Origin of the sequence: Pseudomonas sp. AS2.8 (genome assembly GCF_014190935.1) — a bacterium.
In the GTDB taxonomy this organism is placed as follows: domain Bacteria; phylum Pseudomonadota; class Gammaproteobacteria; order Pseudomonadales; family Pseudomonadaceae; genus Chryseomonas.
Map to the genome: position 1 here is coordinate 899,624 of NZ_JACHVV010000002.1, position 114,636 is coordinate 1,014,259.

94 protein-coding genes, 1 tRNA gene and 3 pseudogenes (2 of these 98 only partly in view) are annotated in these 114,636 nt (G+C 67.1%); 58 read left to right on the forward strand and 40 right to left on the reverse strand.

Annotated elements, in window-relative coordinates; all coding sequences use genetic code 11:
- The 9 genes from FHR73_RS11120 to FHR73_RS11160 all read left to right on the forward strand — a co-directional run.
- On the forward strand, positions 1–104 hold the final stretch of the coding sequence (locus tag FHR73_RS11120; protein ID WP_183631116.1) for an ABC transporter substrate-binding protein. Its footprint begins 1,495 nt before the window's first position; only the last 104 of its 1,599 coding nucleotides appear in the window; the start codon falls outside the window, past its left edge; it ends in the stop codon at positions 102–104.
- Between the two features lie 70 nt (positions 105–174).
- A complete protein-coding gene (locus tag FHR73_RS11125; RefSeq protein WP_183631118.1) occupies positions 175–1,773 on the forward strand; it encodes an ABC transporter substrate-binding protein in 1,599 nt (532 codons plus the stop codon).
- A 42-nt stretch (positions 1,774–1,815) separates the two neighbouring features.
- A complete protein-coding gene (locus FHR73_RS11130; RefSeq protein WP_183631120.1) occupies positions 1,816–3,408 on the forward strand; it encodes an ABC transporter substrate-binding protein in 1,593 nt (530 codons plus the stop codon).
- Between the two features lie 145 nt (positions 3,409–3,553).
- On the forward strand, positions 3,554–4,972 hold the full coding sequence (locus FHR73_RS11135; protein ID WP_183631122.1) for an OprD family outer membrane porin: 1,419 nt from the start codon (positions 3,554–3,556) through the stop codon (positions 4,970–4,972).
- Between the two features lie 360 nt (positions 4,973–5,332).
- Positions 5,333–6,343 (forward strand): ABC transporter permease subunit, encoded by a 1,011-nt coding sequence (locus FHR73_RS11140; protein ID WP_183631124.1) that lies wholly within the window; start codon positions 5,333–5,335, stop codon positions 6,341–6,343.
- 22 nt (positions 6,344–6,365) lie between these two features.
- On the forward strand, positions 6,366–7,277 hold the full coding sequence (locus FHR73_RS11145; RefSeq protein ID WP_183631126.1) for an ABC transporter permease subunit: 912 nt from the start codon (positions 6,366–6,368) through the stop codon (positions 7,275–7,277).
- Positions 7,274–8,305, forward strand: a complete 1,032-nt coding sequence (locus FHR73_RS11150) for an ABC transporter ATP-binding protein (RefSeq protein ID WP_133859868.1) — start codon at positions 7,274–7,276, stop codon at positions 8,303–8,305. Before FHR73_RS11145 ends, FHR73_RS11150 begins: the two co-directional genes overlap by 4 nt.
- Positions 8,292–9,317 carry a peptide ABC transporter ATP-binding protein gene (locus FHR73_RS11155; RefSeq protein WP_183631128.1) on the forward strand — a complete coding sequence of 342 codons (1,026 nt, stop codon included), beginning with the start codon at positions 8,292–8,294 and terminating at the stop codon, positions 9,315–9,317. The genes FHR73_RS11150 and FHR73_RS11155 overlap by 14 nt, the downstream gene beginning before the upstream one ends.
- Positions 9,318–9,541: 224 nt before the next feature.
- The gene (locus tag FHR73_RS11160; protein ID WP_183631130.1) at positions 9,542–9,961 is read left to right on the forward strand and encodes a GNAT family acetyltransferase; all 420 of its coding nucleotides are present in this window, start codon (positions 9,542–9,544) and stop codon (positions 9,959–9,961) included.
- Between the two features lie 123 nt (positions 9,962–10,084).
- Here the strand turns inward: FHR73_RS11160 and FHR73_RS11165 are convergent, their stop codons facing one another.
- A complete protein-coding gene (locus FHR73_RS11165) occupies positions 10,085–11,311 on the reverse strand; it encodes a hypothetical protein (RefSeq protein ID WP_183631132.1) in 1,227 nt (408 codons plus the stop codon).
- A 34-nt stretch (positions 11,312–11,345) separates the two neighbouring features.
- On the opposite strand from FHR73_RS11165, the gene FHR73_RS11170 reads away from it, so the two are divergent.
- From FHR73_RS11170 to FHR73_RS11190, 5 genes are all read left to right on the forward strand, one after another.
- Positions 11,346–11,651 carry a nucleotide pyrophosphohydrolase gene (locus tag FHR73_RS11170; RefSeq protein WP_183631134.1) on the forward strand — a complete coding sequence of 102 codons (306 nt, stop codon included), beginning with the start codon at positions 11,346–11,348 and terminating at the stop codon, positions 11,649–11,651.
- Complete coding sequence (locus FHR73_RS11175; RefSeq protein WP_183631136.1) at positions 11,648–12,403, forward strand: methyltransferase domain-containing protein; 756 nt, start codon at positions 11,648–11,650, stop codon at positions 12,401–12,403. Before FHR73_RS11170 ends, FHR73_RS11175 begins: the two co-directional genes overlap by 4 nt.
- A gap of 47 nt (positions 12,404–12,450) precedes the next feature.
- A complete protein-coding gene (locus FHR73_RS11180; RefSeq protein ID WP_183631138.1) occupies positions 12,451–13,062 on the forward strand; it encodes a DUF4136 domain-containing protein in 612 nt (203 codons plus the stop codon).
- Positions 13,063–13,124: 62 nt separating this feature from the next.
- Entirely contained in the window at positions 13,125–13,709 is a 585-nt protein-coding gene (locus FHR73_RS11185; RefSeq protein WP_183631140.1) for a DUF4136 domain-containing protein, read from the forward strand.
- A gap of 161 nt (positions 13,710–13,870) precedes the next feature.
- Complete coding sequence (locus FHR73_RS11190; RefSeq protein WP_183631142.1) at positions 13,871–16,414, forward strand: EAL domain-containing protein; 2,544 nt, start codon at positions 13,871–13,873, stop codon at positions 16,412–16,414.
- A 4-nt stretch (positions 16,415–16,418) separates the two neighbouring features.
- Here FHR73_RS11190 and FHR73_RS11195 read toward each other — a convergent pair whose 3' ends face one another.
- The 3 genes from FHR73_RS11195 to nirB form a co-directional block, all read right to left on the reverse strand.
- A complete protein-coding gene (locus FHR73_RS11195) occupies positions 16,419–16,628 on the reverse strand; it encodes a hypothetical protein (protein ID WP_183631144.1) in 210 nt (69 codons plus the stop codon).
- Between the two features lie 406 nt (positions 16,629–17,034).
- Complete coding sequence (gene nirD / locus FHR73_RS11200; protein ID WP_183631146.1) at positions 17,035–17,391, reverse strand: nitrite reductase small subunit NirD; 357 nt, start codon at positions 17,389–17,391, stop codon at positions 17,035–17,037.
- A gap of 2 nt (positions 17,392–17,393) precedes the next feature.
- On the reverse strand, positions 17,394–19,943 hold the full coding sequence (nirB, locus tag FHR73_RS11205) for a nitrite reductase large subunit NirB (RefSeq protein WP_183631147.1): 2,550 nt from the start codon (positions 19,941–19,943) through the stop codon (positions 17,394–17,396).
- A 582-nt stretch (positions 19,944–20,525) separates the two neighbouring features.
- On the opposite strand from nirB, the gene FHR73_RS11210 reads away from it, so the two are divergent.
- The gene (locus tag FHR73_RS11210) at positions 20,526–24,557 is read left to right on the forward strand and encodes a bifunctional nitrate reductase/sulfite reductase flavoprotein subunit alpha (RefSeq protein WP_183631149.1); all 4,032 of its coding nucleotides are present in this window, start codon (positions 20,526–20,528) and stop codon (positions 24,555–24,557) included.
- A 598-nt stretch (positions 24,558–25,155) separates the two neighbouring features.
- On the opposite strand, the gene FHR73_RS11215 is transcribed toward FHR73_RS11210, so the two are convergent.
- From FHR73_RS11215 to FHR73_RS11235, 5 genes are all read right to left on the reverse strand, one after another.
- The gene (locus tag FHR73_RS11215; protein ID WP_183631151.1) at positions 25,156–25,839 is read right to left on the reverse strand and encodes an MAE_28990/MAE_18760 family HEPN-like nuclease; all 684 of its coding nucleotides are present in this window, start codon (positions 25,837–25,839) and stop codon (positions 25,156–25,158) included.
- Between the two features lie 2 nt (positions 25,840–25,841).
- Positions 25,842–26,900: a DUF262 domain-containing protein gene (locus tag FHR73_RS11220; protein WP_183631153.1), complete on the reverse strand. Its 1,059-nt coding sequence runs from the start codon at positions 26,898–26,900 to the stop codon at positions 25,842–25,844.
- A 362-nt stretch (positions 26,901–27,262) separates the two neighbouring features.
- Positions 27,263–27,358, reverse strand: a tRNA-Sec gene (locus FHR73_RS11225).
- Between the two features lie 9 nt (positions 27,359–27,367).
- Complete coding sequence (gene selB / locus FHR73_RS11230) at positions 27,368–29,281, reverse strand: selenocysteine-specific translation elongation factor (protein WP_183631154.1); 1,914 nt, start codon at positions 29,279–29,281, stop codon at positions 27,368–27,370.
- Positions 29,282–29,370: 89 nt separating this feature from the next.
- The gene (locus tag FHR73_RS11235) at positions 29,371–30,258 is read right to left on the reverse strand and encodes a LysR family transcriptional regulator (RefSeq protein ID WP_183631155.1); all 888 of its coding nucleotides are present in this window, start codon (positions 30,256–30,258) and stop codon (positions 29,371–29,373) included.
- 110 nt (positions 30,259–30,368) lie between these two features.
- Here FHR73_RS11235 and FHR73_RS11240 point away from each other — a divergent pair, with 110 nt between their 5' ends.
- Positions 30,369–31,355 carry an aldo/keto reductase gene (locus tag FHR73_RS11240; protein ID WP_183631156.1) on the forward strand — a complete coding sequence of 329 codons (987 nt, stop codon included), beginning with the start codon at positions 30,369–30,371 and terminating at the stop codon, positions 31,353–31,355.
- Between the two features lie 45 nt (positions 31,356–31,400).
- Here the strand turns inward: FHR73_RS11240 and FHR73_RS11245 are convergent, their stop codons facing one another.
- A complete protein-coding gene (locus tag FHR73_RS11245) occupies positions 31,401–31,709 on the reverse strand; it encodes a DUF2288 domain-containing protein (protein WP_183631157.1) in 309 nt (102 codons plus the stop codon).
- Positions 31,710–31,923: 214 nt separating this feature from the next.
- On the opposite strand from FHR73_RS11245, the gene FHR73_RS11250 reads away from it, so the two are divergent.
- The 5 genes from FHR73_RS11250 (at position 31,924) to FHR73_RS11270 (ending at position 36,813) form a co-directional block, all read left to right on the forward strand.
- Positions 31,924–33,045, forward strand: a complete 1,122-nt coding sequence (locus FHR73_RS11250; RefSeq protein ID WP_058792326.1) for a branched-chain amino acid ABC transporter substrate-binding protein — start codon at positions 31,924–31,926, stop codon at positions 33,043–33,045.
- A gap of 114 nt (positions 33,046–33,159) precedes the next feature.
- A complete protein-coding gene (gene livH, locus FHR73_RS11255; protein WP_007159571.1) occupies positions 33,160–34,083 on the forward strand; it encodes a high-affinity branched-chain amino acid ABC transporter permease LivH in 924 nt (307 codons plus the stop codon).
- On the forward strand, positions 34,080–35,336 hold the full coding sequence (locus tag FHR73_RS11260; RefSeq protein ID WP_183631158.1) for a high-affinity branched-chain amino acid ABC transporter permease LivM: 1,257 nt from the start codon (positions 34,080–34,082) through the stop codon (positions 35,334–35,336). The genes livH and FHR73_RS11260 overlap by 4 nt, the downstream gene beginning before the upstream one ends.
- Positions 35,333–36,100 (forward strand): high-affinity branched-chain amino acid ABC transporter ATP-binding protein LivG, encoded by a 768-nt coding sequence (livG, locus tag FHR73_RS11265; protein WP_183631159.1) that lies wholly within the window; start codon positions 35,333–35,335, stop codon positions 36,098–36,100. Before FHR73_RS11260 ends, livG begins: the two co-directional genes overlap by 4 nt.
- Positions 36,101–36,111: 11 nt before the next feature.
- Positions 36,112–36,813 carry an ABC transporter ATP-binding protein gene (locus FHR73_RS11270; RefSeq protein ID WP_007159574.1) on the forward strand — a complete coding sequence of 234 codons (702 nt, stop codon included), beginning with the start codon at positions 36,112–36,114 and terminating at the stop codon, positions 36,811–36,813.
- 503 nt (positions 36,814–37,316) lie between these two features.
- On the opposite strand, the gene FHR73_RS11275 is transcribed toward FHR73_RS11270, so the two are convergent.
- A complete protein-coding gene (locus tag FHR73_RS11275; RefSeq protein ID WP_183631160.1) occupies positions 37,317–38,228 on the reverse strand; it encodes a LysR family transcriptional regulator in 912 nt (303 codons plus the stop codon).
- Positions 38,229–38,327: 99 nt separating this feature from the next.
- Between FHR73_RS11275 and FHR73_RS11280 the strand changes: the two genes are divergently transcribed.
- The 3 genes from FHR73_RS11280 (at position 38,328) to FHR73_RS11290 (ending at position 42,394) form a co-directional block, all read left to right on the forward strand.
- Positions 38,328–38,927 carry a short chain dehydrogenase gene (locus FHR73_RS11280; RefSeq protein ID WP_183631161.1) on the forward strand — a complete coding sequence of 200 codons (600 nt, stop codon included), beginning with the start codon at positions 38,328–38,330 and terminating at the stop codon, positions 38,925–38,927.
- Between the two features lie 59 nt (positions 38,928–38,986).
- Positions 38,987–39,667 carry a lipoprotein gene (locus tag FHR73_RS11285; RefSeq protein WP_007159577.1) on the forward strand — a complete coding sequence of 227 codons (681 nt, stop codon included), beginning with the start codon at positions 38,987–38,989 and terminating at the stop codon, positions 39,665–39,667.
- A 162-nt stretch (positions 39,668–39,829) separates the two neighbouring features.
- Positions 39,830–42,394, forward strand: coding sequence for an EAL domain-containing protein (locus FHR73_RS11290; RefSeq protein ID WP_183631162.1), 2,565 nt, complete (start codon positions 39,830–39,832; stop codon positions 42,392–42,394).
- Positions 42,395–42,412: 18 nt separating this feature from the next.
- Here FHR73_RS11290 and FHR73_RS11295 read toward each other — a convergent pair whose 3' ends face one another.
- A complete protein-coding gene (locus FHR73_RS11295; protein WP_133859895.1) occupies positions 42,413–43,375 on the reverse strand; it encodes a GlxA family transcriptional regulator in 963 nt (320 codons plus the stop codon).
- Positions 43,376–43,657: 282 nt separating this feature from the next.
- Entirely contained in the window at positions 43,658–45,616 is a 1,959-nt protein-coding gene (gene acs / locus FHR73_RS11300; RefSeq protein ID WP_183631163.1) for an acetate--CoA ligase, read from the reverse strand.
- Between the two features lie 160 nt (positions 45,617–45,776).
- Between acs and FHR73_RS11305 the strand changes: the two genes are divergently transcribed.
- Positions 45,777–46,127: a 4a-hydroxytetrahydrobiopterin dehydratase gene (locus tag FHR73_RS11305; protein ID WP_183631164.1), complete on the forward strand. Its 351-nt coding sequence runs from the start codon at positions 45,777–45,779 to the stop codon at positions 46,125–46,127.
- A 63-nt stretch (positions 46,128–46,190) separates the two neighbouring features.
- Here FHR73_RS11305 and FHR73_RS11310 read toward each other — a convergent pair whose 3' ends face one another.
- Positions 46,191–46,604, reverse strand: coding sequence for a VOC family protein (locus FHR73_RS11310; RefSeq protein WP_183631165.1), 414 nt, complete (start codon positions 46,602–46,604; stop codon positions 46,191–46,193).
- Positions 46,605–46,729: 125 nt separating this feature from the next.
- Here FHR73_RS11310 and FHR73_RS11315 point away from each other — a divergent pair, with 125 nt between their 5' ends.
- Both FHR73_RS11315 and FHR73_RS11320 read left to right on the forward strand, forming a co-directional pair.
- Positions 46,730–46,954: a hypothetical protein gene (locus tag FHR73_RS11315; protein ID WP_183631166.1), complete on the forward strand. Its 225-nt coding sequence runs from the start codon at positions 46,730–46,732 to the stop codon at positions 46,952–46,954.
- A 2-nt stretch (positions 46,955–46,956) separates the two neighbouring features.
- Entirely contained in the window at positions 46,957–47,409 is a 453-nt protein-coding gene (locus tag FHR73_RS11320) for a GNAT family N-acetyltransferase (protein ID WP_183631167.1), read from the forward strand.
- Here FHR73_RS11320 and FHR73_RS11325 read toward each other — a convergent pair.
- The gene (locus tag FHR73_RS11325) at positions 47,406–47,621 is read right to left on the reverse strand and encodes a DUF3820 family protein (RefSeq protein ID WP_158892131.1); all 216 of its coding nucleotides are present in this window, start codon (positions 47,619–47,621) and stop codon (positions 47,406–47,408) included. The genes FHR73_RS11320 and FHR73_RS11325 overlap by 4 nt on opposite strands.
- Before the next feature lie 122 nt (positions 47,622–47,743).
- Here FHR73_RS11325 and FHR73_RS11330 point away from each other — a divergent pair, with 122 nt between their 5' ends.
- Positions 47,744–48,550 (forward strand): SDR family oxidoreductase, encoded by an 807-nt coding sequence (locus FHR73_RS11330; protein ID WP_183631168.1) that lies wholly within the window; start codon positions 47,744–47,746, stop codon positions 48,548–48,550.
- A gap of 88 nt (positions 48,551–48,638) precedes the next feature.
- Here the strand turns inward: FHR73_RS11330 and FHR73_RS11335 are convergent, their stop codons facing one another.
- Entirely contained in the window at positions 48,639–48,830 is a 192-nt protein-coding gene (locus FHR73_RS11335; protein ID WP_183631169.1) for a hypothetical protein, read from the reverse strand.
- A 248-nt stretch (positions 48,831–49,078) separates the two neighbouring features.
- On the opposite strand from FHR73_RS11335, the gene FHR73_RS11340 reads away from it, so the two are divergent.
- The 3 genes from FHR73_RS11340 to FHR73_RS11350 all read left to right on the forward strand — a co-directional run bounded on the left by FHR73_RS11340 (position 49,079) and on the right by FHR73_RS11350 (position 50,584).
- A complete protein-coding gene (locus FHR73_RS11340; RefSeq protein WP_027602531.1) occupies positions 49,079–49,354 on the forward strand; it encodes a BrnT family toxin in 276 nt (91 codons plus the stop codon).
- A complete protein-coding gene (locus tag FHR73_RS11345; protein WP_027597134.1) occupies positions 49,332–49,604 on the forward strand; it encodes a BrnA antitoxin family protein in 273 nt (90 codons plus the stop codon). Before FHR73_RS11340 ends, FHR73_RS11345 begins: the two co-directional genes overlap by 23 nt.
- A gap of 275 nt (positions 49,605–49,879) precedes the next feature.
- Positions 49,880–50,584 (forward strand): aspartate/glutamate racemase family protein, encoded by a 705-nt coding sequence (locus FHR73_RS11350; RefSeq protein ID WP_183631170.1) that lies wholly within the window; start codon positions 49,880–49,882, stop codon positions 50,582–50,584.
- Here FHR73_RS11350 and FHR73_RS11355 read toward each other — a convergent pair.
- Together FHR73_RS11355 and FHR73_RS11360 are read right to left on the reverse strand one after the other, a co-directional pair.
- The gene (locus FHR73_RS11355) at positions 50,581–51,885 is read right to left on the reverse strand and encodes a leucine-rich repeat-containing protein kinase family protein (protein WP_183631171.1); all 1,305 of its coding nucleotides are present in this window, start codon (positions 51,883–51,885) and stop codon (positions 50,581–50,583) included. The two genes, FHR73_RS11350 and FHR73_RS11355, sit on opposite strands and share 4 nt — an antisense overlap.
- Before the next feature lie 74 nt (positions 51,886–51,959).
- A complete protein-coding gene (locus tag FHR73_RS11360) occupies positions 51,960–52,637 on the reverse strand; it encodes a haloacid dehalogenase type II (protein WP_183631172.1) in 678 nt (225 codons plus the stop codon).
- 234 nt (positions 52,638–52,871) lie between these two features.
- Here FHR73_RS11360 and FHR73_RS11365 point away from each other — a divergent pair, with 234 nt between their 5' ends.
- The 4 genes from FHR73_RS11365 (at position 52,872) to FHR73_RS11380 (ending at position 58,532) form a co-directional block, all read left to right on the forward strand.
- The gene (locus tag FHR73_RS11365) at positions 52,872–54,629 is read left to right on the forward strand and encodes a bifunctional diguanylate cyclase/phosphodiesterase (protein ID WP_221191491.1); all 1,758 of its coding nucleotides are present in this window, start codon (positions 52,872–52,874) and stop codon (positions 54,627–54,629) included.
- An 83-nt stretch (positions 54,630–54,712) separates the two neighbouring features.
- On the forward strand, positions 54,713–55,966 hold the full coding sequence (locus FHR73_RS11370; RefSeq protein ID WP_183631173.1) for an EAL domain-containing protein: 1,254 nt from the start codon (positions 54,713–54,715) through the stop codon (positions 55,964–55,966).
- Between the two features lie 121 nt (positions 55,967–56,087).
- Positions 56,088–57,335: a diguanylate cyclase domain-containing protein gene (locus tag FHR73_RS11375; RefSeq protein WP_183631174.1), complete on the forward strand. Its 1,248-nt coding sequence runs from the start codon at positions 56,088–56,090 to the stop codon at positions 57,333–57,335.
- Between the two features lie 117 nt (positions 57,336–57,452).
- Positions 57,453–58,532 (forward strand): SMP-30/gluconolactonase/LRE family protein, encoded by a 1,080-nt coding sequence (locus FHR73_RS11380; RefSeq protein WP_183631175.1) that lies wholly within the window; start codon positions 57,453–57,455, stop codon positions 58,530–58,532.
- Positions 58,533–58,535: 3 nt separating this feature from the next.
- Here the strand turns inward: FHR73_RS11380 and FHR73_RS11385 are convergent, their stop codons facing one another.
- Together FHR73_RS11385 and FHR73_RS11390 are read right to left on the reverse strand one after the other, a co-directional pair.
- Positions 58,536–58,889, reverse strand: a complete 354-nt coding sequence (locus FHR73_RS11385) for a hypothetical protein (RefSeq protein WP_183631176.1) — start codon at positions 58,887–58,889, stop codon at positions 58,536–58,538.
- A gap of 138 nt (positions 58,890–59,027) precedes the next feature.
- Positions 59,028–60,164, reverse strand: a complete 1,137-nt coding sequence (locus FHR73_RS11390; protein WP_409258675.1) for a DUF1615 domain-containing protein — start codon at positions 60,162–60,164, stop codon at positions 59,028–59,030.
- 189 nt (positions 60,165–60,353) lie between these two features.
- On the opposite strand from FHR73_RS11390, the gene FHR73_RS11395 reads away from it, so the two are divergent.
- On the forward strand, positions 60,354–61,565 hold the full coding sequence (locus FHR73_RS11395; RefSeq protein WP_183631177.1) for a YeeE/YedE family protein: 1,212 nt from the start codon (positions 60,354–60,356) through the stop codon (positions 61,563–61,565).
- Here FHR73_RS11395 and FHR73_RS11400 read toward each other — a convergent pair.
- Positions 61,562–62,833, reverse strand: a complete 1,272-nt coding sequence (locus tag FHR73_RS11400; protein ID WP_183631178.1) for a hypothetical protein — start codon at positions 62,831–62,833, stop codon at positions 61,562–61,564. The two genes, FHR73_RS11395 and FHR73_RS11400, sit on opposite strands and share 4 nt — an antisense overlap.
- Before the next feature lie 37 nt (positions 62,834–62,870).
- The gene (locus FHR73_RS11405; protein WP_183631179.1) at positions 62,871–64,448 is read right to left on the reverse strand and encodes a hypothetical protein; all 1,578 of its coding nucleotides are present in this window, start codon (positions 64,446–64,448) and stop codon (positions 62,871–62,873) included.
- A gap of 576 nt (positions 64,449–65,024) precedes the next feature.
- Between FHR73_RS11405 and FHR73_RS11410 the strand changes: the two genes are divergently transcribed.
- The 5 genes from FHR73_RS11410 to FHR73_RS11430 all read left to right on the forward strand — a co-directional run bounded on the left by FHR73_RS11410 (position 65,025) and on the right by FHR73_RS11430 (position 70,217).
- Positions 65,025–67,169 (forward strand): polysaccharide biosynthesis tyrosine autokinase, encoded by a 2,145-nt coding sequence (locus FHR73_RS11410; RefSeq protein ID WP_183631180.1) that lies wholly within the window; start codon positions 65,025–65,027, stop codon positions 67,167–67,169.
- A 113-nt stretch (positions 67,170–67,282) separates the two neighbouring features.
- Positions 67,283–68,509 (forward strand): SpoIIE family protein phosphatase, encoded by a 1,227-nt coding sequence (locus FHR73_RS11415; RefSeq protein ID WP_183631181.1) that lies wholly within the window; start codon positions 67,283–67,285, stop codon positions 68,507–68,509.
- Between the two features lie 5 nt (positions 68,510–68,514).
- On the forward strand, positions 68,515–69,078 hold the full coding sequence (locus FHR73_RS11420; protein WP_183631182.1) for a SiaB family protein kinase: 564 nt from the start codon (positions 68,515–68,517) through the stop codon (positions 69,076–69,078).
- Between the two features lie 18 nt (positions 69,079–69,096).
- On the forward strand, positions 69,097–69,486 hold the full coding sequence (locus tag FHR73_RS11425) for a DUF1987 domain-containing protein (protein ID WP_183631183.1): 390 nt from the start codon (positions 69,097–69,099) through the stop codon (positions 69,484–69,486).
- Complete coding sequence (locus FHR73_RS11430; protein WP_183631184.1) at positions 69,483–70,217, forward strand: GGDEF domain-containing protein; 735 nt, start codon at positions 69,483–69,485, stop codon at positions 70,215–70,217. Before FHR73_RS11425 ends, FHR73_RS11430 begins: the two co-directional genes overlap by 4 nt.
- Before the next feature lie 87 nt (positions 70,218–70,304).
- Here FHR73_RS11430 and FHR73_RS11435 read toward each other — a convergent pair whose 3' ends face one another.
- Positions 70,305–71,939, reverse strand: coding sequence for a glucan biosynthesis protein D (locus tag FHR73_RS11435; protein WP_183631185.1), 1,635 nt, complete (start codon positions 71,937–71,939; stop codon positions 70,305–70,307).
- A gap of 231 nt (positions 71,940–72,170) precedes the next feature.
- Between FHR73_RS11435 and FHR73_RS11440 the strand changes: the two genes are divergently transcribed.
- Positions 72,171–72,554: a glyoxalase superfamily protein gene (locus tag FHR73_RS11440; protein WP_183631186.1), complete on the forward strand. Its 384-nt coding sequence runs from the start codon at positions 72,171–72,173 to the stop codon at positions 72,552–72,554.
- Between the two features lie 87 nt (positions 72,555–72,641).
- Positions 72,642–72,845, forward strand: a complete 204-nt coding sequence (locus tag FHR73_RS11445) for a hypothetical protein (protein WP_183631187.1) — start codon at positions 72,642–72,644, stop codon at positions 72,843–72,845.
- Between the two features lie 386 nt (positions 72,846–73,231).
- Here the strand turns inward: FHR73_RS11445 and FHR73_RS11450 are convergent, their stop codons facing one another.
- Complete coding sequence (locus tag FHR73_RS11450; RefSeq protein WP_183631188.1) at positions 73,232–75,505, reverse strand: ATP-dependent DNA helicase; 2,274 nt, start codon at positions 75,503–75,505, stop codon at positions 73,232–73,234.
- The gene (locus FHR73_RS11455; protein ID WP_183631189.1) at positions 75,502–77,163 is read right to left on the reverse strand and encodes a VRR-NUC domain-containing protein; all 1,662 of its coding nucleotides are present in this window, start codon (positions 77,161–77,163) and stop codon (positions 75,502–75,504) included. Before FHR73_RS11455 ends, FHR73_RS11450 begins: the two co-directional genes overlap by 4 nt.
- A gap of 182 nt (positions 77,164–77,345) precedes the next feature.
- Here FHR73_RS11455 and FHR73_RS11460 point away from each other — a divergent pair, with 182 nt between their 5' ends.
- The 3 genes from FHR73_RS11460 (at position 77,346) to FHR73_RS11470 (ending at position 82,498) form a co-directional block, all read left to right on the forward strand.
- The gene (locus tag FHR73_RS11460) at positions 77,346–78,623 is read left to right on the forward strand and encodes a glucarate dehydratase family protein (protein WP_183631566.1); all 1,278 of its coding nucleotides are present in this window, start codon (positions 77,346–77,348) and stop codon (positions 78,621–78,623) included.
- 147 nt (positions 78,624–78,770) lie between these two features.
- The gene (gene bglX, locus FHR73_RS11465) at positions 78,771–81,050 is read left to right on the forward strand and encodes a beta-glucosidase BglX (protein ID WP_183631190.1); all 2,280 of its coding nucleotides are present in this window, start codon (positions 78,771–78,773) and stop codon (positions 81,048–81,050) included.
- 509 nt (positions 81,051–81,559) lie between these two features.
- Positions 81,560–82,498 carry a LysR family transcriptional regulator gene (locus FHR73_RS11470; RefSeq protein WP_183631191.1) on the forward strand — a complete coding sequence of 313 codons (939 nt, stop codon included), beginning with the start codon at positions 81,560–81,562 and terminating at the stop codon, positions 82,496–82,498.
- An 18-nt stretch (positions 82,499–82,516) separates the two neighbouring features.
- Here FHR73_RS11470 and dld read toward each other — a convergent pair whose 3' ends face one another.
- The 3 genes from dld to FHR73_RS11485 form a co-directional block, all read right to left on the reverse strand.
- Complete coding sequence (gene dld / locus FHR73_RS11475; protein WP_183631192.1) at positions 82,517–84,286, reverse strand: D-lactate dehydrogenase; 1,770 nt, start codon at positions 84,284–84,286, stop codon at positions 82,517–82,519.
- A gap of 80 nt (positions 84,287–84,366) precedes the next feature.
- Positions 84,367–85,710, reverse strand: a complete 1,344-nt coding sequence (locus FHR73_RS11480) for an MFS transporter (RefSeq protein ID WP_183631193.1) — start codon at positions 85,708–85,710, stop codon at positions 84,367–84,369.
- A gap of 161 nt (positions 85,711–85,871) precedes the next feature.
- Positions 85,872–87,008: an iron-containing alcohol dehydrogenase gene (locus tag FHR73_RS11485; protein WP_183631195.1), complete on the reverse strand. Its 1,137-nt coding sequence runs from the start codon at positions 87,006–87,008 to the stop codon at positions 85,872–85,874.
- Positions 87,009–87,220: 212 nt separating this feature from the next.
- Between FHR73_RS11485 and FHR73_RS11490 the strand changes: the two genes are divergently transcribed.
- From FHR73_RS11490 to FHR73_RS22810, 3 genes and pseudogenes are all read left to right on the forward strand, one after another.
- Positions 87,221–87,970: a carbon-nitrogen hydrolase family protein gene (locus tag FHR73_RS11490; protein WP_183631197.1), complete on the forward strand. Its 750-nt coding sequence runs from the start codon at positions 87,221–87,223 to the stop codon at positions 87,968–87,970.
- Between the two features lie 198 nt (positions 87,971–88,168).
- Positions 88,169–89,308 (forward strand): annotated as a pseudogene (locus FHR73_RS22805) (cache domain-containing protein); the annotation flags it as partial.
- Positions 89,309–89,596: 288 nt separating this feature from the next.
- Positions 89,597–90,169, forward strand: a pseudogene (locus FHR73_RS22810) (methyl-accepting chemotaxis protein); the annotation flags it as partial.
- Between the two features lie 240 nt (positions 90,170–90,409).
- On the opposite strand, the gene FHR73_RS11500 reads toward FHR73_RS22810, so the two are convergent.
- The 3 genes from FHR73_RS11500 to FHR73_RS11510 form a co-directional block, all read right to left on the reverse strand.
- A complete protein-coding gene (locus tag FHR73_RS11500) occupies positions 90,410–92,383 on the reverse strand; it encodes a choline BCCT transporter BetT (protein ID WP_183631201.1) in 1,974 nt (657 codons plus the stop codon).
- A gap of 120 nt (positions 92,384–92,503) precedes the next feature.
- Complete coding sequence (locus FHR73_RS11505) at positions 92,504–93,361, reverse strand: AraC family transcriptional regulator (RefSeq protein WP_183631203.1); 858 nt, start codon at positions 93,359–93,361, stop codon at positions 92,504–92,506.
- Positions 93,362–93,378: 17 nt separating this feature from the next.
- A complete protein-coding gene (locus FHR73_RS11510) occupies positions 93,379–93,984 on the reverse strand; it encodes a LysE family translocator (RefSeq protein ID WP_183631205.1) in 606 nt (201 codons plus the stop codon).
- A 157-nt stretch (positions 93,985–94,141) separates the two neighbouring features.
- Between FHR73_RS11510 and FHR73_RS11515 the strand changes: the two genes are divergently transcribed.
- The 3 genes from FHR73_RS11515 to FHR73_RS11525 all read left to right on the forward strand — a co-directional run bounded on the left by FHR73_RS11515 (position 94,142) and on the right by FHR73_RS11525 (position 98,034).
- Complete coding sequence (locus FHR73_RS11515; protein WP_183631207.1) at positions 94,142–95,587, forward strand: PAS domain-containing sensor histidine kinase; 1,446 nt, start codon at positions 94,142–94,144, stop codon at positions 95,585–95,587.
- Positions 95,572–96,909 (forward strand): sigma-54 dependent transcriptional regulator, encoded by a 1,338-nt coding sequence (locus tag FHR73_RS11520; RefSeq protein ID WP_183631209.1) that lies wholly within the window; start codon positions 95,572–95,574, stop codon positions 96,907–96,909. The genes FHR73_RS11515 and FHR73_RS11520 overlap by 16 nt, the downstream gene beginning before the upstream one ends.
- Positions 96,910–97,251: 342 nt before the next feature.
- Positions 97,252–98,034, forward strand: coding sequence for a hypothetical protein (locus FHR73_RS11525; protein ID WP_183631211.1), 783 nt, complete (start codon positions 97,252–97,254; stop codon positions 98,032–98,034).
- Here the strand turns inward: FHR73_RS11525 and FHR73_RS11530 are convergent, their stop codons facing one another.
- Positions 98,035–99,255, reverse strand: coding sequence for a pyridoxal phosphate-dependent aminotransferase (locus FHR73_RS11530; RefSeq protein WP_183631213.1), 1,221 nt, complete (start codon positions 99,253–99,255; stop codon positions 98,035–98,037).
- A 160-nt stretch (positions 99,256–99,415) separates the two neighbouring features.
- Here FHR73_RS11530 and zapE point away from each other — a divergent pair, with 160 nt between their 5' ends.
- From zapE to FHR73_RS11550, 4 genes and pseudogenes are all read left to right on the forward strand, one after another.
- A complete protein-coding gene (gene zapE / locus FHR73_RS11535) occupies positions 99,416–100,516 on the forward strand; it encodes a cell division protein ZapE (RefSeq protein ID WP_183631215.1) in 1,101 nt (366 codons plus the stop codon).
- A gap of 91 nt (positions 100,517–100,607) precedes the next feature.
- Positions 100,608–101,471 (forward strand): MBL fold metallo-hydrolase, encoded by an 864-nt coding sequence (locus tag FHR73_RS11540; protein ID WP_183631217.1) that lies wholly within the window; start codon positions 100,608–100,610, stop codon positions 101,469–101,471.
- Positions 101,472–101,773: 302 nt separating this feature from the next.
- A pseudogene (locus FHR73_RS11545) lies at positions 101,774–101,905 on the forward strand (general stress protein); the annotation flags it as partial.
- Between the two features lie 75 nt (positions 101,906–101,980).
- A complete protein-coding gene (locus FHR73_RS11550; RefSeq protein ID WP_183631221.1) occupies positions 101,981–102,286 on the forward strand; it encodes a general stress protein in 306 nt (101 codons plus the stop codon).
- A 66-nt stretch (positions 102,287–102,352) separates the two neighbouring features.
- Here the strand turns inward: FHR73_RS11550 and FHR73_RS11555 are convergent, their stop codons facing one another.
- Complete coding sequence (locus FHR73_RS11555) at positions 102,353–102,805, reverse strand: DUF421 domain-containing protein (protein WP_183631223.1); 453 nt, start codon at positions 102,803–102,805, stop codon at positions 102,353–102,355.
- Between the two features lie 9 nt (positions 102,806–102,814).
- Positions 102,815–103,306: a hypothetical protein gene (locus tag FHR73_RS11560; RefSeq protein ID WP_183631225.1), complete on the reverse strand. Its 492-nt coding sequence runs from the start codon at positions 103,304–103,306 to the stop codon at positions 102,815–102,817.
- A 109-nt stretch (positions 103,307–103,415) separates the two neighbouring features.
- Here FHR73_RS11560 and FHR73_RS11565 point away from each other — a divergent pair, with 109 nt between their 5' ends.
- Positions 103,416–103,865: a DMT family transporter gene (locus FHR73_RS11565; RefSeq protein WP_242455133.1), complete on the forward strand. Its 450-nt coding sequence runs from the start codon at positions 103,416–103,418 to the stop codon at positions 103,863–103,865.
- 2 nt (positions 103,866–103,867) lie between these two features.
- Here FHR73_RS11565 and FHR73_RS11570 read toward each other — a convergent pair whose 3' ends face one another.
- The 4 genes from FHR73_RS11570 to FHR73_RS11585 form a co-directional block, all read right to left on the reverse strand.
- On the reverse strand, positions 103,868–106,372 hold the full coding sequence (locus FHR73_RS11570; RefSeq protein WP_409258676.1) for a PepSY domain-containing protein: 2,505 nt from the start codon (positions 106,370–106,372) through the stop codon (positions 103,868–103,870).
- Complete coding sequence (locus FHR73_RS11575; RefSeq protein ID WP_183631227.1) at positions 106,357–107,040, reverse strand: Fe2+-dependent dioxygenase; 684 nt, start codon at positions 107,038–107,040, stop codon at positions 106,357–106,359. Before FHR73_RS11575 ends, FHR73_RS11570 begins: the two co-directional genes overlap by 16 nt.
- Before the next feature lie 62 nt (positions 107,041–107,102).
- Positions 107,103–109,319, reverse strand: coding sequence for a TonB-dependent siderophore receptor (locus FHR73_RS11580; protein WP_183631229.1), 2,217 nt, complete (start codon positions 109,317–109,319; stop codon positions 107,103–107,105).
- A gap of 181 nt (positions 109,320–109,500) precedes the next feature.
- Entirely contained in the window at positions 109,501–110,664 is a 1,164-nt protein-coding gene (locus tag FHR73_RS11585; RefSeq protein ID WP_158896225.1) for a type III PLP-dependent enzyme, read from the reverse strand.
- Positions 110,665–111,123: 459 nt separating this feature from the next.
- Between FHR73_RS11585 and FHR73_RS11590 the strand changes: the two genes are divergently transcribed.
- The gene (locus FHR73_RS11590; protein WP_183631231.1) at positions 111,124–112,017 is read left to right on the forward strand and encodes a DMT family transporter; all 894 of its coding nucleotides are present in this window, start codon (positions 111,124–111,126) and stop codon (positions 112,015–112,017) included.
- Positions 112,018–112,473: 456 nt separating this feature from the next.
- Here the strand turns inward: FHR73_RS11590 and amn are convergent, their stop codons facing one another.
- The gene (gene amn / locus FHR73_RS11595) at positions 112,474–113,946 is read right to left on the reverse strand and encodes an AMP nucleosidase (protein ID WP_059229834.1); all 1,473 of its coding nucleotides are present in this window, start codon (positions 113,944–113,946) and stop codon (positions 112,474–112,476) included.
- Positions 113,947–114,017: 71 nt separating this feature from the next.
- Positions 114,018–114,636, reverse strand: the end of a protein-coding gene (locus tag FHR73_RS11600) for an ABC transporter ATP-binding protein (protein WP_183631233.1). It continues 1,127 nt past the right edge of the window; 619 of the gene's 1,746 nt are visible here — the last part of the coding sequence; its start codon lies off the right edge, out of view — the gene reads right to left on this strand; it ends in the stop codon at positions 114,018–114,020.

A 114,636-nucleotide genomic window follows, 5' to 3' on the forward strand; every position in this document is an offset into this window, starting at 1 on the left:
TCGCGCATTCCACGGTCTACATGCCGATGCGCAAGGAAGTCCAGGACTACAAGATCAGCCCCTTCGGGTTGAACGAGTTCTACGGCGTCAGCGTCAGCAAGTGAAGCCTCTTGGCCAGGGCCGGGAGCCAGCCTCCCGGCCCTGGCCGTTCATTTGACTGATGGAGTGAGACCCATGCGCCTTCCCTACGCCTACTCGTTGCTGGCGGCGAGCCTGCTCGCCTGCGCTCCGCTCGCCCAGGCGGCGAGCAACCTCGTCTATTGCTCGGAAGCCAGCCCGGCCGGTTTCGATCCGGCGCAATACACCTCGGGCACCGAATTCGATGCCTCGGCGGAAACGGTCTTCAATCGCCTGGTGCAGTTCCAGCGCGGCGGCACCACCCTGGAACCGGGCCTTGCGACCCAATGGGACGTGAGCGCGGATGGCAAGACCTATACCTTCCACCTGCGCCAGGGCGTGAAATTCCATACCACCGACTACTTCAAGCCCACCCGCGACTTCACTGCCGACGACGTGGTCTTCACCTTCCAGCGCATGCTCGACAAGGAGCAGCCGTTCCGTAAGGCCTACCCCACGGAATTCCCCTACTTCACCGACATGGGGCTGGACCAGAACATCGCCAAGGTAGCCAAGGTCGACGACCACACCGTGGTCTTCACCCTGAACAAGGTCGATGCCGCCTTTGCCGCCGACCTGGCCATGAGCTTCGCTTCCATCCAGTCGGCGGAGTACGCCGCGCAGTTGCTCAAGGCGGGCAAGCCGGAGCTGCTCAACCAGCAGCCCATCGGTACCGGCCCCTTCGTCTTCAGCCGCTACCAGAAGGATGCGGTGATCCGCTTCAAGGGCAATCAGGACTACTGGAAGCCCGAGGACGTCAAGCTCGACAATCTGATCTTCGCCATCACCCCCGACGCCGCCACCCGCCTGCAGAAGCTCAAGGCCGACGAATGCCAGGTGAGCGGCTATGCGCGCCCGGCGGATCTGGTGGAGATGAAGCAGGACGCCAACCTCAAGGTGCTGCAGCAACCGGGTTTCAACGTCGGCTTCCTCGCCTACAACGTCCAGCACCCGCCGCTGGACAAGCCCGAGGTGCGGCGTGCCCTGGACATGGCCATCAACAAGCAGGCCATCGTCGACACCGTGTTCCAGGGCGCCGGCCAGGTCGCGCAGAACGTGATCCCGCCGAACCAGTGGTCCTACGACAAGAACATCAAGGGCGCGCCCTATGACCCGACCAAGGCCCGCGCGCTGCTCAAGCAGGCGGGGATCAAGGACGGCACCGAGATCGCGCTCTGGGCCATGACCGTGCAGCGCGCTTCCAACCCCAACGCCCGCCAGTCGGCGCAGATGATCCAGCAGGATTGGGCCAAGGTCGGCATCAAGGCCAAGATCGTCAGCTACGAATGGGGCGAATACATCAAGCGCGCCAAGGCCGGCGAACACGATGTGCTGACCTATGGCTGGACCGGCGACAACGGCGATCCGGACAACTGGCTGGGCGTGCTCTACGGCTGCAGCGCCATCGGCGGCAGCAACTATGCGCGCTGGTGCGACAAGAGCTACGACGTCCTCATCCAGAAGGCCAAGACCAGCAACGATCGCGCCGAACGCACCCGTCTCTACGAGCAGGCGCAACAGCTCATTCGCCAGCAGATGCCGGTGAGCCCCATGGCCCACTCGGTGGTGTCCCAGCCCATGCGCAAAGAAGTGCAGGGCTTCAAGATCAATCCCTTCGGCGTTACCGGGTTCTATGGCGTAAGCCTCGACCGCTGACCCTGTCCGGCCCGCCTCGCGGGCCTTCACGAGGAGCCTTCCGTGTCCAAACCGCTATTCTCGCTGTCTCTCGCCGCCCTCCTCTGCCTGACGGCCAATGCCGCCCTGGCCCGGCCCCTGGTGGTCTGCACCGAGGCCAATCCGGAAGGCTTCGATCCGGGTCGCTATACCTCCGGCTATACCTTCAACGCCTCGGCTACCCCGCTGTACAACCGCCTGGTGGAATTCAAGCAGGGCACCGCCGAGCTGGAGCCGGGCCTGGCCGAAAGCTGGGAGGTCTCCCCGGATGGCCTGCAGTACACCTTCGCCCTGCGCCAGGGGGTGAAATTCCACACCACCGACTACTTCAAGCCGACGCGTGATTTCAACGCCGACGACGTGGTATTCAGCTTCGAGCGCATGCTCGACAAGAACAATCCCTGGTACAACCTCTCTCCCAGCGGCTATCCCTATGCGGCGGCCATGGAGATGGGCACCCTGATCAAGTCCATCGACAAGGTGGACGACAGCCACGTGCGCTTCACCCTCAACCAGCCCGAGGCGCCCTTCCTCGCCGACCTGGCGATGGCCTTCGGTTCGATCCTGTCCAAGGAATACGCCGACAGCCTGCTGGCCAGCAAGAAGACCGACGACATCAACCAGAAGCCCATCGGCACCGGTCCCTTCGTCTTCCAGCGCTATGCCAAGGATTCCAACACCCGCTACAAGGTCAATCCGGACTACTTCGGCAAGAAGCCGCAGATGGACGGCCTGGTGCTGGCGGTGACCCTGGATCCCAATGTGCGCATCCAGCGGGTACGCAACAACGAGTGCCAGATCGGCCTGACGGTCAAGCCGCAGGACGTGCCGATGCTCAAGCAGGACAAGAGCCTCAAGCTGGCCCAGGTGGAAAGCCAGACCACCTCCTACCTGGCGTTGAACACCAGGAACAAGGCACTGAGCGACGTGCGGGTACGCCAGGCCATCGCCATGGCCTTCGACCAGCAGAACTACCTGAAGACGGTGTTCGGCGAAGGCGGTGCCAAGGCGGCGATCAATCCCTATCCCTCGTCGCTGCTGGGCTACGCCAAGGACATCAAGCCCTGGCCCCATGACGTGGAAAAGGCCAAGGCGCTGCTCAAGGAAGCCGGCTACGCCGATGGCCTCACCCTCAAGTACTACATCAGCACCGGTAGCGGCCCCGGCGGTAGTCCGGCCCTGGTGGCCCAGCTGATCCAGGGCGACCTGGCCAAGATCGGCATCAAGGCCGAGATCACCCAGTTCGAATGGGGTGAGTTCATGAAGCGCACCAAGGCCGGCGAGCACGACCTGATGATGGCTAGCTGGACCGGCGACAACGGTGATCCGGACAACTTCCTCACCAACAACCTGAGTTGCTCGGCGGCGGAAAGCGGCGAAAACCGCTCGTTCTGGTGCGACAAGGCCTTCAACGACGCCATCGAAAAGGCCAAGCGCATCAACGACCCGGCCCAGCGTACCGCGCTCTACGAGCAGGCCCAGCAGATCTTCCACCAGCAGATGCCCTGGATTCCGCTGGCGCACCCGCTGTTCACCGATGTCCTGCAACCCAAGGTGCAGGGCTATGTGCAGAGTCCGCTGGGGGTCTACGACTTCTCCACGGTAACCCTCGACTGATCGGCAGCTGATGCCGTAAGCGACCGGGCCCGGGCGGCCCGCCCCTCGACCTTTCCCGCCTCGCGCCGTGTTTCGGCGCGACGGGTTCGGTCGTGCCGGAAAACGCCCAGATAACAGAAAAAACGACCGCTTTGGAGCACACCTGATGACCAACGTCCACCGGGGAGGCCTCGCCCTCTCCCTGCTCACCCTGGCCCTGACCGCCCACGCCCAGTCCCCGGCGCCGGAAGATCCCAGCTACGCCAACGAGGTCCAGACCCTGCCCAACGTGCAGAAGCCGGTGAAGGGCCAGGAAGGCGCCAAGGGCTTTTTCGCCGATGACAGCCTGACCCTGACCACGCGCAACTTCTTTGCCCGCGAGACCAGCTCCGATCCGATCTTCAGCTACAGCAAGAACGGCACCCGGGTGCGCACCCACTCGCGCAATACCTGGGTCCAGGCCACGGCGCTCAAGTACAGCTCCGGCTACACCCAGGGCCCGGTGGGCTTCGGCATCGACGTGGCTGGCTATCAGGCCACCAACCTGGAACGCGGCAAGGGCCAGATCGGTGGCGGCGGCAACCGCACCCTGGCCAACGCCGAGGGCGAGGGCCATGCCGAGTGGTCCAAGCTGGGCATCGCCGATGCGCGCTTCCGCGTCTCCAACACCGAGCTCAAGATCGGCCGCTTCATGCTCGACACCCCGGTGATCAGCTACAACGACAACCGGCCCTTCCCGTCCGGTTTCGACGGCTTCGCCCTGACCAGCGATGAATGGGACAACCTCTCGCTGCAGGGGGGCAGCTTTACCCGCGTGAGTCCGCGGACCGGTGCCGGCGACGAGAAGTGGACCACCGAGTACGGCACCCGCGAGGTCACCGCCGACCGCCTGAGCTTTCTCGGCGGCAACTACAAGCTGCCCCAGGGTTGGGAAGTCAGCGTCTATGGCGCCAACTTCGAAGACGTCTGGAATCAGTACTTCCTGAGCGTCACCCAGGCCGGCGGCTCGCTCGACACCTTCGCCTGGAAGGCGGTGGCCAACGCCTATCGCACCGTCGACGCCGGCAGCGCCAAGGCCGGCGACATCGACAACACCGCCTGGAGCCTGGCGTTCACCGGCAGCCACCAGGCCCACAGCCTGACCCTGGCCTACCAGCAGATCGACGGCAACGAATACTTCGACTACGCCCACGAGACCGCGGCCATCTACCTGGCCAATTCCCTGGTCTCGGACTACAACGGCCCCAACGAGAAGTCGCTGCAGATCCGCTACGAGACCGACTGGAGCTACTTCGGCGTGCCCGGCCTGAGCACTGGCGTCTGGTACGCCAAGGGCTGGGACATCGACGGCACCCACTACGACGCCGGCGCCGGCAAGTACGCCAACTATGCCGAGGTCCTGCAGCAGGATGGCGAGAAGCACCACGAGATCGGCCTGGTCACCACCTACAAGGTGCAGCAGGGCGCGCTCAAGGACAGCCGCTTCCGCCTGCTGCTGACCGATCACCGCGCCAGCCAGAACCAGGTCGACGGCAACGTCAAGGAGCTGCGCCTGGTCTCCACCCTGCCGTTCAACCTGCTGTAATGGCAGGCCCCGGCGGCTTCCACGCAGTGTCGGGCATCTGGCCGGGATCGCGTCGCGAACACCGGCGAAGCCCTGGCCGTGTCGAGGATATCGACACCCGTGGCAACGTGGTAGTCTGCCGGGTTTGGAGCGCTGGCCCAGAGCGCTCTTCGAACCTATTCGTAGGACCGAACGAGCCTGCCTCGCGCAGGCCTCGTTCGTCGCGGACCAGGACGGTCCGTGCAGGGATGAATCCGGACCCACAAGGTCTGAGAGTCAGAGCAAAAGCCTGCGGGCTTTTGCGCGGGCTTTCACTTAAAAACGCGGCCGGGCACGTACTCGCGCCGTCTTGATCAGCCTCAAGAGGAGATACCCCCTCCGATGCTCGCCTTCATCGCCCGTCGCTTCGGGCTGCTGATACCGACGTTCTTTGGCGTCACCCTGCTGACCTTCGCCCTGATCCGCCTCATCCCCGGCGATCCGGTGGAGGTCATGATGGGCGAACGCCGCGTCGATCCGCAGATGCACGCCGAAGCCATGCACCGCCTGGGCCTCGACAAGCCCCTGTACCAGCAGTATTTCGACTACATCGGCAACCTCGCCCAGGGCAACCTCGGCGAATCCCTGCGCAGTCGCGTCGGGGTCTGGGACGAATTCCTGACCCTGTTCCCGGCCACCCTGGAACTCTCGGTGGCGGCCATGCTGTTCGCCACGGTGTTCGGCGTGCTGGCCGGCATCATCGCCGCCCTCAGGCGCGGCACCACGGTGGATCACGGGGTGATGGGCGTGGCCCTGACCGGCTATTCCATGCCGATCTTCTGGTGGGGCCTGCTGCTGATCATGCTGTTCTCGGTGCAACTCGGCTGGACCCCGGTTTCCGGCCGCCTGGACCTGCTCTACGACATCCCGCCGCGCACCGGCTTCATGCTCATCGACACCCTGCTCTCCGACGAGCCCGGCGCCTTCGTCGATGCCCTCAAGCACCTGATCCTGCCGGCCATCGTGGTGGGCACCATTCCGCTGGCGGTGATCGCCCGCATGACCCGCTCGGCCATGCTCGAGGTCCTGCGCGAGGACTATGTGCGCACCGCCCGCGCCAAGGGCCTGTCGCCCAAGCGGGTGGTCTTCGTTCACGCCCTGCGCAACGCCCTGATCCCGGTGCTGACCGTGCTCGGCCTGCAGGTCGGCAGCCTGCTTTCCGGCGCGGTGCTCACCGAGACCATCTTTTCCTGGCCCGGCATCGGCAAGTGGCTGATCGAGGCCATCGGCGCCCGGGACTACCCGGTGGTGCAGAACGGCATCCTGCTGATCGCCACCCTGGTCATCCTGGTCAATTTCGTCGTGGACATCCTCTACGGCCTGGTCAATCCGCGCATCCGCCACCAGCGTTGATGCGCCCATACGGACAGAGCCTATGACAACGGTAAACACCCCGGCCGCTCAAGACCCGAGCGCCCTCTACCCCTCTCCCTTCAAGGAGTTCTGGCACGCCTTCGCCCGCAACAAGGGCGCCCTCGGCGGGCTGATCTTCATGGTCATCGTGGTGTTCTGCGCGCTCTTCGCGCCCTGGGTCGCACCCCATGCGCCCAGCGAGCAGTTCCGCGACTTCATGCTCACCCCGCCGCTGTGGCTGGACGGTGGCAACAGCCAGTTCCCGCTGGGTACCGACGAGCTGGGGCGTGACCTGCTCAGCCGACTGATCCACGGCGCCCGGCTGTCGCTGCTGATCGGCCTGGCCTCGGTGATCTTCTCGCTGATCCCCGGCATCCTGCTCGGCCTGGTGGCCGGCTTCTCGCCCAACCGCGCCGGTCCGGTGATCATGCGCCTGATGGACATCATGCTGGCGCTGCCCTCGCTGCTGCTGGCCGTGGCCATCGTCGCCATCCTCGGCCCAGGGCTGATCAACACCGTGGTGGCCATCGCCATCGTCTCGCTGCCGTCCTATGTCCGCCTGACCCGCGCCGCGGTGATGGGCGAACTGCACCGCGACTACGTTACCGCCTCGCGGCTGGCCGGCGCCGGCACCCTGCGGCTGATGTTCGTCAGCGTGCTGCCCAACTGCATGGCACCGCTGATCGTCCAGGCCACCCTGAGCTTTTCCTCGGCGATCCTCGATGCCGCCGCCCTGGGCTTCCTCGGCCTCGGCGTGCAGCCGCCCACCCCCGAGTGGGGCACCATGCTGGCCTCGGCCCGCGACTACATCGAGCGCGCCTGGTGGGTGGTGACCCTGCCGGGTCTCGCCATCCTCTTCACCGTGCTGGCCATCAACCTGATGGGCGACGGCCTGCGCGATGCCCTCGATCCGCGTCTGAAGGTGCAGTCATGAGCCTCCTCGAAATCCAGAACCTCTCGGTGCGCTTCGGCGGCACCGACGCCCCGCCGGTGGTGGAAGGCCTCGATCTCACGGTGGATCAGGGCGAGATCGTCGCCATCGTCGGCGAGTCCGGCTCCGGCAAGTCGGTGACCATGATGGCCGTGATGGGCCTGATCGATCACCCCGGCCGCATCACCGCCGACCGCCTGGCCTTCGACGGCCAGGACCTGCTCAGCCTCAAGGGTCGCCGCCGGCGGCACCTGATCGGCAAGGAGCTGTCGATGGTCTTCCAGGACCCGATGACGGCGCTCAACCCCAGCTACACCGTGGGCTTCCAGCTGGAAGAGGTGATCCGCCAGCACCTGGGCCTCAAGGGTCGCGCCGCTCGCCAGCGCGCCCTGGAATTGCTGGAAAAGGTCGAGATCCCGGCCGCGGCCAGTCGCCTCGGCGCCTATCCGCACCAGCTGTCCGGGGGCATGAGCCAGCGCGTCGCCATCGCCATGGCCATCGCCGCCGAGCCGCGCCTGCTGATCGCCGACGAACCCACCACCGCGCTGGACGTCACCATCCAGGCGCAGATCATGGAGCTGCTGGTCAATCTGCAGCGCGACGAGGGCATGGGCCTGATCCTCATCACCCACGACCTCGCCGTGGTGGCCGAGACCGCCCAGCGCGTGGTGGTGATGTACGCCGGCCAGGCGGTGGAGAAAGGCGTGGTGCCGACCCTGTTCGACGCCCCTGCGCATCCCTACACCGAAGCCCTGCTGGCGGCCATCCCCGAGCACAGCCAGACGGACCGCCTGCACACCCTGCCCGGCATCGTCCCCGGTCGCTATGACCGTCCCGCCGGCTGCCTGCTGAGCCCGCGCTGCCCCTATGTGCAGCCGCGCTGCCAGGAGCGCCCGGCGCTGGAGCCCTACGACCGCGGTGCGGTGCGCTGCTTCTTCCCGCGCAACGTCGCCCCGGGCGAGGCCCCCGCGGTGCTGCCCGAACATCAACGTCCCAGCCAGTTGCCGGAGGATCGCCATGGCGCCGTCTGAAGCCACCGTCCTCGCCCGCTCCACCGCCCCGGAGCAGGCGCCCGAGCACCTCGTGCTCGAAGCCAAGGGCCTGACCCAGCACTATCAAATCTCCCGCGGCCTGTTCAAGGACAATGCCACGGTCAAGGCGCTCAACGGCGTCTCCTTCGACCTCCAGGCCGGGCGCACCCTGGCCGTGGTGGGTGAGTCCGGCTGTGGCAAGTCCACCCTGGCCCGCGCCCTGACCCTGATCGAGCAGCCCACCGCCGGCAGCCTGGTCATCGGTGGCCAGGACGTGGCCAAGGCCGACGCCGCCCGCCGCAAGGAACTGCGCCGCGAGGTGCAGATGGTGTTCCAGAATCCCTACGCCTCGCTCAATCCGCGGCGCAAGATCGGCGACCAGCTGGCCGAGCCGCTGCAGATCAACACCAGCCTGTCGCGCACCGAAAGGCGCGAGAAGGTGCAGGCGATGATGCAGCAGGTGGGTTTGCGGCCCGAGCACTACCAGCGCTATCCGCACATGTTCTCCGGCGGCCAGCGCCAGCGCATCGCCGTGGCCCGTGCCATGATGCTGCAGCCCACGGTGCTGGTGGCGGACGAGCCGACCTCGGCGCTGGACGTGTCCATCCAGGCGCAGGTGCTCAACCTGTTCATGGATCTGCAGCAGCAGTACCGCACCGCCTATGTATTCATCTCCCACAACCTCTCGGTGGTGCGCCACATCGCCGACGAGGTGATGGTGATGTACCTCGGCTGCATCGTCGAAAAGACCAGTCGCGACCTGCTGTTCGAGCGGCCCCTGCATCCCTATACCCAGATGCTGCTGTCGGCCACCCCGAGTCTGCACCCGGATCCGAGCAAGCCGCGCATTCGCATCCAGGGCGAACTGCCCAACCCGCTGGATCCGCCACCCGGTTGCGTCTTCCACCGTCGTTGCCCCTATGCGACGGAGAAGTGCAAGACCGAGGTCCCGGCGCTGCGCAACGTGGAAGCCCGCCAGGTGGCCTGCCACTATGCGGAGAACTTTCTCTAGGCCATCGGGACCGTTGGGCTTCGCTGGCGCTCAACCCAACCTACGTCGCCCCTGTAGGTTGGGTTGAGACGGCTCCATCGTCGAAGCCCAACATCTTTGGCCTGGCCTATGGTGTTGGGCTTCGCTGGCGCTCAATCCAACCTACGGTAGTCCCGTAGGTTGGGTTGAGACGGCTCCAGCGTCGAAGCCCGACACACCCCTGCCCCGCTACAGGCTGCCTCCCCATGCACATCCGCCCTTTCCAGCCCGCCGACACCGAGGCCGTGGTCAGCCTCTGGCAGGCCTGCGGCCTGACCCGCCCCTGGAACGATCCCTACCGCGACATCCAGCGCAAGCTCGCCGAGCAACCCGAGTTGTTCCTGGTGGGCGAAGCGGACGGCACCCTCATGGCCAGCGCCATGGTCGGCACCGATGGCCATCGCGGCTGGCTCTACTACCTGGCGGTGGCCCCCGCGCACCAGCGCCGCGGCCATGCCCGGCGATTGGTGGAGACCGCCGAACACCTGCTGACCGAACGCGGCTGCCCCAAGTTGCAGCTCATGGTGCGCCGGGACAATACGGCGATCCTCGGCTTCTATGCGGCCTTGGGTTATGTGGAGGCCGAGGTCGTCACCCTGGGCAAGCGGCTGATCGCCGACGAGTAGGCGGCTTCCTGCTTGCCAATGTTGGGCTTCGCTGGCGCTCAACCCAACCTACGGACGTCCTGTAGGTTGGGTTGAGACGGCTCTATCGTCGAAGCCCAACATTACCCGGTACCCGCATGTGCCCTAGCGGGGCAGCAGCCCCACCAACGGCCCCGGATGCTTGCGGACTTCGGCGTAGGGCACCAGGGTGCCGCCGGGTTCGTCGCAGTTGCGGGCGGCGCGGAAGAAGGTCGGGCCGAGGTAGAGACCCTTGGGTGTCAGGTACCAGGGCGCGAATTGCCAGACGTCGGCGCTGCGATAGTCACAGCCGTCGCCGTCGGCGGGCGCCTGCATCAGCTGCGGATACAGGCGGGTGAACAGCCGGATCACCCAGGGCGCCAGGGTCCGTTGCCGGTAGTCCGCCAGGGCCTGGGAATAACGATCTTCCGGCTGCGGGCGGATCGGCTGGCCATGACCGAGCCAGAGAAGGTCTTCCAGCGCCAGCTCCTGGCCGGTCTGGAGATCCAGGGTCAGGGGCGCGCTGCCGAAATCCGGGTGAGCCGCGCCGCTGCAGCTGTACTGGCTGAACAGATTGACGCTAAGCACCCGCTCGCTGAGCAGCTGCGGGGTCACCTGCAGGCTGTGCTCGCCATCAGGGCCGATGCAGCTCAGATGGGCATCGACCTCCGCCCAGAGTCGTTCGCGCAGCACGGCATTGGCCGCCTCGCTGGCGCCCTCCACGGTAAACAGCCGCATGCCCGAGACCGGCTCGCGCCACCAGCGCAGGCCACGGCCCATGAAGGTCTGGCGCTCGCCCTGTTCCAGCTTTAGTCCCTGCAGGCGACGATACTCGTAAGGATCGTCCTGGCGCAGTTTCTGCCGATAGCGATCATCCGCAGCGGACTGCCCCCGTTGCAGCGGCGCCAGCGCGAGCGGCAGGGTCTTGCCGGCCCCGCCCCAGCTGCCGGTCCAGGTACCGTCCTGGCCGCGGGTCAGCGACCAGCTGGCCTTGGGACCGTCCTGCCAGGGCGCGCCCTCCTCCAGCTCCAGCCGGCCACCCGACTGCGCCGGACCGCTCAGGCGCAGGTCGCGGCGATAGCGGTCGTAGAAATAGCGGCCATAGGCTTCGTCGTTGGCGGTGGGATCGACCTCCACCACCACCCGGGCCTGGCCCAGGGTGCCTTCCAGCAGCAGCTTTTCGGCATGGGCAACGCCGGTGGTCAGCAGCAGGGCCAACCCCAGTCCGGACAGGCAAGATTTCATCAGGGCTCCAGCAGCCAGCGTGTCGGTGATGGGCTCAGGGTAGAGCAGCAGCGCCAGGCTGTCGCGCCGGCCGGCGGACGAGACACTGCCGCCCGCGCGTTCAGCCATGGGAGAATGGCGTTTTGCCGACCCCCGGACGCCCATGGACCTCCTTGCCCTGCTCACCCGCCTGCACGCGATCCGCGACGCCAACGCCTGGCGGCGCTATCACAACCCCAAGAATCTGGCGATGGCCGCCAGCGTCGAGATGGCCGAGCTGGTGGAGATATTCCAGTGGAAGAGCGATGCCGAAGCGCGTGCCTTGAGCACCGCCGAACGCGAACACGCCGGCCAGGAAATCGCCGATGTGCTGCTCTATCTGCTGCAACTGGGCAGCGAACTGGAGCTGGATGTGGAGCAGGCGGTACTGGCCAAGCTGGCCGACAACGAGAGGCGCTTCCTGCCGTGAGCGATACCTTCTTCGACGACCGCGCCAGCCGTTTCGCGGCCAACATCTATGGCGGCACCAAGGGCGCCATCCGCCTGGCCGTCTTGCAGGCGGATCTGACCGAGATGCTGCCGCAGCGTCCGCTGCGGGTGCTGGACATCGGCGCCGGGCTCGGCCACATGAGTCTCTGGCTGGCGCAACAGGGCCATGCCGTGACCCTGGCCGAGCCCTCGGCGCCCATGCTGGCGGGGGCCCAGGAGGCCTTCGCCGCCGCCGGACTCGACGCCGACTGGCTGGCGCTGCCCTGGCAGGCATTGCCCGCCTTCGCCGAACCCTTCGATCTGGTGCTCTGCCACGCCGTGCTAGAATGGCTGGAGACGCCCACGGCGATCCTTCCGACGCTGCAACGCTGCCTGGCGGCGGACGGCTGGCTGTCCCTGGCCTTCTACAACCGCGACGCCCTGATCTATCGCAATCTGCTCAAGGGGCATTTTCGCAAACTCCGGCAGGGTGAATACGCCGGCGCGGGCCGACGCGGGCTCACGCCGCAACAGCCCCTCGATCCGCGCGAGGTCGAGGCCTGGCTGGCGCCGGACTGGCGGATCCAGGCGCGCAGTGGCGTACGGGTCTTTCACGACTACATGCCGCCGGAATTCCAGACCCGTGCCAACGGCGAAGAGCTGGTGGCCATGGAACTGGCCCACCGGCGGCACCCAGCGTTCGCCGGCCTGGGGCGCTATCTGCACTGGCTCTGCCAAGCTAAGGCAGGATAGCCCCGGGCGCGGTATGCTCTGGCCAGCATTCCTTCGAGGAACCGGTCATGCGTCGCCCCCTGCTCTGCCTGTCGTTCGCGCTGCTCGCCCTGGCCGGTTGCCAGACGCCCAATCCCTATGTCGCCAGCAGCCTGCCCGAAGCTTCTATGCCGGTGCTGCCGCAGCAGGATCCGGCGGCCTATCCGCCGGCGCCGCGTGACTGGAGTCGCTATCGCACCTGGCGCTGGGCACCCGGCGCCGCGGTGGTCAGCGGCGGCCTGGATGGCCAGACCGTGCAGCAGGCGGTGGCCGATGGCCTCGACCAGCGCGGCCTGCGACCGGCCATCGGCGGTGCCCGCGCCGATCTGCAGGTACGGGCCCGCCTGACCCAGCAACAGCGGAGCGAGCAGTACACCGACTACTACGACACCGGCTATGGCTACGGCGGCTACGGACCCTATGGCTACGGCCCAGGCTATGGCGCCAGCGTCGGCCAGGCGCGGACCCGCACCCGGACCTTCCTGGTCGACGTGCTGGAGGTGGAGTTGCTCGATCCCGCCACCGGCCAGGTGCTCTGGCACTCGGCCGCCGAACAGGCCTCCGGCGGCAACAGCGGCGAACGCGCACGCACCCTGCGCGAGACCACCCGCCACCTGCTGGCCAACTATCCGCCGAACTGAAGGGATAAGTGGCCCTTAAGCCAGTCCAAGCAGACTAGCGCGCTCACCTCAGAGGATCGCCCATGAAACGTTGCCTCCTGCTGCTTGCGGTCCTCTTGCTGGCGGCCTGCGCCGAGCGCGGTCCGCGCAATCTGGACTATGATGCCAGCCGCGATTTCGCCGCCTATCGCAGCTGGAGCTGGGCGGACCCGGCCATCGAGTACCGTCCCAACGATCCGCGGGTGCGCAGCGATCTCACCGAGCAACGCCTGCGCGACTCGGTCAGCAGCGGCCTCGACCAGCGCGGGTTGCGCCCCGCGGCGGCAGGCACGCGGCCGGATCTGAAGATCAAGCTCTATGTGATCCTCGATCAGCGCCAGCAGAGCTACAGCTATGCCGATCCCTACTGGGGTCCGGGCTGGGGTGGCCCCTGGGGCTCCGCCTGGGGTCCCGGTCCCTGGGGGCCGAGCTATGTGCGCACCCAGACCGTTACCTACCCGGTGATGACGGTCCAGCTCGACATGCTCGATGGCCGTGACGGCAAGCTGGTCTGGCGCGCCAGCGAAGAGCGCCTGCTGGACGACCAGAACGCCACGCCGGCCCAACGCAGCGCCGCCTTCAGCCGCCTGATCAACGAACTGCTCGTCAGCTATCCACCGCGCCCTTGAGCGGTCGACCGTCCGGGCGGCTCAGCGCTGCCCCTGGTCAGACCGTGAGCAGACGGCTGGAGGGCGGTGGCGGATAATGGCCCCTGGCCAGGCACCCCTCGCGCCGTTCTTGGCCACCTCGCGGGAATCCTGACTGTCGTCCAGCGCCGCCCAGGTCCAACATGCCGTCCACGCCCGTCGCCACCCGCCGCAGCCACAATCTGCTGCTGCGCCTCTTTCCGGTCATCTGCGCCCTGCCGATCCTGCTCGGCCTCGGCTGCTACCTGCTGATCAGGACCGCCACCAGCCAGGACGCCGACGTCCAGCAACGCGCCCGGACCTATATCGAGCGCACCCTGGTGCAGGTCGAAAACGAGATCGGCCACAACATCATCAACTACGCCAAGTGGGGCGAGGCCTACAAGCACCTGCACCTGACGGTCGACTTCTTCTGGGCCAACGACGAGCGCAACGTCGGCGACATCCCCTACGAGCTCTATGGCTACAACGGGGTCTTCGTGCTGGATCCGCAGGATCGTACCGTCTATGCGGTGATCGATGGCCGGCCGACGGAGCGCGCGGCGGCGCAATGGCTCGAAGGCGATCTGGCCGGCCTGCTAGCGGAGACCCGCCAGCGTCCCGGCGAGACCGAAAGCCTGGTACGGGTGCTGGGCGTCGGCGGCGTCCCGGCGCTGGTCGCCGCGGCCACCATCACGCCGGGCGCGAGCTACAGCGTGGCCCCGGGCCCCGGCGCGCCCTCGGTGATGCTGTTCGTCAACGTGCTCGATCCGGACACCCTGGCCCATCTCAGCGACACCTATGGCCTGCCGCGACTCGAGGCGTCGCGGGTGCCCCTGGTCGATCACGAATACCTGCGCCTGCTGGATTCACCGCTGCTGCTCAACTGGCAACCGCCGCAACCCGGCGCCCAGCTCCTGCGCCGTACCCTGCCGGTCTTCCTGGCCGGGGTACTGCTGCTCGGACTGGTGCTGGCCCTGCTGATCCGCCATGCGCTGAATTCGGCGCGGCAACTCGACCAGCAATTCGATGCCCTGGTCGCCAGCCAGGCCGAGTTGAGCCGCAGCGAAAACCGCTTTCGCGAACTTGCCGAGGCCGCCTCCGACTGGCTCTGGGAAAGCGATGCCGCGGGCCGCATCACCTATCTGTCCGAACGCTTCGCCCGCATCACCGGGCATACACCTGGCAGCTGGCTCGGGCGGCCGCTGGCGGAGCTGTTCAGCAGCGAGACGACCCCGCTGGCCGCCTGGCTCCAGGGCAACGCTCGGCACCTCGACGAGCGCCAGGTGCTGCGCTGTCATTATCGCGACCGCCTGGGTCACTCCCGGGTCTGCGAGATCACCGCCCGACCGCTGCCCAAGGACGCGGGCTTTCGCGGCACCGCCAGTGACATCACCGCCGCGGTCAATGCCCAGGCGGAAATCGAACACCTGTCGCAACACGACAGCCTGACCGGCCTGGCCAATCGCCTGCAATTGCAGCACTACCTGGCGCGCAAGCTGACGCAAGCCAGGACCCCGCTGACGCTGCTCAGCCTGGATCTGGATCGCTTCAAGCCGGTCAACGACAGCCTCGGCCACGCCGCCGGCGATCGGGTGCTGCAGGAAATCGCCCGGCGTCTGCAGGCCAGTCTGAGACCCGGCGGCCTGGTGGCGCGCCTGGGCGGTGACGAATTCATCGTGGTGCTGCTCGGTCACCTGGATGTGGCGACCGTCGACCAGATCTGTGCGCGCCTGGTGAACGCCATTGGCCGACCCATCCTCCTGGAGGAACAGTCGGTCAGTGTCGGGACCAGCATCGGCATCGCCCAGGCGCCGGAGCAGGCCAGCCAGGTCGAGGACCTGCTGCGCCTGGCGGATATCGCGCTGTACCAGGCCAAGGCCGCGGGCCGCAATGGCTGGTGCTTTCATGCACCGGCGATGGACGCCCAGCTCAGCCAGCGGCGTGATCTGGAACAGGAGCTGCGCCAGGCGCTGGCGCTCGATCAGTTGCGCCCGGGTTACCTGCCCCGCCGGAGCACCGCCGCGGGCAGGCTGAGCGGCATCGAGGTGCGGCTGCACTGGGCCCATCCGTTGCGCGGCCTGTTGCCGCCGGAGGCCTTCCTGCCCCTGGCCGAAGAGACCGGGCTCAGCGTTCCCCTGGAATTCTGGCTGCTGGACCACGCCTGTCACGCTGCCGCGGCCTGGCCCGCGCCGCTGCGGCTGGTCATCGGCCTGTGCGCTCGTTCGTTCGCCGATGGCGAGGCCCTGGTGGCGGCGGTCGCCCGCACCTTGCAGACGAGTGGTCTGGCAGCGGAGCGTTTGGAGCTGCTACTGCCCGAGGTGCTGCTGCAGGCAGACAATGCCACGGCGCCGCTGCCGCTACAGGCGCTCGAGGCCCTGGGCGTGTGCCTGAGTCTGGCCGACTTCGGCCGAGGCTCAAGCGCCCTGGAGGCGCTGCGCCACCCCGCGCTGGATGGCATCAGCTTGGATAGCCGGCTTGTCGCGCGCCTGGAAGATCAGCAGGCCGATGCCGCCATCGCCCAGGCCCTGATCGGCCTGGGCCGAACCCTGGGCCTCAGGGTGACGGCGACGGGCGTGGAGACGCCTGGCCAGTTGGCCTGGCTGCGGGCGCAGCACTGCGAGGAGGTCCAGGGGGCCCTGTTCGGTCCCTCCCTGACTGGCCGCGAACTGGCAGCGCTGCTGGCAACCGATCTACGGGCGGGTTGACGACCTAGAGGCGCTCCAGCCACCCCAGATCGCCCCCTCGGGCCGGAACCGGATAGCAGCCATAGGGTGCATACCCGTGGCTACAGACCGGATCGGCGTGCAGGGTGAGTTCGCCCACCGGTTGCGCGCGCCAGCCCTCAAGCAGGGCGATAGCGGCCAGGGCCGAGAGCAGGGCGATGAACAGCGCGGAGCGAATTGTTCTTGTCAGGCGCATGGTGACCTCCCGCGGGACGATGGCCAGGATCGGCAGACAGCGTCTCCGCTCCTTGAGTATCGTCCCCCGGAAGTCATTTCGCCGCCCGGCGCAGGTCTCGATTGCGCAAAGCTGCACTGCGGCAGCTGCAACAGTGGGGATAGGAGTGTTCGGCGGAGAACCCGGACAAGGCTGCGCCGTTGTCCAGGCTACGCGCTGCAACAGTGGGGATAGCGGTGTTCGGCGGGGAACCCGGACAAGGCTGCGCCGTTGTCCAGGCTACGCGCTGCAACAGTGGGGATAGCGGTGTTCGGCGAAGAACCCGGACAAGGCTGCGCCGTTGTCCAGGCTACGGCACCGAGGTCACCGCCGCTCCCTACCGCCCCCTCTCCCTAAGGGAGAGGGTTGGGGTGAGGGCCAAGCCGCCTCAGGCGATCTCCACCCGCTCCCCGTTCAGTCGCACCGTCCAGGTGGGCAGGGCCTGCTCGGGGTACTCCAGGCAGCCGCCGTCCGCCAGGCGGAAGTGCTGCTTGTACAGCGGCGAGGCGATCACCAGATCCGGGCCCAGCTGGCCGACGATGCCGCGACCGATGACGTTGGCGCCGGACTTGGGATCGCGATTGCCCACGGCGAAGACCTTCTGCTCGGTCTCTGGCAGGTAGAACAGCGCCACCTGCTCGCCCTCGTGCAGGGCCACCACGCCGGACTGGGGGACCAGATCGGCCAGGCTGCACAGGGGTTGCCAGCGGGGTTCCAGGGCACGCGCGGTAGTGGTCTGGGTCATGGTCAGGCCTCCTCGGTCAGGTTGATCAGGTGCAGTTCGCCATGGCGCGCCGGCCGGCGCTGGCCGCGCTCCTTGACGAAGTGGATGTCCGGGTCGCTGCCGCGCTGGTTGACGAAGGTACGGAAGCGCTTGAGCTTGTCGGGATCGTTCAGGGCGTTGGCCCATTCGCATTCGTAGCGATCCACCACCAGCTGCATCTGGGCTTCCAGCTCGGCGCCCAGGGCCAGGCTGTCGTCGATGATCACCTGCTTGAGGTAGTCCAGCCCGCCCTCCAGCGACTCGCGCCACACCGAGGTGCGTTGCAGTCGGTCGGCGGTGCGGATGTAGAACATCAGCAGGCGGTCGATGTAGCGGATCAGGGTTTCGTCATCCAGGTCGGTGGCGAACAGCTCGGCGTGGCGCGGGCGCATGCCGCCATTGCCACAGACATAGAGGTTCCAGCCGTTCTCGGTGGCGATCACGCCGATGTCCTTGCTCTGCGCCTCGGCGCATTCGCGGGTGCAGCCGCTGACCGCGAACTTGAGCTTGTGCGGCGCGCGCAGGCCCTTGTAGCGGTGCTCGATGTCCAGCGCCATCTTGACGCTGTCCTGCACTCCGTAGCGGCACCAGGTACTGCCGACGCAGCTCTTCACCGTGCGGGTAGACTTGCCGTAGGCATGGCCGGTCTCGAAGCCGGCGGCGATCAGCTCGCCCCAGATGTCCGGCAGCTCGTGCAACTGGGCCCCGAAGAGGTCGATGCGCTGGCCGCCGGTGATCTTGGTGTAGAGGTCGTATTTCTTCGCCACCTGGCCGATGGCGATCAGGCCTTCCGGGCTGATCTCGCCGCCCGGGATGCGCGGCACCACCGAATAGGTGCCGTTCTTCTGCATGTTGGCCATGAAGGTGTCGTTGGTGTCCTGCAGCGGCACCAGGTGCGGATCGGTGATGGGCGCGTTCCAGCACGAGGCCAGGACGTTGGCCACCGCCGGCTTGCAGATGTCACAGCCATGGTGACCGCGGCCGTGGCGCGCCAGGAGCTCGTCGAAACTCTGGATGCCTTCCACCTGCACCAGGTGATAGAGCTCCTGGCGGGTATGGGCGAAGTGTTCGCAGAGACTCTTGTCGACCTCGACGCCCCGGGCGATCAGCTCGTGCTCGAACACCTGCTTGACCAGCGCCGCGCAACCGCCGCAACCGGTGGCAGCCTTGGTGCAGCTCTTGATGCCGGCGAGGTCGGTGCAGCCGGCGTCGATGGCGGCGCAGACCGCGCCCTTGGTGACGTTGTGGCAAGAGCAGAGGGTGGCGGTGGCCGGCAGGGCATCGGCGCCCAGGGTCGGGGCGCCCTCGCCCACCGGCATGATCAGGCTGGCCGGATCCTGGGGCAGCGGGATGCCGTTCTGGGCGTATTGCAGCAGGGTGTCGTAGTAGCTGTTGTCGCCCACCAGCACGGCGCCGAGGACGTGTTTGCCGTCGGCGGAGACCACCAGGCGGCGGTAGCTGGCGCTGGCTTCGTCGATGTAGCGATAGCTGCGCGCGCCGGGGGTGGCGCCGTGGGCATCGCCGATGGAGCCCACGTCCACGCCCAGTAGCTTGAGCTTGGTGGACATGTCAGCGCCGGTGAAGGGTGTGGCCTGGCCGTGGCAGAGGGTGGCGGCCACCAGGCGCGCCATCTGGTAGCCCGGGGCGACCAGGCCGAAGACGCTGCCGTTCCAGGCGGCGCACTCGCCGATGGCATGGATGAAGGGGTCGCTGGTCAGGCAGCCGTTATCCACGGCCACCCCACCGCGAGCGCCGAGTTCCAGGCCGCTGGTACGGGCCAGGGCGTCCTGGGGACGGATACCGGCGGAAAACAGGATCAAATCGGTCTCGAGGAAATCCTCGCCGGCGAAGTTCATGCGGTAGCGATACTCGCTGCCGGCGGTGATGTTCTGAGTGGCCTTGGACAGGTGCACGCCCACGCCCAGGTCCTCGATGCGCTGCCTAAGCGCGGCGCCGCCGAGGTCGTCCAGCTGCACCGGCATCAGCCGCGGGGCGAATTCCACCACATGGGCCTCCAGGCCCAGGGATTTCAGCGCATTGGCGGCTTCCAGGCCGAGCAGGCCACCGCCCACCACCACGCCGCGGCGCGCCTTGGCGGCGGCCAGGCGGATGGTGTCCAGGTCGTCCAGGGTGCGATAGACCAGGCGCGAATCGCCTTCGGCGCCCTCGATGGGCGGCACGAAGGGATAGGAGCCGGTGGCCAGTACCAGGCGGTCGTAGCCAAAGGCGCCTGCGGAAGTCACCACCTCGCGCTGCTCGCGGTCGATGGCGGTCACCGCGCAGCCCAGGTGCAGCTCCAGACCAGGCACGGCATAGAGGCCGGCTTCGCTCATGGCCAGGGATTCGGCGTCGCGACCGGCGAAGTACTCGGAGAGGTGGACCCGGTCATAGGCGCGCTGACGTTCTTCGCCGAAGACATGGATCTCGTAGTGGTCCAGGGCGCCAGCGGCCAGCAGCTGCTCGACGAGGTGATGGCCGACCATGCCGTTGCCGACGACGATCAGACGTTCTTTGCGGGTCACGATGCTGTTCATGGAGGCTATCCCCCGGCCGAGGCCAATCAGGTTGATTCGCGGCAAATAAAAAGGCGCCTGAAACCTTGCGGTCTCAGGCGCCTTTGCCTGTTCTGGTAGGGAGGAGCGCTTGGCGCTGCTCCGTGCCCGTCGCCTGCGGTGGCTGTCGATCGCCGTTGATCGACCGGGCGACCCGAATGTGCGGGTCTGTCAGGGCTTTTGCATCGGCTGTGCCAGTTCCGCCTGATCGCTCGAAGATCCGCCGTTGGCGCGGGTTGCGGCCCGCCGAGTGGCTTGCCGGCGCCGGTCCGAACGCCCGCCGAGCAGAACCACAACGGTGCAAGACCGGGCTGGCCTGCCCTGTCACGGCGCATCTCGACCGCCCTGGCCACGACCTCGGCGGGCGTCACTGGCACCCGGCCAGGCCAGCAGTCATGCACTTCCCGCACGCGCCGGGCCAAGCTGGCGCGGCCCTTGCTAAATCCCTGGCCTGGAGCGGTCAACGCCGATCGCTTCCTTTCACGACAAAGGCGCCGTGTTCGCCTCCCTCCGGGGAGCGCGACCGGCGCCTTTTCGCTTTCTGGTTTTCGAAGGATCCTTGCCATGACCGCTACCCACATCAAGAGCGTCTGCCCCTACTGCGGCGTCGGCTGCGGGATCGTCATGCAGGTGGAGGACGGCCGGATCACCAAGGTCAGCGGCGATCGAGACCACCCCGCCAACCGCGGCCGGCTCTGTACCAAGGGCAGCACCAGCCACCAGGCGCTGGTGGGCAGCGGGCGCATGGAACGGGCCTATGTCCGCCACGACCGCTCCCACGAACCGGTGCAGACCGGGCTGGACCAGGCCATCGCCGCCACCGCCGAGCGCCTGCGCGCCATCCTCGACCGCGACGGCCCCGACGCCATCGCCTTCTATGTGTCCGGGCAGATGTCGCTGGAAGCCCAGTACCTGGCGAGCAAGCTGGCGCGGGGCTTCATCGGCACCAACCAGCTCGAATCCAATTCCCGCCTGTGCATGGCCAGTGCCGGCACCGGCTACAAGCTGTCCCTTGGCGCCGACGGTCCGCCCGGCTCCTATGACGACCTCGACCGCGCCGACCTCTTCCTGGTCAGCGGCGCCAACATGGCCGATTGTCATCCCATCCTCTTCCTGCGGCTGCTGGACCGGGTCAAGCGCGGCGCCCGGCTGATCGTCATCGATCCCAGACGCACCGCCACCGCCGAGAAGGCCGATCTCTTCCTGCAACTGCGTCCGGGCACCGACCTGCTACTGCTCAACGGCCTGTTGCACCTGCTGCACGCCGGGGGCTATCTGGACGACGCCTTCATCGCCGCCCATACCGAGGGCTGGGCGGCCATGCCCGCCTTTCTCGCCGACTACAGCCCGGCGCGCGTGGCCGCCGGGACGGGGCTGGCCGAGGCGGACATCCGCACCGCGGCGCGCTGGATCGGCGAAGCCGGTGAGTGGACCAGTCTCTGGACCATGGGCCTGAACCAGAGCACCCACGGCACCTGGAGCACCAATGCCCTGTGCAACCTGCACCTGGCCACCGGCAAGATCTGCCGCCCCGGCAGCGGTCCCTTCTCCCTGACCGGCCAGCCCAATGCCATGGGCGGCCGCGAGATGGGCTACATGGGTCCCGGCCTGCCCGGCCAGCGCAGCCTGCTGTCCGCCGCCGACCGCGCCTTCGTCGAACGCGCCTGGCGGATTCCGCAAGGCACCCTGCACACCCGCCTGGGCCAGGGCACCGTCGCCCTGTTCGAGGACCTGGCCGCCGGCACCGTGAAGGCCTGCTGGATCATCTGCACCAACCCGGTGGCCAGCGTGGCCAATCGCGAGACGGTGATCCGCGGGCTGCAGGCCGCCGAACTGGTGATCACCCAGGACGCCTTTCTCGACACCGAGACCAACCGCTACGCCGACATCCTCCTGCCCGGCGCGCTCTGGGCCGAGGCCGACGGGGTGCTGATCAATTCCGAGCGCAACCTGACCCTGGCCCCCCAGGCCGTCACCCCGCCCGGCGAGGCCCGCGCCGACTGGCGGATCATCGCCGACGTGGCCTGCGCCCTGGGCTATGGCGAACACTTCACCTACGCCTCGGCCGCCGAGGTGTTCGACGAGATCAGGCAATTCCACAATCCCCAGACCGGCTACGACATCCGCGGCGCCAGCCATGCCCGGCTGCGCGAGACGCCGCTGCAATGGCCCTGCCCCAGCGCAGAGAGCGATCCGCGCCAGCCGATCCGCTATCGCAACGACGGCCGCAGCCAGACCCTGCGCCTGGATGAGACCGGCGAACCGACCGCGCTCAACTTCGCCACCCCCAGCGGCAAGGCGCAATTCTTCGCCCGTCCGCACCTGGACCCGGCGGAACTGCCCGATGCCGACTACCCCTTCGTGCTCAACACCGGGCGTCTGCAGCACCAGTGGCATACGCTCACCAAGACCGGCAAGATCGCCGCGCTGAATCGCCTCAATCCGGCGCCCTTCGTCGAGGTGCATCCCCAGGACGCCCAGGCGCTGGGGCTCAGCGCGGGCGACCGCCTGGAAATCACCTCGCGGCGCGGCCGCGCGGTGCTGCCGGTGACCGTCAGCGACCGGGTCCAGCCCGGCAACTGCTTCGCGCCCTTTCACTGGGCCGACGTCCAGGGCAGCGACCTGGCCATCAATGCCGTCACCAGCGACGCCGTCGATCCGCTCTCGCTGCAACCGGAACTCAAGGTCTGCGCGGTGCGCCTGACCCGGGTCGCCGCCATCCCCCACCGCCAGCTGCCGGCCGACGAGCCCGTCACCGAGCGCAGCCACCCGCCCGCCCTGGCGCGGCTGGCGGATCTCACCGGGGTCGCCACCGCGGTACGGCCCCAGCTCAGCGCGGCCGAACGCACCTACCTGGCCGGTTTCATGGACGGCCTGCGCGACGGGGGCGCCCAGGGCGTGCCCTGCCTGCCGGCCCAGGCGCCATTGGCCGCCGATACCCGGCTCTGGCTCGACGGCCTGCTCGCCGGGCTGTTCAGCCGCCTGCCGGAAAGCCAGGCCGCCGGCCTGGCCCAGGTACCTACCGCGCCGGCCGATCTGGTGGTGCTCTGGGCCTCCCAGACCGGCAACGCCGAAGCCCTGGCCGAGCGCTGCGTCGCCCGCCTGTGCCAGGCCGGTCTCACCGTGGAACTGCACGACATGGCCGCCTACGCCGTGGAACGCCTGACCGGTGCCCGCCGCGTCCTGCTGGTGAGCAGCACCTTTGGCGATGGCGAAGCCCCGGACAATGGCCAGGCATTCTGGCAGGGCCTCGGTCGCCTCGACGCCTCCCTGGTCGAACTGGACTACGCCGTGCTGGCCCTGGGCGATTCCACCTACGAGCAATTCTGCGGCCATGGCCAGCGCCTCGACGCCCGTCTGGCCGAACTCGGCGCCCGGCGCCTCTGCCCACGGCTGGACTGCGACGCCGATGGCCTCGACGGCGCCGACGCCTGGCTGGCCGCCCTGCAGGCGCAACTGGCACCCCGGGCCGAGCACGTGCCCGTCGCCACTCCGGCCGCCACCAGCCGCCCGACGGCGGTGCCCGCGCGACTGGTCATCAACCAGAGACTCAACAGTGCCGGGTCCAACAAGGAGGTGCGGCTATTCGGTTTCGAGGCCGCGCAGCCCCTGGCCTACCAGGCCGGCGACGCCTTGAGCGTGAAGGCACGCAACTGCCCGGAGCTGGTCGAGGAAGTCCTCGCCCTCGCCGGACTGGACGGCGAACAACCGGTCACGGTGGCCAAGGTCGGCGAGTTGTCGCTGCGCCAGGCGCTGAGCGAACACTACGAGATCGCCCGCCCCAACCCCGAGACCCTGGCGTTGATCGCCGAGCGCAGCGGCGCTGCCGAGTGCCGCGCCCTGCTGGGCGACCGGGACAGACTCAAGACCTGGCTCTGGGGCCGGCAACTGGCCGACGTCCTGGCCAGCTTTCCCGCTCGCCACGACGCCGGCGAATGGCTCGGCAGCCTCAAACGCCTGCAACCGCGACTCTATTCCATCGCCTCCAGCCCCCTGGCCCATGCCGGCCAGGTGCATCTCACGGTCTCGGCGGTGCGCTACGGCCGGCGCAAGGGCGTCGCCTCCAGCTTTCTCGCCGACCGGCTGGGCGAGACGACCACCGAGGTGCATATCCAGCCCTCGCGCCATTTCCGCCTGCCGGACCAGGGCGACGTCCCGCTGATCATGATCGGCCCCGGCACCGGCATCGCGCCCTTCCGCGGCTTTCTCCACGAGCGCCGCGCCCGGGGCGACCAGGGCCGCAACTGGCTGTTCTTTGGCGAGCAGCACGCCGCCCATGACTTCTACTACCGCGACGAACTGGAAGCCTTCCAGCGCGATGGCCTGCTGAGCGAGCTGAGCCTGGCCTTTTCCCGCGACCAGGCCGAAAAGATCTATGTGCAGGATCGGCTACGCGAACGTGGCGCCGAGGTCTGGCGCTGGCTGCAGGACGGCGCCCGCGTCTATGTCTGCGGCGATGCCAGCCGCATGGCCAGGGATGTCGACCAGGCCCTGCGCCAGGTGGTGGCGACCCATGGCCACCTCAGCGACGAGGCCGCCGCCGACTATGTGCGCGGGATGAGCGAGCAGAAGAGATATCTGAAGGATGTGTATTGAGCCGTTCCGGCAGCCGACCACACGATGAAGATCAATCGATCCAGCCACGGCAAGCTTCGCCATCACAGTATTCCTGCTGATCTCCTCGCCCCGGCCCATCAATGCCATGCTTGTAATGATCGCAGAGGCGTAGTTGAAGGTAGTTGAAGATAGTGCCCCAGCCCATTCGAGATAGTCTCGGCATGCCCACCGTCCTTGACCACGACCTCAAACTGACCAATCCGTACTTCGCCTTTCCTTTGGTCGCCATTCTGAACGAGTAAGGGACCGCTTAAGGGAACACAGCGCCAAAATCCTGCGATGAATAAAATTCAACGTCCATATCTATAGTCTGTGACGACCTGAGCTACACCCCCAAGATCGATGAAAAATCCCATATCGGACGGTGACCATGTTTGGCCGTCACACCACAAAATTGAAAATAATAATACAAATAGAATAAAGAAAATCATATGAAAACGATATATTACCAGTAGCCAATACATTACAGCGCGCTTATTTAAAACTGATACAACTCGGAGAAATTTTTAAATATGCGCCTACCTTAATGAGCTATTGAACAACAAGAATAAAATTCACACCGATTAAGAAGTGCGACTCATTCATAAGCACTTCTATGCGCAGGCTTGATAGATCCCCGCTCCTGATAATGAGCCTCTAAACAGTCTAAAAAATAAAAGCAGGTGTCGTTTACAGCTTTAAGCCTCGACTCTAGCTCCGGAGAACGACGCGACCCCCCTATACCCATAGCACTAAATCTTCCATGAGCAATAGAATTTCTCTTATCGACCACCTCTTCCAAGTGCAATCTGTAGCTAGGATCCGGAACTATTGGCAAACTTATCCCTAAACAAGCAAATAAAACCTCCAACCTTTCAGGCCAAACATTTTGGAGGTACAAACCAAACAACCCGTCATTTACCCTACCAACTACTATTGAAGACTGAGAGCTTATTAACTCAAGCCTCTTGACCCACTTCTTATCCTCCCCCACATCTCTAAGAGAAGAAAATTCATTTGCAAGTACAAAAGTCAAAGCTTGCAACTCAAAGTGAGCCGGAACCACATTCAGGCTGTTCAAACCCTGCAAGTAGCGCTCAACTCCTTTATTGACACAAAACTCAAGCGAGGAATATAAATGAACGTAGAACAACCCCCTTAATATTTTTACCTCGGCCGAATCCTGCATAGGCATTGGAGATTCATTAGCCTTAATAAGACCGATCAGAGTAAAAACCTCGGCCAACCTCGCAGCAACATCTTCTTTTATTTTATCAAACATATCTAATCAATAAGCGCGTTTCTGACGATCTCAATCCTGCTAGTCACCGCTTTTCTAGAGTTCGTTGCTCCTGTGGTATGAATACGTAGGTCGCTATTATCGAGCAGATCGACAAGTACTCCGGTCTTCAGCTTTTTACCACTCTTCATTGCCAAAGCACATCCAACAGTGATTGCCTCAAACAAGTTAACCGGAGTAACACCTCGGTTACCTCGAACAATTCCCTTCGGCAATTCGCCCGCAATAAACTCGAACGTTTTCCTAAAATTTCTTTCATTAGAAGCAGAAAGCTTTTTCTTAGCCGCGCCTTGCATATAAGAATTCAAAAACTCTTTAACACTATGATCAAACTGTTTGTATTTCTCAAAAAACGCGAAATAACGAAGCACATATTCTTCAGATGTACCGTTTCTAGCATCCCCAGGCTTCAGTTTAATTACGCTTGTAAAGTTTTCGTCTTGCGCGAGTCTTTTTAAATCATCATTAAACGCACCGCGAAACACACAGTTTCTGATTTCCTGATTCGTGAGAGCTATACCTCCAGTATTCAGCCTTTCAAACAAATCGAATCTAACTGCCATGTCGCTCTTATCATTGAGAACTGTGACGCGCATTGGGCGAGTAGCAAACATAAGCTGCACTGACTTAGGAAGACTTTCATGGCATTCGCCATTCATAGCAGAGAGCTTTTCCAGTCCTTCTATTCGAAGAGGAGTGTTTTTTTCGATTTTCTTTATAAGCTTTTTGCTACCTAAGAAATGAGCAAGTGTTCCTAATCGCTGAACACCATCGACGATCTCCCAGGTCGAATCACTATTGGTAGCCATAAAAAGACTAGGAACAGGTATACCCAACAAAACAGACTCTACAAGCTCAGACTGCCTAGTCTCATCCCAGATAAACTGCCTTTGGTACTCAGGAGGAATTGATATCTCACCTGACTCAAACATTTCTAAAAGCTGCCGCACGCTGAGATCATAACTATCAAACGAAACTAGGCGCCGCTCTTTGTCTAACTGCTCCTGTAACGAAGCAACGGAGATTTCAATTCTATGCTTCATAACAACCCCCAAAACAAAAAAATTAAACAAAACTGGCTTAGCATAACGCAGAACAGAAAAAAACCCAACCCAATCAAAAAAGAAAATTAGCCTTCTTGAAAATCAAACGCCGGAAATTTCATATAATGGATAAACCAAAGCAAACCATCCTGCAATCATAATAAATTACTAAAAGAGCGCAAAATATTATTTAAAAATAAAATCATCAAAAGACCTAGATGTAGACCTTCAAAAAATTAAAACCATGCCGAACTGAGCTTGTATCGCCACAAAATTAATAAATTAAAGGCATTAAATATGCACATATCGCAAACAGGAATTATCAACGCCTTAAAAACCTGATTGGATAGCACATAAAATAATGGCGGAAGGCAGTGGGAGTCGAACCCACCCGGGAACGGCTGCCGTCCCCAACCGGGTTTGAAGCCCGGCCACGCCACCGGGCGTGATTGCCTTCCTCTGTTGCGCTAGCCCTCGGCGGCGCGGGCCCAGGCGCTGTCCGGGCGGACCCGGCGCTCGTCGCCGAAGCGACGGGTGAAACCGATGCGATCCAGGCATTCGAGGATCTGGATGCTGCGCTTGCGACCGATGCCGAGGGCATCGCGAAAGGCCGCGGCGCGAATGATCCCTGCTTCGCGCTCCAGGCGCAATGCCTCGCCGGCCGCGGCTTCCAGACTCGCCTGGGGATAGAAGAGATCCTTGACTACCTGGGTCAGTTCCCCCAGCCGGGCCAGTTTGCGCAGCAGCAGCCGTACCTCGGCCTCGGGCTGACCGAGGCTCTTGGCCAGATCGCGGGTCCAGGGCGGATCGAAGCGCTGGGCCTCCAGCAGCGGCCAGAGCCGGGTCTTGAGCCCCTCCTCCGCCTCGGTGAGGCGTACCCGGTGATCGGGCAGGTGCAGCCAGGGACCGCTGCTCTGCAGGCGCCCTTCGGCCAGGGCCGTCTCCAGCAGCGCCAGGTACACGGCCCGCTCCAGTTCCGGCGTGGCGATGCGGCGCAGGCGATCACGATCCGGACCCAGCTCGTCGGGTTGGTCCTGGTGAAAGGTGGCCAGCGCCGCGCCCAGACGGTCGAGCGCCGCCTGCCACAGAGTCGCCGCGAACAGCCGCGGGCCGATCCGCGTGTCCACCCGCAGGGTGTCGGCGGGCAATTGCCAATCGCTTTCCGGACGGTTGAACTGCCGGGCCAGCAGCCGCGGATCGAGGCCGCCCGCGGCCTGGGCCAGGAGTTCGGGCAGGGCTTCCTCCAGGCCGCCCTGACGCAGCGCCTGGAGTTGCGCCAGACGCTGCGGCGTACGCCGATGGCGCGTCGGGGCGAAGGGATCGAGCAAGCGGGCACCGCCCAGGGTGCGCTGGGCGGACTGGTCGCGCAGCACCAGGCGATCGCCGTGCACCCCATGCAGTGGCGCATTGAGCACCAGCTGCGCGAGCGCCGTGGCACCCGGGGCGAGGCTGTCGCCTTCCAGCAGGGCGACGCGCCCGGTGAGATCCTGGGCGCCCAGGTGCACGTGCACCGGCGTCCAGTGCGCCAGGTTGCGCGCCTCGCCGGGCAGCAGGCGCAGCTCGACGTCGATGCGGGTGGTGGGCGCGTGCAGCGCCTCGGCCACCAGCCAATCGCCGCGGGCGAGGCTGTCGGTGCTCAGGCGCTCGCCCGCGAGATTGAGCGACACCCGCTGACCGGCCTGGGCGGCTTCCGCCGCGCGATTCTGCGCATGCAGTCCCCGCACCCGCAGGCGCTGGCCGCGGGGGGTGAGGATGAGTTCGTCGCCAACGGCCACCTGGCCGGCAAAGGCGGTGCCGGTGACCACCACGCCGGCCCCGGCGACGCTGAACACCCGGTCCACCGCCAGGCGAAAGCCGCCACGGGCGTTGCGCTGGCGCACCTGGTCCAGGGCCGCGAGCAAGGCGGCGCGCAACGCGGGGATGCCGGCGCCGCTGGGGCTGGCCACCGGATACAGCGGCGCCCCGGCGAAGGGCCCGGCAGCCAGCAGCGTACTGACGTCCTGACGCACCTGCGCCAGTCGCTCGGCGTCTACCCGATCGGCCTTGGTCAGGGCCACCAGCAACCGGGGAATGCCGAGCAATTCGAGGATCGCCAGGTGCTCGCGGGTCTGCGGCATGACGCCATCGTCGGCCGCCACCACCAACAGGGCCAGATCCAGGCCGCTGGCGCCGGCCAGCATGTTGTGCACGAAGCGCTCGTGACCGGGCACGTCGATGAAGCCGGTGAGGCCGCCGTCGCCCAGGTCGGCATAGACATAGCCCAGGTCGATGGTGATGCCACGCGCCTGCTCTTCACGGCGGCGGTCACCGGCGACCCCGGTGAGGGCCTGGATCAGCGCGGTCTTGCCATGGTCGATGTGGCCGGCGGTGCCGATGATCATGGGGACGTTACCAGGCGGGAGAACGGGGACGTCATGGCGGCTCCAGGCGGCGGACTGGCGCTCAGGGTAGCGGCGCCCCGCGCGCTCGCCTAGCCGTGACGCTCGCGCAGGAAGGCCACGAAGGCGCGCAGGGGCGCGGGCAACTGGCGGCGATCCGCGTAGTAGAGCCGCGGACCGGGAAAGGACGGGGACCAGTCCGCCAGCACTTCCACCAGGCGGCCGTCGGCCAGGGGCGCGGCCAGGTAGTCGGCGAAGGAATAGATCAGGCCGACGCCGTCGAGGGCGGCCTGCAATTCCAGGTCGAGCGCCGAGGCCAGCAGGCGACTGCCCGGCGCGACGTTGATGACCTCGCTGCCACGCTCGAAACTCCACTGCGCCACCAGGCCGCTGGCGAAGCGATGCCCGATGCAGGAATGCCGGACCAGGTCGGCGGGGTGTGCCGGTACGCCGTGCTGTTCCAGGTAGGCAGGGGTTCCGGCCACGGCGAATCTCTGGGTGACCGGGCCCAGCCGCACGCTGATCATGTCGGCCTCCAGATGCTCGTCGTAGCGCACCCCGGCATCGAAACCGGCGGCGAGTACGTCGATCAGCCGATCCTCGGCCACCACCTCCAGGCGAATGCCCGGATGCCGGGCCAGGAAGGGACCGATCAGCGGCGGCAGCAGCACCCGGGCGACGATGGTGGGCACATTGAGTCTCAGGCTGCCCACCGGACTCTCGCCCTCGGCATTGATGGCGTCCAGCGCACCCCGTACCTCGCGCAACGCGGGGGTCAGCCGCTCCAGCAGACGCTGGCCGGCCGCGGTGGGGGTCACGCTACGGGTGGTGCGGTGCAGCAGCCGCACATCCAGCTCCCGCTCCAGTCGGCGCACCGCGTCGCTCAGCGAAGAAGCCGCCACGCCGCGCACATAGGCGGCGCCGCGAAAGCTGCGCGCCTCGGCCACGGCGGCGAAGGCCGCCAGGTCATCCAGATTCATGGCGCCTCCATTGTACGGCTAAGCGAACAGGTCGTTGCGTCACGACCGGATTATCGCACAACGCCCGGACGACTAGAGTGAAGCCTCATCCACCTGACGAGGAATCCCTCATGCAACAGCGTCGCTTGGGCCAGCAGGGCCCTCTGGTATCCAGCCTGGGTCTGGGCTGCATGGGCATGTCCGATCTCTATGGCAGCGCCGACCGAGGCGAGGCCATCGCCACCGTCCAGGCCGCCCTCGAACGCGGCGTCACCCTGTTCGACACCGGTGACTTCTATGGCATGGGCCACAACGAACTGCTCCTGGGCGAAGCCCTGCGCGGGCGGCGGGAGCAGGCGCTGATCAGCGTCAAGTTCGGCGCCTTGCGCGGTCCGGGTGGCGAGTGGCTGGGCTACGACACCCGGCCGGCGGCGATCAAGAATTTCGTCGCCTACAGCCTCAAGCGCCTGGGTGTGGACCACATCGACATCTATCGCCCGGCGCGGCTGGATCGCCAGGTGCCCATCGAGGACACCATGGGCGCCCTCGCCGAGCTGGTGCAGGCCGGCTACATCCGCCACATCGGCCTTTCGGAAGTAGGCGCGCAGACCCTGCGGCGGGCGGCCGCGGTGCATCCGGTCTGCGACCTGCAGATCGAGTATTCGCTGGTCTCGCGCGGCATCGAGGCGGAGATTCTGCCGACCTGCCGCGACCTGGGCATCGGCATCACCGCCTATGGCGTGCTCTCCCGCGGCCTGCTCAGCGGTCACTGGCGCCAGCCCTCGGGCAGCGGCGACTTCCGCGCCCTCAGTCCGCGCTTCCAGCCGGGCAACGTGGAGCGCAACCTGGCGCTGGTGGAAGGCCTGAAGCAATTCGCCGAACGCCGCGGCACCACCCCGGCCCGGCTGGCGGTGGCCTGGGTCGCCGCCCAGGGCGACGACATCGTGCCGCTGGTGGGTGCCCGCCGCCGCGATCAGCTCGACGAATCCCTCGGTGCGCTGGAGGTGAGGCTGAGCGATGCGGATCGCGCCGAACTGGAACGCCTGCTGCCACCGGACGCCGTGGCCGGCGATCGCTACGGCGAACACCAGCTGCGCGATCTCGACAGCGAACGTTGAGCCACCCCCGTCAACAACGGCCCGCCTTGCGCGGGCCGTTGCGTTTCAGCGCTCGACCGGACGCTCCTGCATCAGCACCCAGGGCGCCACCACCACCGCCCACAGCGCCACCTCGGGCGCCTCCAGCCGGCGCCGCGCGCGGTCTTCGTCGACCTTGGCCAGCTGGCCCTGCTGCAGCCACAGACCCACCCGGGCGGCATCGTCCTGGGTCACGGCGATGGCCGCTTCGATCAGGTCCAGCTCGGGGGCCACTTCCAGCAGCACGCCCCGCGCAAAATGCGGTTGCAATTCTTCCCAGCCGATGGCGGCGGTCTGCCCGAGCAGGGTGGCGTAGCGCGTTGCGTGATCGGTCATGGTGCGGGCCTCGCGAAAAGGGCGGATTCTACCGTTGCCCTCCCCGCTTGCCGAGCGCCCGGACGCACGGGCCACAGATCCGACAAGTTGTCGTCGCCAGCTTTCCAAGACGAACAGACGGTGATTAAACTGCGCGGCGCGTCATAAAGAACAAAATCGGCACATTTTCGCTTCCAACTGCCTCATTAATAAAAGCATTCCGAGTGGAGCACTCATGAAAAAGGCAACTCTGCGTTTCTCCCGCTTGGTCGCGGCCCTGGCCCTGGCCGGCATGGCCAGCCACACCCTGGCAGCCGACACCCTGAAGATCGGTCTGGCCGGCCCCAAGACCGGTCCGGTCGCCCAGTACGGTGACATGGAGTTCATTGGTGCCCAGATGGCCATCGAGCAGATCAACAAGGCCGGCGGCGTCAAGGGCAAGCAGCTCGAAGGCGTGATCTACGACGACGCCTGCGATCCCAAGCAGGCCGTGGCGGTTGCCAACAAGATCGTCAACGATGGCGTCAAGTTCGTCGTCGGCCACCTCTGCTCCAGCTCCACCCAGCCGGCCTCCGACATCTATGAGGACGAAGGCATCCTGATGGTGACCCCGGCGGCTACCAGCCCCGACATCACCAATCGCGGCTACAAGCTGATCTTCCGCACCATCGGCCTGGACAACATGCAGGGCCCGACCGCCGGCAAGTTCATCGTCGAGCACGTCAAGCCGAAGATCGTCGCGGTCATCCACGACAAGCAGCAGTACGGCGAAGGCATCGCCACCGCCGTCAAGCAGACCCTGGACAAGGCCGGCGTCAAGGTCGCCGTGTTCGAGGGCATCAACTCCGGCGACAAGGACTTCTCCTCGCTGATCGCCAAGCTCAAGCAGGCCAACGTCGACTTCGTCTACTACGGCGGCTACCACCCCGAGCTGGGCCTGATCCTGCGTCAGGCGGCCGAGAAGGGCCTGACCGCCAAGTTCATGGGTCCGGAAGGCGTGGGCAACAGCTCCATCTCCGCCATCGCCGGCAAGGCCTCCGAAGGCCTGCTGGTCACCCTGCCGCGCTCCTTCGACCAGGATCCCAAGAACCAGGCCCTGGTGCAGGCGTTCAAGGACAAGAAGCAGGATCCGAGCGGTCCCTTCGTGTTCCCCTCCTATGCCGCCGTGCAGGTCATCGCCGAAGGCATCGAGAAGGCGGGCGACGAGAAGCCCGAGGACGTGGCCAAGGCGCTGCGCAGCAACACCTTCAACACCCCCACCGGTGAGCTGGCGTTCGACGAGAAAGGCGACCTGAAGAACTTCGAGTTCGTGGTCTACGAATGGCACGCCGACGGCACCAAGACTGAAGCCAAGTAAGCCCTGCCTGTAACACCGAAGCCCACCGCCTACGGCGGTGGGCTTCGTTTATCCGCCTCCATCCGAGGCCTGGGACCCGCACCAGAAGTGCACCAAGGTCCCCTGGAGACACCCATGCCCGAGTTCTACCACTACCTGCAACAGCTGGTGAACGGCCTCACGGTCGGCAGCACCTATGCCCTGATCGCCATCGGCTACACCATGGTCTACGGCATCATCGGCATGATCAACTTCGCCCATGGCGAGGTGTACATGATCGGCTCCTACGTGGCCTTCATCGCCATCGCCGGCCTGGCCATGCTGGGCATCCACAGCCTGCCCATCGTCATGCTCGCCGCCTTCGGCGCCAGCATCATCATCGCCAGTGCCTACGGCTACAGCATCGAACGCATCGCCTATCGCCCCCTGCGCGGCGGTAACCGGCTGATCCCGCTGATCTCGGCGATCGGCATGTCGATCTTTCTGCAGAACTGGGTGCTGCTGGCCCAGGACTCCAAGGACAAGTCGATCCCCAACCTGCTGCCGGGCAACTTCATCATCGGCACCGACGCCATGAACGGCGTGGTGATCTCCTATGTGCAGGTGCTGATCTTCATCGTCACCCTGCTCACCATGTTCGGCCTGACCTGGTTCATCTCCCGCTCCCGCCTGGGCCGCGCCTGTCGCGCCTGCGCCGAGGACATCAAGATGGCCAACCTGCTGGGCATCAACACCAACGGCATCATCGCCCTGACCTTCGTCATCGGCGCCACCCTGGCCGCCGTGGCCGCGGTGCTGCTGGGCATCCAGTACGGCGTGATCAACCCGAGCCTGGGCTTCCTGGCCGGCATCAAGGCCTTCACCGCCGCCGTGCTCGGCGGCATCGGCAGCATCCCCGGCGCCATGCTCGGCGGCCTGGTGCTGGGCGTGGCCGAGGCCTTTGGCGCCGACGTCTTCGGTGACCAGTACAAGGACGTGGTGGCCTTCAGCCTGCTGGTGCTGGTGCTGCTGTTCCGCCCCACCGGCATCCTCGGTCGCCCGGAGGTGGAAAAGGTATGAGTGCCCGTCTGCGAACCGCCTTCTTCAGCGCCCTGCTGGTGCTGGCCGTCGCCTATCCCATCCTCGGCCTCAAGCTGGAGACGGTGGGCGTCAACCTCGAAGTGCACGGCGCCACGCCGCGCACCCTCTGGATCATCGCCCTGGCCGCGGTGCTGATGTTCGTCTGGCAACTGGTGCGTGACCCCCTCACCGCCGGCTGGCGCCGCAACGGCGGCCTGCAGCTGCCGGCCACCGGTCTGGGCACCAAGCTCACCGAACCCAAGACCCAGCGCTGGGTGATCCTCGGCCTGGTGCTGGTCGCCCTGGTATGGCCCTTCTACGGCTCGCGCGGCGCGGTGGACATCGCCACCCTGATCCTGATCTACGTGATGCTCGGCCTCGGCCTGAACATCGTGGTGGGCCTGGCCGGTCTGCTCGACCTGGGCTACGTCGGCTTCTATGCCGTCGGCGCCTACACCTACGCCATGCTCTCCCACTACTACGGCCTGGGCTTCTGGGTCTGCCTGCCGCTGGCGGGGCTGATGGCGGCGCTGTTTGGCTTCCTGCTCGGCTTCCCGGTGCTGCGCCTGCGCGGCGACTACCTGGCCATCGTCACCCTGGGCTTCGGCGAGATCATCCGCATCCTCTTGCGCAACCTCACCCAGTGGACCGGCGGCCCCAACGGCATCAGCGGCATCGAGAAGCCGACCCTGTTCGGCCTGACCTTCGAACGCCGGGCACCCGAGGGCATGACCCCCTTCCACGAATATTTCGGCATCCCCTACAACTCCGAATACAAGGTGATCTTCCTCTACCTGATCGCCCTGCTGCTGGTGCTGCTGACCCTGTTCGTGATCAACCGCCTCCTGCGCATGCCCATCGGCCGCGCCTGGGAAGCCCTGCGCGAAGACGAGATCGCCTGCCGCGCCCTGGGGCTGAATCCCACGCTGATCAAGCTCTCGGCCTTTACCCTGGGCGCCTGCTTCGCCGGTTTCGCCGGCAGCTTCTTCGCCGCGCGCCAGGGCCTGGTGTCGCCGGAATCCTTCACCTTCATCGAATCGGCCATCATCCTGGCCATCGTGGTGCTGGGCGGCATGGGCTCCCAGCTCGGTGTGATCCTCGCGGCCATCGTGATGATCCTGCTGCCGGAGCTGATGCGCGAATTCAGCGAATACCGCATGTTGATGTTCGGCCTGCTGATGGTCGTGATGATGATCTGGCGTCCGCAAGGCCTGCTCCCGATGCAACGCCCGCACCTGGAGTTGCGCAAATGAGCCAAGCCCTTCTCGATGTCTCCGGCCTTTCCATGAGGTTCGGCGGCCTGCTGGCCGTCAACGGCGTCAACATCCGCGTGGAACGGGGCCAGGTGGTCTCGCTGATCGGTCCCAATGGCGCCGGCAAGACCACGGTGTTCAACTGCCTGACCGGCTTCTACCGCCCCAGCGGCGGCGAAATCCTCCTGCACGGCGAGGCCATCCAGGGCCTGCCCGGGCACAAGATCGCCCGCAAGGGCGTGGTGCGCACCTTCCAGAACGTCCGCCTGTTCAAGGAAATGACCGCGGTGGAGAACCTGCTGGTGGCCCAGCACCGCCACCTCAACACCGGCTTCCTGGCCGGGCTGTTCAAGACCCCGGCCTTTCGCAAGAGCGAAGCCGAGGCCATGGACTACGCGCGCTTCTGGCTGGAGCAGGTCAACCTCACCGAGTTCGCCAACCGCAACGCCGGCAATCTCGCCTACGGCCAGCAGCGCCGCCTGGAAATCGCCCGCTGCATGATGACCCGCCCGCAGATCCTCATGCTCGACGAGCCGGCCGCCGGCCTCAACCCGCGCGAGACCGAGGACCTCAAGGCGCTCATCGCCCTGCTGCGCGCCGAGCACGGCGTGACCGTGCTGCTGATCGAGCACGACATGCACCTGGTGATGAGCATTTCCGACCACATCGTGGTGATCAACCAGGGGACCCCCCTGGCCGACGGGACGCCGGAGCAGATCCGCAACAATCCCGACGTGATCAAGGCCTACCTGGGCGAATCCTGATGGAGACCTCCATGCTGCAGTTCGACAACGTCTCCACCTTCTACGGCAAGATCCAGGCGCTGCATGGCGTCAGCGTGCAGGTGAACCGGGGCGAGATCGTCACCCTGATCGGCGCCAACGGCGCCGGCAAGTCCACCCTGCTGATGACCCTCTGCGGTACCCCGCGCGCCCATGGCGGCAGCATCCGCTATGAAGGCGAGGAACTGGTCGGCCAGGAAACCGCGCAGATCATGCGCAAGGGCATCGCCGTGGTACCGGAAGGCCGCCGGGTGTTCGCCCGCCTGACCGTGGAAGAGAACCTGGCCATGGGCGGCTTCTTCACCGACAAGCACGCCTATGACCGCCAGCTGGAAAAGGTCCTCGGGCTCTTCCCGCGACTCAAGGAACGCTATGCCCAGCGCGCCGGCACCATGTCCGGCGGCGAGCAGCAGATGCTCGCCATCGGCCGGGCGATGATGAGCGAGCCGCGCCTGCTGCTGCTCGACGAGCCGTCGCTGGGCCTGGCGCCCATCATCATCCAGCAGATCTTCGAGATCATCGAGCAGCTGCGCCAGGATGGGGTGACGGTGTTCCTGGTCGAACAGAACGCCAACCAGGCGCTCAAGCTGGCCGACCGCGGCTACGTGCTGGAGAACGGCCGCATCGTCATGCAGGACAGCGGCGCCGAGCTGCTGGCCAACCCGGACGTGCGCAAGGCCTATCTGGGCGGTTGAGTCACGCCGTGGCCACCCTACACGCCTCGACCTCGGCGCTGTTGGGCTTTGCTGCGCTCAACCCAACCTACGGCGGCTCGACCGTAGGTTGGGTTGAGACAGCTCTACCGTCGAAGCCCAACAGCGCCGTAGCGTGGAAAACGGCGCAGCCTTTTCCACTGGGGTTCGTGGCGAAGGCTGCCCTCACCCCCAACCCTCTTCCGCGGGGAGAGGGGGCTGTCCATGCAACGTGTAGGTTGGGTTGAGACAGCTTCATCGTCGAAGCCCAACAATGCCTGCTCGAATTCTGGCGCTGTTGGGCTTTGCTGCGCTCAACCCAACCTACGGCGGCTCGACCGTAGGTTGGGTTGAGACGCCTCCATCGTCGAAGCCCGACAGACACGTAGCGTGGAAAACGGCGCAGCCTTTTCCACTGGCGCTTCGCAGCGAAGCGCCCTCACCCCCAGCCCTCTCCCGCGGGGAGCGGGCGCTGTCCGCGTAGGCGTTGAACTCCATCAACCCCGCTACCCCAACGCCTCCAGGCGCTGCCGACTGCGCTCGAACCACTCGCTCAGGGCTTCCGCCACGACTCTGGTCCGCTTGGGCAAGCCACCCTGATAGGGATGCACCAGAAACAGCGGCTGGCTGGGCGTGCGCCACTCCCTGAGTAGCCAGACCAGGGCGCCACTGGCCAGCTCCTCGTGCACCATGAACGACGGCAGCCGGGCGATGCCCTGCCCGGCCAGGGCGGCCTGCTTGAGCAGGCTGTAGTGGTTGCAGGCCAGGCTGGGGGTTACCTGCACTCGGCCGAGTCGGTGCTCGCGGTGATAGAGCCAGACCTCGCCCTCGGCATAGTGGCTGTTGATCAGGCAGCGGTGGCCGAGCAGATCCTCGGGCACCTGGAGGACCTCGCGCCCGGCCAGATAGGCGGGTGCCGCGCAGGTCACCTCCTGCATGGCGAACAGCGGGCGGGCGACCAGGCGTTCGTCCGGTTCCAGCCGGGCACGGATCGCCAGGTCGAAGCCCTCGGCCACCAGGTCGCGATAGCCGTTGTCCAGCACCAGATCCAGCTGGATGGCGGGATGGGCAGCGCGACAGGCCAGCAGCACCTCGAAAAAGGTGTAGCCCAGGGACACCGGAACGGTCAGGCGCACCGGTCCAACCGCTTCCTCCTGCAGCCTGGCCACGCTTTGCAGGGCCCGCTCGCGCTGGCGCACCAGGGCCTGGGCTTCGGGCAACAGGGCGCGTCCGGCGGGAGTGGGATCGAGACGTCGGGTGGTGCGGTGCAGCAGGCGGGTCTCCAGGCGCAGCTCCAGCGCCCGGATGCGCTTGGACAGCTGGCCCTTGCTGCATCCCAGGCGCTCGGCCGCACGGGTGAAGCTGCCGCTTTCACACAGGATGGCGAAGGCAGCCAGATCGGCGAAGTCGTCCTGCATCGTTTCCTCCTGGAAACACTGGATTGCCAATCAGGTGATTTATCGTAGCAATGCCTCATTCTAGGCTGAAGACTCCCTTCCCTCCACGGAGTCATCCTCATGAAAATCATCCTCGTCGGCGCCAGCGGTACCCTGGGCAGCGCCATCGCCGAGCGCCTCGCCAGCCGCCACGAGCTGATCCGCGTCGGCCGCCAATCCGGCGATCTGCAGGTCGATATCACCCAGCCGGAGTCCATCCGGGCCCTGTTCGCCCAGGTGGGTCGTTTCGATGCCCTGGTCAGCGCGGTGGGCTCGGTGACCTTCGCCCCCTTCACCGAAATGACGCCCGAGGCGTACCAGAAAGGCCTGCAGGACAAGCTGATGGGCCAGGTCAACCTGGTGCTGCTCGGCCAGGCCCAGGCGGCCGAGGGCGCCTCCTTCACCCTGACCACCGGCGTGCTCAGCGAACAGCCCATCGCGCAGGGCAGCTCGGCGGCCATGGTCAACGCGGCGCTGGAAGGCTTCGTTCGCGGTGCGGCCATCGAGTTGCCGCGCGGTCAGCGCCTCAACGCGGTGAGTCCGACGGTGCTGCAGGAGTCCCTGGGCCACTACGGCGATTTCTTCCGCGGCTTCAAGGCGGTATCGGGTGCCGAGGCGGCGCTGGCCTACGAACGCAGCGTGGAAGGGCGGGAAACCGGCAAGACTTATCGCGTCTGGTAAGTCCTTGAGCTCGCGGCGCTGTCTGAGTAACGTGTGCCCACCTCAGTCGGAGTCCTGCGATGCCAGCGCCGCGTGCCATCTTTCCCCTTGCCCTGCTCGGCCTCCTCGGCGGCTGCAGCCTGTTCCAGAGCGACGACACCCCGCGTGCACCGGGCGGCGAGCGCCTGCAGGGCGATCTGCGCTGGAGCGGTGACCAGCTGCTGTTCCGCCCCTGCCAGGAACAGCGCTTCTTCGACGTCACCGATGCCAACAACACCGCCATCCTGCGCGATGCCCACGAACTGGCCGCCGACAGTGGCGCCGCTTCGCTGTTCGCCGACCTGCGCGGCAAGCTCAAGTCCGGCGGCCGCGATGGCGCCCAGGGCGTGTTCGCCGTCACCGATGTCTATCGCGTGCAATACAGCGGTCCGGGTTGCAGCGATCCCAACTTCAAGCGTACCGCCATGAATGCTGGCGGCCATGGTCCGGACTGGAGCGTCCAGGTCAGCAACCAGGGCATGCTGGTCAGTACCGCCGGTCAGCAGCGTCGCGCCCTGCCCTTCGTCCAGGAAGAACTGCCCGGCGGCATGCGCGCCCTGTCCACCGAGGCCAATGGGGAGAAGGTCGAGCTGTGGATCAATCCACGGCGCTGCGTGGATGGCCGGACCGGCACCGTGCAGTCGCTGCAGGCCGAATTGCGCATCAATGGCCAGACCTGGCAGGGCTGCGCCTTCTATGGTGGTGCCGGCAATCCCACCTAGCCCGCGGGTGCGCGATTCTCTTGGCATCTCCCCCATTACATTTAGCGTCGCGCGCCCCCAGGGGCTAGTCTAGCGACCACAAGGCTTCATCCGCTTCGCTTGGCCGCCTTCGGGTCGCGCCAGGCGAAGCCACAGGAACGCTCATCCAGCCAGGGTCCAGGCATGCCAACATCTCCAGCGTCCCGCAGCGCCTTACCGCGCCGGCGGGGCCATACCGTCCTCCTGCGGCTGTTCCCGGCGCTCTGCGTACTGCTGCTGGGCCTCATCGGCCTGGGTTGCTATCTGCTGGTCGACAACGCCGTGCGCCAGGACGCCACCGTCGCCCAGCACACCGAGCGCGCGGTCGGTCGCACCTTTACCCGCCTCGACGAGGAAGTCGCCCGCAACCTGATCGACTACAGCAAATGGGACGAGGCCTATCGCCGCCTCCACCAGGAGCTGGACCACGACTGGGCCTACGACCAGGGCAACCTCGGCGAATCGCTGTACCGCGTCTATGGCTACGAAGGGGTGCTGGTATTCGACGGCCAGGACCGCCCCCGCTATCGCCTGCTCAATGGCCAGCTGGTCGATCCCGCTACGCCCTGGCTGCAGGGCGACATCGCCGGCCTGCTGGCCGCGGCACGCAGCGCCGACGCCCGCGCCGGCAGCGTGTCCGGTGTGCTGACCGTGGCCGGGATGCCGGCGCTGGTGGCCGCCGCCGCCATCACCCCGGGCGATCGCGCCGGCGTCCGCCTCCCGGAGGCACCGGCCTCGGTGCTGGTCTTCGTCAATGTGCTGAGTCCCGCCCGCCTGGCCGCCCTGAGCGAAGCCAACAACCTGCCGCCGCTGAGCATCACCACCGACCCGGCCGGCAGTCGCGCCAGCTGGCAACTGCCGGGCTCCGGCTATCAGCTGACCTGGCGCCCGCCGCGGCCGGGATTGTGGCTGATGCAGCAGACCCTGCCGCTGTTCGGCGGCGGAGTGCTGATCCTGCTGCTGGGGCTGATCTGGCTGTTTCGCCAGGCGCTGCTGTCGATGCGCCAGCTGGATGCCCAGTACGATGACCTGCTGGCCAGTCGCAGCGAACTGGCCATCGGCGAGCGGCGTTTCCGCGACATCGCCGAAGCCACCTCGGACTGGCTGTGGGAGGTCGACGCCAACTTGCGCCTGGTCTACGTTTCGGATCGCTTCGCCGAAGTCACCGGGGAAGCCACCGAGCGCTGGCTGGGACGGCCGCTCAACGAACTCCTGACGCCCCATGCCGACACCCTGGCGCACTGGCTCGCCGGCCAGGCGCACGATCGCAAGCCATGCCCGCCGCTGGTCTGTCACTACCTGGACGGCAACGGCCGCGAACGTACCTGCCGGGTCGCCGCCCGGGCCATTCCCGAGGGTGGCTATCGCGGCACCGTCACCGATCTCACCGACGAGATCGAGGCCCTGGCCCAGGTGCAGCACCTGTCCTGGCACGATCCCCTGACCGGCTTGCCCAACCGCCATCGCCTGCACCAGTTTCTCGCCACCCACCTGGAAGGCCCCGAGCCCCGGCCCCTGGCGCTGATCAGCCTGGACCTGGATAGATTCAAGACGGTCAACGACGCCCTTGGCCATGCGGCGGGCGATCAGGTCTTGCAGGAAGCGGCGCAGCGCCTGCGGCAGAACGTGACCGCCACCGACCTGGTGGCCCGCCTGGGCGGCGACGAATTCTGCGTGGTGCTCAGCGGCGATCGCGACCCGGGCGCTATCGCCGACCTCTGCCGACGCCTGGTGGAGCAGTTGCGCCAGCCCTTCCGCCTCGGCGAGCAGCGGGTCTTCATCGGCAGCAGCCTGGGCGTGGCCCTGGCGCCGCGGGATACCGGCATTCCGGCGGAATTACTGCGCCTGGCCGACATCGCCCTCTACCAGGCCAAGGCCGCTGGCCGCGGCACCTGGCGCTTCCACGAGCCGGCCATGAACGAGCAGGTGCTCCTGCGCCGGCAGCTGGAGCAGGACCTGCGCCAGGCCCTGCGCGATGACCGGCTCAGCCTCTACTACCAGCCGCGGCGCTGCCTCGCCGATGGCAGCCTGCGTGGCTTCGAGGCGCTGGTGCGCTGGGAGCACCCGACCCAGGGCCTGCTGGAGCCGCTGGACTTCCTCACCCTGGCCGAGGATGCCGGCCTCGGGCAGCGCCTGGGGCGCTGGGTGCTGGAGACCGCCTGCCACGATGCCCAGGGCTGGCCGGAACAACTCTCGGTGTCGGTCAATCTGTCGCCGCAGCAATTCCACGCCAACGAAGATCCGGTGCAGACCGTGGCCGAGGCGCTCTACCAGAGCGGCCTGGCGGCCTCGCGGCTGGAGCTGGAACTCACCGAACGCACCCTGCTGGATCCGGCCGCCGACGTGGCCAATACCCTGGGCGCGCTCAAGGGCCTGGGCGTGCGCCTGTGCCTGGACGATTTCGGTTCCGGCCTCTGTTCCCTGGCTTATCTGCGTCGCTATCCGCTGGACGGCATCCGCCTGGATCGCAGTCTCATCGCCCGGCACCGGCAAGCGCCGGAAGACAGCGCCCTGGTGCGGGCCATGATCGATCTCGGTCGTTCGCTGGGGCTGAGGGTGACCCTCAAGGGCGTGGAAGACGCCGAGCACCTGCGCCAGCTGCAGCACCTGCCGGCGGACGAGATCCAGGGCTTCCATTGCGGTGCGCCCCTGCCGGCCGACCAGCTGGGCGCCTGGCTGGGCGAGAGGGCGACCGAGTCGTTGAGCTGAAGCGGCAGGGCCGGGCGCCTAGCGCTCGGCCACCATGCTGCCCTCGCCCGCCGCACCGCGCCGCTGGTTGCGGTCGTCGCGGGGGGTGACGCCGAAGAAGTTGCGATAGGCGCTGGAGAAATGCGGTCCCGACGAGAAGCCGCAGGACAGGCCGATCTGGATGATGGACTTGCTGGTCTGGGTGAGCATCTTGCGCGCCCGGTTCAGCCGCAGTTCCAGGTAGTACTGGCTGGGCACCCGCGCCAGGTATTGCTTGAAGATCCGCTCCAGCTGCCGGCGGGAGACGCAGACGTGCTGGGCGATCTCGTCGGTGGTGAGCGGCTCTTCGATGTTGGCCTCCATCAGCATCACCGCCTGGGTCAGCTTGGGATGACTCGACCCCAGCCGATTCTTCAGCGGAATGCGCTGCCGCTCGCTGCCTTCGCGCAGGCGCTCGACGATCAGCTCCTCGGCGATGGTGCCGGCCTGTTCGGCGTCGCGGTCACGGCCGATCATGGCCAGCAGCAGATCGAGGATGGCCAGGCCGCCACAGGCGGTCAGGCGATCACGGTCCCACTCGTAGAGGTGATGGGTGGCGATGACCTTGGGAAATTGCTCGCTGAATTCTTCCAGCCAGCGCCAGTGCACGGCGGCGCGATGACCGTCGAGCAGACCGAGCTGGGCGAGGATGTGCACCCCGGCGGAAAAGCCCCCCATCACCACCCCGGCCCGGGCGGTCTGCCGCAGGGCCGCGACCAGCGGCGGCGGCAACGGCGGCGAGGGTTCGTCGGCCAGCACGAAGAGCCGATCCAGGCGTTCCAGCTGCCCTTCCCAGTGGCCACCCGGCAGGCGCGGCTGCAACTCGCTGCCGGCCTGCAGAAAGCGCACCTCGTAGGGCGTATCGCTCGAATGGCGAGAGGCGAGTTCCAGCGCTTCCTCGACCAGGCCCACGGTCAGCGGACGAACGTCGGGCCACAGCAGAAAGGCGATGCGGATGGTCATCTAACGTCTGGCTTCCTGTCGAGAGCGGCGGGGGCTACCGATCCGGGGCCCGCGCGCCATGAAACCCTTGTGGGGTGGCCCGCATGGTACGCCGGAGCGCTGCCCCTGTCCCGGCCTTTGCCCCGGTAGCGGACCGGAGTGCCCTGCGGTCCGCCGGCTGGCGCGATTCTAGCGCCAGCGCAACGGCGGCGGCTTTTGCCCTGGCGACAAGTCCTTACAGGACCGCCAAAAAGAAACCGCCCGCTACCGGGACGATAGCGGGCGGTCGCTGAGGCAGCCGGATCAGGCGACGGCCTGGCTCATCTGCTGGTGGGTCCCGACCAGATGCTGCACCACGCCCGGGTCGGCCAGGGTGGAGATGTCGCCGAGGGAGTCATATTCACCCACGGCGATCTTGCGCAGGATCCGCCGCATGATCTTGCCGGAGCGGGTCTTGGGCAGACCCGGCGCCCACTGGATGACATCGGGGGTGGCGATGGGGCCGATCTCCTTGCGCACCCACTGCTTGAGTTCCTGGCGCAGGGCTTCGTTGCCCTCCTCGCCCTGGTTGAGGGTCACGTAGACATAGATGCCCTGGCCCTTGAGGTCGTGGGGCATGCCCACCACCGCGGCCTCGGCCACCTTGGGATGGGCCACCAGGGCGCTCTCGATCTCGGCGGTGCCCATGCGGTGGCCGGAGACGTTGAGCACGTCGTCGACGCGACCGGTGATCCAGTAGTAGCCGTCTTCGTCGCGCCGGGCGCCATCACCGGTGAAGTACATGCCCTTGAAGGTCTTGAAGTAGGTGTCGACGAAGCGGTCGTGGTCGCCATAGATGGAGCGCGACTGGCCCGGCCAGGAATCGAGGATCACCAGGTTGCCTTCCACGGCGCCGTCGAGCAGGTTGCCTTCGTTGTCCACCAGCGCCGGCTGGATGCCGAAGAAGGGACGGGTCGCCGAACCGGGCTTCTGGCCGATGGCGCCGGGCAGCGGACTGATGAGGATGCCGCCGGTCTCGGTCTGCCACCAGGTGTCGACGATGGGGCAGCGCTCCTGGCCCACGGTCTTGTAGTACCAGTGCCAGGCCTCGGGGTTGATGGGCTCGCCCACCGAACCGAGCAGGCGCAGGCTGCTGCCGTCGACGCCGCGCATGGCCGCGTCACCCTGGGCCATCATGGCGCGGATGGCGGTGGGTGCGGTGTAGAGGACGTTGACCTGGTGCTTGTCCACCACCTGACCCATGCGGGTGACGTCCGGGTAGTTGGGCACGCCTTCGAACAGCAGGGTGGTGGCGCCATTGGCCAGCGGGCCGTAGACGATGTAGCTGTGGCCGGTGATCCAGCCGACGTCGGCGGTGCACCAGTAGACCTCGCCGGGGCGATAGTCGAAGACCCGCTCGTGGGTCAGGGCGGCATAGGTCAGGTAGCCGCCGGTGGTGTGCAGGATGCCCTTGGGCTTGCCGGTGGAGCCGGAGGTATAGAGGATGAACAGCGGCGCCTCGGCGGACATCTCCTTGGGCTCGCAGTGTTCCGGGGCCACCGAGGTGATGTCCTCGTACCAGACGTCACGGTGGCGGTGCCAGGCGATATCGGCGCCGGTGCGCTTGCAGACGATCACCTTGCGCACCGAATAGGTGGCCGGGTTGGTCAGGGCCTCGTCGACGTTGGCCTTGAGCGGGATCTTGCGGCCGCCGCGCACGCCTTCGTCGGCGGTGATCACCAGCTTGGACTGGCAGTCGCTGATGCGGCCGGCCAGGGATTCGGGGGAGAAGCCGCCGAACACCACCGAGTGCACCGCGCCGATGCGGGCACAGGCGAGCATGGCCACCACGGCCTCGGGGATCATCGGCATGTAGATGGTCACCACGTCGCCGCGGTGGATGTCCTGGCCGCGCAGGGCGTTGGCCAGCTGGCAGACCTCGCGATGCAATTCGCGGTAGGTGATGTGGCGGCTGTCGGCCGGATCGTCGCCTTCCCAGATGATGGCGGTCTGGTCGCCGCGGGTTTCCAGGTGGCGATCCAGGCAGTTGTAGGAGGCGTTCAGGGTGCCATCGGCGAACCACTGGATGTCGACGCGATGATCGTCGAAGGAGGTCTGCTTGACCCGGCTGAAGGGCTTGATCCAGTCCAGCCGCTGGGCCTGCTCGCGCCAGAAGCCATCGGGGTTGAGGATGGACTGCTGGTACAGCCGGCGATAGGTGACTTCATCGGTCAGGGTCCGGGAAGCGACTTCCGCGCGGACCGGGTAGAAAGCGGTACTCATGGGACGATCTCCTCGGCGGGAAACTGTTGTTCTTGTTGCCCTCCGTTGTACGGCGCGCACCGGTTTCGAACCATTCGACCATGGTCGGACGGGGAGCCAGGCGCTGACCGGTGGGTCTGTTACCCTTGCCCTTTCGCGATTTTTCCTCGAGGAGCGCCCCATGGCCGATCTTGCCCATTCCCATTGCGTCCCCTGCCGCTCCAGCGAGCCGGCCCTGAGCGAGGCCGCCAGCACCGCGCTGCTCAAGGCCGTCCCGGGCTGGACCCTGGTGGAGCGCGCGGGGGTCCCGCGGCTGGAACGCCGCTATGCCTTCGGCAACTTCCTCGAGGCCCTGGACTTCACCAATCGCGTCGGCCGCGAGGCCCAGGACGAGGACCATCACCCGGCCCTGCTCACCGAATGGGGCGCGGTGACCGTGAGCTGGTGGACGCACAACATCGGCGGCCTGCACCGCAACGACTTCATCATGGCGGCCCGTACCGACGCGGTCGCCCTGGCGGCCAACGTCTGAGCGTCGGAATACCGGATCGCCGGATCGCCGGATTGCCGGGCCACCGGATCGCCGGATCGCACGCTAGTCGCAGGCGGCGGCCAGTCCCTCGGCGTGGACGAAGCACAGCTTGTTGCCTTCCGGATCCCGGCAATAGGCGGCATAGAAGTCCGGTCCGTAGCCCGCTCGTATCCCAGGCGCACCTTCGTCGCTGCCGCCCCGTTGCAGGGCGCGGTGCCAGGCCGCTTCCACGGCCGCTGGCGAAGGCGCGGCGAAGCTCACCTGGACGCCATTGCCCCAGGAGGCCGGCAGGCCGTTGAAGGGCAGCTGCACATAGAATTGCGGCCACGCTCGACCTGGCCGCTGCCAGCCACACCCGGGCGGGCCGCCGTCGTCTTCGGCCGGCATCCGCACGAGGCCGAGTTCGTGCAACACGCCGTCGTAGAAATCGATCAGGCGCTCCAGATCACGCGCGCCTAGCTGTACATGGCTGAACATGGGCTCTCTCCCGCTTGCCAGGGGCCATCAGGCCACGTTAGACCAGTCCGCTGCGGCTGCCTATCGGCTCGACAAGCCCGGTCCGGGCGGTTAGCGTGGCGGCCTTTGCCTGTGACGACATAGCCATGAATCTGCGCACCCTTCCCCGCCTGACCAAGATCGGTCTGGTCTTCTTCATCCTCGGTCTACTGGGCGTGGCCTTCTCCCTCTATGGCCTCTACCAGGGTCCGCGCCCCACCGAACCCGGCGCCATGCGCAGCCTGCTGTTCGCGGCCGGACTGCAGCTGACCGGCTACGTGCTGCTCAACCGCAATCGCTTCCGCATGCTGTCCGGCCGGCGCAAGGACTGACCATGACCCTCCAGTGGAGCTGCCGCGCCGCATCGGCGCTGACCACCGCCGAGCTCTATGCCGCCCTGGTGCTGCGCGCCCGGGTGTTCGTGGTGGAGCAGCAATGCATCTATCCGGACGCCGATGGCCTGGATCTGGCGGCGGATGTCTGGCACCTGTTCGGCTGGCGCGACGACCAGTTGCACGCCTACCTGCGCCTGCTCGGAGCGGTACGCGAGGACGTGGTGATCGGCCGGGTGATCGTCGCCCCCGAGGGCCGCGGCAGCGGCCTGGGGCATCTGTTGCTGGCCGAAGCCCTGCGCGTCTGCGCCGAGCGCTGGCCCGGGCGCCCGCTGTTCCTCTCCGCCCAGGCCCATCTGCAGGGCTACTATGGCCGCTATGGCTTCACGCCCTGCTCGGCGGTGTACGACGAGGACGGCATTGCCCATATCGACATGCGTCGCCTGGCGGACTAGCGCCGGCGGCGCAGCGGATCGAGCAGCGGCTTGAGGCCGTTGTGGTCGATCTCCTGCATCAGCGCCAGCAACCGGCCCAGCTCGCCAGGGGGAAAGCCGCTGCGGGCGAACCAGTTGAGGTAGTGGCCCGGCAGGTCGGCCAGCAGGCGGCCGGCGTACTTGCCATAGGGCATGGTCCAGGTCACCAGGGCGTCCAGATCCGCGGGTTGCATCGCTTGTCTCCTCTACACGGCCTGGCGATTATGCCATGCCCTCAGGGGTCAACCGTCGGCCGCGGGGAGCACCAGCCCTCCGCGACGATCCCAGCTACATCAGGTCTGCAGAGGATTTCAGCATGAGCAACGTTTCCCGGCCGCTGGCCGCCGTCACCGGCGCTTCCAGCGGCATCGGCTTCGAACTGGCCAAGCAGCTGGCCCGCCACGGCCATGATCTGCTGCTGGTCTCCCGCGGCGATGGGCTGGACGCCGCCGAGCGTGAATTGCGCGCCCTGGGGGTCAAGGTCTGGAGTCATGCGGCCGACCTGCGCACGGCCGTGGGCGTGGAAGAAACCTTTAGATTCCTGCGTCGCCAGGGCCGCCCGCTGGACGTCGTGGTGCTCAACGCCGGGGTCGGCCTGGGCGGCGCCTTCGTCGGCCAGACGCGCCTGGAAGACGAGATGGCGCTGATCCAGCTCAACGTGATGGCCACCGTGCACCTGGCCAAGCTGGTGCTGCCGGAGATGGTCGCCGCCGGCCGTGGCCGGGTGCTCTTCACCTCGTCCATCTCGGCCACCGCGCCGATTCCCTTCGAGGCCGTCTATGGCGCCTCCAAGGCCTTCATCAATTCCTTCGCCTTCGCCTTGCGCAACGAACTCAAGGACAGCGGCGTGACCCTCACGGTGCTCATGCCCGGCCAGACCGACACCAACTTCTTCCACCGCGCCGGCGAAGACGACACCAGCGTCGGCGCCGGCCCCAAGAACGATCCGGTACAGATCGCCGCCCAGGGCTATGCCGCCCTGATGCAGGGACTCGATCACGTCTATGGGGGCGGCCCCGAGGTCCGGCACGAGGGCGAGGTGCTCAATCGCGTGGAAAGCGAAGCCCAGAAGGCCGAACGCCACCGCGCCTGGTCGGAGCCGGGATCGGCGGACAAGGACTAACTTCCCTTACGCCAGGCGCTGGAGCGTGGACGGCGACGTCAGGCGAGGCGTCATGACCAGGACCTGCCTGACGTCCGGCTGGCCGCCTCTAGTTGACCAGCGTGGCCCCGGGCGTACCGCACTTGGCGAACTTGCCCTTGGCATCCTTGCATTGCGCGGCCTTGGTCTTGGTCGTGTCGCATTTGACGAACTTGCCGTGGGCATCCCGGCAGGGCGCCGCCTGGACGCTGGCGGATGCGAAGAGGGTCAGGGCTAGCGCGGCGAACAGGGCTTTGAGCATGACGATCACCTCCAGGGCCGGGAGTGGCCTCTCGAAGCGTAGCTTGCATGCCACGGCGCTGCCACGGGCGCTAGCGACACAAAAGCTCGTATCCAGGCACTGGAGGGAAGACTGTCAGGCTTGCTCGACACCTGTCGAGGCCGCTCCCCAACGCTCGTTGACGTCATCCGCAGGCTGCCTCATCTTCCGCAGGCTCGTATGGACGAGAAAGTCTTGCCACCCCCAATTAATGTACATACGATAAATCCATGGACATTACCTTCGACCCGGCCAAGAACGCCCTCAACATCGCTGCTCGCGGATTGAGCTTCGAAGGGGTTGCCAACTTCGATTTCGAAACGGCGCTGATCTGGGTCGACGACCGCAGGATCTATCCGGAAGTACGGTATTCGGCCCTGGGCCTGATTGCGGGCCGAGTGCATGCCGTGGTGTTCACCGAAACCGCTACCGGCATTCGGGTCATCAGCTTCCGCAAGGCAAACAATCGCGAGGTAAAACGCTATGAGCAAGCCACTCAACCCTGAATTGATCGACGCGGAAAACCCTGAGTGGACCGACGAGAAGGTCGAGCAATCGGTGCGTATCGGTGCGTTGCCGGTGACCTTGCAAGCCAAGCTGCGTCGCGGCCGACCCCAAGCGAGCGTCACCAAGGAGCGCATCACCATTCGGCTTTCCCCGGACGTTGTCGACGCCTTCCGCGCGACGGGTTCAGGCTGGCAGACCCGCATGGATGCCGCGCTCAAGGACTGGCTGAAAACGCATTCGCCATCCTGATCGCGCCCCACCTTGCCATGTCCCCTGGGCGTTCATCGCCAGACTAGACGACCCAGGAGTCGCGCGCTCCAGATCCGCTTTTCCTGGCCTTCCGTTCGAGGCCTCTGGGCAGCATCCGCCCCAGCTCCATCGGGAAACCACCCGCCGATCCCCCTCGACTTTCTTGCGGCTTACCAGGCTGCTCACTGTACTGCTCGATCTCCGGCCTACTGATCCTCACGCACAGCGGGAACAGACGCCAAGATGCCCGTTCGCCAATCACCATGAGAACGACCATGCGCACCCTGGGCCTGCTGGGCGGCATGAGCTGGGAGAGTTCGGCTCACTACTATCGCATCCTCAACGAGGAAGTCCGGCGTCGGCTGGGTGGCAGTCATTCGGCGGCGTGCCTGCTGCTGTCGGTGGACTTCGCCGAGATCGCCACGCTGCAGCACGCCGGCGACTGGGTGGCGCTGGGGCAGCGGCTGCAGGGCCATGCGCGGCAACTGGCCGCCGGCGGCGCCGAGGCGCTGGTGCTCTGCACCAACACCATGCACTGCCTGGCGGCGGAGATCGAGGCGGCCACGGCCCTGCCGCTGCTGCACATCGCCGATCCCACGGGTGCGGCGATCCAGGCACAGGGGCTGCGGACCGTCGGCCTGCTGGGCACCGCCTTCACCATGGAGCAGGCCTTCTATCGCGAGCGGCTGACCGAGCGCTTCGGCCTGGAGGTGGTTGTACCCGCAGCGACCGCGCGCCAGACCGTGCACCGCATCATCTACGAAGAACTGGTACGCGGCGAGGTGCGCGCCGAATCGCGGGCCGCCTATCGCGGCATCATTGCCGAGCTGGTGGCCCAGGGCGCCGAGGGCATCGTGCTCGGCTGCACCGAGATCATGCTGCTGGTGGACCAGCGCGACAGCGCGGTGCCGCTGTTCGACACCACGCGACTGCACGCCCTGGCCGCCGTGGACTGGGCACTGGACGAGCCCCAGGGCTAGCCCTGCAGCCGCTGCGCCACCTCGGCCAGCAGCGGACGCGCATCGAGCGCGGGCTGCTGGCACTCCGCAGCCAGGGCCGCCAGTGCCGGATCGACGGGTTCGCTGCAACGCGTCAGCCATTCCTCCAGCAGGATGCCGAAGGCGCGACTTTCGAAGCGTTGCAGGCGCGCGGTCTGCGCCCTGTCCTCGGGCAGCAGCGAGGCGCCGCCGAAGTCGCCCAGCAGGCAGCGCGCGCCACCGTCCCAGAGGATGTTGTGGGCATAGAAGTCGCCGTGGACCAGGCCGTGGCCGTGCAGGTGCGCCAGGGCGCTGGCCATGCCGCCGGCCATGGTACGCACGGCGCTGGCGGTGAAGCGGGTGTCTTCGGGATAGACGTCGCGACTGCAGGTGCTGAAGCTCGGCGGACCGGCCAGGTTGCCGAAGGCCGGCTCCACCAGCTCCAGTACCAGGCCACTGCGCTGCTCGGGATGCTCGGCCAGATCGCCGAGGGCGCCGATCAGCCAGGGATGGGTGCCGGCGCTGAGGCTGGCGGCGCTTTCGCTTTCCGGGGTGCCATCGCTGGTCATGCTGCCTTTGAACAGCTTGACGGCGACCTCGCGTGGCCCCGTGGGCGACTGCCAGCGCGCTTGGTGGATGATGCCGGAGGCGCCCTCCCCCAGCCGCTCGCCCAGCAGCAGGTCGCTCCAGGCGATGCGTTGTTGCCGCGCCGCCTGGGTGCGCACCGCGCGCTCGCGCTCGGCTCCCAGCGGATTGTCGCCGTAGGCCAGCCAGGTCAGCCGCGGCAGGTCGAGGATGGCCGGGGGCAGCGCCGCGAAGCGATTCGCCGACAGCCGCAGCAGTTCCAGCTGGTGCAGGTCGGCCATGGACGCCGGCAGGCTCTGCAGCTGGTTGCCGGCCAGCATAAGCTTTTGCAGGGCGGGCCGCTCGCCGAGGGCGGCAGGCACTTCGGCGATGCGGTTGTCGGTGAGGATCAGCCAGCGCAGGCGCGGCGGCAGCGCCGCGGCGCTCACCCGCTCCAGCTGGCAGGCCTTGAAGCCGATCATTTCCAGCCTGGGTAGCGTGCCGAGCACCTCGGGCAATTCGGTGAAGGGATTGCCCGAGCAGAAGAGAATGCGCAGCTGGTGCAACCGGCCCAGGTCGGCGGGCAGGCGGGTCAGCCGATTGCCCGACAGGTCGAGGATTTCCAGGCTGTCGGCCAGGCCAAAGATCTCTTCGGGGAATTCGGTCAGGTCGGCGCGCAGGGTCAGGCGCGTGGCCCCGGCCAGTTCGCCGGCACGCAGCCGGGCAAGGGTATCCGTCATGGGGAAGCGACTCTCACTGTCTGGAAAAACCGGCACCCGCCGGTGATGGCGCGGACGTTAGCACGCCGGGGCAATTAGCCGCGGCCCTCGTGCGCCAGAATGCGCGCCACTGCCTCTTGCAGCGTGCCGGCGATCACCTGGGGCGGCGCCAGGGGATTGGCCGCCTGATCGGGACGTCGCTGCAGCAGGGCACCCCTGAAGCCGGCCGCCTGGGCGCCGGCGATGTCCCAGGCATGGACGGCGATCAGCCACAGCTGTTCGGCCGGCTGATCCAGGTTGGCGGCGGCCTGACGATAGGCCGCCGTGGCGGGCTTGCTGGCACCGGCGTCCTCGGCCGAGAGGATACCGGCGAAGGCGTCGCCCAGGCCGGCGTAGGTCAGCTGCGCCTGGGTGGCGGCGCGGGCATTGTTGGAAAAGGCGATGCAGCGCACGCCCTGCGCCCGGGCGAAATCGAGGCCCGCGCGGACATCGGCATGGGCGGGCAGCCGCTTGAGGGCGTCGGCGACGCGCTGCCGGTCGGCGGCGGTGAGCGTTCGCCCGAACCGTGCGCCGATCATCTCCAGCGCCGCCTGACCCTGGGCCTCGAAGGGGGCGTGCCGGCCACAGAGCTCGGCGCTCATGGCGTTCTGCAGGGTCTGGGCGAACCATAGCGTGCGGCTCTGGGGGTCACCGAACAGCTCGGTGAACAGGCCATCCAGCGCGGACAGGTCCAGCACGGTCTCATTGATGTCGAACAGGCATGTCAGGGTCATGGTCGCTACTCGGCAGGGGATATCCCTTCGACCAGGGCTCGCGATTGACGTGCAGCCGCGCTAAGGTTCCAGACTGGCAGGCGAGACGAAACGGCTAAAGTCTTATGATTTCTCGCCGATACTTCCGCAGACCTGCCTCTCGTTTGCTGCACTCGCCTGGCTCGGGTCGCGGCAGTTCCTCCAGAATGGGCTTGTTGCTCGAGCAAGGCTCATCGATATTCCCGAGATAGCCTGATGGCCGATTCACTGAAGTACGAAGATGACCGCCTCAACGCCCTGCACGCCCTAGAACTGCTGGATTCGGCGCCGGCAGAGGAATTCGATCGCCTTTGCGAACTGGTCGCCAGCAGCTTCGATGTGCCGACCGCGCTGATCAGCCTGGTGGATCGTGATCGCCAGTGGTTCAAGGCCCGCGTCGGCTTCGACCTGGCGCAGATGCCCATCGAGGACGCCTTCTGCGCCCACACCATCCAGGCCGAGGATGGCAGGATGGAGATCAACGATGCCTGCTGCGATACCCGCTTCAGCCATAACCCCCTGGTGGTACGCGCCCCCCATGTGCGCTTCTATGCCGGCTCGACCCTGGTCACCGAGGCCGGCTATGCCATCGGCAGTCTGTGCATCCTCGACAGCCAGCCGCGCGAACTGACGGCCGCGGAACGCAAGCGCTTGGACGATTTCGCCGCCCAGGTGATGAGCCTCATAGGCCTGCGCCAGCACCTGCGCCGCCGTGATCCGGTTAGCGGCCTGCCCAATCGCCAGCAGTTCCACGCCGATGTCGCCCAGCTGGCCGAACTCCAGCCCGACGAGGGGCGCCTGCTGGTGCTGGTGGATCCCCTGGAGACCCACTGGAAGGAGCAACTGATCCTGGCACAGGGCATGTGGCCCTTCGAGACCTTCCTGCGCAGCCTGGCCCTGCGGCTGTGCGACGCCCTGAGCGAGCGGGCCAAGGTCTATCACGTGGACACCAAGAGATTCGCCTTTCTGCTGCCGGAGGACTGCGATTATCCGCCGCTGCTCGACGCCCTCATCGCCCAGTTGCGCATGCCGGTCCAGGCCGACCGAGTTCCCATCGATCCGCCGGTCAAGGCCGGCGTGGTGCCCTTCCTGCTCGATCCGGGCGAAGTCCGTGACCTGCTGCGCAAGGCCATCGTGGCGGTCGACCAGGCGGCGCTGAGCAGTCGTCACTGGGTCGTCTACGAGCGCCCCCGGGACGAGGCTTTCCAGCGCATCTTCCAGCTGGTCCGGCAGATTCCCGAAGGCCTGGAGCGCGGTGACTTCAGCCTGGCCTTCCAGCCGCGCCTGGCTTTGCCTGACCGTCACCTATGTAGCGCCGAGGCCCTGTTGCGCTGGACCCATCCGCAACTCGGCCCCATCGCCCCGGGCGACTTCATTCCGGCGATTGAGAAGACCGCGCTGATCCACAGCGTCACCCGCTGGGTGATCCGCACCGCCATCGGCCAGCTGGCGCTGTGGGGCGAAGGCTACCAGGGGCGACTGTCGCTCAACCTGTCACCACGGGATTTCGACGAAGGCGACCTGGTCGACCTGCTGCGCGAGACCTGCCAGCGCCAGGGCGTCGATCCTCGCCGGCTGGAGGTGGAGATCACCGAAGGCGAATGGCTCAGACGCAATCCGGTCGCCATCGCCCAGTTGCATGAGCTGCGCGAACTGGGCCTGGATATCGCCATCGACGACTTCGGCAGCGGCTACAGCAACTTCGCCTATCTCTACGAATTGCCAGTGACCAGCGTCAAGCTCGACCGCTCGCTGATCCACGATCTGCCCCGGGATCCACGCAAGCAGGAGGTGGTCAGGGCGCTGCTGGCGCTGCTCGGCAAGCTAGGTTATCGCAGCGTCGCCGAGGGCATAGAGACGCCCGAGGTGCTGGCCTTCCTGCAGGAAGCCGGCTGCGACGAGGTTCAGGGCTATCTGCTGGCCCGCCCCATGGCCCTGCCCGCTTTCGAGGCCTGGTACGCCGAACAGGGTTAAGCCGAACGGATGAGGTCATTTGACTGACAAATTCATTCCAGGCTCTACACTGGTTCAGGTCGTAGTTTCCCGGGAGTGAGGACATGAGGGAATCAGGTACCGAGTTGTTGGACGTGGTTGGCCTGGATACTGGCAATCTGAGCAGTCAAGGTTGCATCGACAAGGTGCTGCACGCGCTGCGCATCCACCTGGACATGGACGTGGCCTTCCTGGCCGAATTTCGCCAGCAGGATCGGGTCTTTCGCAATGTCGATGCCGTGCCCGATGCACCGCTCAAGGCCGGCGACGCCCTGCCGCTCAGCCAGGGCTATTGTCAGCAGGTGGTCACCGGCCATCTGCCCGAACTCATCCCCGATACCCGCGCCGTCGGCCCGGCCCGCCTGATCCCGGAAACCCGCAGCGTCCCCATCGGTGCCCACGTCAGCGTGCCCGTCCGGCTCAGCGATGGCGAACTCTATGGCACCTTCTGCTGCTTCAAGTACCAGCCCGATCCGACCCTGAGTCCCCGTGACCTTGAGCTGGTGCGGACCTTCGCCGAACTGGTGGCCGATCGCCTCAGCCTGGACGTCTCCAGTCGCCGCGGTCAGGTGGAGATGCGCGAGCGCATCCAGGGCGCGGTGGCCGCCCACCAACCCAGCATCGTCTACCAGCCGATCTATCATCTCGCCGATCTGCGCATCGCTGGCTGGGAGTCGCTGTCACGCTTCCACTGCCCGCCGCAACGGAGCCCGGATCTGTGGTTCTCCGAAGCCAGCGCCATCGGGCTGGGCGACGAGCTCGAAGAATGCGCCATGCGCTTCGCCCTGCAAGGGCTGCAAAGTCTGCCCGCCGATAGCTACCTGACCATGAACTGCTCGCCGCAGACTATCCTTGGCGGGCGTCTGCCGGCGCTGCTGGCGGGCAATCCTCCCGGACGCCTGGTGCTGGAGATCACCGAACATGCCGAGGTCGACGACTACGACGCCCTGCACGCCCAGCTGCAACCGCTGCGCGCCCAGGGCGTGCGCCTGGCCATCGACGATGCTGGCGCCGGCTATTCGAGTCTGAGGCACATCCTCCGGCTGCGGCCGGACATGATCAAGCTGGACATGAGCCTGGTGCGCGACATCGATCGCGACGCCGAGCGGCGGGCGCTGGCGTCGGCGATCATCGCCTTCGCCCGCGAGACCCACAAGGAGGTGATCGCCGAGGGGGTGGAAACCCTCGCCGAGCTGGAAGCGCTCAAGGCGCTGCAGGTGGACAAGGTGCAGGGCAACCTGCTGAGCCGTCCGCTGCCGCGCGACGACGCCCTGCGCCTGCCTCGGCAGCGTCAGCTGGAAGGCCTGCAGGACAGCTGAACCGGCAAGGATCGGCGACCATTCAAGTCGCCGATCCTTTGGCCGATACGCCTAGGCGAATGATCGCTTCATCTGACGCCAGATCCGTTCTCGGCCGTTCTTTGTCCTGCAGGAGTTACCGGTGCGCTCCATCCTGGTCATCGAAGACAGCCCCATGGTCCTCAAGATTCTGGCGCACCTCTTTCGTCAGCAGCGCGACTTCGAGCCGGTGTTCTGCGCCACCCTGGCCGAAGCCGAGCTGATGCTGGAAACCTCGGCCAACCTGTTCTTTGCTGCCCTGGTGGATCTCAACCTGCCCGATGCGCCCAATGGCGAAAGCGTCGACCTGGTATTGCGCTACCGTCTGCCCTGCATCGTCCTCAGCGGTTCCTACGACGAGCGCCGGCGCGACGACCTGCTGACCAAGGGCGTGGTCGACTATGTGCTCAAGGAAAGCCAGTACTCCTACGAATTCGCCTTCCGGCTGCTGCGCCGGCTGGACAGCAATACCGCGGTCAAGATCCTCATCGCCGAGGACTCCGACGCCACCCGCAACTACATCCGCCACGTGCTGACGCCCCACCGCTACCAGTTGCTGGACGCCTGCGACGGCAACGAGGCGCTGCGCCTGCTGCAGGAGCAACCGGACATCGACCTGCTGGTGGTGGACCACAGCATGCCCGGCATCAGCGGCTTCGAACTGGTGCAGATGCTGCGGCAGAAGCTACGTCGCCACGACCTCAGCATCATCGGCCTGTCGGCCGACGAAAAGGGCTCGCTCAGCGCCAAGTTCATCAAGCAGGGCGCCGACGACTTCCTGCGCAAGCCCTTCTGCCCGGAGGAGCTGAACTGCCGGGTGGTCTCGACCCTAGAACGGCGGGATCTGCTGCGCGCCCTCACCCACGCCGCCCAGTACGATTCCCTTACCGGACTGCGCAATCGCCGCGCCTTCCAGGACCAGGCCCAGGAATTGTTCCGCCAGGCCGAACGCGAGGGCCACTCCCTGAGCGTGGCCATGCTCGACCTGGATCACTTCAAGCGCATCAACGACGAGCACGGCCATGCCAGCGGTGACAGTGCCCTAGTGGTCTTCGCCCAGGCGCTGGCCCGCACCCTGCCCCAGGACCTGACCGGCCGCCTGGGCGGCGAGGAATTCGCCCTGGTCAGCCGCATGCCGCCGGAGCAGTTGCTGCAGGCGCTGGACCTGCTGCGGCGCTACTGCCACGCCCAGACCTACGCACCGGGCGCCCCGCCGCTGTCGTTCAGCGCCGGGGTCTTCAGCGGCGTCGCCAACGACCTCGAAGGCTTTCTGCACGAAGCCGATCGCCGCCTCTATCAGGCCAAGCGCCAGGGCCGTGCCCGCACCTGCCTGGTACTGGACGCCGAGTAGCGCGGATCCCGGGTTGGCGCCCTCCGCCACAAGACATATGATGTCAGACGATTAGCCTGCTGCCGCAGGTCGATCCGCATTGCCTCGTCTGAACAATAACAATCAAGGACCTGCACCATGCATGACTCTCATCCGGGCCTCGCCCGGCCATTGTCGCGTCGCCGGCTGCTCCAGGGCAGCCTGATCTGCAGCGCGGCCCTCGCGCTGCCCGGGCTGGCCCGCGCCGCCGAACCCCTGAGCCAACGCTATCCCGATCCGCTGATCGAGATCCTCGACGACCGCTTCCTGGAATTGCGGCTGTTCAACGCCAGCGTCGAGCGCCTGGCCAGCGGCCTGCGCTGGGCCGAAGGCCCGGTCTGGATCGGCGATGGCAACTACCTGCTGATGAGCGACATCCCCAACAACCGCATCGTGCGCTGGGATGAGGCCAGTGGCCGGCTGGACACCTATCGCGCCCAGTCGAACTTCGCCAACGGTCTGACCCGCGACCGCCAGGGTCGCCTGATCGCCTGTGAAGGCTCCACCACCCACGGTCTCGGGCGGCGGGTCACCCGCACCGAGCACGACGGGCGTATCACCGTGCTGGCGGATACCTTCGAGGGCAAGCCGTTCAATTCGCCCAACGACGTGGTGGTCAAACGCGACGGTTCCATCTGGTTCAGCGATCCGCCGTTCCAGGCCAACAGCGACTACGAGGGCCACCGGGTCAAGACCGAGCAACCCGATGGGGTCTATCGCATCGACGGCGAGAGCCTGGCGGTGACCCGGGTGATCGGCGATCTCAACGGCCCCAACGGCCTGGCCTTCTCGCCGGACGAGAAGCTGCTCTATGTGGTCGAGGGCCGCGCCAAGCCCAATCGCCTGGTGTGGGCCTATACGGTCAGGGACGACGGCAGCCTGGGCGAGCGCCGCAAGCACATCGAGGCGCTGGAATACGGCGCCCTGGATGGCATCAAGTGCGACGTGGCGGGCAATCTCTGGTGCGGCTGGGGCAGCAGTGGCGCGCCGGCGGCCAAGCCCGAAGCCCTCGATGGCGTGCGGGTCTTCGATCCCAGCGGCAAGGCGCTGGGTCACATCCACCTGCCGGAACGCTGCCCCAACCTGTGCTTTGGCGGCCCGGAAGGCAACCGGCTGTTCATGGCCGGTTCCCACTCGCTGTACAGCCTCTACGTCAACATCCGCGGTGCCGGCCTCTAGCGCCTAGCGGGACTCCGGCGGCGACTGCTCGACCAGCACGGTCAGCGAATCGAGCACGCTTTCCAGGGCGTAGGCCGCTTCGAAGCGCGCCAGATTCTGGGTGAGATCGGCCAGGCTGGTGGTGATCCCCAGCCAGTTGCCCAGGCCGATCTGGCGCGCCGCTTCCGGCAGCGAACAGCCGCCGTCGCGGCGTTCCAGCCAGGCCAGCACCAGTTCGGGCGGGGTATCGGCTTCGAGGCCCAGGGTCCGCAGCAGCCGCAGGGCCTTGGCCTGTTCGCGGGGTGGCAGCCGATGGCGGGCCGTGGGGGTGGGCTGGTCGACGATCAGCGTCAACCGGGAGCCGGGGATATCGGTCATCTGGACCTCTAGGGACTACACCAGAACCGCACGGCGCGAGGCCGCTTCATCACCCCATGGTAGGCGAATAGTCTGGCCAATTGCCATCCCCGGGCCCGACCCTCGTCACCTGGAAAACGCCGTTCGGCCCCTGCCCGCTCAGGGCGAGGCGCGGCCCCGGCAGCGCTGCCAGCGTTCTTCCACCCGCTGGGCGAACCAGGCGGTGGTCAGGGTACGGGTGATCTTGGGGCTTTCCAAGGTGATGCCCGGCAGGATGGCACGCGGCAGGCTGCGACCGGCCTTGCGCTCGGCCAGGGCATAGACCTTGGCATAGAGATTGGTCCTGGCTAAGTCCTCGGATTCACCCGCTTCCAGGTCATGGCGGATGGCGATGTCGCTCATGCCCAGCGCCGGCGCCAGGCGATTCACCGCCCGCTCGGTCTCGCCCTGGGTCCGCGAACCAGGCACCACCAGATCGCCATCCAGCGCCAGCTTCATTCCCGTGGCCCGGCTTACCGCGCTCTGGAAGGCGGCGTTGCGACTGGCGTACCAGCCGGCGTTGAAATCGGCGAAGCGATACAGCGGCGTGGAATAGTCCGCCGGATAGCCCAGCAGGTGTGCGGTGCCGAAATAGAGCCCCCCCCGTCGGCTGAACACCTCGTGGCGGATGGAACCGTCGCGGTCATAGGGATAGCCGCGGGCATGGGCCTCGGCGAAGTCGATGCTGACCTGCATGGGGCCGCCGGTGCGTACCGGATTGAAGCGCCCGAACAGCTGGCCTCCCAGGGGGACCATGGCGATGAAGTCCTCGAAGATCAGACTCAGCTCGCGCTCGGTACGGGCACTGTCCAGGCGCTGGGCGTAGGTCTTGCCGGTGGGCGACCTGAGGTTGAGCGCGGTGCGCACCAGCAGCTGGGGCACATAGGCCCGCGCCGCGCGTCTGTCGATCTCCTCCCGGGCGATCCGCCCCAGCCCTGGCACCGGCGGATCGACCTGGTAGGTGGATTCCTGCTCCGCCACCGCCAGCACGGCGCAGAGGTTGTCCGTCGAGGGCTCGAGACCCTGGGCGCTGAAGGCGGTCTGGATATCGCTGGCCCAGCCCTGCCGATCCGCGACGCTGGCCGGCAGCAGCCGCAGGAGCTCGGCGCGCACCTCGGCCGGCGAACGGGTCGGACCCTGGGAGCTGGGTGTCAGGCTGCAACCGGCCAGCACCAGGGCAGCGGTCAGGGCGGTCCAGCGACGCAGGCGCCCGGCGGTGGGCAGGGCGGGGGCGAACAAGGCGACGACAGCGGACACGGCGACTCCGGGAGATTCCTTTGCCCGCTTTGACCACGCTCTCGGCCAAACGGCTGGGCAGGTCAGCAACATAACCTTTGGTTATAACGATGTAACCTTTTCATTCTAGCAAGCACCTCCGATCGCTGGGATTCGTCTGCAAGTCCCACTAAAATAGTCGGACTTTAATTCGAAGCTACCGGAACCCTGATGCAGCAGACCTCTACGCTCTCCCCTACTCGCCTGCCCTGGGCTGCCCTGTGGGCGACCTGCCTGCTGGCCGTGGGCATGGTCTTTCTCAGCCAGGCCGTGGGCGGTCGTCAGGCCCTGCTGCTGCTACTCGGCGGCGCCCTGGGCCTGACCCTCTACCACGCCGCCTTCGGCTTCACCTCGGCCTGGCGGGTGTTCATCCTCGACCGTCGCGGCGCCGGCCTGCGCGCCCAGATGGTGATGCTGGCCCTGGCGGTGCTGCTGTTCTTTCCCGCCCTGGGCGCCGGCAGCCTGTTCGGCGAGGCGGTGCGCGGCAATGTCTCGCCGCTGTCCACCTCGGTGGTGGTCGGCGCCTTCCTGTTCGGCATCGGCATGCAACTGGGCGGTGGCTGCGCCTCCGGCACCCTGTTCACCGCCGGCGGTGGCAATGCGCGGATGCTGGTGACCCTGCTGTTCTTTGTCATCGGTTCGCTGATCGCCACCCAGCACCTGGGCTGGTGGTTCGCCCTGCCCAGCCTGCCGCCCACCTCCCTGGTGAGCAGCCTGGGCGTGCTGCCCGGCATCCTGGTCAGTCTGGCGGCCTTCGCCCTGATCGCCTGGGTCTCGGTGGTGCTGGAGCGCCGTCGCCACGGCAGACTGGAAGCCACGGTACCCGGTGAACACCAGGGCACGGCGCGCCTGCTGCGCGGCAACTGGCCGCTGGTCTGGGGCGCCATCGCCCTGGCCGTGCTGAACTTCGTCACCCTGGCCCTGGCCGGTCGCCCCTGGGGCGTCACCTCGGCCTTCGCGCTCTGGGGCGCCAAGGGCGCCGGTCTGCTCGGGCTGGACGTCTCCGGCTGGGCCTTCTGGCAGCAACCGGCCAATGCCCGGGCGCTGGCCGAGCCCTTCTGGTTCGACGTCACCAGCGTGATGAATCTCGGCATCATGCTGGGCGCCCTGGCCGCCGCGGGCCTTGCCGGGCGCTTCGCCCCCAGCCTGCGCATCCCCGCGCGGTCGCTGGTGGCGGCGGTGCTTGGCGGCCTGCTGCTGGGCTACGGCGCGCGGCTGGCCTATGGCTGCAACATCGGCGCCTACTTCAGCGGCATCGCCTCGGGCAGCCTGCACGGCTGGCTGTGGCTGGTGGCCGCCTTCTTCGGCAACAGCCTGGGCGTGCGCCTGCGCCCCTTCTTCTTTCCCGGCGAACGCCGTGTCGAACGCCTGACCGGCTGCTAGACCGGCAAGACCTGGCGACCGGGTGGCAGCGCCCCCGGTCGCTCCTGCAGGCTCACCACCCCGTACTGGGGCGCGCCGTGGTAGGTCTTGAGCGCCTGCATGACAAAGAGCAGGGCCGCGGTGCCCTGGTATTCGAACAGGCCCTGCAGCGGCCAGATGGTCATGAAGGCGAGAAACACCGCCAGGGTGAATTCCAGATCGCGGCTCAGCTTGCGCGCCACCAGGTAGTGGACCGCCAGGCCGATGGGAATCACCAGGATCGACAGGAAGCCGAAGCGGAACACGGTGCCGAAGATGCCGACATCGGAGAGGAAGAAGTAATCGCCGAAGATCGGCTTGAAGCCGTCGTTCCACATCAGGCTCAGGCTGCCGCTGGGCAGGCCGTTGTAAAGCTGCAAGTGGTTGATGATCTGGGAGATGGTGTTTTCCCGGACGTTGTCGGTGGGACCTTCCTGCACCGAGCGCGCATAGAAATCCAGGTTGAAGCCGAGGGTTTCCAAGAGGTGCGGATAGAGGATCAGCGGAGCGATGATGATGGCGCCGAACAGCGCCGGTCCGACCAGGCGCGCGCGCAGGGCGAGGATGGTGAACACCAGGCAGACCACGATCAGCTGGCGGGTCTGCAACACCACCACGATGGTCGCCAGAAAGAACAGCGCCAGCAGGCCGTGCCTCAGCTTGGGCCGCAACTGGCCGTCGATGAAGGACCGCCCGCGACCGGCGAAGTAGATGCAGATGAAGTAGCCGAAGAAGATCGCGCCCGCCCCCGTGGAGGCCCGTCCCGGACGACTGAGGTCCTTCACCTCGTCGCGCAGGTCCGGCAGCATCTTGAAGTAGGACAGCCAGCACAGCAGCGCCGAGAGCAGCCCGACCAAGATGATCAGATTCTCGAATTGCACGGCATTCAGTCGCTTGGCCAGGTACAGGACCAGGAAGGCGCTGAAGCAGTAGAGCACCCGCCGTTCCTCGATGAGGCCGTAGATCAGCGGCTGGCCCCAGAACAGCTGGGCGAACACCGCCGGCAGGCCGACGAACATCGCCGTGGAAAACAGGCAGAAGCCCATCAGCAGCCGATAGTCGCGCTGCGGTCGATGCCAGGTGCTTAGGGTGAAGAGCGCGAAGAAGCCCAGGCAGATCGCCAGGTACAGCTCGCCCACGTAGCGGATGCCCACCGGATTGGTCGGGCTCTGTTCGAAGACGCCGAACTGCAGGACCATCAGGCCACCCAGGGCCAGAAAACTCAGTCGATTGATCAGCGTACCCGGCATACCCGGTTTCCTCGCGGCGTGTTCATGGATAAGGCGTTCATTGCAGGCGCCAGTCACCCTCGACCTTGGCATAGGTCAGTTGACGGCCGTCCGCCAGACTCAGGCGGGCACGGGTGTATTCGGGCAGGTCGACGCGGAAATCCCGACCTTCCAGATAGAGCCCGCCACAGGCACCCGGCTCGCCGTGGTAGTCCAGCGGCTGGCGCTGCAATTCGTGGATGCTGCGGTGGAACAGCAGATTGGCGTAGCCGCGCACGGTCATGTCGGTGGAGATGAGGGTGCACTCCAGTGCGACCTGGCCTTTCACCAGGCTCACCAGCGCCTGGTTCTGCCGGTCGATGGCGCCCCAGCCGGCATAGCCGGCGAGGTCCTGACGATAGGTCTGGCCGTTCTGCAGGGCCGCGGCCACCAGCACCACGGCGAGCACCGCCCGCCCCGGGGTCTTCAGGGCCAGGAAGGCCAGGCCGAGCAGCAGCGCGGCGGGAAAGATGAACTTGAGGCGATCGAAGGAAAACTGGGTGGCGTGCTGCAGCAGCAACAGATTCTCCAGCAGCGGCACGCTGGCGGCGACCAGCAGCAGCGCGGTGCTGCGCGGCCAGTTCAGCGACTTCCGCTTCCAGAGCAGCACTCCCAGGGCGATGGCCACCGCGGCCAGGAACAGGCCGAAGGACAGCCCGTAGCCGGCGAAGAAATCGGCCAGGTGGGCATTGTTCGGACTGCGGGCGAGAAAGCGCCGGGCAAAGGCCTTGAGCGTCGGCAACAGACCCGCCGCCAGGCTGTAGTGCAGCAGCACCAGCAGGCCGGCCAGCGCGGTGGCGAAGGCCAGGCGCCAGGCCATCCGCCGGCCGTCCGGCAGGTGCCGGTGCTGCAGCCAGAACAGCGCGACCAGGCCGCCGCCGAAGACATAGCCGGTCCATTCGGTCAGGGCGCCGAAGCAGACCAGGCCGGCCAGCAGCCAGCCCAGGCGCCGGCGCTGGTTCGCGGGCGCCCGCAGGTAGTGGAAGAAGGTCAGCAGACTGGCCAGCAGCAGCACTTGGTAGAAACTCTGCACCCAGTAGAGCAGGCCCTGGGAAAGCAGCGCCTCGCGGCTGAAGATCGCGATCAGGCAGCCCAGCACCGCGCTCGTGGCGGCCAGGGCGCGGGTGGCGCCATGGCTGCGCAGCACCAGATAGAGCAGGCGAAACAGCAACAGCGCCGTCAGGGCGCCGAGGGCGGCGTTGAACAGCGCGAGGCTGTGCAGCGACGGCGCCAGGCCCGCGGCCTTGAGACCGAGATAGGGCGCGAGGAAGCCGTAGCTGCTGAAGCTGGTGTAGACGTAGTCGCCACTGTGGGTGGGAATGGTCGCGCCCCAGGACACCTGCTTGTCGTGACTGCCGCCCAAGGTCACCGTGGGCAACCACCAGTGGCGGGCGACGCCGGACTCGTCCAGGGCATTGATACTGAGCAGGACGTGATAGCTGGCTTCGAGATTCTGCGCCCCGGTGCCGTCGCGGAAATCCGGCAGGCGCCACAGCAGGGCCAGCAACAGCAGCAGGCCGACCGCCAGACCGCCCAGCCAGAAAGGCCACCGTCCCACCCGGACCTCGGGATGGGTAACGTCCGATACCACGCTCATTGTCCTGTCTCCTGACAGCCATGCAGTCGAGAACGCCGTCCAGGGCAGTGAAGAACCAGGCGCCATCTTCCGCAGGCCTGGTACAGCCGGTGCAAGACCGCCCACGCAGGCCAAGAGGCGCGTGGGCGGGTAACCGGGCTTCAACCGCTGACTACATTCAAGAAGCCGTCAGGAACACGCCGTTGCCGGGAGGCAGCGGCGTTTGCATCTGATACCCGGGTGCGTCCGCCAGCTTCGGCAGGGCACCAGCGGCTCCGGAAAACCCGGCGCGAGCCAGGGCTTGTCGTCCGGAGACACGACAGGTCGCGAAGAAGACTGCCTTAGCACCTTGAGACTGCCAAGCGGGCATCTGTCACGTTCTGCATGGAGTGTCACATTTTTGGCTTTTGCTTTCGCTTAGAGTCGACGCAGCACTCCAGCCGACAAGGTGCGGACCCCTGATCCAGCGCCTGGCGTTCCCAGCTGTGCCCTGCCTGGCGTGACGATTTCGACCCCGGTTCGCCGCTCGTTGTCCCCTCGACAGCGCCCGGCCGCGACGGCTGTCCTCCTCCGTACCTGCCCAAGGCCCGCTCCTGCATGGACAAGTCGCATCACGCTCTACCCGCTGCCACCCAGGCGGCGGACATCGGGTTCGCCCGCTACTGCGCCGCCCTCTGGCGCCATCGCCGCGGCCTGCTCGCCTGCATCGCCCTCTGCACCCTGCTGGGCGTGGCCTATACCCAGCTGACCGCACCGCGCTATCAGGCGGTGGCGACGGTGCAGATCGAATACCAGCGCGGCATCGTGCGCCTGGACGAGTCCGACAATGGCCGGCCGCTGCCGCCACCGGAAGCCATCACCGAGATGCAGCTGCTCACCTCGCGGCGGGTGGTCGGTGAAGTCGTCGACGCCGAGGGCCTGGACCTGAGCGTCACCCCGCGGCGCCTGCCGCTGCTGGGCGACTGGCTGGCCCGGCGTCACGCGCGAGCCGGTGAGGGCGTGGCCCCGCCGCTGTTCGGCCTCAAGCAGTTCGGCTGGGGCGGCGAGCAGCTCACCATCGCCAGCCTGAACGTGCCCGATGCCCTCTATGGCCAGCCACTCACCCTCACGGCCGAGGCCCCGGACCGTTTCCTGCTGAGCGATGCCCAGGGCAAGCGTCTGCTGGAGGGGCGGCTGGGCGAGCCGGCCAGCGCCGGCGAGCTGCGCCTGGACATCGCCCAGCTGCACGCCTATCCGGGCACCGAATTCATCCTGGTCAAGCAGCGCCGCGGCGTGACCATCCAGGCGCTGCAGGAACGCCTCATGGTCAGCGAGCGCGGCAAACGCTCGGGCATCCTCTCGATCCAGCTGCAGGACACCGATCCGCTCAGGGCGCAACGCATCCTGCGCGGCATCACCGAGGCCTATGTGCGCCAGGACGTGACCCGCAACGCCGATGAATCCACCCAGCAGCTGGCCTTCCTGCGCCAAGAGTTGCCGCGGGTGAACCAGCGCCTGGCCGAAGGTCGCCAGGCCCTGGACAGCTACCAGCGGCGGCAGGGCTCCATCGCCATCGGCCAGGAAGCTCGTAGCCTGCTGCGTCAGGCGGTGGACCTCGATGGCCAGCTGTCGGCCCTGGAGATGGAGCGTCTGGCACTGGCGCTGCGCTACACCACCACCCATCCGCTGTATCAGACCCTGCTGGCACGCCGCCAGGTGCTCAGCGGCGAGCGTCAGGCCCTGCAGCAGCGCCTGGCCAAGTTGCCCCAGACCCAGCAGGAGGTGCTGCGCCTGCAGCGCGAAGTCGAGGCGGCGGACAAGGTCTATGCGCTGATCAGCAAGCGCATCCAGGAATTGTCGGTGGTGCGCGCCGGCACGGTGAGCGATGTGCGCATCATCGACAGCGCCTACACCCAGATCGCCCCGGTCTATCCCAAGAAGCCCCTGCTGATCCTCAGCGCCCTGCTCTTCGGCTGCCTGGCCGGTGCCGCCTGGGTCTATCTGCGCGCCAGTCTCGAGCGCGGCATCGAAGACGCCGAGGGCCTGGAAGACCTCGGCCTGCCGGTGCTGGCGCAACTGCCGCTGGCGCCGAGTCGCCAGGTCGGCGGGCCCCTGCAGACCTCGCTCGACAGCGGCTACCAGGAAGCCCTGCGGATCCTGCGGACCAGCCTGGCCTTCGCCCGCACCGAGGCACGCAACGACCTGCTGCTGATCACCAGTGCCAGCCCCGCGGCCGGCAAGTCTTCGGTGGCCGTGCAACTGGCGCGGGTGCTGGCCGAAGGCGGGACGCGGGTGCTGCTGGTGGATGCCGACCTGCGGCGCGGGCGCCTGCACCGGCGCCTGCAGCTGGCCCGCCGTCCGGGCCTGGCCGAGGTGCTGGCGGGGCTGGCGACGCCCGAGCAGGCGATCCAGCCCTCGGCGATACCCGGCCTGGACTGCCTGGTGGGCGGCATCCGGCCGCCGAATCCGGCCGAATTGCTGATGAGCGCGCGCTGTACCGAACTGCTGCGCGGTCTGCAGCAGGACTACGAACTGGTCATCCTCGACACCCCGCCGGTGCTGGCGGTGACCGATGCCGTGCTGCTGGCCGCCCAGGCCGGCACCTGCCTGCTGGTGTCGCGCCATGGGTGCAACACCGCCAAGGAGATCGAGGCGACCCAGCGCCAGTTCGCCCACAGCGGTCTGGTACTGCAGGGTGCGGTGCTCAACGCCGTGCCACCCCCACCGTTCACCCGCGCCGCGCTGGGCATCCTGACCGGCTGACGCATTGCCCTGACCGGGCGCCACACCGTGCTGGCGCCTGGCCATCCTCTGTCATCAAAGCTCAATACGGAGCCCCTAGGCTGCATCGACCTCCCGAGAACGGATTCGTAGCGATGTCGTCCGCTCCCCTGCCCTCCCCGCGTACCTCCTCCCGCCCCAGCCAAGGCTGCGCCCTCGACCTCTGCACCCGGTGGCCCGCGGTCGAGGCCGAGCATACCAACGCCATGGTCATGGACCTGTTCAGCGAACGCCGCGAGATCACCAGTCTCGCGGTGATCGAGCACGACCGCCCGATCGGCCTGATCAACCGCGACATCTTTCTCTCGCAGATGAGCAAGCCGTATCACCGCGAAGTCTACGATCGCAAGAGCTGCATCGCCTTCATGGACAAGGAGCCACTGGTGGTGGACGCCGGCCTGTCCATCGAGGAGCTGACCCGGCGCACCGTCGAGGTGGGCGAGAAGGCCCTGGCCGACGGCTTCATCGTCACCCGCGAGGGGCGCTTCGTCGGCCTCGGCCTGGGCGTGCAGCTGATGCGCAGGGTCGCGGACCTGCAGGCCGAGAAGAATCGCCAGATCATGCACAGCATCGAATACGCCAGCGTCATCCAGCGCGCCATGCTGCGCAGCTCGCGCGAGGCCCTGGCGGTGATGGAGCAGGACGCCACCCTGGTCTGGCAGCCGCGCGACGTGGTCGGCGGCGACTTCTATCACTTCGCCCAGCACGCAGACGGCTGGTTCGGCGCCATCGCCGACTGCACCGGCCACGGCGTGCCCGGCGCCTTCATGACCCTGATCGCCTCGGCGTCCCTGACCCAGGCCCTGCAACAGCTGGGACCACGCGATCCCTCGGCACTGCTGGCGGCGATCAACGCCAGCGTCAAGGCGATGCTGGGGCAGTCCGGCGGCATCTCCGAATCCAACGACGGCCTGGACCTGGCCTGCTTCTGGGTGGATAGACACGGCCACAGCCTGACCTACGCCGGCGCCCGCATGCCCCTCCACCTGCTGGCACCCGACGCCGCGGAGGTCCTGACCCTGGCGCCGCTGCGCCTGGGCATCGGCTACGCCGACAGCCCGCTCGACCAGTGCTGGCCGGCCACCACCCTGCCGCTGCAACCGGGCAGCCTGCTGTTCGCCACCACCGATGGTCTGATCGACCAGATCGGCGGCCCGCGGCGCACCTCCTTCGGCAAGCGCCGCGCCCTGGCCCGGTTGAGCGAGTCGCGCACGGCGCCCACCGCGACCTTCTGTGAGCAACTCAGTGCGGACCTCGCCCGCTGGCAGGGTGACGAACTGCGTCGCGACGACCTCACCTTCCTCTGCATCCGCGTGGCCTGACCGACATGACCGCTTCCTTTCCCGCGAACGGCGCCTTTCTCGAACTCGCCCAGCAGCAGCACGTGATCTTCTATCACCGCGGCTATTTCTCCCATGGCATCGTCGCCGCCATGGCCGAGGTGGTGAAGCTGCAACTGGAATTCGAAGGGATCAGCGGCGCCACCCGGCGCAAGCTGTTTTCCTCCTTCATCGAGCTGTCACAGAACGTCCTGCACTATTCCGCCGATGCCCTGCCCCCGGATGCCCTGGCGGACGCCAAGCTGGGCCAGGGTTCGGTCTGTATCACCCGCCAGGACGGCAACTACCAGATGCTCTGTGCCAATCCCATCGCCAGCGACAAGGTCGACGCCCTGCGCGAGCGGCTCGAGCCGCTGTGCAGCATGTCGCTGGAACAGATCAAGCAGGCCTATCGCGAATCCCTGCGCGCCGAGACCCCGGCCGACAGCAAGGGCGCCGGCCTCGGCTTCCTGACCATGGCGCGCGATGCCAGCGCCCCCCTGGAATTCGCCTTCCATCCCTCCACGCAGACGCCGGGCACCACCCTGTTCTGCCTGAAAGCCATCATCTGACAGGGACCCCGACCTCGTATGGACACCGTGTTCATCGCTCCCACCGCCACCTCTCCGGAGGTGGACTTCCGTTTCGCCGAGGACGAACTCTGGCTCAAGGGTGAATCCTTTCCGGAAAACGCCGCGGCCTTCTATCTGCCGGTGATCGAGTCGCTGCGGGCCTATCTCGACCAGCGCCAGGACGCCCGCATCCGGGTGCACGTCGCCCTGGCCTACTTCAACAGCTCCAGCACCAAGATGCTGTTCACCCTGTTCGACGCCCTGGACCAGGCGGCCCAGGCCGGCAACCGGGTGGAGTTGCACTGGTACTACGATGCCGAGGACGAGACCATCCAGGAATTCGGCGAAGAACTGCGGCTGGACTTCCAGGCGCTGACGTTCATCGAGCATCCCGAGCTGCCGGCATGACCGCCAGCGTCAGGCGCTGCAGCCCGGCCGAGGCAGGCCCCGACCTGTTCGAGCAGGAAGCCGGGGTGCTGCAGGCGGCGCGCGCCCTCTTTGGGGCCAACGACGCCGATGCCGAGCGCTACCGAGCCGCCCTGGGCGACCTGACGCTGCATTTCGAACGCCTGATGCGCGAGACTCGCCGGCTGATCGCCCGCAGCGACCGCGCCGAACGCGAGATGAACTCCCTCAACCAGCAATTGCAGACCCTCAGCCAGCAGCTGGAATATCGCGCCACCCACGACGCCCTCACCGGGATGCTCAATCGCGGCGCGGTCATCGACCAGGCCGGCCAGGCGCTGCGGCAGCGGGGCGGCGCCATGATCGTGCTGGACATCGATCACTTCAAACGCATCAACGACGACTTCGGCCATCCCGCCGGCGATCGGGTGATCCAGGCCATCGCCCGCTGCCTGCAGGAGCTGGTCCAGGCGCCGGCCATCGTCGGTCGCGTGGGTGGCGAGGAATTCACCGTGCTCCTACCCACCCTGGCGCGGGACGAGGCCCTGGCCATGACCGAGTGCCTGCGCCTGCGCATCGCCCGGGAGGCGACCGGCACAGCGCCGGTGACGGCCAGCTTCGGCGTCAGCCTCAACCTGCCGGGCACCGACTTCGAGCTCGCCTACGGCCTGGCCGACGCGGCGCTGTACCGGGCCAAGCGCGCGGGCCGCAACCAGGTGGTGCTGGCCGACTGACCATCACGCCCCGTCAGCCGTGCGCCCTTGCTCCGGGCACAAAAAAGCCGCTGCGCCGGAGAGGCACAGCGGCTTTTTGCTGGCCGCTTAGGACTGCTTCCAGTCCGGATAACGGCGCTGGTCGGCGGCCGGCGGGAAGTACTGGTACAGCCAGGTTTCGCTCAGGGCGCGGTCCTGGGTGCGGATGAAGGCACGCATCTGCACCGGATCGGCCTTGTCGCTGGTGGGGTACCAGTCGAAGATCACCCGGTAGCCGCCGATCTCGTCGATCTTGAGCACGTGGAAATCCTGCACCTTGCCATCGGTGACGGTGACCACCGGCTCGATGCCGGTACCCTCGGGCAGGAACGACAGGCCGCCGCCGTTGAAATCGATGGCGAAGCGCCGCGCCCAGACCTTGGGCCAGTGTTCACCGGGCGCCCAGCCCTCGGGGAAGCCGCCGATCCCGGAACGGGTGGCATTGACCCGCGCCAGCGGCGTGCTCACCGGCGGCAGCGCACTCCAGTGCAGCTTGTAGCCATAGTGCAGCGACTTGCCGGCGGTGATCCTCTCGGCCGGCGCCCAGAAGGCCACGATGTTGTCCAGGGTTTCGCCGGTGGTGGGGATCTCCAGCAGCTGGATGGCACCCTCGCCCCAGGCGGAGGTGGGCTCGACCCACAGACTCGGCCGGCGGTCGTAGCGCACCATGACGTCTTGGTAGCTCTCGAATTCGTGATCGGTCTGCACCAGGCCGAAGCCCTTGGGACTGTCGTCCTTGAAGGCGTTGAACTGCAACTTGGGCGGATTGTTAAGCGGGCGACAGATCCACTCGCCGTTGCCCTTCCACATGGCCAGGCGATCGGAGTCGTGGATCTGCGGGTGGTAGGTGTTGCAGGTCTGCCGCTCGTGGGTGCCGCAGCCGAACATGCTGGTCATGGGCGCGATGCCCAGTTGCTTGATGTCGCGGCGGGCGTTGACGTTGGCATCCACGTCCATCACCACGCGGTCGTTCAGGCAGTCGATGTCGAAGCGATAGGCACCGGTGGCGCTGGGCGAATCGAGCAGCGCATAGACCACGAAGCGGGTGCTGTTCTTGTTCGGGGTGACGAACCAGAACTTGGTGAAGTCGGGGAATTCCTCGGGCCGATCGGCATAGGTGTCGATCGCCAGGCCGCGGGCCGAGAGGCCGTACTGGCGGGTCTTGTCCACGGCGCGGAAGTAGCTGGCGCCGAGGAAGGAGACGATGTCGTACTGGGCCAGGTGCGGCGCCTTGAACAGCTTGAAGCCGGCGAAGCCGAGATCGCCCTTGAGCTGGCTCTTGTCGACGCCACTGTCGTTGTAGTTGAACAGCTCGGGGCGGAAGTGGACTTCCCTGGCCTCGTTGGTCTTGGGGTCCACCGAGAACATCCGCACCGGGGTCTTGAAGCCCATGCCGACATGGAAGAACTGTACGTCCAGCTGGCCCTTGAGGTCGTGCCAGAGCGAATGCTGGGCATCGTAGCCGATGGCATTGAACTGCTGCGGCGTCATGTTCGCCAGGGTGTCGGGCAGTTTCTGGGCGGTGGGCTGGTAGGCCTGGCCGGCCAGCTCCTTGGCGTGCTGCTTGAGCCAGTCGAAATCGAAGGCCTGGCCATCGCCATTGGCCGGATTGGCAAAGGCCTGGAGGGCGAACAGCCCGGTGGAGGGAATGCCGGTGTAGGCCGCCAGGGCCAGGGACGCTTTGAGCAGGTGTCTACGCTGCATGGATCAACCTTGGTCACTAAGGATGAAAGATTCGGCCCAGCCGAACCGCCAGAAAGGAAAAAGAATGCACGATACCCGGATAGGTTCGCCATCGCACCGGTGAACTGCAGCCTAGCGCACGCTCTGGCCTGCCAGAGGGGTTACCAAAGCTTTCCGGATCACAGTTCCGGTTGCCGGGCCTCCCGGAAAGCGCATCATCGACCTTCCCTTGCCGCTTCCGTGGAGACCCGCATGGCCGCTGCCGCCATCGCCTTCGGGCAACCCAGCCCCATCCTGAGCATCTTCGATGACGAAAAGGCGCGTGAATTCTACTGCCACTTCCTCGGTTTCCGCCTGGTCTGGGAACACCGCTTCGAACCGGGGCTGCCGCTGTACGCCGAAGTCGAGCGCGCCGGCCTGCGCCTGCACCTCTCCGGCCACCACGGCGATGCCTGCCCCGGCTCGACGGTCTTCGTGCGCATGACCGGCATCCGCGCCTTCCAGGCCGAGTTGCTGGCCCAGGACTACGGCTTCGCCCGCCCGGGTATCGAGGAATTGCCCTGGGGCCTGGTGATGGAGATCGCCGATCCCTTTGGCAATCGGCTGAGGTTCTGTGAGGAAGAGTTGGCGGGTTAGCCGGGGAACAGGACAAATAGTTGATGACCGAGCCAGGCATGTCGCCAGGATCAGACTGAGCGGCCTAGTCACAGGAAGGATCGCGGAATGGATTATCTGTTGGAACTACTCTTGCGCCTGTTCTGCTTTCCCATCGGCTGGCCCGTGATGAAGCTCCTTAGCTGGGGCCGTTATCCGAAGCCCAAGACTTGGTTCGCGGAAACACCTCAATCTGACTGGACCAGTGGTATTGGCTTGTTGGTCTGGACAGTGGTGTTACTCGCGGTGCTGAAGCAATTCGAATTCTTCTAAAGCGCTGAAGACGCAATTTCATCAGCCTAAGCAAGAACGACGCGTGGAAAACGCGTCGCGGTTTTTCACCCTACGCAGGGAGTCATGCACCCTGCCGCTCTGCCCCCTCTCCCCCGGGGAGAGGGTTGGGGTGAGGGGAAGGCAGCGCTCGATGCCGCGGTGTTGGGCTTCGACGGTGGAGCTGTCTCAACCCAACCTACGGGAGCCCATGGATGGACTTGTTTAGCGGAGCAGCACACTCCGTGGAAAACGCTACGCGGTTTGCCACCCTACACCGGCGTCACGCCCCCCGCCGCTTTGCCCCCTCTCCCTCGGGGAGAGGGCTGGGGTGAGGGAAAGGCAATCGCACAAGGTCATCGTCTCCTTCGCAGCGAAGCCCAACGGCCTCAGGCCGGCAGGGGTTCGGGCAGGGGCACCGCGCCCTCCTCCACCTGCCACCAGGTCGGTAGCAGCGCCCTGACCTCGGGCTGGGTGAATCTGTCGTCGATGAGGTAGAGGCAGCCGCGGTCCTGCACGGTGCGGATCACCCGGCCGGCGGCCTGGATGACCTTTTGCAGACCCGGATAGAGGTAGGCGTAGCGATAGCCGTCGCCGAAGCGCCGCTGCAGGCGCTGGCGCAGCTGTTCGTTGACCGGATTGAGCTGGGGCAGGCCCAGGGTGGCGACGAAGGCGCCGATCAGGCGGTCGCCGGGCAGGTCGATGCCCTCGCCGAAGCTGCCGCCGAGCACGGCGAAGCCGATGCCGCGGCCGTCGGCCTGGAAGCGCTCGAGAAAGGCCTGGCGGGCGGCCTCGTCCATGCCGCGGGACTGGCGCCACTGGGGCACGTCGGGCGCCAGCTCGGCAAGCGCCTCGGCCACCTGGTCGAGGTAGTCGAAGCTGCTGAAGAAGGCCAGGTAGTTGCCCGGGCGCTGGCGATAGCGACTGGCGATCAGGGCGGCGATGGGCGCGCGGGAGGCGGCGCGGTCGGCGTAGCGGGTGGAGAGCCGCACCAGGCGCACCTCCAGTTGCTCGGCGGCGAAGGGCGAGGCGACGTCGACCCAGGCACTGCCGGCTGGGACTCCGAGCAGATCACGGTGGAAATGCTGGGGAATCAGGGTGGCCGAGAACAGGGTGCAGCTGTGCGCCGCCGCCAGCCGCGGACCGACGAAGGGCGCCGGTACCAGGTTGCGCAGATTGAGTTGCGACTGCGCCTTGCCGCGGCCCTTGAGCAGGGTGACGTCGAACAGCGAGTGATCGCCAAAGGTCTCGCCCAGGCGCATGAACTGCAGCAGGTCGAAGAACAGCGTCTGCAGCTCCGGCGCCGGCGGCTGCCCGGATTCGCCGAAGTGCTCGGTGAGCAGACCCACCACCCGTTGCAGGGCGGTCAGGAAGGCGGCGGGCAATTCCGGCTGCACCTGGTAGTCGACCTGCTGCTCCTTGTGCAGGCGATTCCATTCGCGATTGAGCGCCTGCAGGCCCTTGGCGATGGCCGGTGGCGCCACCGCCTTGCCGGCCGCCAGGCGGCGTTGATCGACACTGGCGCTGTACATGCCGCGGGCGCGGTCGAGCAGGTTGTGGGCTTCGTCCACCAGCACCCCGACGCGCCACTCCTGGGTCTGGGCCAGGGCATGGAGCATGGCGCTGGCGTCGAAATAGTAGTTGTAGTCGCCCACCACCACGTCGCTCCAGCGTGCCAGTTCCTGGGCCAGGTAGTAGGGACAGACCTCATGGGCCAGGGCCGTCTCCCGCACCCGCGCCCGGGTCAGCTGCGTGGGTGCGGCCAGGGCCGCGGCGCGGGCCGCCGGCAGTCGGTCATAGAAGCCGCGGGCGAGCGGGCAGGACTCGCCATGACAGGCCAGCGCCGGGTGCTCGCAGGCCTTGTCCCGCGCCACCAGCTCCAGCACCCGCACCGGCGCGGCCAGGGACTCCAGGCCATGCAGGGCCAGGGCGCGGCCGGGCGTCTTGGCGGCCAAAAAGAACAGTCGATCGAGGTTCTGCCGCGGCATGGCCTTGAGCAGCGGGAACAGGGTGCCCACCGTCTTGCCGATGCCGGTGGGCGCCTGGGCCAGCAGGCAACAGCCGACGCTGGCGGCCTTGTAGACGGCTTCCGCCAGGGGCCGCTGGCCGTGGCGAAAGTCGGGATGGGGAAAGGCCAGGGTCGAAAGCGCCCTGTCCCGCGTGGCGCGATGGGCCAGCTCCTGGCGCGCCCAGGCGAGAAAGCGCGAACACTGGAGTTCGAAATGCGCGGCCAGGTCCGCGGCCGTCCACTGCTCGGTGAAGACGGTCTCGGCGCCCGTGCCGATGTCGAAATAGACCAGCGCCAGGGTCAGCTCCGACAACGCGCGGCTCTGGCAGAGCAGATGCCCATAGACCTTGGCCTGGGCCCAGTGCAGGTGGCGGTGATTGCCCGGCTGGCGCTCCAGGCTGCCCCTGTGGGTCTTGATCTCCTCCAGGTGCCGGGCCGCGGCGTCGAAGCCGTCGGCGCGACCGCGTACCTGCAGGTCTTCGAAGTCGCCCTGCAGGCTGACCTCACGCTCATAGCCGGGGCCGCGCCGCGCGGCCACTCGCTGGTGGCCCTCGATGCCTTCCAGGGCGGTGGGCGACGGGGTGAATCTGAGATCCAGATCGCCGGCCTTGGCGGTGAATTCGCAGAGGGCGCGAACGGCGATGCGATAGCTCATGCGGAGGTCGCGGCCACTTGCCACTGCACGTGGCAGACGCTGACGGGGATGTCATGGGCGGCGAAGAAGTCCAGCCAGCGGCGCTGGTTGTCCTGCAGGCGATCGCCCGGGCCCTTGACCTCGATCATCCGGTAGCGGCCTTCGGCCGGCCAGAACTGGATCAGGTCGGGGAAGCCGGTGCGGTTGTTTTCCGGATCCTCCAGCAGCCGTTCGAAGCACAGCCGCAGGTGGCGTGCCGGCAGGCAGGCCAGAGCCTGGTCGAGCAGTTCGCTGCCGAGGATACCCCAGGCGACGAAGGGCGAGGCCAGGCCGCGCTTGCTGGCGAAGCGCTCGCGGATCACCGCCGCATGGGAGCCGTCGTCCAGTCGCGCCAGGCAGGCGGCGAAGGCCTCGGCCCGCCGCTCGCGAAAGCCCGGCAGGCGCAGGTCGGCCGGTTCGCGTTGGTAGGGGTGGAAGAAGGCGCCGGGGATGGCGAGGAAGATGGCGTCCCAGCACAGCAGCCCGAACAGGCTGGTGAGCAGGGTGTTTTCCACGTAGTGCACCGGCGCCTCCTCGCGGCCCAGGTGCTCGCGCACCAGCCACTCGACCCGGCGCAGGCCGTCGTTGACCAGTTCGAAATCGAGGCGCTCCACCGGGCTGGCCGGGCGGCGCTTGTTGGGCGGCCCGCCCTGCTTGCGCACCAGCCGCGGCAGGATGCGCGCTACCTGCTGGCGTTCGGCGTCATGGGCCGGCGCGGCGACGATGGCTTCCGCCAGCGCCTGGGCGGCGGGCCAGTCCTCCAGCCGTTCGAGCATGCGCAGGGCGCGGATACGCGATTCGGGATGCGCCGACGCGGCGTAGAGCGCCTGCGCCTGGGCCAGTTCGCCAAGGCGCTCGTGATGCTGCGCCAGTTCGTGGAGCAGCTTGCCGCGGCGCAATTCCAGCCAGGTGTTGGCGAAGCGTTCGGCGGGCAGCAACGGCAGCAGCTCGGCGGCCGGCAGGCCATCGCGCAGCGCCTGCCGGCAGCGCTGGATGTGCAGATAGGCATCCACCTCGTGACGCTGGCCGAAGGCGCGGGATTCGGCGCTGAAGGCCACCGTCTCGTACTGGAAGATCCCCAGATCGGCCAGCACGAAGTCGGTCCAGTCCTGGTGCAGATTGCCAAAGAACAGCAGACGGAGGCGATCGCAGAGATCCATCAGCGTCAGCCGCCAGACCCCCTCCTCCACCAGTTCGGGCATGGTGCCGGCCCAGCCGCTGAACGCCAGGGGCGTGGCCTGCTCGGCTTCCAGCCGCGCCAGCCAGTCTTCCTTGCGCCCGGTCTTGGGCAGCCGCGCGCCAAAGCAGCCCAGCAGCTCTTCCTTGCGCAGCAGGGCGAAGAGTTCGATCAGGTGCAATTCCGGATCGGCCAGCAGCCAGCCGAGCCCCACCAGGGGGGTCGCCGCGGCGCGGGGACAGCCGATCTCGCCATAGACCAGCTTGCTGGCGCGGAACACCTCGCCCTTACGCATCACCAGGCGCACCAGCAGTGCTCGCGAGGGCAACGGCAGCTCGGCGAAGGCGGCGATGAAGTCCTGCTCGCGGTCATCGAGCAGGTCGGGATAGCGCAGGGCGACCCAGTCCAGTACCCGCTGGAAGTTGTGCAGATAGTAGAGGGGATCTTCGAGCGGAGCTTTCATGCGAAACGGACGAATGAGGTGGCGGCTGGGTATTTATCCAGCCCCGACCGGAGCGGGCAACCCCGATGCGATGCGCGGTCGTCCCGCCGGGGTCATGGCACTTCTTTCGGTTGAAGATCCCGACCGGTAGTCATACGATGACTGACAAAGACCACCACAACTACAAGTCCAGGAGTCTGAGCGTGAAGATCAAACGGATCAAAGTCACCCCCATCGCCTTTCGCGATGCCCCGCTGCTCAACGCCAGCGGTATCCACGAACCCTATGCGCTGAGATCCATCATCGAGGTGGAAGGCGACAACGGCCACATCGGCCTGGGCGAGAGCTATGGCGACGCCCCGGTGCTGGCGGTACTCAAGGCCATGGAAAGCAGCCTGGTCGGCCTTTCCGCCTGGGACCTCAACGGCCTGCGCGCCCGGGTGGTGACGACCGTCGCCAGCCTCGCCGGTGGCGTGGTGGCCGGCGCCGAGCTGGCGCCCGGCTCCCATCCCAGCAAGCAGGTGGCCAACGCCTATTCCGCCTTCGAGGTGGCCTTCCTCGACCTGCAGGCGCGCTCCCTGGGCATTCCCCTGGTCGAATTGCTCGGCGGTGCGGTACGTCGCGAGGTGCCCTTCAGCGCCTACCTGTTCCTCAAGTACGCCGAGCATATCGATGCGCCCTACCCGCCCGATCGCTGGGGCGAAGCCATCAGCCCGGAGCAGGTGGTGGCTCAGGCGGCGCGGATGATCGAGGAGAACGGTTTCCAGAGCATCAAGCTCAAGGCCGGCACCCTGCTCGGTCCGGATCACGAGGCGGCCTGTATTAAGGCCCTGCGCCAGGCCTTCCCGGAAGCGCCGCTGCGTATCGACCCCAACGGCAACTGGTCGCTGGAAACGTCGCTGCGCATCGCCGAGGTGCTGAAGGACGATCTGCAGTACTACGAGGATCCGACCCCGGGCCTGGACGGCATGGCCGAACTGCACCGGCGCACCGGCATACCGCTGGCCACCAACATGGTGGTCACCGACTTCGACGAATTCCGCCGCAGCGTGGCCCAAAACAGCGTGCAGATCGTGCTTGCCGACCATCACTACTGGGGCGGGCTCAGGGACACCCAGATCCTCGCGCGGATGTGCGACACCTTTGGCCTGGGCGTCTCCATGCACTCCAACTCGCACCTGGGCATCAGCCTCATGGCCATGACCCACGTGGCCGCCGCGGTGCCCAACCTGGCCTATGCCTGCGATACCCACTATCCCTGGCAGGAAGAGGACGAAGAGGTCATCCAGGGCGGCAAGCTGCCGATCCGCAATGGCTGCGTGGCGCTCAGCGACGCCCCCGGCCTGGGCGTGGAACTGGACCAGGACCAGCTCGCCAAGCTGCACGAGCAGTTCCTCGCCATCGACATCCGCAGCCGCGACGACGTGCGCCAGATGCGCAAGTACCAGCCGGACTGGGAAACCCGCAAGCCGCGTTTCTAGGTCTTAGCCCCCTCTTCCAGGCCCCTGACGACCGGCTCTCCCGCCGGCCGTCAACGGCTCCGCTTCCCGGCGTCGCGGTTGTACAATCCCCTCGGCACAAGGGTGCCCAAGAACAACGAGAAAGTACGCACAGGGAATTGGGGGACGATGTTGAACGCACCACGCCTCACCGCACTCATGCTCGGCCTGGGACTGGCGGTCAGCGCCACCCTCGCCCCGGCGCAGAATCAGGATCCGGCTCGCGCCTACGTCGACGCCCTGCTGGCGAAGATGACCCTGGAAGAGAAGATCGGCCAGCTCAATCTGGTGAGCGTCGGGCCGGACTATCCCAAGGAAGCCATCATGGCGGACATCCGCGCCAGCAAGGTGGGCGCCATGTTCAACACCGTGACCCGCCCCGACATCCGCCAGATGCAGGACCAGGTCGTGCACAGCCGGTTGAAGATCCCGCTGTTCTATGCCTATGACGTCATCCACGGCATGCGCACCATCTTCCCCATCAACCTGGGCCTGGCCAGCACCTGGAATCTCGACGCCATCGCCACCAGCGGGCGCATCTCCGCGCGGGAAGCGGCGGCCGATGGACTCGACCTGACCTTTTCCCCCACCGTCGACGTCACCCGCGAACCGCGCTGGGGCCGTGCCTCGGAAACCTTCGGCGAAGACACCTGGCTGACCTCGCGCATCGGCGCCACCCTGGTGCACGCCTACCAGGGCAACGATCTGCGCGCCCCCGACAGCCTCATGGCCAGCATCAAGCACTTCGGCGGCTACGGCGCCGTGGAAGCCGGCCGCGACTACAGCAACGTCGACATGAGTCCGCAGCGGCTGATGCAGGACTACCTGCCGCCCTATCGCGCCGCCGCCGAGGCCGGTGCCGGGGCGGTGATGGTGGCGCTGAACAGCATCAACGGCGTCCCGGCCACGGCCAATCGCTGGCTGCTGCAGGACCTGCTGCGCAAGGACTGGAACTACAAGGGCCTGCTGATCAGCGACCACGGCGCCATCAACGAACTGGTGCTGCACGGGGTGGCCAAGGACACCCGCGACGCCGCCGAGCAGGCGCTCAAGGCCGGCGTCGAGCTGAACATGCACGACGACGTCTATGGCAAGCAGCTGCCCGCCCTGCTGGCCGCCGGCAAGGTGACCCAGGCCGAGATCGACCAGGCCGTGCGCGACATGCTGCTGACCAAGTACCACCTGGGTCTGTTCGACGATCCCTATCGCCGCCTGCAGGGCCAGGACCCGACCGACACCAATGCCGAATCGCGGCTGCACCGCGCCGAGGCGCGCCAGGTGGCCCGCGAGAGCCTGGTGCTGCTGAAGAACGAAAAGGCCGTGCTGCCGCTGCGCAAGGGCGCCACCCTGGCGGTGGTCGGTCCGCTGGCCGACAGTCCGCGCGACGTCATGGGCAACTGGTCCGCCGCCGGCGTGGCCGCCCAGGCCGTCTCCATCCGCCGCGGCCTAGAAAACGCCGTGGCCGGTCAGGGCAAGGTGCTCTATGCCAAGGGCGCCAACCTGCTGGACGACCGCGATGTGCTGGCCTACCTGAATTCCTACGAACCGGCGGTCGCGGTGGATCCGCGCAGCGCCAGCGAACTGATCGCCGAAGCCGTGGCCACCGCGCGCCAGGCCGAGGTGGTGGTGGCCGTGGTCGGCGAGTCCCAGGGCATGGCCCACGAGGCCTCCAGCCGCGCCCGCATCAGCGTCCCCGACACCCAGCGCGAGCTGATCAAGGCGCTCAAGGCCACCGGCAAGCCGCTGGTGCTGGTGCTGATGAACGGCCGACCGCTGGCGCTGGAATGGGAACAGGAGCAGGCCAGTGCGCTGCTGGAAGCCTGGTTCCCCGGCACCGAAGGCGGCAACGCCGTGGCCGATGTGCTGTTCGGCGACCACAACCCCTCCGGCAAGCTGACCATGACCTTTCCCCGTGAAGTGGGCCAGGTGCCGCTGTACTACAACCACCTGAGCAGCGGCCGCCCCTTCGATGCGGCCAAGCCGAACAAGTACACCTCGCGCTACTTCGACATCGTCAACGGTCCGCTCTACCCCTTCGGCTATGGCCTGAGCTACACCACCTTCGACGTCTCGGCGCCACAGCTGTCCAGCGCCACCCTGAAGCAGGGCGACACCCTGACCGCCAGGGTCACGGTCAAGAACACCGGCAACCGCGCCGGCGCCACCGTGGTGCAGCTCTACCTGCACGACGTGACCGCCTCCCTGGCGCGACCAGTCAAGGAGCTCAAGGGCTTCCAGAAGGTGATGCTGCAACCGGGCGAGAGTCGCGAGCTGGACTTCCCCATCACCGAGGCGGACCTGCGCTTCTACAACAACGACCTCAAGCTGGTCTCGGAACCGGGCGAATTCAAGGTGATGGTCGGCCTGGATTCGGAGCGGGTGCGCGAGGGGAGTTTCACGCTGTTGTAGGAGGTTCGGCCCTTACCCCAGCCCTCTCCCAAGGGGAGAGGGGGTAAAAGCGTGCAGCTCGATGCCCCCTTGCCTTCCTGCCGGCCCTCACCCCAACCCCCTCCCGAGGGAAGCCTGCTGATAGATGCCACCGCCTCCCTTCGCACCTTTGCCGCCCCCTCTCCCTCCGGGAGAGGGTTGGGGTGAGGGACAGGGTGCGCGCCTTGAGTCCGAACCGTTGGGCTTCGCTGGCGCTCAACCCAACCTACAGGACCCGTAGGTTGGGTTGAGGCGGCTCCATCGCCGAAGCCCAACGAATCGAACCAGGCCTCGTAGCGGCTGGATCCGATCGTCGCCACCGCGGAATGACGAGGGTTCGCCACAGGCCTTGCCACCACCACGCTGGCGAGCAGAATCGCGGCCGATCAAGTCCCTGCCCTTATTACCGCCTGTTATACGCGGGCAACGACTTGCTCTAGGCTAGAGCCTCCGGGATCAACCATAAGCAACCGCGGTATAACGGTCGGTCAATGAAGAATCTTGCCAGCCTCAACACCATCATGTCGCGCCTGCATGCCAAGCAGCTGCGCCTGCTCATCGCCCTGGCGGAAAAGGGTTCGCTGCTCAATGCCGCGGAAGGCCTGGGGCTCACTCAGCCAGGCGCCAGCAAGGCGCTCAAGGAACTGGAGTCCGCCCTCGGAGTGGAGTTGTTCCTGCGCACCAATCGCGGCCTGCTGCCGACCCCGGCAGGTACCTGCGCCATTCGCTTCGCCCGGCTGATCCAGGCCGACCTGGACAATCTGCGCCTCGAACTCCACGCCATCGCCAGCGGTTCGGGCGGCAAGCTGGCCATCGGCACCATCATGGGCGCCGTGCCCCTGCTCACCCATGCCATCTCGCGGCTGCTGGAATTGCAGCCGCGGCTGTCCATCGAGGTGGTGGAAGACACCAGCACCACCCTGCTCGGCCTGATCGACCAGGGACGGCTGGACGCGGCCATCTGTCGCCTGTCGGTGAGCGAGCGGCCGGAAAGCTACGACGCCCTGGTCATCAAGGACGAGTCCCTCGCGGTCATCGCCCATGCCTCTCATCCGGCCGCCCAGCGCGAGCGGGTCGAGCTGCGGGATCTCTCGGACAGTCGCTGGGTGGTCTATCGGGCCAACATGCCCATGAGACGCACCCTGGAACACGAATTCTTCGAGGCGCAGCTGCCCTTTCCCCTGCACCTGATCGAGACCACCTCGGCGCTGACCACCCTATCGCTGCTGAGCCGCAATCCGCGACTGGTGGCGCTGGTCTCGGTCGAGGTGGCGGACTACGTCTGCCAGCACGGCCTGGTCAGTCGCCTGCCGCTGCAGCTCAGATCCCATAGTGAACCCTATGAGCTGGTCTCGCGGCGCAGCGCCCAGCAGAATCCGGCGTTCGCGCTGCTGGTGGAGTCGCTCTACGCGATCCAGCAGGAGGACTGAGCGGCCCCGCACTCCCGCTCAGGGCGTGCGACTCGTCTCCGCAGGCGCCGCTCGGGCCGCCTTCGCCGCCGCGGCGATGGCATCACCGGCGTGCGCGGCGCAGCAGTTTTCCTGCCAGCGATGGCGCCGCGTCAGCTGCCCGATGCCCGGATTGAAGGCGTTGGTCGGATCGAGCTGGCGATAGTGCCGCTCCAGTTCCGGCGCCGCGGCGTAGAGGTGACCGACATTGTGCTCGGCGGGATAACGCGCGCCGCGGGCATCCAGCAGGGCCAGCAGGCGACGCTTGAGCGCCGCGCAGTCCCGGCCCTTCTTCACCAGGTATTCCTGGTGCAGCACGTGGCAGAAGAAGTGCCCGCAATACATGGTCACCTCGATCTGCTCCGCCAGCTCCGGAGGCAGGGTCTCGAACCAGTCCTGGGCATTGCGCGGCAGGGCGATGTCCAGGGCGAGGATGTCTTCCACGGTGTCCCGGTGCACCGCCCGGTAGCGATTCATGGCATTGCCGACCGCGAAGCGATTGAGGAAGGCGGCGTTGCCCTCCTCCGCGTCGCACTCGATGAAGTCCGCGTCGGCGCTGGGTAGCCAGGACTGCAGATAGGCGCGGGCCTCGTCGATGCCGTCTTCGCCCATCTTCAGCAGCAGGTGATGCTCGAAGCGCGAGGCAAAGGCGTTGAGGCGCGCCGGCAGATGCTCCGGCAAGGGCGCGGCGAGCCGTTGCAGCAGGCGATCGCCGAGCTGGGCACCCAGGCCCAGGCGTTCGCTCAGGGCATCGAAGCGGGTCTTCCAGCCGAAGGCTTGGGGCACCCGTTGCGCGCCACAGCGCTGGATGAACAAGAACAGGTCCTTGCCGTAGGTACGACTGAGTTCATAGGCCGTGCGGTGCATGTATTCGCCGGCGATGGGCAGCTGGGCGAAGTTGACCAGGATGTGCCGGCGGATGGCTTCCAGATCGGCGGCCCGGTTGGAGCCGATATAGAACACCCGGGTGTTGCGATCGGCGGCAAAGGTATCCAGGCGCAGGGCGAACACGGCGATCTTGCCCGCCGAACCCGAAGCCTCGTAGAGCCGCCGCGGATCGGCGTTGTAGCGCGCCGGGGTGGCCGAGGCCACGTCGCGGACATGGCGGGCGTATTCGCGATCGGAGGCCATGGCGCCGGCCGGGTCCTGCACGACGCTGTCGTCGAAGCGGCCCTCGTCGAGCCGGGCGAGGATCTCCTCGGGGCTGTCGCCCAAGGCCAGGCCCAGGTGGTTGACCAGTTGCAGGTGCCCGGCTTCGTCGATGCGGGCGAACAGCGACAGCTGGGTAAAGGCCGGTCCGCGGCGGATCAGCGAGCCGCCGGAATTGTTGCAGACGCCACCGGTGACGGAGGCGCCGATGCAGGTCGAGCCGATCACCGAATGCGGCTCGCGCCCCAGGGGTTTCAGCGTCGTCTCCAGCTGACTCAGGGTCACACCCGGCTGGGACAGCACCTGCTCGCCCTGGCGCAGCAGGGCCAGGCGGGTCAGGCGCAGGGTGTTGATCAGCACCACCGGCCGGTCGTAGCCCTCGGCCACCGGGGTGGAGCCGCCGGTCAGGCCGGTGTTGGCCGCCTGACAGATGATGATGGTTCCGGCGCTGTGGCAGCGCTGCAACACGCGCCACAGCTCCAGCAGGGTGCCGGGCTGCACCACGGCGAGCACCGCCCCGCCGCCATAGCGGATCCCCAGGCGGAAGCGCCGGGTCGCGGCGTCGCCCTGCAGGACATGGCGCCGTCCGACGATGGTGTGCAACTCGCTGACCAGATCCATGACGTCCTCTTCACTGACAAGGAAAGCGGAAGCGAAGGATGATCCCTTCCGCTCGAAAACGCGCGGCTATCCCGGCGTGGCTACTCGGCCAGCAGCCCGGTAGTCGAAGGCGCGGGCCGGCGGGTCACCCACAGCATCAGCGCCGCGCACCCCAGCAGGCAACCCCCGAGCAACATCAGCCCCCCTTGCGCCGAACCGAACAGGGTGGTCAGCAAGCCCAGCAGGTAGGGCCCGGCGAAGCCGCCCAGGTTGCCGAAGGAGTTGATGATGGCGATACCGGCCGCGGCCGCGGCGCCCTGGAGGAAGGCCCCGGGCAGCCCCCAGAACAGCGCGATGGCGCTCAGGCTGCCACCCACGGCGAAGGCGACACCCAGGATCATCAGCAGCAGGTGCTGGGAAAAGGCCGCGCAGAGGATCAGGCCGATGCCGGCCAGCACCGACATCAGGGCGCCATAGCCACGCTGGTTACCGGTGCGCTGGGCCTGGCGGGTGATCCAGACCATGGTCGCCGCGCCGAACACATAGGGGATGGCGGTGATGAGGCCGATGTCCAGGACCGAGGCCACCCCGGCGTTCCTGATGATGGTCGGCACCCAGAAATTGATGCCGTAGTTGCCGAGCATCAGCAGGACGTAGATGCCGGTCAGCAGCCAGATGATGGGCAGGGCATACAGGCGCTTGAGGGCGATGCGGGGCTTTTCCGCGGCCTCCACGGCGAGGCGCCGGGTGAGCTCGGCCTTTTCCTGCTCGTTTAGCCAGCGGGCGTCCTGGATGCCGTTGTCCAGCAGCCAGAGCACCACCACCCCGACCACCACGGCCGGCACCGCCTCGATGACGAACATCCACTGCCAGCCCGCCAGCAGGCTGCTGGTGCCCATGTAGTACATGATGGCGCCGCTGAGCGGACCACCGAAGATGAAGGACACCGGATTGCCGAGGATGACGATGGCCATCATGCGGCTGTGCAGCGCCGCGGGAAACCAGTAGGTCAGGTAGAGAATGACCCCGGGAAAGAAGCCCGCCTCGCAGACGCCGAGCAGGAATCTCAGGCCATAGAAGAGCAGCTCGTGGCTGATGCCCAGCCACTGGGCGATGGGCCCGGTGAAGGCCATCAACGACGAGACCAGGCCCCAGGTGATCATGATGCGCGCGATCCACAGCTTGGCACCGACGCGATGCAGCATCAGGTTGCTGGGGACCTCGAAGATGAAGTAGCCGATGAAGAAGATGCCGGCGCCCAGGCCATAGGCCGCGTCGGACATGCCGAGGTCGCTGAGCATGGCGAGCTTGGCGAAGCCGACGTTGACCCGATCGAGATAGGCGATGATGTAACCGAGCAGCAGCAGCGGCAACACGCGCCAGGCGACCTTGCGATAGAGCGGATCGAACTGCACCGGGGATGCGGCGGTACTGGGATGGGCCATGATGTTTCGCGTCCTTTAATTGTTGTGATTGTCGCGCGGGTCTTGCAGAACGGTCGTCGCTCAGCCGCAGCCCAGTGCCCGCCCGGAACGGTATCGAGGCGCGAGGCGGGACGGCGGACGACGCTGCAGCGGAAGGGCTTGCCGCTACGCAAGCCAGGGCCTCAGAACGAGGCCTGGATCAGGTGGGCATAGTCCTCCGCCGAGGCTTCCCGGGGATTGGTCTGGTGGCTGTGATCGGCCAGGGCGCCGGTGACGATGCGTGGGATGAGGCCCCTGTCGACACCCATCTGCGCCAGCCCCGTCGGCAGCCGCAGGGCCTCGGCCTTGTGCGCCAGCGCCTGCTCCACCGACAGCTGCGCCGGCAGTTCCATGGCCTGGGCGAGGCGCTCGAGTTTCTCCTCGCGGATCACCGATTCGGCGCTCCGGTTGAAGGCCACCACGGCCGGCAGCAGGACCGCGTTGAGGGTGCCATGGTGCAGCCGCGGGTCGATGCCGCCCAGCGAGTGACTCAGGCTGTGCACACAGCCCAGCCCCTTCTGGAAGGCCAGCGCCCCCTGCAGCGAGGCGCTGAGCATCTGGGTACGGGCCTCCAGGTTGTTCGGCTCGTTGAACGCCAGCTCCAGATGGCGCCAGGCCCGGCGCAGGCCGTCCAGCGCGATGCCCTCGGCCGGCGGATTGAAGCCGGGCGCGAGAAAGGTTTCGATGCAGTGGGCCACCGCGTCCATGCCCGTGGCGGCGGTCAGGTGCGGCGGCAGGCTGAGCGTCAGCAGCGGATCGCAGATGGCCACCCGCGGGATGACATGGGGCGAGAGGATGCCGACCTTGCGGCCATCGTCGAGAATGATGATGGCGCCGCGTCCCACCTCGCTGCCGGTGCCGGCCGTGGTCGGAATGGCCACGATGGGCACCGTCGCCGCGGTGATCCGCGTCAGGCCGCCTTCGATGACGGCGAACTGTTTCAGCGGTCCGGGATGGCGCGCGGACACGGCGATAGCCTTGGCCAGGTCGATGGGCGACCCGCCGCCGACGGCGATGATGCCGTCACAGTCCGCGTCCCGGAAACAGGCGACGCCCTCGCGGGTGGCGGCCTCGGTGGGATTGGCCGGGGTGGCGTCGAACACCTGGTAGGCGGCCAGAGGATTGAGCTCCACCAGCTGCTCGATGAGACCGGCGGCCACCACGCCTCGATCGGTGACGATCAGCGGCCGCTGGAAGCCCAGCCGTGCGTTGACGGCGGCCAATTCGGCCGCACAGCCGGCGCCGAAGCGGATCTCCGTTACATAGTTGATTATCGCCATGACCCGTCCTGTTATTCTTGAAATTGATAGACGGCCCGACTATAGCGAGGCGCTTCCGCGCCAAATACTGAGAGGTAGCGATAGCGGTATAACCGGGAGGCAACCCAGCCTGTTCGGGTGGCGCCGCCTATCGTTGCCTTCCTGCCGGACGCCCTACCCACAGCGATGGCCGGGCCCGCTCTCCCGGGCGCTTGCCGCTTTCTGGAGTCTCGATGCCCACCCCTACCCTGGCCGCCGCCCAGTCCGTTTCGCTCGCCGGCGACCTCGCCGCCAATCTGCGCACCCATCTCGACTTCATCGCCGCGGCTGCCGACGCCGGGGTGGAGCTCCTGCTGTTTCCGGAACTGTCCCTGACCGGCTATGAGCCGACCCTGGCGGCGGCGCTGACGCTGGAGGGTACCGATGCGCGTCTGCGGCCCCTGCGCGAGGCCTGCCGCGTGGCCGGGCTCACGGCCGTGGTCGGGGCGCCGATCCAGGGTCCGACGGGGCTGCAGATCGGTGCGCTGATCCTGGGCGCCGATGGCAGCTGTCGCGTCCACACCAAGGAATACCTGCATCCGGGCGAGGCGCCGCCCTTCGTCCCCGGCAGTGGCGGGGACTTGCTGGAGGTGCGCGAGCTGCAGGCCGCCCTGGCCATCTGCGCCGACAGCAACCACCCGGCCCATGCCGATGCCGCCCGCGCCCGCGGCGCCGATCTCTACCTGGCCTCGGCGGTGATCGGCCCGACCGGCTATCCCGCCGACAGCGCCCGCCTGGCCGGCCATGCCCGGCGCCTGGGCATGCCGGTGCTCATGGCCAATCACGGCGGGCCCACCGGCGGCTACGCCTGCGTGGGCCGCAGTGCCTTTTGGCAGGCCGATGGCCAGTGCCTGGTCGCGGCGCCAGGCGACGGCCCCTGCCTGGTGATCGTCCGCCTGCACGCGGGTGTCTGGCAGGGCGAAATCCGCACCGAGCCTGCCTGATCCGCGCGAGAAAAGTCTGTTGACCGCAAAGCGGCTGGCAGGTCACGTTGCGACCATAATGGCAACTTGATATCCCGCCGCCTCCTGCGACTAAAGGTCACACGTCAGACGCCGATAAGGCTCTGACATCCTCGTCCAGAACACCGCCAAGGATGCCTTTCGCAGCGTGAACGACGCTGTATCCGCAGGAGCGACACCATGGCCTTGAACACCATCCGAACCCGCTACACCCTGATCTTTCTCGGCTTCATTGGCGCGACCCTCGCGGCCACCGTCATCGGCATCCGCCTGTGGGTGACCCCGGATCTGGTCGCCGCCGGTGAATCCGCCGTGCTGACCCGCGTCAACGAGGTGGGCACCCGCATCTATCGCGAACTCAACCAGATCCAGGCGCAGCAGCGCTCCATCACCCAGACCGTGCCGCTGCTGGACAGTGCCGCCATCGACCGGGTACTGCCCGGCCTGGTGGACCAGTATGGCGATGCCAAGGTGTTCGGCGGCGGCATCTGGCCGCTGCCCAACCAGCGTGAACAGGGCCGCGACAAGTTCAGCACCTTCTATCACCGCGATGCCGGCGGCAAGCTGATCGTCAACACCCACTGGAACTCACCCGAGTCGCTCAACTACTGGGAGCAACCCTGGTTCCAGGCTGGCCTCAAGGGTCCCGCCGGCCAGTGCGTCTGGGCCGCCGCCTACAAGGACGCCGCCAGCGCCGAGCCGCGCACCAACTGCGCCATGGCCATCCAGCGCGACGGCAAGGCCTTTGGCGTCTCGACCATCGACCTCACCCTGGGCTTCTTCAATCCCCTGGTGGACAGCCTGCGCAAGGAGCTCGACGACACCGACATGATGATCGTCGAGGCCGATGGCAAGATCCTCAGCAACCTCAGCGAACTCGGCGAGCCGCAGATTCTGAACAACGTCTCGGCCTATGCCGCCCGCTCGCCCTTCGTCGCCGCCATCCAGCAGAACCTCGGCAAGCTCAAGGGCGAGGCCGTGGTGCGCGACACCTATGTCGACGAGCACGGCACGCCCCACACCTTCTTCCTGCGTCCGCTGGTCGGCACGCCCTGGCTGCTGGCCACGGCGCTGCCCACCTCGCTCATCGCGGCGACCAACACCGGCATCCTCAAGACCCTGGCGGCGATCCAGCTGCCGCTGGTCCTGCTGCTGGTGGGCATCATGGTGCTGGCGCTCGGCAAGCTGATGGGTCGCCTGGGCCTGCTGCAACGCAACATCGAATCCCTGTCCGCCGGCGACGCCGATCTGACCCGGCGCATCCCGGTGCACGGCAAGGACGAGGTGGATGCGGTGGCCGGCGCGGTCAACGGCTTCATCGGCTATCTGCAGCGGCTGATCGGCAAGGTGGGCGATGCCACGGACCGCATCGACACCGGTCTCAAGCAACTCCACGGCCAGGCCCAGCAGAACGGTGCCATCCTGGCCCGCCACGCCAGCGAAACCGACCAGGCGGTGACCGCCATCACCGAGATGAGCGCCACCTCCGACTCCGTGGCCCGCAGCGCCAGCGATACCGCCACCCTCACCCAGGCCGCCAACGGCCAGGCCGAGCGTTCCCGCGCGGTGGTCCAGCAGGCTTCGGCGAGCGTCCTGGCGCTGGTGGATCAGGTGGAAGACGCCACCCTCAAGGTGCAGGCCATGCAGAGCGACGCCCAGCGCATCAACGACGTGCTCGGCGTGATCGGCGGGATCGCCGGTCAGACCAACCTGCTGGCGCTCAACGCGGCCATCGAAGCGGCCCGCGCTGGCGAACAGGGTCGCGGCTTCGCGGTGGTGGCCGATGAGGTGCGCGCCCTGGCCGGTCGCACCCAGCAGAGCACCGCCGAGATCAACGAGATGCTCAGCCGCCTGCAGCAGGGGGTGAGTTCCGCGGTCGCGGCCATGGAAATGACCAAGGCCAGTTGCCAGAGCACTGCCGAGCGCACCCGCGAGGTCACCGAAGGCCTGGACGAAATGAGTGGTTCGGTGGTGCGCATCAGCGACCTCTCGACCCAGATCGCCGCGGCCGCCGAAGAGCAGAGCGCGGTGGCCGGCGAGATCAACCAGAACATGGTTGCCGTGCGCCATATCGTCGACGACCTGGTCACCAGCGGTCAGCGCACCGCCGAGAGCACCGCGGCGGTGCAATCGTCCAACGAGCAGCTGATCGCCGTGGTCCGGCGCTTCCGGGTGAAGTGACCCGAGCGCCGCGACAGGAAAAAGCCGGGCACTGCGCCCGGCTTTTTCGTTTCAGAACCTGTTCACGATCTCGCGAGCTAGAGACAAACAAGGCCTGGGCGGCCCCGCGAAAATGCCTGAGGAAGCGGACCGGGCTCGCGCTCGAGTTTACGAGTGGTAAATGAGCATTCCGACGGGGCTGGCCTTCTAGGGCATTTTTAACGCAGTTTGGCCGACGCGCAGCAGATCGTGGACAGGTTCTCAGCCCACCAGATGCAGGAAATGCATATGGCGTTCGTACTGGTCGAGGATGTCGCCGATGACGTCCTCGCGTGACCAGCCCATGACGTCATGGTCCTGGCCACCCTCGCGCAGATAGACCTGCGCGCGGAAGTACTTGCGCTCTTCGTTCGGCTCGCTGCCCATGACGAAACTGGGCATGGCGTAGGCATGGGGTCTGACCTGGTAGACGAACTCGGGTTGGTCGGCCGGGCCGACATGCAGCCGCACCCCGCCATCCTCGCGGTCCTCCACGCCGCACACATAGCCCTGCTTGCGCCATTCCTCGGCCACCGCCAGGCAGGCCGGCTTGGCCACCTCGCCGATGAAGCGCACCACGTGGCTGCGCCGCGGAAACATCGCCAGGCCGCGCAGCCGGCGCTGCCAGCCCCCCGGCGTGCGACTGGTCGGCGGGGTGAGACTCAACGACTGATGGCGCAGGCCGCGCTTGGTGGCGTCCAGCTTCAGCGCCTTGAGCAGGCCATGCATGCTGAACAGCAGGGCGAGGGTGAACGGCAGGGCACTGGCGATGGTGGCGGTCTGTAGGGCCTTGAGGCCGTCCGCGAGGAGCAGCGCGATGGCCACCAGCCCCATGCTGGCGCCCCAGAAGACGCGCTGCCAGACCGGCGTCTGGTCCTGGCCGCCGGAGGCCAGCATGTCCACCACCATGGCGCCGGAATCGGCCGAGGTGACGAAGAACACCACCACCATGACGATGGCCACCAGCGAGATCACGCTGGCGAAGGGAAAGTGCTCAAGGAAGGCGAACAGCGCCAGGGAGCTGTCCTGGGATACCGCGGCGGCCAGGTCGGTGATGCCTTCGGTGAGGATCATGTGGATCGCCGTGTTGCCGAACACCGTCATCCACAGCAGGGTGAAGCCGGCCGGCACCAGCAGTACGCCGGAGACGAATTCGCGGATGGTCCGCCCGCGCGAGATGCGCGCGATGAACAGCCCGACGAAGGGCGACCAGGCCAGCCACCAGCCCCAGTAGAACAGCGTCCAGCCGCCGATCCAGTCGGTGGGTCGATAGGCGTTGAGGTTGAGGGTGCGGCTGACGATCTCGCTGAGATAGCCGCCGGTGTTCTCGACAAAGGTCTGCAGGATCAGCACGGTCGGGCCGAGGATGATCACGGTCAGCATCAGCAGCACCGCCAGGCCCAGGTTGAGCTCCGACAGCCGCCGCACGCCCTTGTCCAGGCCCGAGACCACCGAGAGGGTGGCCAGCGCCGTGGTGATGACGATCAGGCCGATCTGCACCGGGGTGGACACCGGCACGCCGAACAGCACGTTGAGCCCGGTGTTGATCTGCGAGACGCCGAAGCCCAGGGAGGTGGCGACGCCCAGCACCGTGCCGATGATGGCGAAGATGTCCACGGCATGGCCGATGGGCCCGTAAATGCGTTCGCCGATCAAGGGATAGAGCGCCGATCTCAGGGTCAGCGGCAGGCCGTGGCGGTAGCTGAAGTAGGCCAGGATCAGGGCGACGATGGCGTAGATCGACCAGGCGTGCAGGCCCCAGTGGAAGAAGGTGATGCGCATGGCCTGGCGCGCGGCATCCACCGTCTGGCCATCGGCATAGGGCGGATTGAGAAAGTGCATCACCGGCTCGGCGACGCCAAAGAACATCAGGCCGATGCCCATGCCGGCGGAAAACAGCATGGCGAACCAGGTGGTGTTGGCGTAGTCCGGCTCGCTGTGGTCCGGGCCGAGCTTGATGTCGCCATAGCGACTCATGCCGAGAAACACCACGGTGCCGAGGATGATGGCCACGGCAAGGATGTAGAACCAGCTGAGGTTGGTGATGATCCAGCCCTGGATGGCGGCGAACAGCCACTGGGCGTTGGCCTGGAACAGGCTGGCATAGAGCACCAGCGCGAGTAGCAGCAGGGTCGAGGTCCAGAAGACCGGAGGACTGAAGGTGGGACGAGCGGCGGATTCTCCCTGGCCGGTCATAAAAGGGCTCCTGTTCATGAAATGCGCACAGGTTGACTGCCCTCGTCCGTGATCGTTTCGCTGGCGGCGCTGCCGGAACGGTGCGTGCCGCTATGCGCTCGCGCTGCAATGGCTGGGGCGCTAAGGACCGGGTGCACTGGCCAGGGCAGCGGTGCCGGGCGCTGCGCCAAGTCCGCGAAACCAGCGCGCCGGCGCCATTCCGAAGGTCTGGCGAAAATGTTTCGTCATATGACTCTGGTCATAGAAGCCGGCGGCGACGGCCGCCTCGGCCAGTGCCCGACCCAGGCGCACCTGCAGCCGTACCTGGTCGAGGCGGCGCAGGGTCAGGTAGCGATGGGGACTGGTGCCGAAGTAGGCGCGGAAATCCCGGGTCAGACTCCAGCGATCCCGACCGGCGCAGCAGGCCAGGTCGTCGAGGGTGACGGCCTGGTCCAGGTGGTCTTCCAGGTATTCGCGCGCGCGCAGCGCGGCGGCGAAGTCCACCCGCCCGCGACTGGGCCAGGCCTGGCAGACCTCGGCCAGGGTGGCGACCAGGCCATAGAGGGCATCGTCGCGAGCGAGGACATCGGGTTGCGCGTCGAGGGCGGCGAACACCGCCTCGGTGGCCCGGGCCAGGCGCGGATCCTGGGAGATGCCGTCACGGTGGAAGGGCAAGGGTCGCCCGCCGAGAATGTCCTGCACCAGGGTCGGCGGCAGATAGAGCATGCGATAGCGAAAGCCATCGGCGGCGCCGGCACGCCCGTCATGGACCTCGTCCGGATGGAGGATCATGGTCTCGCCGGGCAGGCTGTTGGTCCGGGCGCCGCGATAGGAAAAGCTCTGCACCCCTGCCAGGGTACGGCCGATGGCATAGGTGGCATGGCGATGGGGGTCGAAGGCATGGCCGCTGAAGAAGGCCTCGATGGATTCCAGCTCGGCATGGGCCGGGGCGTGCCTTACCCAATCCGTGGCGCCGGGCAGTTCGATCTGGGTGCTCATGGCGACTCCTCCGGCGCTCAGCCTAGCAGACCGCGCCAGGCGTCGTGGAACAGCAGCAGGGCGCAGCCGACCAGACTCAGGCCCAGCAGCCGATTCACCGCGCGCAAGCCGCGTCCCCGCACCAGGTAGCGCCCGAGCAGCGCCCCAAGCAGGGCGTAGCTGGCCGGGGCGCCGCCCGCCGACAGCGCCAGGGGCAGCGACCAGAGGGCGATCTTGCCCCCGGTCACCTGGGCCGCCGGAAACATCACCGTGGCGATGGGCAGCACCGCTAGCCAGCCCTTGGGATTGAGGCCCTGGATCAGCAAGCCCCGAGCGAAGGTCAGCCGCGTGGCGGCACCCTCCTCCTCCCCCGCTGCCGTCGGCGGTGCGGCCCGGGCGATGCGATAGCCGAGGTACAGGCAATAGCCACCGCCCAGGAGCGCCAGCCACGGCAGCAGCGCCCCCGAGACCAGGATCGCGCCGGCATAGCCCAAGGCCAGAAACAGAACCAGCATGGCGCAGCCCACCCCGGCATAGAACCCCAGCGCCCGGCGGGCCTGGCCGCGCAGACCGGCGTTCAGCCCCAGGGCGTTGACCGGGCCGGGGCTGTACATGACGCTCAGGGCATAGAGAACGATTTCCAAGGGGCACCTGCCAGGCTTCGAGAAGGAGACCCAGGCTAGCCAGAGCGCCCGGGGTGTGGCTTGTACGTCTGTGGCTGAGATGAGCCACCCGCTCTAGCACTCGAACTCCGCCGGGGTGTGGCACTCTATCCAGGCCAAGGCCTGGAAGAGAAAACCCATGTTCGGATCGCTGCGCAGTCGTCTGATTGCCCTGCTGCTGATGCTCGGCGGCATGGCCGTCGGGGTCGGCTGGCTGATGATCCTGCTCTTGCGCCAGTCGGAAAGCGCCCAGCTCGGCCAGGCCACCGTGGAAGCCGAGCAGGCCTGCCAGGGCATCGCCAGCAGCTATCGCTTCTACAGCAACGGCTGGTCCGGCCCCACCGGCGGCCTCGCCGACCCGGCGCTGCAACGCAGTCTCGGCGGCGTGGCCAGTGTCGCCCTGCTGCGTTATCGCGGCATGGCCGGGGGCCTCTGGCAGGAACAGGCGGGGCTGCTGGCCGATGCCAGTCCCTTCCCCCTGACCGCCGCCGAACGCCAGCACCTGGCCAATCTTTCCGCCGCGACCCTGGCCGAGGCGCGCAGCCTGAGCGACAGCTTCAGCGCGGACGGCGCCACGGTATTGGTGGCCGCCTGCCCGCTGTCCGGGCCAATTGCCGATCTCGCCGCCTGGACCCTGACCCGCCTGACCTTCGCCGAGGGCAGCGGTCAGCGCCAGCTGAAACTGGGCCTGGGCCTGCTGCTGCTGGCCATGCTCGCCGCCACCCTGCTGCTCGGTCGGCTCACCTGGCAGTGGTCGCGGCATGTCGCACGGGTCGAGCGCGATCTGGGCGCCAGTGCCAGCCACGACCTGCCCACCCTCGCCCTCACCGGCGAACGCGAGCTGGATCGGGTGCTGGCAGCGCTCAACCAGGCCGGGCAGCGCCTGACCCAGGCGCGGGACGAGGCCCAGCGGCTGACCACCCAGGTCCACGCCAGTGAACGGCTGGCCGCCCTTGGCCGAGTGGCCGCCGGGGTCGCCCACGAGATCCGCAATCCGCTGGCCGCCATGCGCCTCAAGGCCGAGAACGCCCTGGCCGGCGACAGCGGCCGGCAGCAGAAGGCGCTGGACGCCATCCTCACGCAGGTCACCCGGCTGGACCGCCTGCTGCGCCGCCTGCTCGACCTCACCCAGCCGCTGCACCTGCAACCGACCGCCATCGCGCTGCCGGCCTTTTGCCGCGAGGTGCTGGCCGGTCACGAAGACCAAGCCGCCCAGCGCGGCATCCGCCTGACCGCCCAGGTGGCCGTCGAAGAGGGCTGGTTCGACCGCGACGCCCTGGCCCGCGCCCTGGACAACCTGCTGCTTAACGCCCTCCAGGCCGCCCCGGCCGCCAGCGAGATCCGCCTCGATGCCAGCCGGCGCGGCGACTGGCTGGTGCTGGCGGTGGAAGACGAAGGCCAGGGCCCGCCTGCCGAGTTGCGCGCCCAGCTCTTCGAGCCCTTCGTCACCGGTCGTCCTGAGGGCACCGGCCTGGGCCTGGCCCTGGTTCGCGAGACCGCCCGCGCCCACGGTGGCGAGGCGCGACTGATCGATCCCTCCGTCCCCACTCGCTTCGAGATCCTCCTGCCATGCCAACCCTGCTGATCATCGATGACGACGCCGGTCTGCGCGACGCCCTGGCGGAAACCGCCGCGGACCAGGGCTACCGGGTGCTGCAGGCCGATCAGGGGGAAGCGGGCTTGCAGCTCCTGGCGCAGGAGACGGTGGACGCGGTGCTGCTGGACCTGCGCATGCCGGGGCTGGATGGCCTGGAGGTGCTGGCGCGCATCCGCGCCCTGCCCGAGCCGCCAGCGGTCACGGTGCTGACCGCCTTCGCCAGTGCCGGCAACACCATCGAGGCCATGCGCCTGGGCGCCTTCGACCACCTCACCAAGCCCATCGGCCGTGACGAGCTGATCCGGGTACTGGCTGGCATGACCGCCCAGCGCGGCCCGGCCAGCACGCCACCGGCCGCGGTCGAAGGCCATACCCTGGTGGGTGGCAGCGATGCCCTGCGCCAGGTGCAGAAGACCATCGGCCGTCTGGTGGACAGCGAGGCCACGGTGCTGGTGACCGGCGAGACCGGCACCGGCAAGGAACTGGTGGCCCGCGCCATCCACGAACACGGCAAGCGACGCGGCGCGCCCTTCGTGGCGGTCAACTGCGCCGCCATCCCGCCGGATCTGCTGGAAAGCGAACTCTTCGGCCATGTGCGCGGCGCCTTCAGCGGGGCCACCGCCAATCGTCTCGGCGCCTTTCGCGAAGCCCAGGGCGGCACCCTCTTTCTCGACGAGATCGGCGACATGCCGCTGCCGATGCAGGCCAAGATCCTGCGCGCGCTGCAGGAACGCGAGGTGACCCCGGTGGGCGGCGCACCGGTACGGCTGGATGTGCGCCTGGTGGCGGCCACCCACCGCGACCTGGCCCAGCGCGTCGCCAGCGGCGACTTCCGCGAGGACCTCTTCTATCGCCTGCACGTAGTGCCCATCCACCTGCCGGCCCTGCGCGAGCGGCGGGCCGATATCCTGCCGCTAGCCGAGCACTTCCTCGCCCCCAGCGGCCGGGTGCTGGCGGACGATGCCGCCGCCCTGCTCTTGCGCCACCCCTGGCCGGGCAACGTGCGGGAATTGCGCAACGCCATCCAGCGCGCCGCGACCCTGGCCCAGGGCGAGCGCATCGTCGCCGCCGACCTGGCCTTCCTGCAGGGCGAGACCCCGGATGAGGTAGCCATCGACGCCAGCTGGCCGGAGGAGACGCTGGCCGAAGCCACCGCGCGCCTGGAACGCCTGCTGATCGAGCGCGCCCTGCAGCGCAGTGGCGGCAATCGCGCCGAAGCGGCCCGCCGCCTGGGCATCCATCGCCAGCTGCTCTACACCAAGCTGAGCCGGCTGGGCCTGGGTGTCGGCGCAGACGACAGTCTTGCTTAGAGCCTATTCAAAGTCTTGCGAGCTAGAGACAAACAAGGCCTAGGCGGCCCCACGAAAAGGCCTGAGGAAGCGGACCGGGCTCGCGCTCGAGTTTACAAGTAGTAAATGAGCATTCCGACGGGGCTGGCCTTACAGGGCATTTTCAACGCCGTTTGGCCGACGCGCAGCAGACTTTGAAAAGGCTCTTAGGCTGTCCGCTTTGCCGACAGGTATGTCCGCCAGCCGGACGCAATGCCTGGCCCGGATGGCCGCTTAATAACTCAAGCTATTGATTTATATATGAAATAAAAGTTGGCACAGGCCCTGCAATATCCTGATCGTCAACCACCGCAGGAGTCATCCATGCCTACCAAGACCCAGACCCTCGTGATCGGGACCTTCGCCCTGCTGTCCGTCAGCGGCCTCGTCCTGGCACAAACCGCACCCGCCGGCAGCACCGCCTCCACCACCGCGGCCAGCGCCCAGATCCCCACCCAGCAGGGCCAGCTCAAGCAGTTCCTGCTCAATCCCCGCGGCGATATCGACGGCCTGATCCTGGCCGACGGCACCGAGGTCAACACCCCGCCGCACCTGTCCGAGCAACTGGCCGCCACCTTCAAGCCGGGTGACAGCATCAACGTCGCCGGCCTGCGCGCCGCCAGCCTGCCGCTGGTCCAGGCGGTATCCCTGACCAACGTCCAGACCGGCAAGACGGTCACCGACGAAGGCCCCGATCGCGTGGCCGGTCGCCGTCCGCCGGCCCCCCCGGCACCGGGCACCGAGCGCGATGGCGACAGCCTCCAGGGCCAGATCGTCCAGCTGCTGCACGGTCCCCGTGGCGATGTGAACGGCGCCCTGCTGCAGGACGGCACCGCCCTGCGCCTGCCGCCCCATGAAGCCCTGCGCCTGGAGGCGCTGCTCAAGCCCGGTCAGACCGTAGCCGTCCGCGGCGAGCTGGTGGCCAATGCCCAGGGCCGCGCCTTCCGGGTCAGCGCCCTGGGCGCCGACGCCAACTCGCTGCAGACCCTGGACACCCCGCCGGCACCTCGCGGTCCCGGTCGTCTGCCGCCGCCCCCGCCCCCCGGCGTCCAGCCGGTCGCCCCGGGCGCCCAACCGCCGGCACCCCCGGCACCGCCGGCCGGCTGATCAGGCCAGCAACCGCCGGGTCGCTTCGGCGATCCGGCGGCAGGCTTCCTCCAGCACCTCGTGCGAGGTGGCGTAGGAAACCCGGAAGTAAGGCGCCAGGCCAAAGGCCGAGCCTGGCACCACCGCCACCCCGCCCTCGTCCATGAGGTAGCGGGCAAAGGCCGTATCGCTGTCGATCAGCTCCCCGCTCGGCGTCCGCCGACCCAAGACCCCCGCGCAACTGGCGTAGACATAGAAGGCCCCCTCGGGCCGCCGCGCCGACAGGCCCGGCGCCGCGTTCAGCGCGTCCACCACCAGATCCCGCCGCTCGCGAAACAGCTCGCAACGCTCGCGCACGATGTCCTGCGGCCCATCCAGGGCGGCGATGGCCGCGGCCTGGCTGACCGAGCAGGGGCAGGAGGTCACCTGGCTCTGCACACTGGCCATGGCCTGGATCAGCGCCTTGGGTCCGCCGGCATAGCCCAGGCGCCAGCCGGTCATGGCATAGGCCTTGGAGACGCCGTTGATGGTCAGGGTCCGCTCGCGCAGCCGTGGCTCCAGGGCCGCCGGAGTGACGAAGCGAAAGCCGTCGTAGAGGATGTGTTCGTACATGTCGTCGACCATCAGCCAGACCTGCGGATGGCGCAGCAGCACCTCCAGCAGCGGGCGATAGTGTTCCTCGCCATAGGCCGCCCCCGAGGGATTGGACGGCGAGTTGAGCATCACCCAGCGGGTGCGCGGGGTGATGGCCGCCTCCAGGGCCTCGGCGGTCAGGCGGAAGCCATCCTCCTCGCGGCATGGCAGCACCACCGGCGTGCCGCCGAGGATGGTGACGATGTCGGCATAGGTCACCCAGAAGGGCGCGGGGATGATCACCTCGTCGCCCGCGTCCAGGGTCGCCATCATGGCGTTGAAGATCACCTGCTTGGCACCGGCCGAGGCGGTCACCTCGTCCTGGGCGAACACCAGGTCGTTCTCCCGGGCGAACTTGCGGCGGATGGCTTCCTTGAGCGCCGGGCTGCCGTCGAGCACCGTGTACTTGGTCTGGCCGGCGCGAATGGCCTGGATCGCCGCTTCCTTGATGTGCTCCGGGGTATCGAAGTCCGGCTCGCCCGCACCCAGCACCAGCAGATCGGCGCCCTGGCGGCGCAGGGCGTTGGCGCGCTCGGTGATCTTGAGGATCTCGGAGACGCCCACGGAGGCGAGGCAGTGGGCGAGGTGCAGGGTCGAATCAGCGGCCATGACAGGGCTCCAGGCAGGGCGAAGAGAGGTGCCGGAACCGTCCGGCAGGGATCGTCTCGCACTATCGAACCGCGGCCGCCGGCCTTCAAACGCTATAAAGGACTCACGTCATTCCGCCGGGGCATGGTCTGCCGCCAGGTCGAGCGCTAGAGTGGCGACCATGACCACCGCCCGCTCTCCCCTCGCCGCCTACCGCCGGATCCTGGCCCAGGGCGAACGCCTGCCCGATGCCGCCCAGGAGGCCGCTGTCCTGCGGCTGGAGGCCTGCCATGCGGCGCTGCTGGCGGGCCAACCGGCGCGGGGTCTCTATCTCTGGGGACCGGTCGGCCGTGGCAAGACCTGGCTGCTGGACCTGTTCCACGCCAGCCTGCCGGTGCCCGCCCGCCGCCAGCACTTTCACCGCTTCATGCGCTGGGTGCACCAGCGCCAGTTCCAGCTCAGCGGTACCCGCGATCCCCTGCAGGTGCTGGCCCGGGAACTGGCCGCCGAAGTGCGGGTGCTGTGCTTCGACGAACTCTTCGTCAGCGATATCGGCGACGCCATCCTGGTGGGCGGCCTGCTGCGCGCCCTGCTGGACCAGGGCCTGGTGCTGGTGGTCACCTCCAACCAGCCGCCCGAGCAGCTCTATGCCGGCGGCTTCAATCGCGAGCGCCTGCTGCCCGCCATCGCCGCGCTGCAGGCGCACCTGGAGGTGCTGGAGGTGGACGGCGGCCAGGATCACCGCCTGCACGAAGGCCAAGCCGAGCCGCGCTTCTGGGTGGACGATCCCACCGCCCTCGCCACGACCTTCGCCCGCCTCACCACGGGGGAAGCCGTGACGACCGCGCCGCTGATCCTCGGCGAGCGCCCGCTGCCCGTGGTGCAGCGGGCCTCCAGCGCGATCTGGCTGGACTTCGCCGTGCTCTGCCAGGGCGCCTGGGCCACCACCGACTACATGGATCTCTGCACTCAATTCCCCGCCCTGTTGCTGGGCAACGTCCCCTGCTTGTCCGGCGATCCGCGCGCGGGCCGGATCGCCCGCGGCACCGAAGACGGTGCGACGCGGGTCCTCGCCGGCGACCGCGAATTGCCCCGCCTGGCGCCCCAGGACGACGCCGTGCGCCGCTTCATCGCCCTGGTCGACGAAGCCTACGACCGCCGTCGCCCGCTCTACCTGGACGCCGCTGTGCCCCTGGAACGGTTGTACACCTGCGGCTTTCTGGAATTCCCCTTCCGCCGCACCCTGAGTCGCTTGAAGGAGATGCAGCAGGCGCGGTACTAGGCCGGTCCGGACCTGCGGCGACGAGGCACGCCGCGGAGCGGCGGAGCCCCGTGGTAAGGTGGGGCATCCCACATCTAGACGAGGCCCGGTCATGACTCCGCGCATCGAACCCTTCTTCGACGCCACCACGTCCACCTTCACCTATGTGATCTACGAAGCCCCCGGCAGTCGCTGCGCCATCGTCGACTCGGTGCTGGACTACGATCCGCATTCGGGCCGCACCGCCACCCTGTCGGCGGATCGCGTCGCCCGCTTCGTGCGCGACCAGGGGCTGACCGTAGAGTGGCTGCTGGAGACCCATGCCCACGCCGATCACCTCTCCGCCGCGCCCTATCTGCGGCGGCAACTGGGCGGCCGCATCGCCATCGGCGAGGGCATCCGCCGGGTCCAGGGCGCCTTCAAGGACGTCTTCAACCTGGAACCGGAATTCCGCCTCGACGGCTCCCAGTTCGATCATCTGTTCCAGCCCGACGAGGTCTTCCACATCGGTGCCCTGCGCGCCCGCGCCCTGCACGTGCCCGGCCACACCCCGGCCGACATGGCCTACCAGGTGGAGGAAGAGCATATCTTCGTCGGCGACACCCTGTTCATGCCCGATGTCGGCTCGGCGCGTTGCGACTTCCCCGGCGGCAGCGCCCGCGACCTCTATCGTTCGATCCGCCGGCTGCTGACCCTGCCGGAGGCCACGCGCCTCTATCTGTGTCACGACTATCCGCCCGCCGGCCGCGAAGCGCGCCACGAGACCACCGTGGGCGAAGAGCGCGCCCTCAACGTCCACGTCCGCGATGGCGTGGACGAGGATGCCTTCGTCGCCCTGCGCACCCGCCGCGACGCCACCCTGTCCATGCCGACGCTGATCCTACCGGCGATCCAGGTGAACATCCGCGCCGGCACCCTGCCGCCGGCCGAGGCCAATGGCCGCCGTTACCTGAAGATTCCCATCGACGGCTTCTAAGCTCGGCACCATCCGTCGTACAAGCCAATAGCCACAGGACTTGGACGCAGCGACACCGCTGCGTCCAGGCTTTTTCCGCTACGGCAAATCCCGCGCCCCTTCCAACCCAGCGGCCAGGTTGGACAGCCCATCGGCCAAAGCTAGATACGCTTCTGACAGTGGCGTCTGGCCAGCGACCACCCATCCCCTGGCCGGGAAACCTCGCCGCGCGCGCCCCTCAATACCAGGGCAGGCAATGCGTTCTGCACTACATTCCCAAAAGAGGTAGAGCGACCATGACCACCAAGAATTCGAACTCCAATCCCGGCAACTTCGCCAATGATCGCGAGAAGGCCGCCGAGGCCGGGCGCAAGGGCGGCCAGAACAGCGGGGGCAACTTTGCCAACGATCGTGAGAAAGCCGCCGAAGCCGGCCGCAAGGGTGGTAGCCGCTAGGCGCTTCCCTCCTGGTAGCGGAGCCACGTCCGGGTGGACCCGGCTCCTTCGTCCCACGATCAAGAGGAATCCACGATGAGCACCAACAACTCCAATCCCGGCAACTTCGCCAACGACCGCGAAAAGGCCAGCGAGGCCGGCAGCAAAGGCGGGCAGAACAGCGGTGGCAACTTCGCCAACGATCCCGAGCGTGCCGCCGAAGCCGGCAGCAAGGGCGGCCAGAACAGTGGCGGCAACTTCGCCAACGACCCCGAACGCGCCGCCGAAGCCGGCCGCAAGGGCGGCCAGAACAGTGGCGGCAACTTCGCCAATGACCGCGAGAAAGCTTCCGAGGCCGGCCGCAAGGGCGGTCAGAACAGCGGGGGTGGCGGCCAGCAGTAACCCGGCCTGATCCAGGCCATGGCGAAGGGCAGGCCCATCCTGCCCTTCCCGTCTCATACGTCACCGTCACTTCTCTGCGGGCTCGGGTATCACCGAGATCTGGCCGTTCTTCTCCAGCACCGCGAAGCGGATCTGCTCCAGGCGTTCCAGCCCCTGACTCTGCCGCGCCGCCTCGAGGATATCTTCCTCGGTCAGGCGGGCCTTGCGCAGCCGCTCCGTCAGCGGCTTGCCGTACTCCACCACGATCAGCGGCACCCCGTCGAGAAAGCGCCCGACCCGGGGCGAACGCTCCTTGAACAGCGAAAGCAGGATGTCGATCAGCACCAGGGTGGCGATCACCACGAAGGCATTGATCACCGAAAAGTCGTCGCCCAGCAGCGCCTGCTGGGTGGCCTCGCCAATCACCAGCAGCAGGACGAAATCGAAGGTGGTGATCTCCGACAGCGCCCGTCGTCCGGTGAGGCGAAAGAGCACCAGCAGAAAGGCGTAGATGGCGGCGGCGCGCAGGACGGATTCCATGGCAGCTCCCTAGGGATAGACGAAGGCGGAGAGTGCCAGCGGGGGCTGGCCGGGTCGCAGGATGCGCCAGTCGACCCTGCCCAGGCGGTCCGGACGCAAGGCGAGGTGCAGGCGACTCGGCCCCATTGCCGGCGCCAGATCGAGCCAGAGCACCCCGTCGCTGCTGGTCATGCGCAGCGGCTGCGGATAGAGGGCTTCCACCGTCCAGTCGGCCACCAGGCGTTCGTCCAGGCCGACGCGGTCGAGGCCGGGTGCCAGTTCCAGGGTCAGGGTCGCCGGCGCACCGCGGCGCTGGAAGCGCTCGTAGTCGACCCGGAGCTGGCCATCCGCGCTGACCCGGGTCGCCGTGGCCCAGGGCCCGCCGCTGGCGAACAGGCCGGCCAAGGCCAGGGCCACGAACAGGCCCAGCAGTACCCAGCCCAGTCGCTCGCAACGCCAGATCCAGCGTTGCAGGCCGGGCTCCTCGCGGATCGGCAGGGATTTCTCCACCCGTGGCGCCATGGCGGTTGCTCCGGAATTCGATAGAGCTTGGAGCCCGACCGGAGGTCGCCGGTTCGACCGCTTCGCCCGCCCCCTGGGGCATACTGCGCGCCCCTTTTTCCCTGGAGTCCTGTCGATGCCCGTCTGGTGGCTGCTCGTCCTGCCCTTCATCGCCGGTGCCTGCCTGCCGCTGCAGGCCGGCATCAACGGTCAGCTGGCCCGGCACCTCGGCAGTGTCTTCGCCGCGGCGTCCATTTCCTTCATGGTCGGTCTCGTCGCCCTGCTGGGCCTGACCCTCTGGCAGCGTGGCGTCCCCACCCTGGGTGCGCTGCGCGAACTGCACTGGTGGCATTGGTGCGGCGGCCTGCTGGGCATGTTCTTTATCGCCATGGCCGCCTTCGCCGGTCCGCGCATCGGCGCCACCCTGTTCATGGCGCTGGTGATCGCCGGACAGCTGGCCATGTCGCTGAGCCTGGATCACTTCGGCTGGGCCGGCTTTCGCCAGGATCCGGTCACCCTCGGCAAGCTGGCCGGCGTGGTGCTGATCGGTGCCGGCGTCTGGTGCATCGCCCGGGCCTAGGCCTAGTAGAGGTCGCGACGGTAGCGTTCTTCGTCGATCAGCCGCTGGACCTCGGCCTCGCCAAGCAGCGCCTCCAGGGTGGCCTGGACGCTGCGCCCCAGCCCCGGCAGGCTGCCGCAGACCATGATCACGGCATCGGCCGCCAGCCAGTCCAGCAGGCGCGTGCGCTGCGCCCGCAGGCGGTCCTGCACGTGGCCATCGCCGTCCCGCGAGAACACCCGGTCCAGCCGTTCCAGTTCGCCTCGCGCCTGCCAGCGATCCAGTTCCGCCCCATAGAAATCGTCGTGGGCCGCCATGCGTTCGCCGAACAGCAGCCAGTTGCGCCGGTAGCCGGCGGCGATACGCGCAGCCAGCAGCGGGCGCACCCCGGCGAGTCCGGTACCGGCGGCGATCAGGATCAGCGGGCGCGGGTCCAGCGGCGGCCTGAAGCCGGGATGGACGCGGAGCCGCGCCTGCACCTGATCACCGGGCCGCAGCGCCGTAGTCAGCCAGCCGGAAGCGATGCCCAGGCGACCATCCGCCTTGCGCTGCTGGCGCACCAGCAATCGCAGTGCGCCTTCGTCGGGCAGCGAGGCAATGGAGTACTGGCGCACGGCGAGCGGTATCAGAGCGTCGAGCAGCGCCTGGGGGTCCCGGCCCGTCAGCGCGGCCTGGTCTTTCGGCAACAGGCGGGTGTCCAGGGCTGCGGCGAGGGTCTGGCTTACACCGTCGCCCGCCACCACGCTGTCCGCGGCCAGTCCCAGGGGCGACAACCAGGCCGCCACGCGCTCGGTGCCCTGGCGGGGGGCGATCTCGAGGATATCGCCGGGTGCCCAGCTGCTCCCGGGCGGTGGCAACAGCCGCAACTCGAAGACAGTTCCGCCGGGGCTGCCGGTATTGAGCGGCTGCACCGCTAGCAGCGGCCAGGCCTGCAGCGGCCGCTCGACCGCTGGCTCGATGGCCACGGCGCCAAGGGCCTGCAGCTGACCCTGCCAGAGCGCGAGCGCCCGAGCGTCGCCATTGTCCACCTCCACCGGGGCGAACAGCGGCCGCGCGCCCTGCCCGGCGAGCCAGGCATCCAGTCGCCGGGCGAAGGCGCAATAGGCCGGATAGCGCCGGTCGCCCAGGGCCAGCATCCCGAAGTTCAGGCTCGGCAACGCCGCCACCTGGGTCAGCAGGCGGCGCTCGAAGCCGCGCGCGGTATCCGGTGCCTCGCCGTCGCCGTGGGTGGCGACGACGAACAGCGCCTGGGAGGCCTGCTGCAGGCGCTCGACCGAGAGCCGCCCGAGCGCGACCACCTCGGCGCTCAGTCCCGCCGCCTGCAACTGGCCGGCGGCCTGCCAGGCCAGTGCCTCGCCCTGGCCGCTCTGGCTGGCATAGCCGATCAGCCAGTCGGCGGCGCCCGCTACGGCTGGTGTCAGGCCACGGCGGGCCTGGCGTGCCTGGCGGCGCTTGCGGCGGCGATCCAGATAGAGCCAGAGGCCGGTCACCATGAACAGCGGCATGGCCAGGCTGGCGAGCAGCAAGGCCACCCGTCCGGCCAGGCCGAAGTATTCACCCGAATGCAGGGCATAGACGCTGAGCAGCAGGCGAGCGCCCAGCGGCTGCTCGCCATAGCGGCGGTGATCGAGCACCCGCCCCGCGCCGTCGAAGACGATGCGATTGAGGGCGCGGACATGCTCGGCCTCGTCGGGCAGGTACCAGAGGGTCGGCTGGCTGACCTTGCGCGCTGGATTGGGCAGCAGCAGGCCATAGCCCTCGACCTGTCCGCCGGTCTCCTGCCGAAAGCTCCGCCAGAGCGCATCAAGGTCCACGTCCTGGCGCGCCACCACGCCGCTGATCCGGGGCTCCGGCGCCGCGCCCAGCAATCGCTCGCTGGCCTGGCGGTACCAGTCATAGGACCAATAGAGACCGGTCAGGGCCGCCAGCAGATAGACCAGCAGGCACCAGGTGCCGGCCACGGCGTGCAGGTCCCAGTGGAAACTGCGCCCCCGGCGCGCCCAGTCGAGGGTCAGCCAGGTGCGCCAGCGCCTTGCCTGGCGCGGCCAGCGCAGATAGAGGCCGGACAGGCAGAGCACCAGCAGGATCAGGGTGGCGGCGCCGGTCAGCGCCTTGCCTACCGGCCCCAGGGCCAGGGAGCGGTGCAGGTCCAGGACCAGGTGAAAGAACGCCTGGCCACGGGGCGCCGTCAGCACCTCGCCCGTATAGCGATCGAACAGCAGCACCTCGCCACGGCCCTGGCCGTTCGCCGGCGCCAGGCCGAGCAAGCCATAGCCCTCTCCCGCCATGCTGGAGACGAAGCTCAATTGCTGACCCGGAGCGAGCAGACGCTGCCGCACCTCCGGCAGCGTCAGGGGACGCTGGTCCGGCGTCGCGGCGGTCGGCGGCGGATTGAGCAGCTCCAGCAACTCCAGCTGAAAGCTGTAGAGCGCACCCGTCACCCCCAGCACCACCAGCACCAGGCCCGCCGCCAGCCCGAGCAGGCTGTGCAGCTGGAACAGACTCGCGCGGATCAGGGCTGGGCCCACAGCCGCAGGAGGTTGTGATAGACGCCGGTCAGCTGCAGGCAGGCCTCGTGGCCCTGCCCCAGCTCGGCCGCCGCCCGCTGGATACCCTGGTCGAGGTCGAACAGCTGGCCGCGCTGGCCGGCATCGCGCACCAGGCTCTGGATCCAGAAGAAGGAACACAGCCGGGTGCCGCGGGTGACCGGCAGCACCCGGTGCAGGCTGCTGGCCGGATAGAGGATCAGATCGCCCGCCGCCAGCTTGACGCTGTGGGCGCCATAGGTGTCTTCCACCACCAGCTCGCCCCCGTCGTATTCGTCCGGTTCGCAGAAGAACAGCGTGGCCGACAGATCGGTGCGCAGGTAGCCGCTGCCATCCGGTAGCGGCCGCAGGGCATTGTCCACGTGCAGGCCAAAGGACTGGCCGCCCTGGTAGCGATTGAACAGCGGCGGAAACACCCGCGCCGGCAGCGCCGCGGCGACGAACAGCGGATGCCGCGCCAGCGCCTGCTGGATCAGCTCGCCCACCGCGCATGCCGCCGGCGCGTCCGCCGGCAGCTGCAGATTGTCCTTGGCCATGGCCGACTGGAAACCGGCGGTGTGCCGGCCATCGGCCCAGGCGGCCGCCTCCAGCCGCTCCCGGCAATCCCTTACCTGCTCGGGCGTCAGCACGCCCGGAACGCTGATCATCATGGTGATTTTCCTCTAACGCCGAAAGCCCTGCGCAGGCAGGGCTTCGGTTGCTGCAGGCGACCTCAGAAGCTGTAGGTCGCGGTCAGGATGGCGGAACGGGCATCGCCGTATTCGATGGCCGACGACCTCGTGCTCACGCCCAGTTGCGAACGCACCCGCTCCACATAGTCCTTGTCGAAGACGTTGTTGACGTTGAGTTGCAGGTCGACGTTGCGATTGACGCGATAGCCGACCATGGCGTTGTGCAGCCAGTAGTCGTCGAGCTTGGCGCCATCGTTGCTGGAAGTGACGTTGCGCTCGCTGACGTAGCGGGCGCCATAGCCCACCCGCCAGCCGGCCGGCAGTTCATAGGTGGTCCAGAGATTGAGCGAACGCGGCGGCGTGTTGGCCAGCGCCTGGCCTTCGCGATTGCGTCCGTCCAAGGTGTCGGCGGCCTTGAGCGTCTCGCTGTCGAGGAAGGTGAAGTTGGCGTAGACGTTCCACTGCGGGGTGATCCGCCCGGTGGCGCCCAGCTCGAGGCCCTGCACGCGTTGCTTGCCGGCCAGGGCGGTGCTGCCGTCGGCCAGGGTCTCCCGCGCATTGCTCTTCTCGACGCGGAACAGCGCGCCGTCCAGCTCCAGGCGCTTGTCGAGGAATTCCCACTTGGTGCCCAGTTCCCAGGTCTTGTTCTTTTCCGGACCCAGATCCTGGTTGGCCGCGCTCAGACCGGCGCCGGTGGAGGTCAGGCTTTCCGCCGAGGGATTGAAGGAGGTGCCATAGGCCACGTAGACCCGGCCGTTCGGAGCCGGCTTGAATACCAGGCCAGCGCGCCCGCTCAGCTTGGCGTCATCCGAACTCAGCTTGGTCTTGCTGCCGCGCACGCCGTTGGCCACCGGGGTGGTGTCGCTGTCGCCGTCGAACCAGTCGTAGCGCAGGCCGAGGTTCAGATCCCAGAAGTCGTTGAGGGCGATGGTGTCGAAGGCGTAGAGCGCCTTGTCGGTCAGCACGTTGTTGGCGATGGCCGAGGTCTGCTTGTCGGTCGCGCCGTCATAGCGCTCCGGCGGCGCGGCCAGGGAATAGCCGCCGGCCGGGAAGGTCAGGCCATAGCTGTAGGTGTCGCGGTCGTAGTCCTCGCGGGAGAACTCGGCGCCCAGCACGAAGGAATGGCCCAGGCCGAAGGTATCGACATTGCCGGTCAGGTTGGTCTGGTTGATCCACATCTCCGAGGTCACGTCGCGGCCATAGCCCTGGGGACCGGCCGGGCGATAGCGACCCGCGGCCACGCCACCCAGGTTGACGTGGGACGCCGAGATCACCACGTCGCGCTCGATGCGGCTGTAGCGGGTCAGGTTCTGCAGACTCAGGTTGTCGTTGAAGCGATGCTCCAGCTCCACGGTGAAGACGTTGTTGTCGATGTCTTCCTTGTCGATGTTCTTGAAGCCGAAATAGGCATCGCGATCCACCCCGCCCAGGCGCTTGCCGTTGAGCGCCGGCACCCCGTAGTCGGGCTGGTTGTTGTCGGTCTGGTGGAAGTAGCTCAGGGTCAGGCGGGTATCGTCCGACAGGCCCAGGGCCAGCGACGGCGCGATGCCCCAGCGCTCGCGATCGATCTGGTCACGGCCGGGCACATCGTTCTCGTGGGCCATCAGATTCAGGCGGAAGGCGCTGTCGTTGCCCACGCCCTGCAGCGGCTGGTTGGTGTCCAGGGTCAGGCGGCGATAGCTGTCGGTGCCCAGGCCCGCACCGATGCGGGTGAACTGGCGCTCCTGGGGCTTCTTGCTGATCAGGTTGATGGAGCCACCGGTGGTGCCGGCGCCGCCGAACACCGAGTTGGGGCCCTTGATGACCTCGACCGATTCCAGGTTGAAGGTGTCGGTGCGGTTGGTCTGGGTGCTGTCGCGCAGGCCATCGATCTGGATGTTCGAGTTGGCACTGAAGCCGCGGATGTTGATGCTGTCGCCGGAGCCACCACCGCCCTCGCCGGCGTTGAAGGTGATGCCGGATACGTTGGACAGCACCGATCTCAGGCTCAGGGCCTGCTGGTCCTGAATGACCTGCGCCGGGACCACGGTCACGGTCTGCGGCGTGTCCAGCAGGGGCGCGGTGTACTTGCGCGAGGCGGACTGCTCGGCCTTGAAGCCTTCCTGCTGCGCCTGACCTTCGATGGTCAGACTTTCCAATCGGGTCACCGGCTCCTTGGCGTCCTGGGCCTGCGCCCCGAGGGACAGCGAAGCGACGGCGACACTGAAGGTGGAAACCAGCAAACGGCGCTGGGACAGCGAGGACATTTCCTTGGACATGATGGCGGGCCGCCTCCTTATGTGAATGCGGCGCGATTCTATTTGCAAACGATTATCAAATCTATAGCGAATGTAAATTATTCTTAACAATTCGGAAAACCGCCTGACACAGCGCTTTTCCACAGGCATGAAAAAGCCCGCGTCCCTGGCGGGGCGCGGGCTCGATCGACGCGGGAAGACCTTAGAGGTAGAAGGCCTTCAGCGGCGGGAAGCCGTTGAATTCCACCGCGCTGTAGCTGGTGGTGTAGGCACCGGTGGACAGCCAGTACAGGCGGTCACCGCTGGCCAGGTTCAGCGGCAGGCCGTACTTGTAGTGCTCGTACATGATGTCGGCGCTGTCGCAGGTCGGCCCGGCGATGACGACTTCTTCCATCTCGCCCTTCTTCTCGGTCCAGATCGGGAACTTGATGGATTCGTCCATGGTTTCGATCAGGCCGGAGAACTTGCCCACGTCGGTGTAGACCCAGCGCTCGACGGCGGTACGCGACTTGCGCGCCACCAGCACCACTTCGCTGACCAGGATGCCGGCGTTGGAGATCAGCGAACGACCCGGCTCGAGGATGATTTCCGGCAGCTCGTCGCCGAAGTCTTCCTTGAGGAAGCGGATGATCTCCTCGGCATAGGTCTCCAGGCTGTTGGTGCGATGGATGTAGTTGGCCGGGAAGCCACCGCCCATGTTGATCATCTTCAGGGTGATGCCGTCTTCTTCCTTGAGACGCTCGAAGATCACCTTGACCTTGGCGATGGCGGCGTCCCAGACGTCGATGTCGCGCTGCTGGCTGCCGACGTGGAAGGAGATGCCATAGGGCTCCAGGCCCAGCTGGCGGGCCAGGATCAGCAGGTCCAGGGCCATGTCGGGCTGGCAGCCGAACTTGCGCGACAGCGGCCAGTCGGCCGAGTTGGAGCCTTCGGTGAGGATCCGCACATAGATGCGCGAGCCCGGGGCGGCCTTGGCGATGTTGCGCAGGTCGGCCTCGGAGTCGGTGGCGAACATGCGCACGCCCTTCTCGTAGAAGTAGCGGATGTCCTTGGACTTCTTGATGGTATTGCCGTAGCTGATGCGCTCCGGCTCGACACCGGTGGACAGCACCTTGTCCAGCTCGTAGATCGAGGCGATGTCGAAGTTCGAGCCCTTGTCGCGCAGCAACTCGGTGATCTCGATGGCCGGATTGGCCTTGACCGCGTAATAGATCTTGGCGAACGGGAAGTTGCCAACGAGATCGTCATAGGCCCGGCCGATGGTGGCGGTGTCGATGACGACGAAGGGGGTTTCCTGCTGGTCGGCGAAGGCCTTCATCTTCTGGAAGGTTTCGCGAGAATAGTAATCTTCGACCTTGATGGACATGCGTCGGACTCCCGATGGGCAGAACAAATTGAAGGAGGGGGTGTTCTGAACGCCTAATCCGTTTCCCCACTTTGGTTCGCCTACTTCCCAAGGCACATCGCCGAAAGCAAAAAGGTCAACGCGTTACTGGCGTTGACCTCGCTGTCTCGTCGTCGGTACTTGAGCCGGATGGATCGTTTCCAGCATGGACGTTCGGGCGCGAACTTTAGGGCCAGACGCCCTGAAGATCAATGTTAAATCCATGATCTTTACCGAACGGTGACGCGTGCGGACCCACCCCTCTCCTGCAACCGACCGGAGCGGGCGCCGAGATGTTCCTGGGGAGCGATGACAGGAGGTTTCCGAGCGCGCTATGCGCGACTTGGTACCTCTTCGTTACCCTGGCCGGAAATGGCCGGTCTCGCTGCCGCTGGCTCCCCATACTCGCCCGCAGGCATTCAGCGACCGGGGAGAAGGAAAATGGGCAAAGGAGATGGGCTGCGGCTGGCACTGCTGGCAGCGATCTGGGGTGCGAGCTTTCTTTTCATGCGGATCGCGGTACCGGCCTTCGGTGCCTTGAATACCGCCTTCCTGCGCGTGCTGCTTGGCGCCTTGGGGTTGGCCGCTCTATCACTGCTGCTGAAATCCGCCTGGCGCTTCGATGGCAGATTCCGGCAGGTAGCCCTGCTCGGTGTCGTCAATTCGGGGCTGCCGTTCCTGCTGTACTGCCTGGCGGCGCGTCATCTTTCGGCTGGCTATTCGGCGCTGCTCAACGCCACCACCCCGCTGATGGGCGCTCTGATCGGCTTCGCCTGCTTTGGCGAAGCCTTGAGTCGACGCCAATGGTTGGACGTAACCATCGGGTTCCTGGGCGTGGCGCTGATCCTGCCTCGAGGCGAGCTGGATACGAGCGCGGCCATGCTGGTCGGCATCGGCGCCTGCCTGTTGGCAACGACCTGCTACGGAACGGCCGGCTACTTGGCGCGCCGCTGGATCGGCGAGCGTGGGAGCCTCGATGCCACCCTGGTCGCCCTCGGTAGCCAGTTGGGTGCGACCCTGTTCCTCTTGCCGTTCAGTCTGGCGGTCTTGGTCATGAATCCCCTCCCCGCCATGCCTCCCGTGAGCGCCTGGCTCAGCGTCCTGGCGGCGGGGCTGCTGTGTACGGCGCTGGCCTACATCCTGTACTTCCGGCTATTGGCCTATCTGGGGCCGCTACGCACCCTCAGTGTGACCTTTCTGGTTCCTCCGTTCGGCGTGCTCTGGGGCTATCTGGTGCTGGGAGAAACCTTGGCACCCAACGCCTTGCTGGGCGCCGTTGTGATAGGTCTGGCGGTCTGGCTGGTGTTACGCGGCGAGGCGAAGGCGCGGGCCTAGGCCTGCTGACCATCGCGACCGCTCCTCTGTAACTGCGGTGGTTTGCTGATCGCGGCCATGGGCCGCTCCTACGGGCACGGAAGCAACCGTAGGAGCGGCCGCATCGGCGGACCGCCATGGCCGCAACCAATCCCCTGGCACCGTAGCGTGGAAAACGGCGCAGCCTTTTCCACTGAGGCGTTCGATGCCTAAGTACGCTCTCACCCCAGCCCTCTCCCAGGGGGAGAGGGGGCAATCCGAGCACTGCTAGGCCGCTTTCGATCCAGCACCGTAGCGTGGAAAACGGCGCAGCCTTTTCCACTGAGACTTTCGGTGCCGAAGCGCACCCTCACCCCAACCCTCTCCCAGAGGGAGAGGGGGCCTTCCGCGCGACTCTAGAACAATCGAACTGGGGCTCATCGCCGTCCGTAGGTTGGGTTGAGCGCAGCGAAGCCCAACGGGCCCATCCCCAGCGCCTTACCGGAACGGCGGCTCGTCGAAGCTGCGCAGCTTGCGCGAGTGCAGGGAGTCGAGCTGGGTGCGCAGCTGGTCCAGGGCGGCGATGCCGATCGCCAGGTGCTGGCTCACCGCCCGCGCATAGAAGGCGTTGGCCGAGCCCGGCAGCTTGATCTCGCTGTGCAGGGGCTTGTCCGACACGCACAGCAGGGTGCCGTAGGGCACCCGCAGGCGATAGCCCTGGGCGGCGATGGTGCCGCTCTCCATGTCCACCGCCACGGCGCGCGCCAGGTTGATCAGCGGGCGTTCCTGGGCCCAGCGCAACTCCCAGTTGCGGTCGTCGTAGGTCAGCACGGTACCGGTGCGCAGGCGCCGCTTGAGCGCCTCGCCGCGTTCGCCGGTGACGCTGGCGGCGGCTTCCTGCAGCGCCACCTGCACCTCGGCCAGCGCCGGGATGGGAATGTGCGGCGGCACCACGCGGTCGAGGATGCCGTCGCGTCTCATGTAGGCGTGGGCCAGCACGTAGTCGCCGATGGTCTGCGACTGCCGCAGGCCGCCACAATGGCCGATCATCAGCCAGCAGTGCGGACGCAGCACCGCCAGGTGGTCGGTGATGTTCTTGGCGTTGGACGGGCCGACGCCGATGTTGACCAGGGTGACGCCATGGCCGTCACCGGCGATCAGGTGATAGGCCGGCATCTGGAAGCGGTGCCAGGCGATGGCGGCAATGACCGCCTGGGCCTCGGTGGGGTCCATGTCGCGTTCGATGATGACGTTGCCCGGCAGGACCAGGCGCTCGAAGCGCGGATCGCTGCGCAGCTGTTCCAGGCCGTGCTGGATGAACTGGTCGACGTAGCGATGGTAGTTGGTCAGCAGGATCCAGGGCTGCACGTGGCGCCAGTCGCTGCCGGTGTAGTGGACGATGCGTCTCAGCGAGAAGTCGGTGCGGGCGGCATCGAACAGCGCCAGCGGCAGCGGATCTATGCGCTCCCAGTCGTAGTGGCCGTCGGCGATGTCGTCGTGGGCGGCGGAGAGATCGGTGCTGGGAAAGACCCGCGCCAGCTCGGCGGCGGTCACGCCACTGCCGGCCAGTTCGTCGCCCTGCTCCACCACATAGGGATAGGGGATGTCCTGGCGACTGCGGCCGATCTCGACCTGGAGGTCATAGTCACGCATCAGCGGCTCGAGCTGCTCCAGCAGATAGCCGCGAAAGGCCGCCGGATGGGTCACGGTGGCCACATAGGTGCCGGGCAGCTGGATCTTGGCGTAGGCGCGGGTGGTGGCCGGCGGCACGCCGGGGGCGCGATAGCGGATGCGGATCTCGGGGTAGCGGAACAGCTCGCGCTCGGCCGCGCTGGGCTCGACGCGATCCTTGAGATAGCGCTTGAGGGCAGCACCCAGGGCCTGGGTGGCCTCGTCGTGCAGAGCCGCGAGACGGTCGACCGCCTCGCTGGCGGTGGCAACGGCGGTGAAATCCTCGGGTACGGAGGTCATGCAGGTTTCCTTGTTGGGGCGCTGGCTATAGCTGACACCCTAACACCCCTGCATGACAACGGCTTCCCTCGCTAAAGCGTCTTTTCCCCCTGGGCATGCTGCTCCCACAGGCGCCGATAGTGCCCGTCGGGCCGCTGCAGCAGGGCCTCGTGACTGCCCTCCTCCACCTTGCGGCCGTCGCGCAGCACCAGGATGCGATCGGCATGGCGGATGGTGGACAGGCGGTGCGCCACCACGATCAGGGTGACCTGGCCGCGCAACTCGTCCAGCGCTCCCTGCAGCCGCGCCTCGGTGGCGCTGTCGATGCTGGCGGTGGCCTCATCGAGCAGCAATACCTTGGGTTCGCGCAGCAGCGCCCGGGCCAGCGCCAGGAGCTGCCGCTCGCCGGTGGACAGGGTGAAACCGCGCTCGCCCAGCAGGGTATCCAGGCCTTCAGGCAGACGCGCCACCAGGTCGTCCAGGTGGGCGGCGGCCAGGGCTTCGCGCAGTCGCGCATCCGGCACCTGGCTGCCGAGCAGCAGGTTGTCCCTCAGGCTGCTGGAGCGGATGAAGGGTTCCTGGGGCACGCTGGCCAGTGCCGCGCCCAGCACCTCCGGGGTCAGGCTGCCCAGTTCGCGACCGTCCAGGCAGAGATGGCCACCGGTGACCGGTTGCAGCCCGGCGAGCAGATCGAGCAGTGTCGACTTGCCG

Coding starts and splice junctions, on each gene's coding strand:
- FHR73_RS11490 (WP_183631197.1), top strand. CDS start 87,221: ATGCCCACCCCTACCCTGGCCGCCGCCCAGTCCGTTTCGCTCGCCGGC.
- FHR73_RS11160 (WP_183631130.1), top strand. CDS start 9,542: ATGCACATCCGCCCTTTCCAGCCCGCCGACACCGAGGCCGTGGTCAGC.
- FHR73_RS11325 (WP_158892131.1), bottom strand. CDS start 47,621: ATGCAACCCGCGGATCTGGACGCCCTGGTGACCTGGACCATGCCCTAT.
- FHR73_RS11415 (WP_183631181.1), top strand. CDS start 67,283: ATGTCGTCCGCTCCCCTGCCCTCCCCGCGTACCTCCTCCCGCCCCAGC.
- FHR73_RS11575 (WP_183631227.1), bottom strand. CDS start 107,040: ATGATGATCAGCGTTCCGGGCGTGCTGACGCCCGAGCAGGTAAGGGAT.
- FHR73_RS11285 (WP_007159577.1), top strand. CDS start 38,987: ATGCCAGCGCCGCGTGCCATCTTTCCCCTTGCCCTGCTCGGCCTCCTC.
- FHR73_RS11555 (WP_183631223.1), bottom strand. CDS start 102,805: ATGGAATCCGTCCTGCGCGCCGCCGCCATCTACGCCTTTCTGCTGGTG.
- FHR73_RS11410 (WP_183631180.1), top strand. CDS start 65,025: ATGGACAAGTCGCATCACGCTCTACCCGCTGCCACCCAGGCGGCGGAC.
- FHR73_RS11525 (WP_183631211.1), top strand. CDS start 97,252: ATGCCTACCAAGACCCAGACCCTCGTGATCGGGACCTTCGCCCTGCTG.
- FHR73_RS11485 (WP_183631195.1), bottom strand. CDS start 87,008: ATGGCGATAATCAACTATGTAACGGAGATCCGCTTCGGCGCCGGCTGT.
- FHR73_RS11125 (WP_183631118.1), top strand. CDS start 175: ATGCGCCTTCCCTACGCCTACTCGTTGCTGGCGGCGAGCCTGCTCGCC.
- livG (WP_183631159.1), top strand. CDS start 35,333: ATGAGCCAAGCCCTTCTCGATGTCTCCGGCCTTTCCATGAGGTTCGGC.
- FHR73_RS11335 (WP_183631169.1), bottom strand. CDS start 48,830: ATGCTCAAAGCCCTGTTCGCCGCGCTAGCCCTGACCCTCTTCGCATCC.
- FHR73_RS11420 (WP_183631182.1), top strand. CDS start 68,515: ATGACCGCTTCCTTTCCCGCGAACGGCGCCTTTCTCGAACTCGCCCAG.
- FHR73_RS11320 (WP_183631167.1), top strand. CDS start 46,957: ATGACCCTCCAGTGGAGCTGCCGCGCCGCATCGGCGCTGACCACCGCC.
- FHR73_RS11380 (WP_183631175.1), top strand. CDS start 57,453: ATGCATGACTCTCATCCGGGCCTCGCCCGGCCATTGTCGCGTCGCCGG.
- FHR73_RS11170 (WP_183631134.1), top strand. CDS start 11,346: ATGGACCTCCTTGCCCTGCTCACCCGCCTGCACGCGATCCGCGACGCC.
- FHR73_RS11305 (WP_183631164.1), top strand. CDS start 45,777: ATGGCCGATCTTGCCCATTCCCATTGCGTCCCCTGCCGCTCCAGCGAG.
- FHR73_RS11550 (WP_183631221.1), top strand. CDS start 101,981: ATGAGCACCAACAACTCCAATCCCGGCAACTTCGCCAACGACCGCGAA.
- FHR73_RS11450 (WP_183631188.1), bottom strand. CDS start 75,505: ATGAGCTATCGCATCGCCGTTCGCGCCCTCTGCGAATTCACCGCCAAG.
- FHR73_RS11470 (WP_183631191.1), top strand. CDS start 81,560: ATGAAGAATCTTGCCAGCCTCAACACCATCATGTCGCGCCTGCATGCC.
- FHR73_RS11540 (WP_183631217.1), top strand. CDS start 100,608: ATGACTCCGCGCATCGAACCCTTCTTCGACGCCACCACGTCCACCTTC.
- FHR73_RS11355 (WP_183631171.1), bottom strand. CDS start 51,885: ATGACGGATACCCTTGCCCGGCTGCGTGCCGGCGAACTGGCCGGGGCC.
- FHR73_RS11140 (WP_183631124.1), top strand. CDS start 5,333: ATGCTCGCCTTCATCGCCCGTCGCTTCGGGCTGCTGATACCGACGTTC.
- FHR73_RS11330 (WP_183631168.1), top strand. CDS start 47,744: ATGAGCAACGTTTCCCGGCCGCTGGCCGCCGTCACCGGCGCTTCCAGC.
- FHR73_RS11425 (WP_183631183.1), top strand. CDS start 69,097: ATGGACACCGTGTTCATCGCTCCCACCGCCACCTCTCCGGAGGTGGAC.
- FHR73_RS11515 (WP_183631207.1), top strand. CDS start 94,142: ATGTTCGGATCGCTGCGCAGTCGTCTGATTGCCCTGCTGCTGATGCTC.
- FHR73_RS11360 (WP_183631172.1), bottom strand. CDS start 52,637: ATGACCCTGACATGCCTGTTCGACATCAATGAGACCGTGCTGGACCTG.
- FHR73_RS11240 (WP_183631156.1), top strand. CDS start 30,369: ATGCAACAGCGTCGCTTGGGCCAGCAGGGCCCTCTGGTATCCAGCCTG.
- FHR73_RS11365 (WP_221191491.1), top strand. CDS start 52,872: ATGGCCGATTCACTGAAGTACGAAGATGACCGCCTCAACGCCCTGCAC.
- FHR73_RS11440 (WP_183631186.1), top strand. CDS start 72,171: ATGGCCGCTGCCGCCATCGCCTTCGGGCAACCCAGCCCCATCCTGAGC.
- FHR73_RS11455 (WP_183631189.1), bottom strand. CDS start 77,163: ATGAAAGCTCCGCTCGAAGATCCCCTCTACTATCTGCACAACTTCCAG.
- livH (WP_007159571.1), top strand. CDS start 33,160: ATGCCCGAGTTCTACCACTACCTGCAACAGCTGGTGAACGGCCTCACG.
- FHR73_RS11435 (WP_183631185.1), bottom strand. CDS start 71,939: ATGCAGCGTAGACACCTGCTCAAAGCGTCCCTGGCCCTGGCGGCCTAC.
- FHR73_RS11185 (WP_183631140.1), top strand. CDS start 13,125: ATGAAACGTTGCCTCCTGCTGCTTGCGGTCCTCTTGCTGGCGGCCTGC.
- FHR73_RS11370 (WP_183631173.1), top strand. CDS start 54,713: ATGAGGGAATCAGGTACCGAGTTGTTGGACGTGGTTGGCCTGGATACT.
- FHR73_RS11580 (WP_183631229.1), bottom strand. CDS start 109,319: ATGTCCAAGGAAATGTCCTCGCTGTCCCAGCGCCGTTTGCTGGTTTCC.
- FHR73_RS11145 (WP_183631126.1), top strand. CDS start 6,366: ATGACAACGGTAAACACCCCGGCCGCTCAAGACCCGAGCGCCCTCTAC.
- FHR73_RS11400 (WP_183631178.1), bottom strand. CDS start 62,833: ATGCCGGGTACGCTGATCAATCGACTGAGTTTTCTGGCCCTGGGTGGC.
- acs (WP_183631163.1), bottom strand. CDS start 45,616: ATGAGTACCGCTTTCTACCCGGTCCGCGCGGAAGTCGCTTCCCGGACC.
- FHR73_RS11155 (WP_183631128.1), top strand. CDS start 8,292: ATGGCGCCGTCTGAAGCCACCGTCCTCGCCCGCTCCACCGCCCCGGAG.
- FHR73_RS11500 (WP_183631201.1), bottom strand. CDS start 92,383: ATGACCGGCCAGGGAGAATCCGCCGCTCGTCCCACCTTCAGTCCTCCG.
- FHR73_RS11195 (WP_183631144.1), bottom strand. CDS start 16,628: ATGCGCCTGACAAGAACAATTCGCTCCGCGCTGTTCATCGCCCTGCTC.
- FHR73_RS11220 (WP_183631153.1), bottom strand. CDS start 26,900: ATGAAGCATAGAATTGAAATCTCCGTTGCTTCGTTACAGGAGCAGTTA.
- FHR73_RS11310 (WP_183631165.1), bottom strand. CDS start 46,604: ATGTTCAGCCATGTACAGCTAGGCGCGCGTGATCTGGAGCGCCTGATC.
- FHR73_RS11430 (WP_183631184.1), top strand. CDS start 69,483: ATGACCGCCAGCGTCAGGCGCTGCAGCCCGGCCGAGGCAGGCCCCGAC.
- FHR73_RS11585 (WP_158896225.1), bottom strand. CDS start 110,664: ATGTCCATCAAGGTCGAAGATTACTATTCTCGCGAAACCTTCCAGAAG.
- FHR73_RS11270 (WP_007159574.1), top strand. CDS start 36,112: ATGCTGCAGTTCGACAACGTCTCCACCTTCTACGGCAAGATCCAGGCG.
- FHR73_RS11245 (WP_183631157.1), bottom strand. CDS start 31,709: ATGACCGATCACGCAACGCGCTACGCCACCCTGCTCGGGCAGACCGCC.
- FHR73_RS11190 (WP_183631142.1), top strand. CDS start 13,871: ATGCCGTCCACGCCCGTCGCCACCCGCCGCAGCCACAATCTGCTGCTG.
- FHR73_RS11505 (WP_183631203.1), bottom strand. CDS start 93,361: ATGAGCACCCAGATCGAACTGCCCGGCGCCACGGATTGGGTAAGGCAC.
- zapE (WP_183631215.1), top strand. CDS start 99,416: ATGACCACCGCCCGCTCTCCCCTCGCCGCCTACCGCCGGATCCTGGCC.
- FHR73_RS11135 (WP_183631122.1), top strand. CDS start 3,554: ATGACCAACGTCCACCGGGGAGGCCTCGCCCTCTCCCTGCTCACCCTG.
- FHR73_RS11350 (WP_183631170.1), top strand. CDS start 49,880: ATGCGCACCCTGGGCCTGCTGGGCGGCATGAGCTGGGAGAGTTCGGCT.
- FHR73_RS11405 (WP_183631179.1), bottom strand. CDS start 64,448: ATGAGCGTGGTATCGGACGTTACCCATCCCGAGGTCCGGGTGGGACGG.
- FHR73_RS11590 (WP_183631231.1), top strand. CDS start 111,124: ATGGGCAAAGGAGATGGGCTGCGGCTGGCACTGCTGGCAGCGATCTGG.
- FHR73_RS11560 (WP_183631225.1), bottom strand. CDS start 103,306: ATGGCGCCACGGGTGGAGAAATCCCTGCCGATCCGCGAGGAGCCCGGC.
- bglX (WP_183631190.1), top strand. CDS start 78,771: ATGTTGAACGCACCACGCCTCACCGCACTCATGCTCGGCCTGGGACTG.
- FHR73_RS11340 (WP_027602531.1), top strand. CDS start 49,079: ATGGACATTACCTTCGACCCGGCCAAGAACGCCCTCAACATCGCTGCT.
- FHR73_RS11260 (WP_183631158.1), top strand. CDS start 34,080: ATGAGTGCCCGTCTGCGAACCGCCTTCTTCAGCGCCCTGCTGGTGCTG.
- selB (WP_183631154.1), bottom strand. CDS start 29,281: ATGATCATCGGCACCGCCGGCCACATCGACCATGGCAAGACCGCGCTG.
- FHR73_RS11480 (WP_183631193.1), bottom strand. CDS start 85,710: ATGGCCCATCCCAGTACCGCCGCATCCCCGGTGCAGTTCGATCCGCTC.
- amn (WP_059229834.1), bottom strand. CDS start 113,946: ATGACCTCCGTACCCGAGGATTTCACCGCCGTTGCCACCGCCAGCGAG.
- nirB (WP_183631147.1), bottom strand. CDS start 19,943: ATGAACAGCATCGTGACCCGCAAAGAACGTCTGATCGTCGTCGGCAAC.
- dld (WP_183631192.1), bottom strand. CDS start 84,286: ATGGATCTGGTCAGCGAGTTGCACACCATCGTCGGACGGCGCCATGTC.
- FHR73_RS11280 (WP_183631161.1), top strand. CDS start 38,328: ATGAAAATCATCCTCGTCGGCGCCAGCGGTACCCTGGGCAGCGCCATC.
- FHR73_RS11345 (WP_027597134.1), top strand. CDS start 49,332: ATGAGCAAGCCACTCAACCCTGAATTGATCGACGCGGAAAACCCTGAG.
- FHR73_RS11315 (WP_183631166.1), top strand. CDS start 46,730: ATGAATCTGCGCACCCTTCCCCGCCTGACCAAGATCGGTCTGGTCTTC.
- FHR73_RS11395 (WP_183631177.1), top strand. CDS start 60,354: ATGCAGCAGACCTCTACGCTCTCCCCTACTCGCCTGCCCTGGGCTGCC.
- FHR73_RS11210 (WP_183631149.1), top strand. CDS start 20,526: ATGACCGCTACCCACATCAAGAGCGTCTGCCCCTACTGCGGCGTCGGC.
- nirD (WP_183631146.1), bottom strand. CDS start 17,391: ATGACCCAGACCACTACCGCGCGTGCCCTGGAACCCCGCTGGCAACCC.
- FHR73_RS11445 (WP_183631187.1), top strand. CDS start 72,642: ATGGATTATCTGTTGGAACTACTCTTGCGCCTGTTCTGCTTTCCCATC.
- FHR73_RS11180 (WP_183631138.1), top strand. CDS start 12,451: ATGCGTCGCCCCCTGCTCTGCCTGTCGTTCGCGCTGCTCGCCCTGGCC.
- FHR73_RS11235 (WP_183631155.1), bottom strand. CDS start 30,258: ATGAATCTGGATGACCTGGCGGCCTTCGCCGCCGTGGCCGAGGCGCGC.
- FHR73_RS11295 (WP_133859895.1), bottom strand. CDS start 43,375: ATGACCATCCGCATCGCCTTTCTGCTGTGGCCCGACGTTCGTCCGCTG.
- FHR73_RS11520 (WP_183631209.1), top strand. CDS start 95,572: ATGCCAACCCTGCTGATCATCGATGACGACGCCGGTCTGCGCGACGCC.
- FHR73_RS11150 (WP_133859868.1), top strand. CDS start 7,274: ATGAGCCTCCTCGAAATCCAGAACCTCTCGGTGCGCTTCGGCGGCACC.
- FHR73_RS11385 (WP_183631176.1), bottom strand. CDS start 58,889: ATGACCGATATCCCCGGCTCCCGGTTGACGCTGATCGTCGACCAGCCC.
- FHR73_RS11165 (WP_183631132.1), bottom strand. CDS start 11,311: ATGGCTGAACGCGCGGGCGGCAGTGTCTCGTCCGCCGGCCGGCGCGAC.
- FHR73_RS11215 (WP_183631151.1), bottom strand. CDS start 25,839: ATGTTTGATAAAATAAAAGAAGATGTTGCTGCGAGGTTGGCCGAGGTT.
- FHR73_RS11530 (WP_183631213.1), bottom strand. CDS start 99,255: ATGGCCGCTGATTCGACCCTGCACCTCGCCCACTGCCTCGCCTCCGTG.
- FHR73_RS11275 (WP_183631160.1), bottom strand. CDS start 38,228: ATGCAGGACGACTTCGCCGATCTGGCTGCCTTCGCCATCCTGTGTGAA.
- FHR73_RS11290 (WP_183631162.1), top strand. CDS start 39,830: ATGCCAACATCTCCAGCGTCCCGCAGCGCCTTACCGCGCCGGCGGGGC.
- FHR73_RS11250 (WP_058792326.1), top strand. CDS start 31,924: ATGAAAAAGGCAACTCTGCGTTTCTCCCGCTTGGTCGCGGCCCTGGCC.